The organism is Chroococcidiopsis sp. [FACHB-1243] (assembly GCF_014696895.1).
In the GTDB taxonomy this organism is placed as follows: domain Bacteria; phylum Cyanobacteriota; class Cyanobacteriia; order Cyanobacteriales; family Chroococcidiopsidaceae; genus Chroococcidiopsis.
In genome coordinates, this window is sequence record NZ_JACJQX010000007.1 from 57,672 (window position 1) to 173,014 (window position 115,343).

Annotated in this window: 89 protein-coding genes and 1 pseudogene (2 of these 90 cut by a window edge); 31 read left to right on the top strand and 59 right to left on the bottom strand. The window is 43.7% G+C overall.

Annotated features, from left to right (window positions below; all coding sequences use genetic code 11):
- From H6G17_RS07215 to ffh, 6 genes are all read right to left on the bottom strand, one after another.
- Window positions 1-106, bottom strand: the beginning of a protein-coding gene (locus H6G17_RS07215) for a sugar ABC transporter ATP-binding protein (protein WP_192155603.1). Its footprint begins 1,427 nt before the window's first position; 106 of the gene's 1,533 nt are visible here — the first part of the coding sequence; it begins with the start codon at window positions 104-106; the stop codon falls past the left edge of the window.
- A gap of 139 nt (window positions 107-245) precedes the next feature.
- Entirely contained in the window at window positions 246-1,226 is a 981-nt protein-coding gene (locus H6G17_RS07220; RefSeq protein WP_192155604.1) for an ABC transporter substrate-binding protein, read from the bottom strand.
- 417 nt (window positions 1,227-1,643) lie between these two features.
- Window positions 1,644-2,597, bottom strand: a complete 954-nt coding sequence (locus tag H6G17_RS07225; protein ID WP_015153914.1) for a PhoH family protein — start codon at window positions 2,595-2,597, stop codon at window positions 1,644-1,646.
- A 117-nt stretch (window positions 2,598-2,714) separates the two neighbouring features.
- Window positions 2,715-3,164: a KH domain-containing protein gene (locus H6G17_RS07230; protein WP_192155605.1), complete on the bottom strand. Its 450-nt coding sequence runs from the start codon at window positions 3,162-3,164 to the stop codon at window positions 2,715-2,717.
- Window positions 3,115-3,387 (bottom strand): 30S ribosomal protein S16, encoded by a 273-nt coding sequence (gene rpsP / locus H6G17_RS07235; RefSeq protein WP_015153916.1) that lies wholly within the window; start codon window positions 3,385-3,387, stop codon window positions 3,115-3,117. The genes H6G17_RS07230 and rpsP overlap by 50 nt, the downstream gene beginning before the upstream one ends.
- 164 nt (window positions 3,388-3,551) lie before the next feature.
- Window positions 3,552-5,015: a signal recognition particle protein gene (ffh, locus tag H6G17_RS07240; RefSeq protein WP_192155606.1), complete on the bottom strand. Its 1,464-nt coding sequence runs from the start codon at window positions 5,013-5,015 to the stop codon at window positions 3,552-3,554.
- Between the two features lie 309 nt (window positions 5,016-5,324).
- On the opposite strand from ffh, the gene H6G17_RS07245 reads away from it, so the two are divergent.
- The 3 genes from H6G17_RS07245 to H6G17_RS07255 all read left to right on the top strand — a co-directional run bounded on the left by H6G17_RS07245 (window position 5,325) and on the right by H6G17_RS07255 (window position 9,691).
- The gene (locus H6G17_RS07245) at window positions 5,325-5,522 is read left to right on the top strand and encodes a hypothetical protein (RefSeq protein ID WP_015153918.1); all 198 of its coding nucleotides are present in this window, start codon (window positions 5,325-5,327) and stop codon (window positions 5,520-5,522) included.
- Window positions 5,523-5,935: 413 nt separating this feature from the next.
- Window positions 5,936-7,864 (top strand): alpha-amylase family glycosyl hydrolase, encoded by a 1,929-nt coding sequence (locus H6G17_RS07250; protein ID WP_192155608.1) that lies wholly within the window; start codon window positions 5,936-5,938, stop codon window positions 7,862-7,864.
- A gap of 243 nt (window positions 7,865-8,107) precedes the next feature.
- Entirely contained in the window at window positions 8,108-9,691 is a 1,584-nt protein-coding gene (locus tag H6G17_RS07255) for a HAMP domain-containing sensor histidine kinase (protein WP_192155795.1), read from the top strand.
- Between the two features lie 133 nt (window positions 9,692-9,824).
- Here the strand turns inward: H6G17_RS07255 and H6G17_RS07260 are convergent, their stop codons facing one another.
- The 6 genes from H6G17_RS07260 to H6G17_RS34550 all read right to left on the bottom strand — a co-directional run bounded on the left by H6G17_RS07260 (window position 9,825) and on the right by H6G17_RS34550 (window position 18,599).
- Window positions 9,825-10,955: a PepSY-associated TM helix domain-containing protein gene (locus H6G17_RS07260; RefSeq protein ID WP_206757147.1), complete on the bottom strand. Its 1,131-nt coding sequence runs from the start codon at window positions 10,953-10,955 to the stop codon at window positions 9,825-9,827.
- 124 nt (window positions 10,956-11,079) lie between these two features.
- Complete coding sequence (locus H6G17_RS07265) at window positions 11,080-13,746, bottom strand: TonB-dependent siderophore receptor (RefSeq protein WP_192155612.1); 2,667 nt, start codon at window positions 13,744-13,746, stop codon at window positions 11,080-11,082.
- Between the two features lie 137 nt (window positions 13,747-13,883).
- Window positions 13,884-14,912: an AraC family transcriptional regulator gene (locus H6G17_RS07270; protein ID WP_192155614.1), complete on the bottom strand. Its 1,029-nt coding sequence runs from the start codon at window positions 14,910-14,912 to the stop codon at window positions 13,884-13,886.
- A gap of 14 nt (window positions 14,913-14,926) precedes the next feature.
- Window positions 14,927-16,342, bottom strand: coding sequence for a DICT sensory domain-containing protein (locus H6G17_RS07275; RefSeq protein WP_192155616.1), 1,416 nt, complete (start codon window positions 16,340-16,342; stop codon window positions 14,927-14,929).
- Between the two features lie 132 nt (window positions 16,343-16,474).
- Window positions 16,475-18,019 carry a UDP-N-acetylmuramoyl-L-alanyl-D-glutamate--2,6-diaminopimelate ligase gene (locus H6G17_RS07280; RefSeq protein WP_192155618.1) on the bottom strand — a complete coding sequence of 515 codons (1,545 nt, stop codon included), beginning with the start codon at window positions 18,017-18,019 and terminating at the stop codon, window positions 16,475-16,477.
- Window positions 18,020-18,149: 130 nt separating this feature from the next.
- A complete protein-coding gene (locus tag H6G17_RS34550) occupies window positions 18,150-18,599 on the bottom strand; it encodes a glutaredoxin family protein (protein WP_199316574.1) in 450 nt (149 codons plus the stop codon).
- A gap of 12 nt (window positions 18,600-18,611) precedes the next feature.
- On the opposite strand from H6G17_RS34550, the gene cysH reads away from it, so the two are divergent.
- Genes cysH through sbcD form a run of 3 tightly spaced genes read left to right on the top strand, consistent with a single transcriptional unit; the run spans window position 18,612 to window position 21,052 of the window.
- A complete protein-coding gene (gene cysH / locus H6G17_RS07290; protein WP_192155620.1) occupies window positions 18,612-19,337 on the top strand; it encodes a phosphoadenosine phosphosulfate reductase in 726 nt (241 codons plus the stop codon).
- A gap of 31 nt (window positions 19,338-19,368) precedes the next feature.
- Entirely contained in the window at window positions 19,369-19,737 is a 369-nt protein-coding gene (locus H6G17_RS07295) for a four helix bundle protein (RefSeq protein ID WP_192155622.1), read from the top strand.
- 19 nt (window positions 19,738-19,756) lie between these two features.
- Window positions 19,757-21,052, top strand: coding sequence for an exonuclease subunit SbcD (gene sbcD, locus H6G17_RS07300; protein ID WP_192155624.1), 1,296 nt, complete (start codon window positions 19,757-19,759; stop codon window positions 21,050-21,052).
- Between the two features lie 125 nt (window positions 21,053-21,177).
- Here sbcD and csaB read toward each other — a convergent pair whose 3' ends face one another.
- Entirely contained in the window at window positions 21,178-22,215 is a 1,038-nt protein-coding gene (gene csaB / locus H6G17_RS07305) for a polysaccharide pyruvyl transferase CsaB (protein ID WP_192155799.1), read from the bottom strand.
- A gap of 267 nt (window positions 22,216-22,482) precedes the next feature.
- Between csaB and H6G17_RS07310 the strand changes: the two genes are divergently transcribed.
- The 3 genes from H6G17_RS07310 (at window position 22,483) to hisA (ending at window position 24,043) form a co-directional block, all read left to right on the top strand.
- On the top strand, window positions 22,483-22,815 hold the full coding sequence (locus H6G17_RS07310) for a DUF2499 domain-containing protein (protein WP_192155626.1): 333 nt from the start codon (window positions 22,483-22,485) through the stop codon (window positions 22,813-22,815).
- A gap of 55 nt (window positions 22,816-22,870) precedes the next feature.
- A complete protein-coding gene (locus H6G17_RS07315; RefSeq protein ID WP_192155628.1) occupies window positions 22,871-23,188 on the top strand; it encodes a DUF3593 domain-containing protein in 318 nt (105 codons plus the stop codon).
- Between the two features lie 81 nt (window positions 23,189-23,269).
- The gene (hisA, locus tag H6G17_RS07320) at window positions 23,270-24,043 is read left to right on the top strand and encodes a 1-(5-phosphoribosyl)-5-[(5-phosphoribosylamino)methylideneamino]imidazole-4-carboxamide isomerase (RefSeq protein ID WP_192155630.1); all 774 of its coding nucleotides are present in this window, start codon (window positions 23,270-23,272) and stop codon (window positions 24,041-24,043) included.
- Window positions 24,044-24,058: 15 nt separating this feature from the next.
- On the opposite strand, the gene H6G17_RS07325 is transcribed toward hisA, so the two are convergent.
- Window positions 24,059-24,991, bottom strand: coding sequence for a bifunctional helix-turn-helix transcriptional regulator/GNAT family N-acetyltransferase (locus H6G17_RS07325; protein ID WP_192155632.1), 933 nt, complete (start codon window positions 24,989-24,991; stop codon window positions 24,059-24,061).
- Between the two features lie 165 nt (window positions 24,992-25,156).
- Between H6G17_RS07325 and H6G17_RS07330 the strand changes: the two genes are divergently transcribed.
- From H6G17_RS07330 to larB, 5 genes are all read left to right on the top strand, one after another.
- Window positions 25,157-25,507: a hypothetical protein gene (locus tag H6G17_RS07330; protein WP_192155634.1), complete on the top strand. Its 351-nt coding sequence runs from the start codon at window positions 25,157-25,159 to the stop codon at window positions 25,505-25,507.
- 242 nt (window positions 25,508-25,749) lie between these two features.
- The gene (locus tag H6G17_RS07335) at window positions 25,750-27,558 is read left to right on the top strand and encodes an ABC transporter substrate-binding protein (RefSeq protein ID WP_192155637.1); all 1,809 of its coding nucleotides are present in this window, start codon (window positions 25,750-25,752) and stop codon (window positions 27,556-27,558) included.
- 62 nt (window positions 27,559-27,620) lie between these two features.
- Window positions 27,621-29,381, top strand: coding sequence for an ABC transporter substrate-binding protein (locus H6G17_RS07340; protein ID WP_192155639.1), 1,761 nt, complete (start codon window positions 27,621-27,623; stop codon window positions 29,379-29,381).
- Window positions 29,382-29,402: 21 nt separating this feature from the next.
- Window positions 29,403-31,193, top strand: a complete 1,791-nt coding sequence (locus tag H6G17_RS07345; RefSeq protein ID WP_192155641.1) for an ABC transporter substrate-binding protein — start codon at window positions 29,403-29,405, stop codon at window positions 31,191-31,193.
- Window positions 31,194-31,285: 92 nt separating this feature from the next.
- Window positions 31,286-32,056 carry a nickel pincer cofactor biosynthesis protein LarB gene (gene larB / locus H6G17_RS07350; RefSeq protein ID WP_192155645.1) on the top strand — a complete coding sequence of 257 codons (771 nt, stop codon included), beginning with the start codon at window positions 31,286-31,288 and terminating at the stop codon, window positions 32,054-32,056.
- 39 nt (window positions 32,057-32,095) lie between these two features.
- Here larB and H6G17_RS07355 read toward each other — a convergent pair whose 3' ends face one another.
- From H6G17_RS07355 to H6G17_RS07380, 6 genes are all read right to left on the bottom strand, one after another.
- A complete protein-coding gene (locus H6G17_RS07355; RefSeq protein ID WP_192155647.1) occupies window positions 32,096-33,088 on the bottom strand; it encodes a glycosyltransferase family 2 protein in 993 nt (330 codons plus the stop codon).
- 162 nt (window positions 33,089-33,250) lie between these two features.
- Window positions 33,251-34,336 (bottom strand): anthranilate phosphoribosyltransferase, encoded by a 1,086-nt coding sequence (gene trpD, locus H6G17_RS07360; RefSeq protein WP_192155649.1) that lies wholly within the window; start codon window positions 34,334-34,336, stop codon window positions 33,251-33,253.
- Between the two features lie 177 nt (window positions 34,337-34,513).
- Window positions 34,514-34,891 (bottom strand): response regulator, encoded by a 378-nt coding sequence (locus tag H6G17_RS07365; RefSeq protein WP_192155651.1) that lies wholly within the window; start codon window positions 34,889-34,891, stop codon window positions 34,514-34,516.
- Between the two features lie 120 nt (window positions 34,892-35,011).
- Window positions 35,012-38,134: an ATP-binding protein gene (locus tag H6G17_RS07370; protein ID WP_192155653.1), complete on the bottom strand. Its 3,123-nt coding sequence runs from the start codon at window positions 38,132-38,134 to the stop codon at window positions 35,012-35,014.
- 274 nt (window positions 38,135-38,408) lie between these two features.
- Window positions 38,409-41,501 carry an amino acid adenylation domain-containing protein gene (locus H6G17_RS07375; protein WP_192155655.1) on the bottom strand — a complete coding sequence of 1,031 codons (3,093 nt, stop codon included), beginning with the start codon at window positions 41,499-41,501 and terminating at the stop codon, window positions 38,409-38,411.
- Window positions 41,502-41,585: 84 nt separating this feature from the next.
- Window positions 41,586-43,412, bottom strand: coding sequence for an ATP-binding protein (locus H6G17_RS07380; protein WP_192155657.1), 1,827 nt, complete (start codon window positions 43,410-43,412; stop codon window positions 41,586-41,588).
- A 913-nt stretch (window positions 43,413-44,325) separates the two neighbouring features.
- Here H6G17_RS07380 and H6G17_RS07385 point away from each other — a divergent pair.
- Together H6G17_RS07385 and H6G17_RS07390 are read left to right on the top strand one after the other, a co-directional pair.
- Window positions 44,326-46,740, top strand: a complete 2,415-nt coding sequence (locus H6G17_RS07385) for a GGDEF and EAL domain-containing protein (RefSeq protein WP_192155659.1) — start codon at window positions 44,326-44,328, stop codon at window positions 46,738-46,740.
- Entirely contained in the window at window positions 46,737-47,546 is an 810-nt protein-coding gene (locus H6G17_RS07390) for a 4'-phosphopantetheinyl transferase superfamily protein (protein WP_192155661.1), read from the top strand. The genes H6G17_RS07385 and H6G17_RS07390 overlap by 4 nt, the downstream gene beginning before the upstream one ends.
- A 60-nt stretch (window positions 47,547-47,606) precedes the next feature.
- On the opposite strand, the gene H6G17_RS07395 is transcribed toward H6G17_RS07390, so the two are convergent.
- From H6G17_RS07395 to xth, 9 genes are all read right to left on the bottom strand, one after another.
- Window positions 47,607-48,749 (bottom strand): PepSY-associated TM helix domain-containing protein, encoded by a 1,143-nt coding sequence (locus tag H6G17_RS07395; protein WP_192155663.1) that lies wholly within the window; start codon window positions 48,747-48,749, stop codon window positions 47,607-47,609.
- 173 nt (window positions 48,750-48,922) lie between these two features.
- Window positions 48,923-50,176 carry a TonB-dependent receptor gene (locus H6G17_RS07400; RefSeq protein WP_192155665.1) on the bottom strand — a complete coding sequence of 418 codons (1,254 nt, stop codon included), beginning with the start codon at window positions 50,174-50,176 and terminating at the stop codon, window positions 48,923-48,925.
- A gap of 54 nt (window positions 50,177-50,230) precedes the next feature.
- Window positions 50,231-52,945: a TonB-dependent siderophore receptor gene (locus H6G17_RS07405; RefSeq protein WP_192155667.1), complete on the bottom strand. Its 2,715-nt coding sequence runs from the start codon at window positions 52,943-52,945 to the stop codon at window positions 50,231-50,233.
- 151 nt (window positions 52,946-53,096) lie between these two features.
- Complete coding sequence (locus H6G17_RS07410) at window positions 53,097-53,678, bottom strand: hypothetical protein (RefSeq protein WP_192155669.1); 582 nt, start codon at window positions 53,676-53,678, stop codon at window positions 53,097-53,099.
- 38 nt (window positions 53,679-53,716) lie between these two features.
- Window positions 53,717-56,428 carry a TonB-dependent siderophore receptor gene (locus tag H6G17_RS07415; RefSeq protein ID WP_192155672.1) on the bottom strand — a complete coding sequence of 904 codons (2,712 nt, stop codon included), beginning with the start codon at window positions 56,426-56,428 and terminating at the stop codon, window positions 53,717-53,719.
- A gap of 65 nt (window positions 56,429-56,493) precedes the next feature.
- Window positions 56,494-59,052, bottom strand: a complete 2,559-nt coding sequence (locus tag H6G17_RS07420; RefSeq protein WP_192155801.1) for a TonB-dependent siderophore receptor — start codon at window positions 59,050-59,052, stop codon at window positions 56,494-56,496.
- Between the two features lie 267 nt (window positions 59,053-59,319).
- Window positions 59,320-60,192: an energy transducer TonB gene (locus H6G17_RS07425; protein WP_192155674.1), complete on the bottom strand. Its 873-nt coding sequence runs from the start codon at window positions 60,190-60,192 to the stop codon at window positions 59,320-59,322.
- Between the two features lie 148 nt (window positions 60,193-60,340).
- Complete coding sequence (locus H6G17_RS07430; protein ID WP_192155676.1) at window positions 60,341-60,928, bottom strand: hypothetical protein; 588 nt, start codon at window positions 60,926-60,928, stop codon at window positions 60,341-60,343.
- A gap of 4 nt (window positions 60,929-60,932) precedes the next feature.
- The gene (gene xth, locus H6G17_RS07435; protein WP_192155678.1) at window positions 60,933-61,736 is read right to left on the bottom strand and encodes an exodeoxyribonuclease III; all 804 of its coding nucleotides are present in this window, start codon (window positions 61,734-61,736) and stop codon (window positions 60,933-60,935) included.
- A gap of 863 nt (window positions 61,737-62,599) precedes the next feature.
- Between xth and H6G17_RS07440 the strand changes: the two genes are divergently transcribed.
- Complete coding sequence (locus H6G17_RS07440; RefSeq protein WP_192155681.1) at window positions 62,600-62,857, top strand: DUF1816 domain-containing protein; 258 nt, start codon at window positions 62,600-62,602, stop codon at window positions 62,855-62,857.
- A gap of 33 nt (window positions 62,858-62,890) precedes the next feature.
- On the opposite strand, the gene H6G17_RS07445 is transcribed toward H6G17_RS07440, so the two are convergent.
- The 4 genes from H6G17_RS07445 to H6G17_RS07460 all read right to left on the bottom strand — a co-directional run bounded on the left by H6G17_RS07445 (window position 62,891) and on the right by H6G17_RS07460 (window position 68,366).
- Window positions 62,891-63,586: a cation diffusion facilitator family transporter gene (locus H6G17_RS07445; protein ID WP_192155683.1), complete on the bottom strand. Its 696-nt coding sequence runs from the start codon at window positions 63,584-63,586 to the stop codon at window positions 62,891-62,893.
- A 154-nt stretch (window positions 63,587-63,740) separates the two neighbouring features.
- Window positions 63,741-64,922 (bottom strand): acetamidase/formamidase family protein, encoded by a 1,182-nt coding sequence (locus H6G17_RS07450; RefSeq protein WP_192155685.1) that lies wholly within the window; start codon window positions 64,920-64,922, stop codon window positions 63,741-63,743.
- A gap of 319 nt (window positions 64,923-65,241) precedes the next feature.
- Entirely contained in the window at window positions 65,242-66,885 is a 1,644-nt protein-coding gene (locus H6G17_RS07455; protein ID WP_192155687.1) for an acetolactate synthase large subunit, read from the bottom strand.
- 113 nt (window positions 66,886-66,998) lie between these two features.
- Entirely contained in the window at window positions 66,999-68,366 is a 1,368-nt protein-coding gene (locus H6G17_RS07460; protein ID WP_192155689.1) for an NAD-dependent succinate-semialdehyde dehydrogenase, read from the bottom strand.
- A gap of 646 nt (window positions 68,367-69,012) precedes the next feature.
- Here H6G17_RS07460 and H6G17_RS07465 point away from each other — a divergent pair.
- Window positions 69,013-69,405, top strand: coding sequence for a response regulator (locus H6G17_RS07465; RefSeq protein ID WP_242038288.1), 393 nt, complete (start codon window positions 69,013-69,015; stop codon window positions 69,403-69,405).
- Here the strand turns inward: H6G17_RS07465 and H6G17_RS07470 are convergent.
- Together H6G17_RS07470 and H6G17_RS07475 are read right to left on the bottom strand one after the other, a co-directional pair.
- A complete protein-coding gene (locus tag H6G17_RS07470) occupies window positions 69,359-69,793 on the bottom strand; it encodes a DUF2294 domain-containing protein (protein WP_192155693.1) in 435 nt (144 codons plus the stop codon). The two genes, H6G17_RS07465 and H6G17_RS07470, sit on opposite strands and share 47 nt — an antisense overlap.
- Before the next feature lie 441 nt (window positions 69,794-70,234).
- Window positions 70,235-70,453, bottom strand: coding sequence for a hypothetical protein (locus H6G17_RS07475; protein ID WP_192155695.1), 219 nt, complete (start codon window positions 70,451-70,453; stop codon window positions 70,235-70,237).
- A 12-nt stretch (window positions 70,454-70,465) separates the two neighbouring features.
- Between H6G17_RS07475 and H6G17_RS07480 the strand changes: the two genes are divergently transcribed.
- Window positions 70,466-70,897: a response regulator gene (locus tag H6G17_RS07480; RefSeq protein ID WP_192155697.1), complete on the top strand. Its 432-nt coding sequence runs from the start codon at window positions 70,466-70,468 to the stop codon at window positions 70,895-70,897.
- Between the two features lie 71 nt (window positions 70,898-70,968).
- On the opposite strand, the gene H6G17_RS07485 is transcribed toward H6G17_RS07480, so the two are convergent.
- The 3 genes from H6G17_RS07485 to H6G17_RS07495 all read right to left on the bottom strand — a co-directional run bounded on the left by H6G17_RS07485 (window position 70,969) and on the right by H6G17_RS07495 (window position 72,863).
- Window positions 70,969-71,340, bottom strand: coding sequence for a DUF2294 domain-containing protein (locus H6G17_RS07485; RefSeq protein WP_192155699.1), 372 nt, complete (start codon window positions 71,338-71,340; stop codon window positions 70,969-70,971).
- Between the two features lie 194 nt (window positions 71,341-71,534).
- Window positions 71,535-72,584 (bottom strand): zinc-dependent dehydrogenase, encoded by a 1,050-nt coding sequence (locus H6G17_RS07490; RefSeq protein ID WP_192155704.1) that lies wholly within the window; start codon window positions 72,582-72,584, stop codon window positions 71,535-71,537.
- Between the two features lie 42 nt (window positions 72,585-72,626).
- Complete coding sequence (locus tag H6G17_RS07495) at window positions 72,627-72,863, bottom strand: hypothetical protein (protein ID WP_192155706.1); 237 nt, start codon at window positions 72,861-72,863, stop codon at window positions 72,627-72,629.
- A gap of 80 nt (window positions 72,864-72,943) precedes the next feature.
- Between H6G17_RS07495 and H6G17_RS07500 the strand changes: the two genes are divergently transcribed.
- Together H6G17_RS07500 and H6G17_RS07505 are read left to right on the top strand one after the other, a co-directional pair.
- A complete protein-coding gene (locus H6G17_RS07500) occupies window positions 72,944-74,977 on the top strand; it encodes a serine/threonine-protein kinase (protein WP_192155708.1) in 2,034 nt (677 codons plus the stop codon).
- Window positions 74,978-75,055: 78 nt separating this feature from the next.
- Complete coding sequence (locus H6G17_RS07505; protein ID WP_192155710.1) at window positions 75,056-76,909, top strand: FAD-dependent oxidoreductase; 1,854 nt, start codon at window positions 75,056-75,058, stop codon at window positions 76,907-76,909.
- On the opposite strand, the gene H6G17_RS07510 is transcribed toward H6G17_RS07505, so the two are convergent.
- On the bottom strand, window positions 76,906-77,730 hold the full coding sequence (locus H6G17_RS07510; protein ID WP_199316577.1) for a TIGR00297 family protein: 825 nt from the start codon (window positions 77,728-77,730) through the stop codon (window positions 76,906-76,908). The genes H6G17_RS07505 and H6G17_RS07510 overlap by 4 nt on opposite strands.
- 29 nt (window positions 77,731-77,759) lie before the next feature.
- Here H6G17_RS07510 and H6G17_RS07515 point away from each other — a divergent pair, with 29 nt between their 5' ends.
- Window positions 77,760-78,191 (top strand): VOC family protein, encoded by a 432-nt coding sequence (locus H6G17_RS07515; RefSeq protein ID WP_192155712.1) that lies wholly within the window; start codon window positions 77,760-77,762, stop codon window positions 78,189-78,191.
- A 115-nt stretch (window positions 78,192-78,306) separates the two neighbouring features.
- Here H6G17_RS07515 and H6G17_RS07520 read toward each other — a convergent pair whose 3' ends face one another.
- From H6G17_RS07520 to H6G17_RS07530, 3 genes are all read right to left on the bottom strand, one after another.
- Window positions 78,307-78,687 carry a hypothetical protein gene (locus H6G17_RS07520; RefSeq protein WP_192155713.1) on the bottom strand — a complete coding sequence of 127 codons (381 nt, stop codon included), beginning with the start codon at window positions 78,685-78,687 and terminating at the stop codon, window positions 78,307-78,309.
- A gap of 142 nt (window positions 78,688-78,829) precedes the next feature.
- Window positions 78,830-79,216 (bottom strand): VOC family protein, encoded by a 387-nt coding sequence (locus H6G17_RS07525; protein WP_192155714.1) that lies wholly within the window; start codon window positions 79,214-79,216, stop codon window positions 78,830-78,832.
- Between the two features lie 287 nt (window positions 79,217-79,503).
- Window positions 79,504-80,448 (bottom strand): tetratricopeptide repeat protein, encoded by a 945-nt coding sequence (locus tag H6G17_RS07530; protein WP_192155716.1) that lies wholly within the window; start codon window positions 80,446-80,448, stop codon window positions 79,504-79,506.
- A gap of 94 nt (window positions 80,449-80,542) precedes the next feature.
- Here H6G17_RS07530 and H6G17_RS07535 point away from each other — a divergent pair, with 94 nt between their 5' ends.
- Both H6G17_RS07535 and H6G17_RS07540 read left to right on the top strand, forming a co-directional pair.
- Window positions 80,543-81,799 carry a glycoside hydrolase family 10 protein gene (locus tag H6G17_RS07535; RefSeq protein WP_192155718.1) on the top strand — a complete coding sequence of 419 codons (1,257 nt, stop codon included), beginning with the start codon at window positions 80,543-80,545 and terminating at the stop codon, window positions 81,797-81,799.
- Between the two features lie 209 nt (window positions 81,800-82,008).
- Window positions 82,009-83,241, top strand: coding sequence for a glycosyltransferase (locus H6G17_RS07540; RefSeq protein ID WP_242038289.1), 1,233 nt, complete (start codon window positions 82,009-82,011; stop codon window positions 83,239-83,241).
- A 43-nt stretch (window positions 83,242-83,284) separates the two neighbouring features.
- Here the strand turns inward: H6G17_RS07540 and H6G17_RS07545 are convergent, their stop codons facing one another.
- The 8 genes from H6G17_RS07545 to cbiM form a co-directional block, all read right to left on the bottom strand.
- Window positions 83,285-84,259 carry an FTR1 family protein gene (locus H6G17_RS07545; RefSeq protein ID WP_192155720.1) on the bottom strand — a complete coding sequence of 325 codons (975 nt, stop codon included), beginning with the start codon at window positions 84,257-84,259 and terminating at the stop codon, window positions 83,285-83,287.
- 108 nt (window positions 84,260-84,367) lie between these two features.
- On the bottom strand, window positions 84,368-84,814 hold the full coding sequence (locus H6G17_RS07550; RefSeq protein ID WP_192155722.1) for a ferritin-like domain-containing protein: 447 nt from the start codon (window positions 84,812-84,814) through the stop codon (window positions 84,368-84,370).
- Between the two features lie 106 nt (window positions 84,815-84,920).
- Window positions 84,921-86,027 carry a helix-hairpin-helix domain-containing protein gene (locus H6G17_RS07555; protein WP_192155724.1) on the bottom strand — a complete coding sequence of 369 codons (1,107 nt, stop codon included), beginning with the start codon at window positions 86,025-86,027 and terminating at the stop codon, window positions 84,921-84,923.
- A 72-nt stretch (window positions 86,028-86,099) separates the two neighbouring features.
- Complete coding sequence (locus H6G17_RS07560; protein ID WP_192155729.1) at window positions 86,100-87,104, bottom strand: multicopper oxidase domain-containing protein; 1,005 nt, start codon at window positions 87,102-87,104, stop codon at window positions 86,100-86,102.
- Window positions 87,105-87,324: 220 nt separating this feature from the next.
- Window positions 87,325-88,116: an ATP-binding cassette domain-containing protein gene (locus H6G17_RS07565; protein WP_192155808.1), complete on the bottom strand. Its 792-nt coding sequence runs from the start codon at window positions 88,114-88,116 to the stop codon at window positions 87,325-87,327.
- 123 nt (window positions 88,117-88,239) lie between these two features.
- Window positions 88,240-89,022 (bottom strand): cobalt ECF transporter T component CbiQ, encoded by a 783-nt coding sequence (gene cbiQ / locus H6G17_RS07570; RefSeq protein ID WP_192155731.1) that lies wholly within the window; start codon window positions 89,020-89,022, stop codon window positions 88,240-88,242.
- A gap of 105 nt (window positions 89,023-89,127) precedes the next feature.
- Entirely contained in the window at window positions 89,128-89,478 is a 351-nt protein-coding gene (locus H6G17_RS07575) for a PDGLE domain-containing protein (RefSeq protein WP_015153979.1), read from the bottom strand.
- Between the two features lie 86 nt (window positions 89,479-89,564).
- A complete protein-coding gene (cbiM, locus tag H6G17_RS07580) occupies window positions 89,565-90,317 on the bottom strand; it encodes a cobalt transporter CbiM (RefSeq protein ID WP_106166413.1) in 753 nt (250 codons plus the stop codon).
- Between the two features lie 129 nt (window positions 90,318-90,446).
- Here cbiM and H6G17_RS33950 point away from each other — a divergent pair, with 129 nt between their 5' ends.
- On the top strand, window positions 90,447-90,578 hold the full coding sequence (locus H6G17_RS33950) for a hypothetical protein (protein ID WP_277875949.1): 132 nt from the start codon (window positions 90,447-90,449) through the stop codon (window positions 90,576-90,578).
- An 11-nt stretch (window positions 90,579-90,589) separates the two neighbouring features.
- On the opposite strand, the gene H6G17_RS07585 is transcribed toward H6G17_RS33950, so the two are convergent.
- Complete coding sequence (locus H6G17_RS07585) at window positions 90,590-93,355, bottom strand: condensation domain-containing protein (RefSeq protein WP_192155733.1); 2,766 nt, start codon at window positions 93,353-93,355, stop codon at window positions 90,590-90,592.
- A gap of 69 nt (window positions 93,356-93,424) precedes the next feature.
- Entirely contained in the window at window positions 93,425-94,501 is a 1,077-nt protein-coding gene (locus tag H6G17_RS07590) for a DUF362 domain-containing protein (protein ID WP_192155735.1), read from the bottom strand.
- 718 nt (window positions 94,502-95,219) lie between these two features.
- Between H6G17_RS07590 and H6G17_RS07595 the strand changes: the two genes are divergently transcribed.
- The 3 genes from H6G17_RS07595 to aroA all read left to right on the top strand — a co-directional run bounded on the left by H6G17_RS07595 (window position 95,220) and on the right by aroA (window position 105,788).
- On the top strand, window positions 95,220-99,875 hold the full coding sequence (locus H6G17_RS07595) for a MupA/Atu3671 family FMN-dependent luciferase-like monooxygenase (protein WP_192155737.1): 4,656 nt from the start codon (window positions 95,220-95,222) through the stop codon (window positions 99,873-99,875).
- A gap of 101 nt (window positions 99,876-99,976) precedes the next feature.
- Window positions 99,977-104,212, top strand: coding sequence for a non-ribosomal peptide synthetase (locus tag H6G17_RS07600; protein WP_192155739.1), 4,236 nt, complete (start codon window positions 99,977-99,979; stop codon window positions 104,210-104,212).
- 229 nt (window positions 104,213-104,441) lie between these two features.
- A complete protein-coding gene (gene aroA, locus H6G17_RS07605) occupies window positions 104,442-105,788 on the top strand; it encodes a 3-phosphoshikimate 1-carboxyvinyltransferase (protein WP_192155741.1) in 1,347 nt (448 codons plus the stop codon).
- A 50-nt stretch (window positions 105,789-105,838) separates the two neighbouring features.
- Here the strand turns inward: aroA and H6G17_RS07610 are convergent, their stop codons facing one another.
- The 5 genes from H6G17_RS07610 to H6G17_RS07630 all read right to left on the bottom strand — a co-directional run bounded on the left by H6G17_RS07610 (window position 105,839) and on the right by H6G17_RS07630 (window position 111,200).
- The gene (locus H6G17_RS07610) at window positions 105,839-106,699 is read right to left on the bottom strand and encodes a class I SAM-dependent methyltransferase (RefSeq protein ID WP_192155744.1); all 861 of its coding nucleotides are present in this window, start codon (window positions 106,697-106,699) and stop codon (window positions 105,839-105,841) included.
- 368 nt (window positions 106,700-107,067) lie between these two features.
- On the bottom strand, window positions 107,068-108,174 hold the full coding sequence (locus tag H6G17_RS07615) for a HEAT repeat domain-containing protein (RefSeq protein WP_192155746.1): 1,107 nt from the start codon (window positions 108,172-108,174) through the stop codon (window positions 107,068-107,070).
- A 193-nt stretch (window positions 108,175-108,367) separates the two neighbouring features.
- Window positions 108,368-110,197 carry a hypothetical protein gene (locus H6G17_RS07620; RefSeq protein ID WP_192155748.1) on the bottom strand — a complete coding sequence of 610 codons (1,830 nt, stop codon included), beginning with the start codon at window positions 110,195-110,197 and terminating at the stop codon, window positions 108,368-108,370.
- Window positions 110,198-110,251: 54 nt separating this feature from the next.
- The gene (locus H6G17_RS07625; RefSeq protein WP_199316579.1) at window positions 110,252-110,572 is read right to left on the bottom strand and encodes a DUF6464 family protein; all 321 of its coding nucleotides are present in this window, start codon (window positions 110,570-110,572) and stop codon (window positions 110,252-110,254) included.
- Window positions 110,573-110,693: 121 nt separating this feature from the next.
- Window positions 110,694-111,200 carry a hypothetical protein gene (locus H6G17_RS07630; protein ID WP_192155750.1) on the bottom strand — a complete coding sequence of 169 codons (507 nt, stop codon included), beginning with the start codon at window positions 111,198-111,200 and terminating at the stop codon, window positions 110,694-110,696.
- A gap of 121 nt (window positions 111,201-111,321) precedes the next feature.
- On the opposite strand from H6G17_RS07630, the gene ppk2 reads away from it, so the two are divergent.
- A complete protein-coding gene (ppk2, locus tag H6G17_RS07635) occupies window positions 111,322-112,173 on the top strand; it encodes a polyphosphate kinase 2 (protein WP_192155752.1) in 852 nt (283 codons plus the stop codon).
- A 34-nt stretch (window positions 112,174-112,207) separates the two neighbouring features.
- On the opposite strand, the gene cofH is transcribed toward ppk2, so the two are convergent.
- Together cofH and H6G17_RS07645 are read right to left on the bottom strand one after the other, a co-directional pair.
- The gene (gene cofH, locus H6G17_RS07640) at window positions 112,208-113,344 is read right to left on the bottom strand and encodes a 7,8-didemethyl-8-hydroxy-5-deazariboflavin synthase subunit CofH (RefSeq protein WP_192155754.1); all 1,137 of its coding nucleotides are present in this window, start codon (window positions 113,342-113,344) and stop codon (window positions 112,208-112,210) included.
- Between the two features lie 357 nt (window positions 113,345-113,701).
- The gene (locus H6G17_RS07645; RefSeq protein ID WP_192155756.1) at window positions 113,702-114,310 is read right to left on the bottom strand and encodes a DUF3318 domain-containing protein; all 609 of its coding nucleotides are present in this window, start codon (window positions 114,308-114,310) and stop codon (window positions 113,702-113,704) included.
- A 195-nt stretch (window positions 114,311-114,505) separates the two neighbouring features.
- Between H6G17_RS07645 and H6G17_RS07650 the strand changes: the two genes are divergently transcribed.
- Both H6G17_RS07650 and H6G17_RS07655 read left to right on the top strand, forming a co-directional pair.
- Entirely contained in the window at window positions 114,506-114,763 is a 258-nt protein-coding gene (locus H6G17_RS07650) for a hypothetical protein (protein WP_106545410.1), read from the top strand.
- 416 nt (window positions 114,764-115,179) lie between these two features.
- Window positions 115,180-115,343: pseudogene (locus tag H6G17_RS07655) on the top strand (hypothetical protein); its annotated part runs 46 nt beyond the window's last position; the annotation flags it as partial.

Consider the following 115,343-nt stretch of genomic DNA (forward strand, 5'->3'; position numbering starts at 1 on the left):
GATAAATAGTCAAATTGACATTTTCCAAGGCAGTTACACCATGAAATTTCTTGGTAATGCCTCGCATTTCTAACCGAGGGATGGGAGGGGATGTTGTTGTTGTCATAAAAATTGCGAGAGTCGGGAGTTGTAGGGGCAGGTTTTTTGAAGATAGCTGTCAAACAACAGAGAGTTCTGCCGTCAAACCCGTCCTTACAGAAGTCAAGAGAAGTTAAAAATAATTCCGAATTCCGAATTCCGAATTCTTACTGCCAGCCTTTATAGTCTTTGACGTTGTCTCTGGTAATTAGCCTGACAGGAATCAAAATGTCGGGATTCTTCGGCTTCTTGCCATTGAGAATGTCGTTACCAACTCGAACGGCTGTTTGCGTCATGCCCAGTGGATCTTGAGCAGCAGTCGCAACAAAAATACTATTGGGGTCTTCAATTGCTTGTTTTGCTTCCGGTGCGCCATCTACGCCGACAATGAAAAACTCGTTGCGTCTGGCTTGCTTGGCTGCTAGTTCTGCACCAACTCCGCTCGGATCGTTGATCGCAAATACGGCATCAATTTTGTTAAATGATGTCAGCAAGTCACTCATGACCCTTAAACCACCATCTCTGCTACCTTCTGCGTTTTGGTCTTTAGAAAGTATTTTGATGTTGGGGTACTGAGCAAAGACTTGTTCGCAACCTTTGACGCGATCGAATACAGATTGTACTGGCGGACCATTCACAATTACAACATTGCCTTTCCCTTTGAGGCGATCGGCAATATACTGACAGCTAATCTGCCCTGCTTGCAGATTATTAGAGGTGACAGTAGCATCTACGCCACCACCCGCACCTGTATCAACTGCGATTACGGTAATGCCTGCTTGTTTGGCTTTTTCCACAGCAGCTGCAATGCCCTCACTATCGCCAGCATTTAGCAGGATTAAGTCCGTGTTAGCGGCAATAAAGTTTTCGATTTGATTGAATTGCAAGTTGAGGTCGTAACCGCTAGAAACAACAGCAGTTCGTACCCCTTCTCCAGCAATTTTCTTAGCCTCAGATTCCGCACCTCTTCCCATCAAGACAAAGAAGGGATTGCTGAGATCGCCTACAGTAATTGCCAGCGATCGCAGTTTTGTGTTTGGATTGATTTGCGCTGTAGAGTTATTTTGGCTATCTGGCGAGCAAGCAACAATGGCACTACCGATCGCGCCTAATAGACCAATGGCGATCGCGGCTTTTTTCCCTTTCATTTTTTCAACCAGCTTTTAAAAATAGTCAGACCGAATCTATATTGCGAGATGCGATCGAGATTTCAGGCAATTTTTTTAGTATGCAGAATTATTATTTTGATTTTTTTATTAAATGTTATACATCTATCTTAAAGCTTATATCTTGAAAGTAGGTTGAATGCGCGATCTCCCTAAAATTTGTTGAGACTCGTATAGATAAGTGCTGTTTGATATCAAAAGTTGCTTCAAATTATTTAAACCAGAAACAAAAATTAAATTAAAAATTGTAAATATTGAATTGACCGAATGTCTATTTATCAGAATATCTGAATGCAAGAATGCTAAAGAGAAAAATATATTTTATCGCGGCTTGATTTGCTATATCTCTGAGTAGAGAAAATATTTTGAGCCGGAGTATCCGTGGTAAATCAACAGCAATTATTTCTCGTACTGCTCGTAAGCCGCAACAATTCTTTGCACTAAAGGATTGCGAACGACATCTTTTTGAGAAAACTCGCAAAAAGCAATTCCTTCGAGATGTTGCAAAATCTTCAACGCTACTGTTAACCCTGATTGTTGTTGCAAAGGTAAGTCAGTCTGAGTCATGTCCCCAGTCACAACCATGCGCGAACGGAATCCCAACCGCGTTAACACCATTTTCATCTGGGCTGGTGTCGTGTTCTGCGCCTCATCTACAATCACAAAAGCATTATTCAGCGTGCGACCCCGCATATATGCTAGAGGAGCTACTTCAATGACTCCCCGTTCCATTAAGTTAGCCATTTTTTCTTGGTCGATAAACTCATACAATGCGTCGTAGAGGGGACGGAGAAACGGATCGACTTTTTGTTGCAAATCCCCTGGTAAAAAGCCCAGTTTTTCCCCAGCTTCCACGGCTGGACGAGTTAAAATTAACCGTTCGTACTGATTTGCTAACAAAGCTTGGGCAGCAATTACCACTGCTAAATAAGTCTTACCAGTACCAGCAGGACCAGAGCAAAATGTCAAGTCATGAGTGCGAATGTATTGAATATACTGACGCTGGCGAAAAGTTTTTGCCCTGACTTCATCGCCGCGACGGGTACGAGCGAGAACGTCTCGCTGTAATTCTTGCAGTTCGCCTTGGCGATGGGTATCTAATGCTTGACGCGCCGTCAGGATATCTGCATTTGAAATACTTTTACCTTGACTCCAAAGGTCTTCGAGCGATCGCACTAACTGCTGGCTTAGCTCAATTTGTTTTTCCGTGCCGTAAATATATAACTCTTGCCCGCGCAACACAACTGTAGCACCTGTGAGTCGCGCCAGGGTTTTCAAATTTTCTTCATTTTCTCCGGCTAAAGCGATCGCGCCAGCTTGAGTTGGTAGCGCGATCGTTAAAGGCTCTGCCATACCAGTTTTCTATTTGTCATTGGTCGTACCCTATGGGAAGGGCTTTGCCCTACGCCATCAGTCATTTGTCCTTTCTAGCTTACTAGCTACAAACGAGCGGTAACCATCAACCAACGACTAATGAGAACGAGGTTTTTGCACGGGTTTGGGACTCTCACCTCGCTGTTCCCTCAATTTTGGCGCAGATGAACGATCTGATGAACGTCCGGTTTCTTCCCCACTCGTCGCACCATTAAAAGCTTGGCTACCGTAAATATCCAGATATACTGAATGCCCTGACATAGCAGCAGCAGCAGCAATAACCGTGCGAATATTTTGAATATTGCGTCCGCCGCGACCAAAAACTCGCCCCTTGTCTTCACCTTCAAAGGCGACTCTAAGCCAAACCTTTGCCGTACTAGGGAAGAACTCACAATCCACGCTTAGCGAGTTGGGAGACTCCAAAAACGGCTGAATCAGAAATTGCGCTAGTTTAGCGTAATCTGGTTGTCGATCTGAACTTATAGTGCGATCGCCCTTATGAGTTGGTTGATTGGCTGGCTGCGGTATTGAGCTGTTCAAAAACATTAGCTTTTTGTAAAATGTGACGCACGGTATCAGTAGGTTGAGCACCTTGTTGGAGCCGCCTTACGATTCCTGGCACATCTAGCTTAGTTTCGTCAGTTCTGGGGTTGTAGAATCCCAGCTCTTCCAAAGCACGACCTTCGCGCCGAGCGCTGCTTTTTATCGCCACAATGCGGTAACTTGCTTCCCGCTTTTTACCGTATCGCTTCAATCGCAGTTTGATCATACTGGGGTTAACTTCTCCTGTAGGCGGCTAATAGATTGTATTCACTGAATAGATCATCATATCACAGTTAGGAGGGAGCGCACGAGCAGGGAGCGCACGAGCAGGGAGCGCACGAGCAGGGAGCAGGGAAGACTTATTGCCTCTTTACACTCACCATTCACCACTCACAGAGTCCCAAATCCCTTTTTCTTCTTCTCTTTTTTCTTTTTCTTAGCGGGTGCGCCGCTAGCGTAGCCCCGCCAACCAGGAGGAGTAGGACGACTACCAGCAGCATAGGGATCGCCCATACCACCGCCACCACCGAATAGATTAGGCATACCTGGGAAGCCGCCGCCTTGACCCATCTGCTGCATCATGGCTCGCATTCTCTGGAAGTCGCTCACCAGTTTGCTCACGTCGCTTTCTTTGTAACCAGAACCTCTGGCAATCCGGCGGCGACGGCTGGGGGAACTAGATAATAGATCGGGGTCTTTACGTTCCTGCTTTGTCATGGAATTGATCATCGCTTCGCAGCGCTTGAGCTGGGTTTCACCCTGCTTCAGCTGGTCGTCCGACATCTTATTCATGCCAGGAATTAGCTTCATGATGCCTCCCAAAGAACCCATGTTCTTCAGCAGCCGCATCTGCTTCAGAAAGTCGGTGAAGTCAAATTTTGCCGAGAGAATTTTCTCTTGCATTTTCTCAGCATCGGCAAGGTCAAATTCTTCTTGGGCTTTTTCTACGAGCGTCAGCACGTCGCCCATACCTAAAATCCGCGATGCCATGCGATCGGGGTAAAAGGGTTGTAGTGCTTCTACTTTTTCCCCGACACCGACGAACTTAATCGGCTGTCCCGAGATTCGTCGAACTGAAAGCGCTGCTCCACCTCGGCTGTCACCGTCCAGCTTGGTGAGAATTGCCCCAGTAATACCGACTTGTTCGTGGAAAGTGCGGGTGAGATTGGCTGCTTCTTGACCCGTCATCGCATCCACTACCAACAGCGTTTCGTGGGGTTGCACGGCTTCTCTAACACGAATCAACTCCGCCATCATGTCTTGGTCAATTTGCAGGCGACCAGCGGTATCGATAATAACTGTATCTACCCCTTGTGCTTTGGCTTGTTCGACACCTTGTCGCGCAATCTCTACGGGGTCGGCATTGCTACCCATTTCAAACACGGGTACGTCAATTTGCTTACCCAGAGTCACCAACTGATCGATCGCAGCAGGACGATACACGTCTGTCGCTACCATCAAGCAACTGAGGTCTTGCTTACGTAGATGCAACGCTAATTTTGCTGTAGCGGTGGTTTTTCCTGTCCCCTGCAAACCTGCCATCAAAACAATGGTAGGGGCTGCGTCTGCCTGTGCTAGGGGAACGTTGGTTTCCCCCATCACTTCTACTAGTTCGTCATAAACAACTTTGATGAATTGCTGGTCGGGTCTAACACCGGAAAGTACCTCGGCTCCTTGTGCCTTAGTTTCTACTTCAGCAATAAAATCTTTGACTACCTGCAAATTGACATCCGCCTCCAATAAGGCGCGGCGTACCTCCCGCAATGCCTCTTGAATATTGGCAGGGGAAATCTTATCTTGTCCCCGCAGCTTTTTCCAGGCAGATTCTAGGCGATCGGCAAGTGCATCAAACATATTTCATCAAGTAAAACGGCGATCGGATTTTGGGAAAGCAAATTTTATCCACTATTTCCATTATGAGTGGTGAGTGGTGCGTGGTGCGTGGTGCGTGAATCAATTTTAGATTTTAGATTTTGGATTGTAATTCTGGGCAACTCTCCCTCAGCTTTCTCAACTCTCTTATCCCTTCGCTCCTCACTCCTCGCTTTTCTGAGAATAATGTTAAGAAATATTAAAAATAGCTATTTTGTATTTTTAGATACAGAATTACCTGCTATATTAAAAAAGTGAAAGTAAACAGAAAAATATAAAGAGGAATAAATTATGTCTACTCAAGAACAAGCTCGGGCGTTGATGATGCGTCACCACCACGTAGTCAAAAACCGTCAGCAATCGATGTTGAACCGTGCAGCAGCTGAAATTGGTTTTGAAGGTACGACAGAATATTGGAATCATATTCAAGGCAAACCCCACCCCACCTTCTCGGCTAACTACGATCGCAGTGGTTCTTCTATGAGCTAGATGGCGATTTTTATGTGAAGAAAGTTTGCTAAATTTGTTAAATAACATAAAGCTCCCCTCAAAATTGCCTGGCGATCGCAGTTTTGAGGGGAGCTAACATTTTGCAGTTGAGTACAGATACCGGGAATAACTCTACAGAGAATTGCTAAGTCAAGATTGAGTAGTGAACCCGCTGCCGACACTAAATCTTCTAGTGACAAACAACGTTTTGCTTCTCCAAAGTGCTAAAGTCACTATAAAATTACTTCGCACGATAGATGATAGAGTTTTAGTGATTAACATATTTTAACAATTGCCTGTAAAAAGATGGTTGGCATGTTATCTCGCTGAAAAACGACAGGAGCCAACAGCAAAACCAACTCGTGCATAGAAATGCGCTCGCAATTTGAAAAATATAGAACTCAGTAAACCTTATGGAAGCACTTCCCACGGTTAAAGCTACTCCTGCTCAACACGAATTGACCGATCCAAAAGTAGAAATAGATACTTTAATTACAGCACCTCAACAAGAAACAGAGATCGATCTAGAATTTCTTTACACCAGAGATATCGAATTTCGTCAAGAAACCATTTACTTTGTGGTAGTCGATCGCTTTTATGATGGCGATCCAAACAATAGCGAAGGTCCCAACCCAGAAATTTACGATCCAACTAAGCAAGAGTGGGGCAAATATTGGGGTGGTGACTTACAAGGTATTATTGACAAACTCGACTATCTTAAAGGCATGGGAGTGACAGCAATTTGGCTAACTCCTTTATTCGAGCAAATTGAAGATTTATTTATCGAAAGTGCGGCAATTCACGGCTACTGGACGAAAGACTTCAAACGCTTGAATCCGCGATTTATCGGTCAAGATGAAGAGCCATCCCTGAACAAAACTCAAGAGACTAGAAATACCACCTTCGATCGCTTGATTGACGAACTGCACAAGCGAAAGATGAAATTAATTCTCGATATTGTCTGCAACCACAGTAGCCCTGACATTAGCGGAGTCAAGGGAGAATTATATGACGATGGCGTAAAAATTGCTGACTTTAACGATGATAAAGATCATTGGTATCATCATTACGGTGAAGTATCCAATTGGGAAGATGAATGGCAAGTACAAAACTGCGAACTTTCCGGTTTAGCCACATTTAACGAAAATAACAACGAATATCGCAACTACATCAAATCGGCGATTAAGCAGTGGCTAGATCGAGGCGTGGATGCTTTGCGGGTAGATACGGTGAAACATATGCCAATTTGGTTTTGGCAAGAGTTTATCGCCGATATTCAAGCCCATAGACCGGATGTTTTTGTCTTTGGTGAATGGATTTTTAGCCATCCACTTGACGATCTTTCGGTAGAATTTGCCAACTGTTCGGGAATGTCGATGCTCGATTTTGGGCTATGTATAGCCCTGCGAGATGCTTTGGCAAAAGGAGCAGAGAGTGGATTTCAACTGATTCAGGACATTTTCGATCTAGATTATCGCTACAACGGGGCAACAGAGTTAGTCACTTTTATTGACAATCACGATCTGCCACGTTTCCAGTCGCTCAATCCCGACCCTGAAATGCTACGAGTGGCGATCGCTCTAATCATGACATCTCGTGGTATCCCTTGCATCTACTACGGTACGGAACAGTATCTTCACGACGATACAAATGGCGGAAACGATCCCTACAACCGACCGATGATGACGAGTTGGGACAACGATACTGAAATCTATCGTTATATTCGCTTGCTTTCTGGCTTGCGGCGACTCAACCCAGCTGTATCGGTTGGTAGCCATCAGCAGCGATATATTACCCCAGATGTCTACTGCTATGTCAGAAGATATGGTGAGTGTACCTGCTTTGTTGCCATGACTCGGGGTGAAGCCGTCACGATTGATACAGTCATGACAGACTTACCAGATGGCGAGCATACTTGCGTGTTAACGCGGCGCAAATTTACAGTGGAGAACGGCGAGATCCGCAATTTAGAACTGGGATCGAGAGATGTCATCGTTCTCAGCCATATCGGTGAAAGGGCAAAAGCTAAAACTTTAGTTAGAGTGCAATTAAATGGGGTCAACACTCAACTAGGTGAGAGAATTGTGGTGATGGGCGATTGTCCAGAACTAGGAAACTGGGATATTGGCAAGGCTTACCCCCTAGAGTACATCAATGCCAATACTTGGTTTGCGGAAATTCCCTTCGAGGAGAGCGCTGGTAAGTTAATTACTTACAAATATGCCATATTGCGGGAAGGGCAATCGCCATTACGAGAAAATATCGTGGCTCGACGTTGGGTTGTTGCTAGCGAAGGGACGGTTAAGTGGCGAGATCTCTGGGCATCTGGGAGAGAATCGTAATTGGTTGAGGATTGATGGTTGATGGTTGTTGGTCGCTCCTCTGTCCCTCTGCTCCTCTGCTCTCTTTCCCCTGCTCTCTGCTCCCTAATTCAGGAAATTGCGAAGACTAAAGTTCGGTTTTACGCCTGTCGCTAGTGCCAAAATCTCGATACTCTCTTAGTGAGTAGCAAAAGTGGAACTGTCTAGAAAAGCGGAACGGAACGGAGAGTTGCTAGCTGTGAGAGGGGGCGATCGCTGGTGCAAATGTGGACTTTACCAACTATAAGGGAAATTATTACCAAGAGCAGAGCGGATGAGGTTGGCTGTTACACTCCAGAGTTGGAAACAGAAGTCATTCGCCATACCAGTGCTGCATCTAAACGGCTCAAAGTCGTGAAAGAGTGGAGTGCGGCGATCGCGGCACTCGAACAGCTATTGTTAGATAGTCTTGGTTCCCCATTATCAAACTCTTTAGGATTTAAAGGCGATCGAGGCATCGTTTTAGCTGGTCCAGCACCAATTTTGAGTCAAAAGGAGTTGCTAGCTAACTTTCAAACTGGAGTGTTTACCGCAGAGTGGCTGAAGTTGTCTGGAGGAAGACCGTTTCAACTCCCGCCAGCTGCAACCAAGTCTGATGTAGCCAAGTCTCAAGCAACATCCGATCCTTTACCTGTAGCAGTAGAAATCGATCCCCCTGGTAGTACGACTATACCCTTGCTACCGGGAGATCCGCTAGCAAAGGAACAGTTTTGCTTAGTTTTGACAGATAGTTTTAGCTTGGTGATGGTTGCTGGGGTAGATGGCAATAACGACCCAGTATTTATGTTTGCATTTGAACCGGAGATAGTTGCGCAGGCATGGCAGACGCTTCGGGCGCGAGTTGCTCTCACTAGCTCCCGATATCTACTATTGCAACTCGATGCGATCGCCCATAAATATGCTCCCGTTGCCCCAGATTACCGGATCGTGGCTCAATTTAGCCGTCTGTTACTAAAGCATTTGCCAGAACCAGAGGAAGGACAAGGGGACAATGCAAAAGTCAAAAGTCAAAAATCAAAAGTCAAGAGCAACGATAATGTTCTTGACTTTCAACTCCCGACTCCCGACTCCCGACTCCCAACTCCCCATTCCCGTCCCGATTTAGAACTCCTGCAAGCATTTGCCCACGAAGTTCGCACGCCTTTGACGACAATTCGCACGCTGATTCGCCTGTTATTGAAGCGACGAGACTTGTCTAGCGATGTGCAAAAACGCTTAGAGGCGATCGAACACGAATGTCGAGAACAAATCGATCGCATGGAGTTGATGTTTCAAGCGGCGGAACTAGAAACATCTGCTTCAGATAGCAACAATAATAATTATTTGATTGCCACATCTTTAGAACAGTTGTTGCAGCAAAGTATTCCCCGCTGGCAACACAGTGCGAAACGCCGCAGCATGACTTTAGATGTGATTTTGCCGCAGCAAATGCCAACGGTGATCAGCCATCCTAGTATGCTCGATCGGGTACTGACAGGATTAATCGAGAATTTTACTCGCAGCCTACCCGCTGGCAGTCAAATTCAGGTGCAGGTCATTCCTGCTGGCGATCAACTCAAGCTACAGTTATTTTCGCAACTTCCAGGAGAAGATGACGAAGCCGCACAAAGTTTCTCTGTCACGTCAATTGGCAAATCTCTCGGTCAGTTGCTAACCTTTCAACCCGAAACAGGCTGTATCAGCCTCAATCTCAATGCTACTAAGCACCTATTTCAATCGATTGGAGGCAAATTGATCGTGCGTCAGAAACCACAACAAGGAGAAGTATTGACAGTGTTTCTCCCCCTATTTGGGAGTGGGGAGTCGTAGGGGCGGGTTTTTTTGAGGATACCTGTCATCACATAAATGATGCTGCGGTTAAACCCGCCCGTATATTTGAATAGAAGGTAATGAGTTGAAGGTAGGGATCGATCGCCAATTACACCGATTGCTTATCGATTGCTTATCGATCGCTGGTTACTGGTATTTTTACCGACTTACTTTTATTCTTATTCTCGCGGCGATGCTGCCACATGACAACGCCAGTAACGAATAGAACTAAGGGTGCAAGTCCTACTAAAACGTAGAGAAAGCGCGATGGTAAACCCCAAAATGTACCGACGTGCAGATCGAAAAATGAGTTAATAATGCGATCGCCTAGCGATTTGGGCTGTCGTGAATCTTCAACTTGAAGAACTTTTCCGCTGTAGCGATCGATGTGTGCTACACCATAAGTTGACCAGCTTTCGCCATACAAGCCGTAGATTGAAATCGCTCCTGTTTCGGACAGAGGCAAATCTACAGAAATTCGCTGCATTCCTGGTAGTACAGTTTTGGCTTGCTCGACTGCTTTAGCAAGCGTTATGGGTGCTTGTCCCGATCTTGGCTTGGAAGTAACGGGATCGTCGTTGGGAGTTGGGCTAAATGTCAATGCCCGAATCGCCGGATAGGTAAAATCTGCAAAGTTCCAACCGAAGCCTGTAATCGCAGTGAGTGAGAGAAAAACTGCTGTTGTAATTCCAATAACCTTGTGCAAATCGAAGTTTCGTCGCTTGATATGCGCCTTCCACTTGATTTTAAATCCGGTTGAAAGTTTGCGCCAACCAGACCACAATAAAGTGCCTGTGATTGCGGCAACCAGGAGAAACAAAGCTACAATTCCTGTTAAAATGACTCCGGGCTGTTCGATAAACAAACGATAGTGTATGTTGAGCAAAAAGCGATAGTAGCTGAATCTTTCCAAGCGATCGCCCATCACTTTTTCTGTATAGGGATTGACGAATACTTGATGAGCGCCGTCGAGATAAATATCTGGATTTACATTCGGTTCTTCCATCACAACATTGAAGGGGTAGCGATCGCTTTTTGGGATGGAAACGCTTACAGCTTTCCATTGCGGACGAGCCGCTTGAGCAATTTCCACGGTGCGATCGATTGATATTGGTTGTCCTTGGGGAATAACTACCCCAAATTGTTGAGACACAATCCAATCGTCAATATCTGAGTGAAACACAAGCAGACTGCCTGTGATGCCAATCAGAATTAAGATTAACCCGACAGCTAAGCCGATATAACGGTGAATTGAAAATACCAAATCACGAAGTCTTTTTGTACGCATACAGCATATATAGTTTCAAAAATGGTAGATTTCGCTGGCACACAAAGCCTCACTCCACCTGCGGTTTTCCTCTCCTTGGCAAAGCGAGGGGTTAGGGGAGTCAAAATTCCACCGCCACAGTTCCCAAAACTGTAAAAGGCGCACCTGGGTAAATTAAGGCGGTATTCTGAGATGATTCGTAGTATTTGGTATCAAATAAATTCTTGAAATTTAGCCCCACTCTCCAGTTATCGCGCTTGTAGAAAATACTGGCATCGGCACGCACGTAAGAGGGGAGTACGAGATCGTTAGGTAATTCAGCCTCGCGATCGCCTACATAAAATACTCCCACACCAAAACCTAATCCTTGTAAATTGCCACGTTGAATTTCATAAGTCGTCCATAAACTAGCTCCTTCTGCTGGAGCATTTGTGAGTACGTCATCAACAGGAAGATTGTTATCTTCAGTCACAAAGGCATCATTAATAAAACCAGAGGCAACTATGTTCCATCCAGGTAAAATTTCTCCTCCTAGATCGAATTCAATCCCGCGACTTTTTACTTCTCCTACTCCAATTGAGAAATCTGGGTTGTCGGGATCGGGTGTCAAAATATTGGTTTTAGTTATTTCATAAGCCGCTAAAGTTGCTGAGAGATTTCCTATTTCGGCTTTAACTCCGGCTTCGTATTGCGTGCCACGAGTTGGCTCAATTAGTTCTCCACTAGCTGTTGTCGTATTATTGGGAACAAAAGAACGGCTATAACTGGCATAGAGAGAAATCGGTTCAATCGGTTGATAAACTAATCCCACACGCGGGGAAAATGCATCGTCCTCAAACTCGTTAGACCTGTCAATTCGTTCTTCTCCTACAGTTTGTTCGTAACCCCTAGATTCAAAACTTGTAAAATCAAATCTGCCTCCTATTAGTAGTTTTAGATTGGGCAATAACGCGATCTGATCTTGTAGATACAACCCAACCGCGTTAGAAGTTAAATCGTCTTTAAAAGAGTATTCTAGAGGTGGAATCGGTTCGCCATACACGGGGTCGAAGACATTAATGTTAGTTCCACCAGCCTCAATATTTTCATAGCCGTTATTGCGCTGAGATAGCTCTAGCCCCAGTAGTAGTTGATGCTGCACTGACCCTGTGTTAAATTTAGCCATCAAATCGGTTTGCCAAGAATAAACATCGTCATATTCAGAGCCATCTATGACACAAAATCGAGATACTTCCTGAGTTTCTGGATCGTACTCAGACACTCGACAAGCTACATCTTCCCCTTCCGAAAAAGAAGCTCCAAAAGCAGTACGAAGACTAATATTGTCGTCAAAGCGATGGTCAAAGCTGAGGATGAGATTATTGGTAGTCTCATCAATGCGATCGCCTGGTTCTCCCAAATATCGACTAATGGGAAGCTCAAATGTAACTGGATCTATTGGAAGCCCATCATTGTACGTGCGATCGGAATATAAATATTCATACTCTAAAGTTAGAGTAGTTGCATCGCCAATTTTGTAGCTAATTACAGGTGCGATCGAGAGAATTTCTCCATCGACAAAATCTATGAAACTACTAAAGTTTTGGTAAGAGGCATTCAAGCGATATAATAGTTTTCCATCAGTAGTCAATGGTCCAGAAAAGTCAATAGATGGCTCGTAAAAGTCATAGCTTCCAGCCGTAAACTCAGCTGCATAGTAAGGATTGCTGAGGGGTTTTTTGGTAACAAAATTTATAATTCCCCCTGGCTCTACTTGACCGTACAATACTGAAGCTGGACCCTTCAAAACTTCCACTCGATCGATGCCACTAGGAGCAATTGTTGGCGCTTCAATACGGAATCCATTTCTCAAGGTTCTAGAATCGCTAAATCCTCGAATATTGTAGGTATACGAAAAGCCATAATCTACTCGTGGAGTCACACCTGAAACGTTTCGCAGGGCATCTGAAATTTCAGTGACTTGCTGGTCTTCAATCACCTGACGGGGAATGACTTGAATCGATTGGGGAATGTTCCGTAAAGGTGTATCCGTTTTGGTAGCAGTTGATGCATCCGGTGCATTATATCCTTCTACTTCTCGTTCCCCTGTCACCACAATTTCTTCTTCCTCTGGTGCTGGCTGGGATGGCTGTTGTATATTCTCTGGTTCTGGTGGTGTTGCCTCTGGTTTTGGCTGAATATCCGGTTTTGGCGCTGGCGGTGTTGCTGGCGCTGGCGGTGTTTGGGCTGTAGGGGTTGTGGGTGCAGTTAAACTCAGTACCAAGGTGCGATTCCTTGTTACTATCTGTCCTGTGGGTATCGATGTCCCTGTCACCGTGACTCGAATACTGCTAGTAGCAAGTTGGCTAACAGTGACAGAAGTAATGCCTGCAACTGGATTATTTTGACGAAAGATATTACCTTCGGGTAGACGCAGTTGGGCGTTGATAATATTTGCTACCCAAGTCTGTTGGTAGCCATAAGTCAAGATCTGGGGTATGGTTCCATCTGTAGTTTCTAAAATCATTTCCAAGCCGTTTGGCGTTGGATTCAGCCTCACACCCGTTACTTGCACCACATTTGACTTACCCGCCGCATCCGACTGTGGCTGAGCCGCGACTTGAGCATTAGTACGAAAACTTTTATCATCTTTCTTGAGATTAGTTTGCATCTGGCTAGACATCGTTGCTGCTAAATCTACCTCAGTTCCTGCGTTAGTTTTAGCGATCGCTGGCTGAGTGACTAGCAAAACAGCAAGCAGCCAAGAAGCTTTCAAGCTCAAAATTCCACATTGTCCAGGTTGCAACACTTACTATACTCCTCACAGCAATCTTGACACAAATCACTATCAAAAAAGATTTGCAAATAAGCCAGTGAGTAGTCTACGTAATTACCGAAACCCAAGTCTATGCCATAGAAGATAAATTTCGATCCATAGCAGAAAAGTTACAACTCAGTAACAATCTTTTTGCCAGCACGACAAGCACCAGGAGTTATGCCAAACTTGCGCCGGAAGGCGTTAGCAAAATGACCTAAATGGGAATACCCAACTTTATGTGCTACTGTCTCTACATTCAGCTTGCCATCCCGCAACAATACGTATGCTTGCTGCAAGCGGTAGTCGCGCAAATAGCCAAATACCGTTGTACCGAAGATCGCGCGAAAGCCTTGTTCCAACTTCATGTGATTCAGTCCAACTTGTTGCGCCAAGTCGATCAGCGCAGGTGGGTTAACCTGATGTTGAATGAGAATTTCTCTTGCTTGGTAAATTCGCTCTACGTCAGTTGGTTTGAGACTATTGGCTTGTCGCTTTCCATAGCTTTCGACAAGTTGAGTTAACTGCAAAGATAGCAGTTCGAGTACCTTGCTTTCTAAATACATCCGTTGCATCACACCTTGATGAGGACAATGAAGAATTTGCTGCAAGGCAAGGTGCATTGGCGGGGTAATTTTTCCTACTGGAAGGTGAAACCGAGGGGGAGTGTCAGTTTCTAGCAGCGATTGTAACGGTTCGGGTAGAGATTCCGAGTCTGTATTAAACGACCTAAAGAAATTTAAGTCAAAAGTAATTCTAATTAATATCTCAGCAGTTTCGGCTTTAGCTTGCTCGATTTCCGCGATTTCTGGTAGGTAGAATAAGTAATTTTCACCTGTTTTTTCAAGATAATCGTCTTTGACATATTTATCTTTAATTCCAGGCGTGATGGTTCTAAGATTTCCGGCAAGATAAAATTTTGCCGTTAGAGTTTCAGCGCAATCGTGTTCGACTTCTGTGCTTAAATCATGAAGCCAAGTCAAATCGAGAATCTGAAGATTGTTTCCAGAAGGTAGCAGAATTTCGCGACACTTTTTTTTAACATAGCGATCGCAATATTTCTCAATGCAATCGTACCCTTTAGTATTAAGAATCAACTCATAATCTTGACAGCTTTCTAAATGCCGTTGTTCGTATTGTGCCTCATTTAGCGTTTCCATTTTCACCCCACACTTTACTTAGATGGGGCAATAGGTAACAAAACATTGAAAATAGAACCCTCGCCAACTTTACTTTTAACGGAAATAGAACCGCCACAGCGTAGTAAAAGCTGTTGAACGATTGTTAAACCAAGTCCCGCACCACCTATATCTTCGCTGGAAACAGAACGCACCCGATAAAAGCGATCGAAGATTTTGGGGATCTCGTTGGGCGAAATTCCAATTCCGGTATCGCGAAATTCTAATTGCACGTATTCGCCTTGAATACAGGCTTTAACCCAAACTTGCCCGCCTGTAGGAGTAAATTTAATACTGTTATGTAACAAATTAATAGCGATTTGTCGCAACCAATTGTTAGAGCAGAAAATAGAAGGCAAATCGGAGGAGACAGTGTAGGCAAGCATAATGCCTTTTTCTTGAGCTAGAGGTTGGTAGGTACTAACTACCCCTGGAATAATGTCACTCAACTTTAGCGGTTGCAAAACTGTTTGTTCCGCCGTTCTGTCTAATTGAACTAATTCTAATAAACCGTTAATTAAAGAATTTTGGCGATCGCACTCGCTACTCAAAATCTGCAAATAGCGCTGTTTTTGCGGTGGTTTGAGGTGAGGAGAATTTAAAAGACTCAAAGCCGTTTTCATATGTGTCAGCGGAATGCGGAGTTCTTCACACATCCGACCGAACGATTCATCTTTACGAGTTAAGGCGTTTGCTAAAGCTTGATTTTGCCGTTTTAAAGTGCCAGTGAGTTCGTCAAACGTACTCCGGCGAGTCGCATCTTGTTGCTGAACTTGTTTGGCAAATAATCGCTCTAATAGTCCTGGATCGGGTGTAGACGGACAAGCAAACAGCGTCTCCCAATTTTTCATCACCTCTGGGGCGATCGCTGGCTGCTTGTGCTGCGCTAGCTTCCAACGCACGCTTTGAGCCACGACATGACCGATTCCCTTGAGTACTTCCTGTAAGACTCGTCCCTCAAACGAGCAAAGACTCAGCAAGGGTAAAAATTTCTTTTGGCGATCGTTTTCCTTAGTTTTTCCCTTTTTGCGTTTCAGTCGCGATCGATGTGCCAGCACCATACAGCAGAATTGAGGCGAATGGACGACGAGAAAATAATCCCGCCGTAGATGGCTATTTGGTAATAATTGGACTGGAACCATTGGGAAACCAGACAATTGAGCGATCGCAGTTTCCTGTCCGTAGCAAACATAGGTTTTGTCAGAGACTCTCACCTGCTCGTGATAGCGCTGAATCGAAGCATACCAGACTTTCCCTGATGGTAACTTTAGCCATAGTGTTGCTGAGATTTGCTTTTCTACCAGTAATTCCATCACCGATTCTACTAAGGAAAGCAAGGTTGCCGGACTCACCAACATCGGCGATGGTGGTTGTTCTATACTCAGAGCCAGTCGATAAAGGGAGATGTCCATTACTAGGAATTATGGGTTAGAGGGAGGACAAGGAAGACAAGGGAGACAAGGGGGACAAGGGGGACAAGGAAGCAATTCTACTAGTCACCAGCCACTAGTCACTAGCCACTTACCCCACGCACCACGTACCACTCACCACTCATCACTCTTTCCCAACTCCCGACTCCCGACTCCCGACTCCCGAATTCTTAGTGCATTTCTCGCCTGTTCGCGATCGTCAAAGTGGATTTTTTCCGTACCTAAAATTTGGTAATCTTCGTGACCTTTGCCAGCAATTAGCACGCCATCGCCGGATTGGGCTTGTTGAATTGCCGTTTGAATTGCTGTAGCGCGATCGCAAATGACAAATGGGTCTATTGTGTTAGGAATTCCAGCGAGAATATCTTGGAGAATCCTTTCTGGGTCTTCGGTGCGGGGATTATCAGAAGTGACGTAAACGACATCTGCTAAATCGGCGGCGATTTTACCCATTTTCGGACGCTTGGTGCGATCGCGATCGCCTCCACAGCCAAACACGCAAATCATCTTACCTGGAATAAATGGTCGGGCTGCTTTCAACAAGTTTTCTAAACTATCAGGTGTATGAGCATAATCGACGATCGCGCTGATATCCTGATGGGGACTCACTTGCACCCGCTCCATTCTCCCAGGGACTCCGGCAAATTGCGGCAATACGTTAGCGATGAGTTGTAAATCTACGCCCAAGTGTAAAGCGGCTGCTACTGCTGCGAGTAAATTGGCTAAATTATATTGACCCACGAGTGGCGATCGAAATTCTACTTCTCCTGCGGGTGTGTGTAATTTACCGCTCACTCCCGTTGGTTCGTAACCCAGATCGCTTAAATAGAAGTCGGCTGTTGTTTCAGCTTGGACGCTATAGCTCCACACCCGTTCCGGTGGTAGTTGTTGAATTAATCTTTGTCCGTAGGGATCGTCTGTATTAATAATTGCTCGTCCTTGGAGATATTCGGGACTGAATAGCAAGGCTTTTGCGGCAAAATAGTCTTCCATATCGCGGTGGAAGTCTAGGTGATCTTGAGTCAGATTGGTAAACACCCCTACTTCAAACGGACACCCTAAAACTCGTCCTTGCGCTAAAGCATGAGAACTGACTTCCATCACCGCTACTTGAGTCCCCGCTTGCACGGCGTTAGCTAATTGCTGTTGCAGTTCTACAGCAAATGGCGTAGTATGAGCTGCTGTTTGCTCGAAACCTGCCCAACGAGAATAAAGAGTTCCAAATAAAGCTGTAGATAACTTTGCTTGTTGGAGGAAAAATTCGATTAAATGGGTGGTGGTCGTTTTACCATTCGTTCCCGTCACCCCCACCAGCCGCATTTGCGTGGCTGGATAGCCGTAAAAAGCAGCCGCCACTCCAGCGCAAGCCCGAACCATATCCCTAGCGGCAATAATACAAGCCTCCTCAGCTCCCTGGGTTCCCTCAGCTCCCTTCAGGGCTACCTGAGAAGAGACTAAAGCCGCGATCGCCCCACTCGCGATCGCGCTTTGCCAAAACTCTCCTCCATCCACCCGCGTTCCAGGCATTCCAATAAAGAGATCGCCAACTTGGCAAGCATGAGAATTTGTTGTTAAACCCTTCACCTCCAGATCTAAAGCTGGATGCTGGGGTAGTTGTTCGATACTGTCAACTTTTGCTAACAATTCGCCTAACTTCATGATTTGGTAATTGGTAATTGGTAATTGGTAATTGGTAATTGGTAGTTGATGGTTGACGATTGACGGTTAACTGTCCTCTGATAACTGATAACTGTTAACTAGCTAGCTTAATCCCAGCTTTCAATTGCACCTATTCTGCTTCATGATGATTTACATATTTCTGAAGCATCTGTTGAATTTGCCCCACTGTAGCCCGAGGAGAGGGACGAGGTAGAAGGAGCGATCGCCCATCGTCACTATGCAGAAATAAAACAGGTACTTCGTATTGATATGCCTGCCACCAATCTTCCTGTAGTGTGATATTGCGGACTTCCAGCGACAGATCTTGGTGTGTAGATAAAATTTGTGCTAGCTTTTCCTGCAAGCCTTCACACAAATGACATTCAGGTTTGCTATAGAGAATCAAGTGCATAAACTTAAGTCGTAAGTCGTAAGTCGTAAGTCGTAAGTCGTAAGTCGTAAGTCGGAAATTGTTTAATCTCCTCTGCTTCCTCTGCTCCCTGCTCCCTGCTCCCTGCTCCCTAATAACTGATAACTGATAACTGATTTCCGTTATTGTTGAATATGCAGAACTATTCACATCATTGCGCAGATGACTGTTTCTTCAACATCTTCTATCCAAACACCAAATTTCGATCTAGATGAGCTAAATCGCAAATATGAGACAGCTCATCCTAGCAAAATTCTTGCCTGGTGTGTCGAGAACATTCCCACAGCCTTAGTACAAACCAGCGCTTTCAACGTAGACGATATCGTCATCACTGATATTCTCTACCGCGAACTCAAGCACCGCACCCCGGTTATGTTTCTCGACACTTTACACCACTTTCCCCAGACTTTAGAGCTAGTCTCCAAAGTTAAAGACTTGTACGACTTGGATCTGCAAGTTTATAAAACTCCAGATGTGGATACTCGGGCTGCTTTTGCTGCCAAATATGGCGAAGCCTTATGGGATAGCGACATTCAGCAATTTCACCACTTGACCAAAATCGAACCTCTGCAACGAGGACTAGCCGAACTCAACGCTGTAGCTTGGATTACCGGACGGCGGCGCGATCAGGCGCGTACCCGTTCTGATATGCCTGTTTTTGAACTCGACAGTCAACAGCGCCTCAAAGTCAATCCCATCGCTTCTTGGACGCGCAAAGAAACTTGGGCTTATGTTTTCGAGCATAACGTCATTTACAATCCGCTCCACGACCAAGGCTATCCCAGTATTGGCGACGAACCGATTACCACACCCGTAGCCGAAGGCGAAGACGAACGCGCCGGACGCTGGCGGGGTTCTGACAAGACTGAATGTGGAATTCATATTTGAAGGAGCCAGAAGTCAGGAGTCAGGAGTCAGAATGAAGAGAATACCAGCAAGGGTCTTCCAAGACTTAATTGTTTGGCAAAAAGCTCATCAGTTTGTTTCAGCAGTATATCGTTTCAGCGAAAACTTTCCTAAAACAGAATTGTATGGCTTGACTTCTCAATTCAGGAGAGCGGCAATTTCTATTCCTGCCAATATTGCAGAAGGATTTAAGAAGAAAAACAAAACTGACAAAGCACGGTTTATGAATATTGTCCAAGGCTCTGTCGAGGAGTGCCGCTATTACCTGATTTTGGCAAAAGACCTCGGCTACGGCGATAGCTTAGAGTTATGCCTTCTACTTGAAGAAGTTAGCAAGCTATTAGATGCTTACTATTCTTCTCTCCTGACTCCTGACTCCTGACTCCTGACTCCTGACTCCTATGATTAAAATCCTCCATCTTTCAGACATCCACATGGGAAGTAGCTTTTCCCACGGTCGGCTCAATCCTGAAACTGGATTGAACACACGTTTAGAAGATTTTGTCAAGACTTTATCGCGCTGTATCGATCGCGCGTTAGAAGAACCAGTGGATTTGGTGCTGTTTGGTGGGGATGCTTTTCCCGATGCTACGCCACCTCCATATATTCAAGAAAAATTTGCCAGTCAATTTCGTCGCTTGGTTGATGCTCGGGTTCCCACCGTATTATTGGTAGGCAACCACGACCAGCATTCTCAAGGGCAAGGGGGGGCGAGTTTGTGCATTTATCGGACTTTGGGCGTACCGGGGTTTATGGTGGGCGATCGCTTGATGACCCATCACATTCAAACAAACAATGGTACAGTTCAAGTCATCACTCTCCCCTGGCTGACTCGTTCCACTCTCCTGACTCGTCCAGAAACAGAAGGTTTATCCCTCGCCGATGTCAACCAGTTATTGATCGATCGCTTGCGTGCTGCCTTAGAAGGAGAAATTCGTCGGCTCGACCCCAAGATTCCGACAGTACTTCTAGGTCATTTGATGATCGATAATGCTTCCTATGGTGCTGAGCGCTTCTTAGCTGTAGGGAAAGGTTTTACTATTCCCCTGTCTCTTCTAACTCGTCCCGAGTTAGACTACGTTGCCCTCGGACACGTCCACCGCCATCAAAACCTCAACCCATCTAACGAACCGCCAATTATTTACCCTGGTAGTATCGAGCGAGTCGATTTTAGCGAAGAAAAAGAAGACAAAGGCTACGTGATGATAGAACTACAGCGGGGTAGTACCAAATGGGAGTTCTGCCCGCTACCAGTTCGTCCTTTTTGTACCATTAACGTCGATGTAGCCAATGCAGCCGATCCGCAAGCAGCATTAATTAAAGCGATCGCGAAAAAGAATATTACCGATGCAGTCGTCAGACTAATTTACAAACTCCGCTCCGAGCAAATCGATTTAATTGATAATGCAGCACTTCATCAAGTTCTAAGTTCTGCTCACAGTTATACAATTCAACCAGAGCTGATCAGTCAGCTAGCACGACCGCGTTTACCGCAATTAGACGCGAGTAGCAGTATCGATCCCCTCGATGCCTTAAAAACTTATCTAGATAATCGCGAGGACTTGAAAGATCTTACCGCTCAAATGATGGTAGCTGCCCAACAATTACTAGCAGCCGATACAGAAACTTGGTTAGAATCTGCCCCAAAAACTGAAATCGATGCAAGTAATACTGACGGACAGTTACGGTTGCTGTGAAATCATGAGCAGGGAGCAGAGAGCAGGGAGCAGGGGGAAAGAGCTGAGGGAGCTGAGGGAGCTGAGGAAGCATTTAAATACGTTTTTCTGACTCCTGACAAATGACCAATGACTAATGACCACTACTATTGCAAAACTTCCCGCAGCAATTCACGGTGCATGTAGGCTCTGTCTACTAAAGACTGAATTTGGTCTGGACTTAAAGGGTCGCCGTTGGCATAGTGTTCGATCCAAGTCCGGCTGATAATGTTAGGGTCGTCGGGAATTTGAGCGACATCCCATCCAGGTATAGATAGTTCTGCCATCAGGCGATCGACTTTTGGATCGTAGCTGATGGCAAAACAGCGACAACCTTCCGCAGCTGCCATAATTAGGCTATGAAAGCGCATTCCAATTGCCATTTCTACACCGCGAAATACGCCTTTTAAACTTTTCGGATCTTCGAGGTAGAGGATTTGATTTGCCCCTGGTAATTGCGGCTGAATCGCTTGAGCGATCGCTAAGTCTTGCGATAGTTGAAATGGCACTAATAAAATGCAGGTGTTTGTTGCCCGTTGAAAATCAACTAAAGCGCGAGTCAAATTAGCAAGGCGATTGGGAGTTAATTGTGGGTGCGATCGCAAAGTCACGGCAACTCTCGGCGCTGGTAAATCCCACAACCCAGGTGTATTTCCGGCTTCCAACGCCCATACCGGATCGGGTGCTTGCAGATGGGGAATCTGCCAATCGGTCAGCAAACTTGCCGAACCGCGATCGCGGATGCTCACCCCCGTACACCCAGCAAATGTCTGTTTTGTCAACCACCGGGTTAGAGGACTTTTTAAAGGACCAATTCCCTGCGCCCAAGCCATCGTTTTCAATCCTAATTTTTGCGCCAGAGTCATTAATCCACCATAGTAAAACGGGCTGATGGCACTGGTAGAGTCTTGCATAATGCTGCCCCCACCCCAAATAAAAGCATCAGACTGCTGCAAGGTTTTCCACACAGGAGAAAAAGCCATGCGATCGCAAGCTTCTACTTGATAGCGCTCCTGCGTCTGCGCCGGATTACCAGACAGAATAATAGGCGTGGCATTTTTGGGTAGCATTTGCAACAGTGTTGCTAGCAACGCCTCATCACCGCCATTACCTTTGCCGTAATACCCGCACAACACCACCCGTATTTGCCTCACATCGTCACCCCGTAATCTTGACTTAATCCAAACTTGATAAAAACTTTATAATATATTGGCTGTATGTTTGCAGTTAACAGTTATCAGTTATCAGCGAACAGGGTGTGGGGTGTAGGGAATTGGTAGTTGGTAGTTGGTAGTTGCGCCCCCACTCTCCCGCTCTCCCCCTCCCCTTGTCTCCCTTGTCTCCCTTCTCCCTCAGCTCCCTCAGCTTCCCCAGCTCTCTTTCCCCTGCTCCCTACTCCCTACTCCCTCAAAATGCACGCACTATCAATTCCTACCTGGATTATTCACGTCTCTAGTGTCATTGAATGGGCGATCGCCATTTGGTTAATTTGGAGTTATGGCGAGGTTGTGGGCAACCGCGCTTGGTATGCGTTTTCTCTGGCAATGCTACCAGCTTTAATTAGTGCCATGTGTGCCTGTACTTGGCACTTCTTCGACAATGCCAAATCCTTAGAGTGGTTGGTAACGCTTCAAGCTAGCATGACTTTAATCGGAAACTTCACGTTATTAGCTGCTGGTTGGTTGCTATGGCGTTCGACGCGATCGCCAGTGACGCGATCGCACAGCAAGATTTCTTCTAAGTAGAAGGATAATAATTAAACGTACAATACATTTGCCTTCTGCCTTCTGCTTATCTCTAATGATTTCAAAAGAAACCCTTTTCGCACTCTCTCTGTTTCCCTATCTAGGCTTTCTCTGGTTTGTAACTCGCTCTCAACAACTGCCTCGCCTAGCATTATTCGGCTTCTACGGTACTTTGGTATTTGTCGCCGTCACTATCCCCGCCGGAATTTACGCCCAAGTCCATTACGGCGAATCTCTTGCTAATGTTGACTGGTTGCATGGTAGCGCTGAAGTATTTTTAACTCTCTCTAATATTCTGATTGTTTTGGGTTTTCGACAGGCTCTGAAGCAGGGGGCAGGGAGCAGGGAGCAGGGAGCAGGGGAAGAGAGCTGAGGAAGCAATTCAAAATTCACGCATTCAAAATTCGATCGTGTACCACTCTCTACCGATAACTGATAACTGATAACTGAACTTATGGATCTTTTTCCCGCCATAGATTTACTTGAAAGTCGCTGCGTGCGACTGTATCAGGGAGACTACGATCGCTCCCAGGTTTTTCACGATAATCCGGCTGATGTTGCACAACAATGGACTAGCCAAGGTGCTACGTGGCTGCATGTCGTCGATTTAGATGGTGCAAAAGTAGGTAAACCTGCTAACTTGGAGGCGATCGCCGCTATTGTAGAGGCAGTGTCAGTACCAATTCAAGTTGGTGGCGGATTGCGCGATCGCGCTAGTGTTGCCCAACTCTTAGAATTAGGCGTACAGCGAGTTATTTTGGGTACTGTAGCTGTAGAACAACCCCAGTTAGTAGCTAGTCTGTGTCAAGAATTTCCAGGGCGAATTGTTGTTGGTATTGATGCGCGTAATGGTAAGGTAGCTACACGCGGCTGGTTGGAAACTTCGGAAGTCTTAGCCGCAGATTTAGCCCAGCAAATGCAACAACTGGGTGCGGCAGCAATTATTTACACTGATATTCATCGCGATGGAACTCTTGCTGGACCCAACTTGGATGCACTACGAGAGTTAGCCACAAGTTTATCTATTCCCGTCATCGCTTCTGGAGGTGTAAGTTCTGTCACCGACTTACTCAGCCTCCTAGCTTTAGAACCCCTTGGCGTTACGGGTGCGATCGTCGGTCGTGCCTTGTATACTGGCGATATTTCCCTCACACAAGCTATACAAGCAGTTGGACAAGGACGCTGGCAAGATATCCCTCCAGATTTAGGATCGTCGGCTTTTGCCTAAATGACCAATGACACTCTACAACATCAATTCCCACGTCTGCCCAACTAAATCTTGACCAAAGCTATGATGGGGTTCTTGGTGTACTAAGCGATATCCTGCTGCTTCATAGATGCGACGGGCAGCAGATAATATGCTATTCGTCCATAACTCAATTTTTTCATATCCCGCTTGTCTGGCAAAGCGATCGCATTCTTTCACTAGCCGCGTTCCAATTCCTAAACCCCTAGCTTTGGGTTCGACTAGCAGCAAGCGCAATTTGGCAACTGTGTCTGATTTTTTGACTAAAAATACAGAACCGACTATTTCATCGTCCTTTTCCGCAATCCAGCACCGTTCTTTTTTCGGGTCATAATTTTGAATAAACTCTGCCACAATCCTCGCCACTAGCGCCTCAAACTGTTCGTTCCAACCATATTCCCGAGCGTATAATACACCGTGGCGATGAACGATCCAGCCTATGTCTCCTGGTTGGTGAGAACGCAGTAAGTAAGGATTTTTGCTGTTGGATGCCGTACCTAATAATTCCTCAATCGTTTGCATTGCCTCAACCAAGCGGCTTTGATTGGCAACAGACATTTGACTCAACATCTCGCCAATTTTATGCTGCGATCGCTCGTTCAACTGGGCAAAAGCTTGCTGTCCCTGTTCTGTGAGCGAGATCGAGTTTTGTCTACCATCAGTTTCAGATGGTTGGCGATCGATTAATCCTTGCTGTGTAAAGCCACGTAAAATCCGACTTAAATAACCCGCGTCTAACCCTAACTCTTTAGTTAGTTCGCTGGCTGTAGTGCGATCGCGGTGCGCTAGTTCGTAGAGAATCCGTGCTTCTGCTAGGGAAAACGGGCTACTTAACAATCCTTCTTGTAAAACACCAATCTGTCGCGTGTAGAAGCGATTGAAGCGTCGTACAGTTTCTATGTGCCGAACTCGATCTGTCTGGGCTACCATGACAACTTTTGGCTCTATGCTACTTGATTGACTTTAGCAAACATTTAATTGCTTTTGTCAATTAAATAGGACTCGTAGCTGATAACTGTATCCTGCGGTAGAAGTCTTCACCGTGCCTTTCTTCGTAGGATTGCGTTCAGCTTCAAATCTTAGGAGGGTGTTTGTATGCAGTGCATTTTTACCAATTTTAAGCAAAATTTACAACGCAAAGTTTTATTACTAGCCGCGATCGCGCTATTGCTCGTTTCTGGTTTGTTTGTCTGTGAGCCTAGTTATGCCGCAACTCCCAACCAAAAACTGATCCAACAAGAACAAATGGATAAAAATAGCCAAGTTGGAACTGTGGATGTCGAGCAGCGCGAACAAGCTTATGAAGATCAAGTTAGAGCTGCTAGTAACAAAGATAAAGTGTACGAAGACAATCTCAAAGAGTTTAAAAAATCTCACCCTGAAGAGAATATCGTTAATAAAGCAGTAGAGGGAGCAAAAGAGGCAGTCGATAAGGTAACTAAATAGTAGTTACTGGTAAACCTTTCAATTATCTGTAACAGGAGCAATGCCAGCTTAAGTAAGATTGGCGATCGCTCCTGTTATTTTATTGTTATGGGGTTTGGGATGGGCATCTTGCCCGTCCGCGCTCGTACTTCTAGCGAAAATAGGTATTATAGTGAGGCTTAAAGCAACATATGTAGACATCGATATTTTAATATTTCGCAAACTTTTGTGACTGGTAGCGCGATCGCGATTCAAGTTATCTCATGAAATACCCAATTACTCTTTCCCAATCCTGGCGTAAATGGTTAGCAGGTATACTAGCTGGAGTCATGGCGATCGCGCTGTCTGGCTGCAATCCGGCTGAGATGAGAACCCAAGCAGCTGACGTACCGCAAATAGTGGTAAGCGTGACTACCGATCCCGATACGTTTAATTATGCTTTAGGTCATCAAGTCCCAAATATTTTTAATATGACCTTTAGAGGATTAACTACAGTTAATGGTATTACCAAAGAACTCGAACCAGAATTAGCAGAATCTTGGCAAATTTCCGAAGATAAATTAAATATTATTTTCACTTTAAGAGAAGGGTTAAAATGGTCTGACGGTCATCCACTTACAGCAGATGATGTCGTATTTACTTATAACGATATTGTTTTAAACAAAGCCATTCCTACAGATTTAAGAGACTACATTCAAATTGGTAAGCAAAAGGCTTATCCAAAAGTTATCAAGTTGGACGATCGCCGCGTCGAATTTATCATGCCCGAACCTTTTTCACCATTTTTAGCTACGACGACGGGAGATCCTACGAGTGCGATCGCCATTTTACCAAAACACGCTTTACAAGAATCAGTCAAAACAAAAGACGCTAAGGGAAACCCTCGCTTTTTAAGCACTTGGGGAACGGATACAGATCCAACAAAAGTTGTCACTAATGGTCCTTTTACACTTGAAAGCTACGTACCTGCTCAACGCTTAGTTTATCGCCGTAACCCTAATTATTGGCGTAAAGATGCTCAAGGCAATTCTCAGCCTTACATTGAAAAATACATTTGGCGAATTGTCGAAAATCCAGAAACAACTTTAGTCCAGTTTCGTTCTGGTGGACTAGATGTAGCTTCAGCTTCAGCAGATAATTTTTCTCTGCTCAAACGTGAAGAAGAACGAGGCAATTTTAAAATCTACAATGGTGGACCTGCTTTCGGTATGTCTTTCATTACCTTTAATTTGAATAAAGGTAGTAGAAACGGTAAACCTTTAGTCAATCCGATTAAATCGCGCTGGTTTAACAAAGTTGAGTTTAGACAAGCAGTTGCTTACGGACTCGATCGCCAAACGATGATAAATAATTTCTTACGGGGTTTGGGAGAACTACAAAATTCACCAATTGACACTCAGAGTTCGTATTTTCTTCCTCCTGAAAAAGGGCTAAAAGTTTACAACTACGATCCAGATAAAGCTAAAGAATTACTGCAAAAAGTTGGATTCAAATACAACAATAAAAATCAATTATTTGATGCTCAAGATAATCGGGTACGATTTACTCTCATGGTTCCTGCTGGGGGTAGAGGTAATAGTGGGAGAACGGTAGCTCAAATTCAACGAGACTTAGGCAAAATTGGTATGCAAGTCGATCTCCAATTTCTCGATTTTGGAACTTTAATAGATAAGACTTCTAATTCTTTAGATTGGGAGTGTTATATCGGTGGTTTTATTGGTGGTGGAATTGAACCGAACGACGGCGCAAATGTATGGTTGACAGCAGGTGGCTTGCACAATTTCAACCAATTACCTCAAGTAGGACAAGCACCAATTCAAGGACGAGAAATTGCGGATTGGGAACAAAAGATTGAAGATCTATTTATTAAAGGAGCGCAGGAATTCGACGAAGCCAAGCGGAAGGAAATCTATAATGAATTCCAACGCACTGCTCAAGAATATTTACCCTATATTACCTTATATAATCCTTTATCGCTAGCTGCAATTCGCGATCGCATTGAGGGAACAAAATTCTCTGCTTTAGGTGGCGCTTTTTGGAACATATACGAATTGAAAGTAAAAGAAGAATAAATTCAGAGATGTAGGGGCGCACAGCTGTGCGCCCCTACAATTACATATACAAATTACAATCTATGATCCGTCGAAATTTTTTGATAACACTAATATTATTAGTTGCGATCGCGCTTTCTGGCTGTAATCCAACTGAAATGAGAACGAACGCCACTCAAGTTCCGCAAATCGTGGCGAGAGTTCCAGGCGACCCGCAAACCTTTAATTACGCCTTAAATCAATCGTCACCCAACGTTTTTGGATTTCTTTATGAAGGGTTAATTACTGAAAATGGCGAAACCGGAAAGTTAGAGCCAGCATTAGCAGAATCTTGGGAAATTTCTGAAGACAATCTCCAAATCGTTTTTACTCTAAAACCAAATTTAAAATGGTCGGATGGAGAACCGTTAACAGTTGACGATATCGTTTTTACTTATAATAATATTTATTTTAACGAGCAAATTCCTACAGATCTTCGAGATATTCTGCGCATTGGCAAGAGTAAAGCTTTACCTAAAGTTCGTAAATTAGATGACCGTCGAGTAGAATTTACAGTTCCAGAGCCATTTGCACCTTTTTTACGATTTGCAGGTGGAATAGTCATCTTACCAGAACACGCTCTACGTCAATCAGTAGAAACTAAAAATAAAGATGGTAAACCCCAGTTTTTGTCTACATGGGGAACGGATACAGACCTGAAAAAAATTATAGTTAATGGTCCTTTTACGCTGGAAAGCTACACGGTAAATCAGCGTATAGTCTTTCGCCGCAATCCCTACTACTGGCGGAAAGACGCGCAAGGAAATGCTTTACCTTATATTGAGCGGCTAATTTGGCAAATTGTTGAATCACCAGATACAGCTCTAATTCAGTTTCGTTCGCTAGGATTAGACATGCTAGAGATTGGTTCTACGAGTTTTCAATTACTAAAACGAGAGGAAGAACGAGGAGATTTTAAAATCTATAGTGGTGGTTCAGACTTCGGCACAAACTTTATTTGTTTCAATTTAAATAAAGGTCGTCGTCAGGGAAAACCTTTAGTCAATCCAATCAAATCACGGTGGTTTAATACAGTAGCATTTAGACAAGCAGTTGCTTATGGTATAAATCGCGAAGCAATGCTAAATAATGTGTATCGTGGTTTAGGACAGCTACAAAATTCGCCAATTTCCGTTCAAAGTCCTTACTATCTCTCTCCTGAAGAAGGTTTAAGAGTTTATAACTATAATCCTGAAAAAGCCAAAGAATTGCTCGAAAGAGCTGGGTTTAAATATAACAATAGAGGTCAATTACTCGATGCTGAAGGTAATCGAGTCCGGTTCACTACGATCAGCCAAGCGGGTAATAGAACTGTTGATGCAATTGGTTCACAAATCAAGCGAGATCTCAGCAAAATTGGAATTCAAGTTGATTTTACCCCAATTGACTTTGCTGTCATGGTAGATAAAATTACCAATACTCTAGAATGGGAATCTTATTTTGGTTTAATTACTGGTAGCATTGAACCGCATGGTGGAGCAAATGTGTGGTCGCCTGACGGTGGTTTCCATCCTTTTAACCAGAAACCACAACCAGGACAACCGCCAATTGAAGGACGAGAAGTTGCAGACTGGGAAGCAGAAATCGGTCGTCTTTACATCGAGGGAGCAAGAGAACTTGATGAAACAAAGCGTAAAGAAATTTATGGAGAAACTCAGCGTTTAGCTCAAGAGTATCTTCCTTTTATTCATTTAATTAATCCTTTAGCTTTAGCAGCAATTCGCGATCGCATTGAAGGAACAAAATTCTCTGCTTTAGGTGGGACGCTTTGGAATGTTTATGAGTTGAAAGAAGCAAAAGACTAGGAATAACTATTTAATTAAACAATGCGATCGCGAGTTATTGTCTTCATCTTGATTTTATTTCTCACTTGCCAACTCATGCTTACAGGTTGCAATCCAACAAAATTTAGAACTTCAGCAGCGCAATCACAATGGGTAACAAGCACTTTAAGAGATCCTAAAACTTTTAACTACGCCCTCAATCAAGAATACCCTCACGTATTTTTATTTATTGCTGAAGGACTGACTACACTCAATGGTGAGACTGGAGAAATTGAGCCAGCTTTAGCTGAATCTTGGCAAATTTCTGAAGATAAAAAGCATATTACTTTTACCTTACGCGAGAACTTACGCTGGTCTGATGGTGAACCTTTAACAGTAGATGATGTCATCTTTACTTATCAAGACATCATTTTCAATTCGCAAATTTCTACCGATTGGAAAGATGGTTTGAAAATTGGCGATAAAGCCGAATTTCCTCAAATTAAAAAAATGAGCGATCGCCAAGTTGAATTTAGCTTTTCTACTCCATTTGCCCCATTTCTCAGTACAACTACAGGAGCGTCAACTAATTCTGTAGGAATTTTACCCAAACACGCTTTATCTAAATCGATTACATCTAAAGATACTAAGGGTAATCCTCTATTTACTTCAACTTGGGGTACTGATACTGACCCAGCAAAAATTATTGTCAATGGTGCTTATAAAATAGAAAGTTTCACACCAGGTCAACGAGTTGTATTTCGTCGTAATCCTTATTATTGGCGTAAAGATAGTCAAGGAAAACAGTTGCCCTATGTAGAAAGAATTATCTGGCAAATTATTGAATCTACCGATACAACTACTCTCCAATTTCGTTCTAGAGGATTAGATAGTATCGAAATTACTCCTGAAGACTTTTCTCTGCTCAAACAAGAAGAAGAACGGGGAGAATTTACGGTTTATAACGGAGGTTCCAGATTTAGCAAAACATTTATTTCCTTCAATCTCAACAAAGGAATCAGAAAAAACGGTACTCCTGTTGTCAACCCGATAAAATCACGTTGGTTTAATAACCTAGCCTTTCGTCAAGCCGTTGCTCATGCCATAGACCGCGAGAGAATGTTAAACAATGTTTTTCGTGGCGTAGGGACAGTTCAAAATTCATCTATAGAACCGCAAAACCCTTTTTATCTCTCCCCAGAACAAGGATTGAAAGTCTATGAATACAATCCCGATAAAGCTAAAAAGTTACTATTGAATGCAGGATTTAAATATAACTCTAGAAATCAGTTACTCGATGCAGATGGAAATCGCGTGCGTTTTTCTTTAATTACCAATACCGAGAATAAAACTCGCGTAGCAATGGGAGCGCAAGTAAGGCAAGATTTGAGTAAAATCGGGATTCAAGTTGATTACAATCCCATCAATTTTAATATTCTGGTAGATAAACTCAACAGCTCTCTCGATTGGGAATGTTATTTACTAGGCTTGATTTCTGGTAGCTTAGAACCCCACGATAGTGCTAATGTATGGTTGCCCGATGGTGGCTTACACGCATTTAATTTCAAACCTCAGCCAGGACAAGAACCGCTGATCGGTAGAGAAGTTGCAGATTGGGAAGCCGAAATTGGTAGGCTATACATCCGTGGGGCGCAAGAGTTAGACGAAAATAAACGCAAAAAAATTTACCAGGAAACCCAACGCCTGACTCAGGAATACTTACCTTTCATCTACTTAGTCAATCCCTTATCTCTAGGAGCAATTCGCGATCGCATCCAAGGAGTAAAATACACCGCCCTCGGCTCCCAAGCTGGTACTCTGTGGAACAAATACGAACTGAAAGTGACAGAATAGGGTCTAGGAAAAGTAAAAAGTCAAAAGCTAAAAGTTAAAATAAACTCCTTCCTTGTCCCCTCACTCCTCACTCCTCACTCCTCACCCCTCAAATGTCCCAACCCGAAGCCTTGCGATCGCTCTTAGAATCTGTGGCAGCTGGTAACGTCAGTCCAACTGTCGCCTTAGACAAATTGAAACATTTTACCTACGAACCAGTTGGTGAATTTGCCCGTATCGACCATCATCGCCAGCTCAGAACTGGGTTTCCTGAAACGATCTGGGGTCAAGGCAAAACTCCCGACCAAATCGTGCAAATTATGGCAGCGATGCGCCAGCGCAATTCAGTAGTGATGGCGACGCGCATCGAACCCGATGTAGCAGAACAGTTAGAAGAGAAGGTAGAGGGACTGCGTTACTATCCGATGGCAAAGATTGCGGCGATCGCACCAGCACGGATCGAACCGCAGTACCCTGGTATAATTGGTATCCTCTCGGCAGGTACTGCCGATTTACCCGTAGCCGAGGAAGCAGCTATAACTGCCGAACTGTCTAGTTTTCGCGTTCTCCGGCTGTGGGATGTGGGCGTTGCTGGTATTCATCGCCTGCTAGACAACCGCCACGTCATCGCTGAAGCATCGGTATTAATTGTCGTCGCGGGAATGGAAGGGGCTTTACCCAGTGTCGTTGCAGGATTAGCCGATTGTCCCGTCATTGCCGTTCCTACCAGCGTTGGCTATGGTGCGAGTTTCAGCGGCTTAGCTCCCCTCTTGACAATGCTCAACTCTTGTGCAGCAGGGATAGGAGTTGTCAATATAGATAACGGTTTCGGTGCAGCGATTTTAGCAGGACAAATTCTACGCACCGCAGGAAAATTACAGTGACCAGTGACCAGTTACCAGTTACCAGTTACCAGTTAATTCTCACTTACGACTCCCGACTCCCGACTCCCTAATTTTTGTGTGAGATTCGGAATGACTGGAAAATCCTCCTAATTCGGCTAAGGTGTAAATTGGTCTACCTTTGACTTCTTCATAAATTCGCCCGATATACTCACCTAAGATGCCAATACTGACAAGTTGAACTGCACCAAGGAAGAAAATTGCTACCAAAATCATCGTAAAGCCAGTCAAAGGAGACTGAGGTACAAACAATCGCCAGTACAATACGAGTAGAGCCATGAGAACAGCGATCGCCGCAGCAAATAGACCGACATAAGTAGAGAGGCGCAAGGGGACTTTGGAGAACGACACCAACCCATTTAAAGCCAGAGCCAAAGACTTACCAAAAGTGTAATTAACCTTACCAGCAAAACGAGGCGGGCGATCGAATTGTACGGCTGTTTGACGAAAACCAATCCAAGCCCGTAAGCCGCGCATGTAGCGATTGCGTTCTGGCATGGCATTGAGGATATCTAAAACTTGCCGATCGATCAAACAGAAATCTCCAGTGTCGGTGGGAATATCGACATCAGCAAGGTGTTGGAGCAGGCGATAAAATATGTATGCCGTACCGCGTTTGAACCAACTTTCTTTTTGGCGCTGCGTGCGTTGAGCATAAACCACTTGAAAGCCATTTTGCCATTTGGCTACCATCTCTAAAATCAATTCTGGCGGGTCTTGTAAGTCTGCATCCATGACAATCGCCACTTCACCCCTAGCAAAATTAAGTCCAGCCGTCACCGCAATTTGATGTCCGAAATTGCGGGCAAGACTGAGGTAGGATACGCGAAGGTCATTTTGATGTAAGTCGCGCACGATTTGCAAAGTGCGATCGCGGCTGCCATCATTAACAAATATGAGTTCTATGGCTCCATCCAATTGTTCGCCAACCGCACTGACGCGGCGATAGAGTTCTAGGATATTTTTTTCTTCGTTATAGACTGGAACAACCAAGGAATACTTAGGCGATACCATCGCTTCCTACCAACACGATATATTTGACTCATTACTGTAACGCGATCGCTCCCAATTAGGAGCAGTATTACACGCACCATGCACAACGAACGCACCACTCAACTACCAACTACCAACTACCACTCTTCCCTACTCCCTACTCCCTACTCCCTGCTCCCTGATTTATAGAAATTGTACGAGTTGCTGTAGCTTTGCCCAAGCAGCACCACTATACAGAATTTCCCTAGCTAGGCTAATGCCAGCAGCATATTCACCTAAAGGGATCTTTTCTCCTACTTGCAGTGCTAGCGCTGCATTTAAAGCAACAACATCTTGCTGTGCTTGAGTTCCTTTACCTTGCAATACAGCAGTGAGAATTGCTGCATTTTCCTGTACGTCTCCACCCCTTAATGCTGCTGTTGGTGCGGGTGCTAAGCCTAGTTCCTGTGGATGTATAGTTGTTAACTCCACCTGTCCGTTAGATAACACTGCTAAATCTGTAGCGTCACCTAAACCTGCTTCATCCAACCTTTCCCGTCCGTGCAGCACAATTGCCTGTTTTGTCCCTAACTGCTGCAAGGCATGAGCGATAGTCAGTGGTAAGTTTGATTCACAAACTCCAATAACTTGTCCTGTTGGGCGCAAAGGGTTGACTAACGGTCCTAATAGATTAAACACCGTCCGTACTTTCAGCGTTTTGCGTAACGGAGCAACCGCCTTCATAGCTGGATGCCACCCAGGGGCAAATAAAAATGTAATGCCTACTTCTGTAACCGCTGCTTGTATTCTTTCTGCGGCAGCATTGAGATTAACTCCTAGTGCTTCTAACACATCCGCAGAACCGACTCGACTAGAAGCAGAGCGATTGCCGTGTTTAGCTACTGGTACTCCCGCCGCTGCTGCGACAAAGGCAACCGCAGTAGATATATTAAAGGTTGCAGCTCCATCTCCACCAGTTCCGCAGGTATCGATTAAAGGTGTAGGGGCGCACAGCTGTGCGCCCGTGCTGTGCGCCCGCACAGATTGTAAAACTTGAGCCATCCCAGCCAGTTCTTCGGCTGATACACCTTTAGCCTGAATTGCTGCTAATATTGCTCCAGATAAGACAGGTGGAATGCTTTGGTTGAGCCATTCCTGCATGAGTTGCGCTGCTTGCGCACCGGACAAAGATTGACGATCCAGTAATTGCTGAAGTAATTGCGTTGCCCAAGTATTTGAAGCTTCTGGGAGAGAACTATTGCTGAGATCGATGGCTGATGTAGAGGTCATTGTCAGGACAATTTTTGCAGTTAGAAGCATACTACCGCAAAAGGCTCTACTCGATCGGACTTGTCTTTCAAAAATCGTACTAGACTGTCATTTACAATGAGTTGCAATGTATGGCAGCGATCGCGCTTAATTATTCACCAGCCTGATTCTTGGTAACAGAATGCAATACTCTGGTTTTTACAAAGCCAAAACTTCTCTGGCTTTCTCCGTAATCTCATCAGGATCGAACGGTTTGGTAGTATACATGTCAGCTCCAACCTCTATACTTTTTTGTCGGTCGAATTCCTGACCTTTAGCTGTCAACATAATAATGTAAACATCGGAAATATTTAATTTATTTTTTACAGTATTACATACATCGAAACCATTCATTTTTGGCATCATCACGTCTAAAAATACGAGCTGAGGTCGCTCGTTCGTAATAATATTGAGTGCGACTTCACCATTGTCGGCAAATAGTAGTTCTACCCCTTCATCTTCCAATTCTTCTAATGTTTGTTCCATCAACAGTCTGACGTGAGGTTCGTCATCAACAATTAAGATTTTTAAATCCATATTTTTACCCATATACCTAAATCTCGGTTAGTAAAATTTAAACTGAAACTTTTGGTGCGATCGCATACTGCTCTAAGGCATAGTTATACTAATCTACAATTTCTATCATTGAGCAAAACTTTATACAAGTTTTTCATTTTTGATGAAAGCTCTTGGAAGTAAAATCTCATTTTGTGTAGTTAATGCTTCAGAACGATCGCCATCCTGACGGTCTGCTAGTAAGATAAAGAAAACATTTTCTAAACCTTTTTCAAAACGCAAAGTTTTAATAACTTCGGAGCGCTCCCAAAAGTTAGCGTTAGCAATAATCATGTATGGTTGAACCGACATTGCTTTTTCTCGCAATTCTTGAGCATCAATAGCTTCAACTACACTGTAACCTTTAGCTTGTAAAACTTCAGCTAAAGTTTTCACAGTAGATACATCTTCATCAACCACTAAAACTTTTTTACTAGAATTAGCTTGAGTCGTCAGTGTGCCAATTTCATGCAATAAAGTATCTGTCTCAATTGGCTTCATTAAGTAGCGTTCAATTCCCAAGCGGTAGCCCCGCTCTCTATCTTCTACAATCGATAGAATAATAATGGGAATATTCATAGTTTTGGGATCGTTTTTGAGAACGGCTGCTACATCGAAACCGCTCATCTCTGGCATCATAACATCTAGAATAATGAGGTCGGGAGCAGATTTTTTCACAAAGGCGATCGCTTCTATGCCATCTTTAGCTTCAAGAATGTTGTATCCTTCAGACTCTAACTGCTGCCGTAACAACTGACGAATATTAGCATCGTCATCGACTACTAAAATTGTTTTTTTAGTCGTTCTAGAATTAGCAGATTTCATGACTACATGTTCTCGCAACTGCTTGACGAGAGTATCGACATCAAAAGTTTTTGGTTTCAAGTCACAAGCAATCATGATGGGTAAGGTAAAGGAAAATTTACTACCTGTACCTAAAATACTTTCAACCCATATTTTACCTCCATGATGTTCGACAATTTGTTTGCAAATTGGCAACCCTAAACCCGTGCCTTTGGGTTTGTCAGTGAGGGTATCACCCACTTGCTTGAATTTCTCAAATACTTTATCTAAATCGACTTCAGCGATACCTATACCCGTATCGATAATACTAATATGGATTTGAGTTTCATTAGCTTTGATTCTGCAAGTAATCGAGCCAGTATCGGTAAATTTGATAGAATTAGAAATCAGGTTAATAACTACTTGAATTAAGCGGTCGCGATCGCCTATAATCTCCGGTAGTTCGGATTCAATATCTCGAATTAATTCCAGATTTTTTTGGTGAAAGAGCGCAGAAGTAGCTGCGATCGCTCTATCTATGACTTCATTAATTTGTAGGGGAGCCATTTTCCACTCAATCTTGCCCGCCTCCATCTTGGCAATATCCAAGACATCATTAATCAAATCCGTCAGTCTGCTACCTTCTGATACGATAATATCCAGATTGTCTGCTATTTGTCTCACATTGCGTTGGACTTTTTTATCATCTGTTGGAATGACGGGAAAGACAACTTCCTCTAGTTTTTTCTTAATAATTTTGGCAAAACCAAGAACTGATGTCAGAGGTGTTCTAAGTTCGTGAGATACTGTAGAAATGAAATCAGTCTTCATCTGATCCACCTCTTTTTCTGACGTGATATCTCGAATCAATAAAACTGAACCAATACACCGATCTTTTCCATTTTGCTTACCTGTAGAATCGGCATCTTTCAGAATTGCAGTTGCGACTGCTTTTCCAGTACAACCACTCGATAATTCTATTTCTGCAACAAAAACTTTTTTTAGATTTCTACGAGTTTCTTCTACTAGCTCGACAATCTTACGATTAAATACAACTTGACAATCACGACCAGATAAATCTGTCTCTTCAATTCCAAATAGAGCAAATAAAGCTGGATTGACCCGAGCAATTTTACCATTTAAATCGACGACCAATAACCCATCTGCCAAGTTATCAATCACGGCAGTTAAATAAGCCGTGCGCTCTTGAACTCGCAGTTCTAGCTCTTCAAATGATGCTTCTAGCTGGGCTGCCATCTTATTAAAAGCTTGCTCTAAAACTTCCAGTTCATCTGTATTCCTCGCTTCAGACTGCTGCTGAAACGTATTGCTAGCAATTACTTCAGATGCTTGGTTAAGTCGGCGCGTCCTTTGCAAATCTATCTCTGCTAGGCGATCGCACTCAGCCATAATGTGTTGTAAGCGCTGATTCAGTCTGCGGATAAAGAAAGCAACAACTACAGCCAGGATGATAGCCGCTCCCAGCGCTCCTCCCACAGTAATAGTTAACGCGGGACCCAGCACAACCCATTGAGGCACTGATGCGATCATCAACCAGTTTGTACCTTTAACTCGCTCGTATGCCCAGTAGTGTCCTTCAGCTTGGATTAATCCAGCTTTACCATTCGATATCTTTTGCCATACAGCCTTTAATTCGGGTATATCCTTGTATGTTGACAGTGCCTTAGCCTTTTGGGGATCTGGAGGATAAGTCAGCAGGTTTCCTTTTTCACTTATAATTGCTAGATAACCCGATTTCCAGCTTTTGGGAGTTTGTATTTGAGCGCTAAGAGCTGTCACATTTATATCTAATCCAGTGACTCCAATTAGCTTGTTGTTATCATCATATATTGGCGCTCCAGTAGTAGTCATGGTAATTCCAGACCATTGGTACGGCTCTAACCAAATAGCTTTTTTTATTACCACAGGTAATTTGTAAAATTCTTGTTCGCGGCATTTACTATCAACCTCACATACATCTGCAAACCGAATATGATTATGTGGTGGTGCTAGAGGTTGTCCCACTTGATCGGGAGTATTCTGATCTAGGAAAAAGTATGGCCAAAACGATTGACGATCTAGCAGAAGTTGGAAAGGCTCCTGACCAAAACCAAGAGCCAACATTAGAGATGAACGTTGCTGAAACAGCTCGAAAACTATCTGTTTATATACATTTGCGTCTTTGATACTCAGACGATGCATGGTCTTGACTGTAGCAACTAAACTCAAATTCAGTTGCTCAGCTTTAGCAAACTCTCCTTCAATTGACTTGACTTGTGTGCTGAGATTACTTTGAATTTCTTCTTTAGCTCGATTTTCTAATGCTTGATAGAAAAAACAGGACATTCCAGCTAACCCTACTAAAGCACTTGCTAGTACATGAGTAAATAGTCTGGAAGCAATTGATTTCTTAATGGGGTTTTTTGCAGTATTTAGCAGCATATCCCTACATCAATCTCTTTACAGAGATCCAAAATATGATTTAACTTACTCAACCAAACCTATAGTTCCCAGATTAATTTCAAAATTAACAGCTTAGCATCTCAAGCATAGATTTGGATTGTAAGCTCACATCACACTTAGCAAAGCATACAAAGTAAATGTCCTCATTCTGACTTCAGCCAGAAAGACATTGCCTTGGAGCGCTTTCTATCTGGTATAAGAAGTAGCAAACGAATGAGGACTGTTCAAGATAGCTTTTGAGAAGAGTCAAAGCTTACATAGCTAGAGATATGACAGGTTGTTTGCCATTGCATATTTCTGGCATTTTAAGAAAACCACTTCGGATGTAGTAAAACAAGTATGTACTCAGCAACTGAGCATTAATTGGGGAACAAACGATTGTAGTTCCTTTAAGTCCGTTTATCACATTTTCACAGCTAGTCAAGTTCGCTCCTACTGAACATTTTTCTAAATAGCTCAAGCCTTTCTCTGAGGTTTTTGAAGTTAGCACAGATACTATGCTGTCTAATGACTCTATATTATTCATCAGTAGATCTTCCCATTGTTTATGACAAACTTGTTGCACTGAATAACCGCAGGCATTGATAGTTTCAACAAATTGAGTCATTGATACTGGCTGAGGATTAATAAAGTTAAATGTTTTTCCCAGAGATTCTTCTTGTCTAGATATGTATATTGCCCCTTTGCTAAAATAATCTACTGGAGCTATATTAAACATCATATCGAAACTAGGAGCATATCCAAGTTGAACAAATCCTTTGATTAATCGGTTCATCAGATCGTTTACATTCGCCACGCCTGTTTTGCTATGTCCTGTAATCATTGCTGGTCTGTATATAGAAACGGGTAGTCCTCGCAATTGAGCAGTTATGACCATTTTCTCAGATACCCACTTACTCTTGGTATAACCATCAAAACGAATTGCTTCGCTTGGATTCAGTTCGTCCTGTTCTGTAATCAAGTTAGTTCCAAATGCTCGTGAAGTTTGGAATACGTCAAGAGTAGAGATAAAGTGGAAAGGTTTAACTTTGATCTGGGTTGCTAGTTTTAAAAGCTCTTGAGTACCGAAAACGTTAGTTGCGCGAAGAGCGGTATAAGGATAGATCAGATTAATGTATGCAGCATTGTGGTAAATAACATCGATTTTGCGAGCTAAAGTCAGAAACTGTGCTTCAGAAACTCCCAATAACGGCTCTGATAAATCTCCAGTAATTGGAATGATTCTAGAATTATATTTTTTGTTCCAAAGCAGATATTTCTCAAGATTACTTTGGATCTTTTGTTTACCTATTTCAGAATCGGCGGCTTGAACGAGACAATAAATGTTAGCTTGAGTCTGCTCTAGAAGTTCATAGAGTAAAAAGGCTCCTAAAAAGCCCGTAACTCCAGTAATGAAGATATTATCTGGTTCAGTCTTAATTGCTGTTGAGAGATGGTCGAGGTTGATAGTAGGAACCAAGGCAGCATCCGCTTCCAAATCAGCAATAGTGCCATCATCGCTGGTTGCTAGCATCTTTGAGCTAATAGCGGCATTGATAAACTCAGCAAGAGTGGCTATTGTCTGGGTATCAAATAAAGCAACTATGGGTATCTCTATTTGAAAAACTTCTCTCGCTTTAAATATTACTTGAATGGCTAGTAGAGAATTTCCACCTAAGTCAAAGAAATTGTCATAAACTCCTACTGGCTGAATACTAAGAACCTGTAACCAGATTTCTGATAAACTCTTCTCTATCTGAGTTCGAGGTAGCACCAAATCTTCTTTTAAAGCAGGTCTACTTTGACTGGGCGTAGGAAGCGCTCTGCGATCGACTTTACCGGAGGGAGTCAGTGGTAGTGTATCAAGAAACATAAAAGCAGATGGAACCATGCAATTAGGCAACTGCTCCTGAACAAAAGTGCGAAGATGTACAGCTATCTCATCTTTGTCTCTAGTAAGCCGATCGTCTTCAATAACAATGTAAGCCACTAAGCGCTTGTTATCTGATGAATCCTCACGAGCAACGACTACAACATCTTTTACTAAAGGATGTTGACTGAGAATAACTTCGATCTCACCTAACTCAATGCGAATACCGCGAATTTTAACTTGAGCGTCAATCCGTTCCATATACTCAAGAGTGCCATCTGGTCGGTAACGTGCTAAATCCCCAGTTCTATAGAGTCGCGCTTCTGTTTCGTTGCTAAAGGGGTTAGGAATGAACTTATTATCTGTCAATTCCGGTTGGTTAAGATAGCCTCGCGCTAAAGCTACCCCACCAATTGCCAGTTCTCCTATTTCTCCGGTAGCAACTAGTTGGCACGGATCTTCTTTGCGGCGTAAGTTTGGATCTAGCAGATAGATATGGGTATTCGCAATAGGCTGTCCAATTGGTGGTAAATGAAGCCAGTTTTTAGATGAGCCTGAGAGTCTATATGCAGTTACTACGTGGCTTTCAGAAGGTCCATACTGGTTTTCCAATGTACACTCTTTAAGATGACTAAACCAATGTGCAATTGAGTTAGTAATTTTTAGCTGTTCTCCAGCTGTAATGACTTCTCGTAAATAAATCGGTAAATTGAGTTGAGTTTTAGCGACTTCAGCTAAATGCTGAAGTGCAATATATGGGAGAAATAAACGCTCAATAGCCTGTGCGCTCAGGTAATGCAGCAGTGCTTCAGCATTTCGTCGGATTGACTCTGACACCAAAACTAAAGTGCCACCAGAAGATAAAGTTGAAAAAATTTCTTGAAAGGAGACATCAAAGCTAACAGGTGTGAACTGTAAAGTTCTAGCTACTGGATACCTGAAATTTTGTATTTGCCAGGTTAATAAGTTTACTAGAGGATGCTGTGGCATAGCCACTCCCTTTGGTCTTCCAGTTGAGCCAGAGGTATATAGCACATATGCCAAATTGTCTAAAGTAAGTTTGCTTTGAGGATTTGCTATTGTATATTGAGCGATCGCCTGCCAATCGCTATCTAGATAAACAACATGACTGTTACACTTGGGAAGACGATCGCTGAGATGGCTTTGAGTTAGCAAAATAGGAGCCTGAGCATCTTCTAACATGTATCGCAGCCTATCTATAGGATATGACATGTCAAGGGGTAGCGCTCCACCAGCTTTGAGAATGCCTAGAAGCCCAACAATCATCTCTAAAGAGCGATCGACACAAATTCCTACTAAAACTTCTGGCTTAACTCCCCATGTCTGTAGGTAATGTGCTAGTTGATTTGCTCTTTCATTCAATTCTCGATAAGTCAGTTGTTGGTTTTCAAAAACAACTGCTACGGCATCAGGAGTTTTTAAAACTTGAAGCTCAACTAACTGATGAATGGAATTGATTTGAGTCTGATTCTGCATTGATTTACCTACTACTTTAGATGAAAGACTGAAAATAGATAACAATAAGTTTGAGAATGTTGAAAAAATCTAGGAGAACTGCCTTTAAATGATGCCAGCTAGCGATAATTCTGAATTAAATACTTTATTTCCATTTGCCGAGCTGAATATAGGTTGCAACATCATTGTTTGCTTAATCGGAATTTGAATACAGAATGTGGCTCCGTGTCCTGGTTCGGAAAAACACTTTAAAACTCCTCCGTGCTTCTCAATAATTTGGTGACTGATAGAAAGACCCAAACCAGCGCCATTACCAGCAGTTTTCGTTGTAAAGAAAGGCTCGAATATGCGATCGCGAACTTCCTCGCTAATTCCAGCGCCATTATCTTGAATACGAATAACAACGTGGGGACTAGAGAAGGAAAAACTAGAATGAGCGGTAAATTTGTCTTCAAACTGCCACATTCCTAAAGCTAAAGAACTTTCATTTTCGACTTCTATGACTTCTGTACGAATAGTAATAGTTCCAGCTTCGCTCTGATTTTCCAGAGCATCGATTGCGTTAGCAAGAATACTCATAAATACTTGATTAATTTGACTAGAATAACAGTCAATTAAAGGCAATCTACCATATTCTCTAACAATCCGAATTCCAGAATGCTTGCTGATTGCTTTCAGACGACTATCTAAAATCAGCAGAGTACTATCAATCCCTTCATTAATATCTATCGGCTTCATTTCTAACTCATCAGAGCGAGAGAAGTTACGCAGTGACAGAGCAATTTTACGAATGCGTCCTACATCTACTTTCATTGAATTTAGTGTTTTTGGTAAATCCTCTAAGAGAAATTCTAAGTCAATGTTCGCCATCAATTCTTGAATTTGAACGCGATCGCTAGGATGATATTTTTGATAAAGTTCGATCAAATTTAATAAATTCTGAGCATAATTACTGATGTAAGCGAGATTACCATGAATGAAGTTCACGGGACTGTCGATCTCATGAGCAATTCCTGCTACTAGCTGTCCCAAACTAGACATTTTCTCACTCTGAATTAAATGAGCTTGGGTATGTTGCAATTCATATAAAGCTTGCTGTAACTGTTGAGCTTGTGCTTGAGCAACAGTTGCAGAAATGCAACTTTGTTCGTAAAGGAGAGCCTTCTCAATTGCTACTGCTGCGTGGAAAGCAAACATCGTCAGAATTTTTAAGTCTTCAGAATTGTATGAGAGCGCGGTTCTCTCTCTCAGCTCATCTACTTCTTGGCTCCAAAAAAATATCACCCCATTCATTTGTTCTTTTGTCTTCAGTGGGACGCAAATTAAAGATTTGATCGGTCCTTGATACTCGCTAAATCTAGGATCGGCAGTAATATCATTGACAATCTCGCCTTTACCTGTGTCAGCAATCCGACCAATAAGTCCTCCACCCAACTTCAAAGATTCTTGAGGTGGAAAAGCTTGACCAACAGATGATAGAGATTCTAACTCTCCTGTTTTTTGATTCAGAAGTAAAATCGATCCGCCTGTAGCTTCAATTAGTTTCCCAACACCCTCAATAACTAGTTGGGCAACTTCTTTTAATTCTAAGCTAGCAGTAATCTGAGTCGTAATATCGTGGAGCAAAGTCAGCTCTCGATATTTCTCTAATAACTCGTTTGCCAGCGCCTTTTTCTCAAATTCCTGTTTGATTAAGTAAGAAATTAGATTAACAATAGCAATAGCTTTTTCACTGCCAGCAATCCAGCCAATAACGCGGTTAGCAAACTCAATTGGATACCTATGTGCTGAGTTTTCACTACCTACTCCTACTATTCTTTTGCCATCAGCATCGTGAATTTGAATGGCTGTACCTGTTTCCTGGTTTAAGTACTCAAGCAGAGCAACTACTTCTTTTTTTGTTGCTATTTTTTTAAAGTTGACTGGAACCATTGGGTTTTATCTCTAGCGTTTTGTTTATTGATTTATCTTATGTTTTTAAGCTCGAATCACTGATGGTTTAGCAACTATTCGCTATCGGAGTTAGTAGATCGCCAGAATTAAATCACTCAGTGTAGATGCGAATAATTCTGTTGGTTATTTTCACTATTTCACTAGCGGTCGCTGAATGCCAACTACTTTATTAAAATTTTATTAAACGGAACTATTTGCTTGAAGATTGGCTTTTAAGCTATTGAATTAAGCAATTTTACAGTTGTTATTAATCAAAAGGTAGATAACATCTGTAGATTCCCTAAATTTACTGAAGCTCAGCAGTCACGCTTGAGGAATACCACAGATTTTAAGTGTAAATCTATACAGAAATTATTGAATAGATAACTAGTTCGATCGACCTAGTATCCGAAATTGCCTAGTATGGGAGTAAGATTGGGCGCATATTTGCTCCAATACGGTTCAGATAAGAAGATCCCCCCTCGCCCCCCTTGGAAAGGGGGGCGAGGGGGGATCTTCGAGGATCGAGCGCTTTTAACTGAACCGTATTGATATTTGCTCTAAATAGCGATCGCCATATTAGTTTGTGTAGCAGGTTGAGAAAAAAACCTAGAGAAAACACCGATCCTATAATAAAAAATCTTACCAACTCTGCAATTAGTATAATAAACTGCGATTAAATACCGAATTTCTACTTAGCTTAGCTGAAAACATCAAAAGAAAAACTCCATTTAGGTAGAGTGTCTCTCTAACTTTGAATTAAATTTTCAGGATGTTTACTATTACACTCTGAATCTAGTTTATGTCAAATTATATTGACTATGGATATTCTAGAGCCACTTTACCCGTCTAACAGAATAGCTTAGTACGATTTATCGAGTTGAGATCGAATAGCTACATTTTATAGAAGATTATGGAGAAGTTAGAGTTAAATCAGTCTTTACCTGAAAATATAGATCCTAGCTGTCATTGCTCTTACACTAACTTTGACACTCAACTGAAACTGCCGTCTCATCCAACTAGTACTGCGAATATATCGCGGAAATTCACAGCCCTGCAAGTTACAATCGCACTATTCCTGACGTGCAATTTTGTAACTTTTAGCTGCATATTTTACCTACTGCCAAATAGCCGCTATGGTGCTACCAGTCAAGCGATCGCAGTCAGCTTGTTATCTATTTTAGCTAGTATTGAAGTTTTACTTGCTTATTGGGCTTTCCAACCTCTACATATTGGGTTGCCAGCCATTCAACAGCATGAGCGACAAGAAAAATTACAGGAACGAAGCGTTTTCGATCTTATACCTCTACCAGCTTACTGGATTAATTCGGAATTAAAGATTCTTGCGGTCAATCAACAACTGGCTCAAGCTCAAAACTTGCATACAGAAGAATTAATTGGGCAGCCTATTAGTTTTTATAATTCAAATTGTCATTTTCTTGAGTTTATTCAAGCTTTTTTTTCTCAACCAGAGCAAACCATTTATAAGGAACTAGAGATTCAAACTGATAGCAGTACTCGTAACTTGCTAATAGTGGTGCAAAAAACTGCGCTAGAAAATACTGCAATTTTGATTGAAATTGATTTAACTACTCGTCAGCAAAGAGAAACAGTACTGCGAGAGAGCGAAGAACGCTACGTTCTGGCTTTGCAAGCTACTAACGATGGCATTTGGGATTGGAATTTAAAAACTAATGCGATTTACTTTTCTTCTCGATGGAAATCAATGCTGGACTATCCAGACAATGAGATGAACTCTTTAGATGAATGGTTTTGTCGCATTCATCCTGGAGATGTGGAACGCATCAAAATGGAAATGCTCAATCATCTCTCCGAGCTAAATTCTAAGTTTGAAAGCGAATACCGGATTTTATGTAAAGGGAAAACTTATCGTTGGATGCTTAGCCGAGGAATTATTATCCGGGATGCATCAGGAGAAGCATATCGCATAGTAGGAACGCAATCTGATATTACTAACCGCAAAGTTACCGAAGAACAGTTACTTCATGATGCCCTACATGATGCATTAACTGGATTGCCTAACCGAGTTTTATTTATGGATCGGTTAAGTCATGCAATTTCTCTAGCAAAAAGGCGGAGAAATTATTTATTTGCCGTGCTTTTCTTTGACCTGGATCGCTTTAAGTTAATTAATGATAGTTTAGGTCATTCAGTCGGCGATCAACTACTCATTGCGATCGCCCGTCGTCTAGAAAAATATTTGCGAGTTGGCGATACTGTTGCTCGTTTAGGTGGCGATGAGTTTACGATTTTATTAGAAGATATTAAAGATGAAAATGTGGCTACTAATATTGCCAATCGGCTACAAGAAGAATTAACGCGCTCTTTCAATCTCAGTGGTAACGAGGTTTTTACGAGTGCTAGTATCGGAATTACTCTCAGTAGTTTTAATTACGAACGCCCAGAAGATTTACTTCGCGACGCAGATATAGCCATGTATCGCGCTAAAGCTACAGGTAAAGCTCGCTACGAAGTATTTAATACCACTATGCACACGCGAGCCGCTGCACTTTTACAATTAGAAACTGACTTGCGACGCGGACTAGAACGACGAGAATTTCAATTATATTATCAGCCAATTGTTTCGCTTAAAACAAGTGCGATTACAGGTTTTGAAGCACTTATTCGCTGGCAACACCCACAGAGAGGTTTAGTTTCACCAGCCGAATTTATTCCAGTAGCAGAGGAAACAGGTTTGATCGTTCCGATTGGCTGGTGGGTATTACGAGAAGCGTGCCGTCAGTTGAGTGCTTGGAAAATACAATTTCCTGAATATCAATCGTTAGTCATGAGTATCAATCTTTCTGCCAAGCAGTTTACTCAAACTAATTTAGTAGAAGAAATTACTGAAATTCTGCGGGAAACAAACGTACCTGCCCAAAGTTTAAAGCTAGAAATTACCGAAAGCGTAATTATGGATAATGCTGAAATAGCAACCACAATGCTGTTTCAGTTACAATCTCTGGGAATTCAGCTCTCAATTGATGACTTTGGTACGGGTTATTCCTCGTTAGCATATTTATATCGCTTTCCGACTCATACTTTGAAAATCGATCGCTCTTTTATTAATAAGATTGATATCGACAGCGAACAATTTGAGATTGTCCGTACTATTGTCACTCTTGCAGCTAATTTAGGTATGGATGTGGTAGCTGAGGGAGTAGAAACATTAAAACATTTAGCTCAACTCAAAGCACTCAATTGCGGGAGCGGACAAGGATATCTCTTCTCAAAACCAGTCGATAGCCAAATGGCAGCAAAATTGTTACAAGAGCAAAATATAGTTGTAGATACAATACCAATATGATTGCGAATTCTGAAAGCTTAGTATTGCCACAACACGAGATTCACATTTGGCGTGCTAGCCTCAGCCAAAATTCAGCATATTTGCAACAATTAGTTAAAACCTTATCTGTTGATGAATTAGATCGAGCAAATCGCTTTCATTTTGAAGCAGATAGAAGCCGTTTTATTATCGGTCGCGGCATACTCAGAAGCATTCTCAGTTACTATTTAGATATCGAACCTCACCAATTACAGTTTTGTTACGGCAGTCATGGTAAACCAGCACTGAAGACATGTGACTTGCTACATTTTAATTTATCTCATTCCCAAGACTTAGCTTTGTATGCTTTTACTTGCGATCGCCAAATTGGGATTGACTTAGAATACGTTCGTCATATACCTGAATTAGAGCAAATCGTTGCTCAATTCTTTTCAACCAGAGAACGCACGACTTTTCTCGCACTTCCTTCCAGCCAGCAGCCAGCAGCCTTTTTTCACGGTTGGACTTGTAAAGAAGCTATTCTCAAAGCACTTGGAGATGGATTAGCACTTCCTTTAAGCCAATTTGATGTATCGCTGCTACCAGATCGACCTGCCCAACTACTCAGTATAAACGGCGATCGCGCTGCGGCAGAGCGATGGTTGCTTCAGTCGTTTATCCCAGCTGTCAACTATGTTGCAGCTATGGCAATCGAGGGACATGACTGGAAGGTGAAATGCTGCCAGTGGCAAGGATTGCAGGTTAAAGACAGTGATGTCGTGCTGTCTCTTTGTGAGGATGTAAGCTTTGACTGGCATCGTCCAGTTTATGGAGACAGCCAATCGTAGAATTCTCAGACTCTTGCTGCTAAGTCTCAACTAGATTGAGGCGATCGCCCCAAATATGCACTAATGTCGTTGTACTGGTTCTCTCGCGACATCTATTCGATCTGCAATTTTTTTGCCTCGATAACGGTAGCGCCACATAACAAAGCCAGTAACGAATAAAATTAGAGGTGCAAGTCCAACTAATACGTAGAGAACACGGCTGGGTAATCCCCAAAATGTGCCGTAGTGCAGAGGTGTAAAAGATCCGAGTACTTTTTCTGCTAAAGGTAAGTTTTGTCCATCTATGAGTTTTAATATTTTGCCGCTATATTGGTCGAGATAAACGCTACTGTCGCCATATTCGTTCGACTCTTGAGGATGTTTTTTATAGATAGTGAATGCGTCTTCTGGTTTCCTGGGTAGGTTGATAAAAGTAGTCTCTGCATTAGGTAAAGCCGCATCCGCTGTTTTCAAAATCTCTGTTATTCCCAAAGGTGACTTACCTGTAACAATTTTAGAAACTGGTTCAGGTGATTTTGGCGTGAAAGTCAGGGCGTAGATTGCAGGTTCGGCGTAATCGTAAAAATTCCAGCAGAAACCTGTAAAAGCAGTCAAACCCAAAAATATAGCAGTAACGATACCCGCAACTTTATGAACGTCGTAATTAACTCGTTTGGGGTGCGCTTGCCATTTAATCTTGAAGCCACTGATTAGCTTACGCCAACCAGACCATAAAAAGATACCTGTAAGACTGAGAACCAGAAGTAGCAAGGCAAAAATTCCAACAATTTTGATCCCAATGTCACCTGCTAGAAGCGCATAATGGAGTCTAAATACAATACCGATGAAAGTATTGTCCCAGTTACGATCGCCTAAAACTTTACCTGTATAAGGATTGACATAAACATCAGTGGTTTTGTCGTCCTCCGTTCTCAACCGCACTCTGTAAGTAGGGTTGTGGGGCAGAGTATCAATAGAAGCTAGTTTAAGTTCGGGGCGATCGCGGTAAGCTGCTTTTACAGTATTCACAACAGACTCAATTGCTATGCGCTGCGGTTGTGGCGCGATCTGCCCAAATTGGCGCTGTATTAAATTTTGGTCGATTTCGTGTTGGAAAACTAATAAACTACCTGTCACGCCAACGATAATTAAAATCAGCCCCACAGCTAGCCCAATGTATCGATGCAAGCTAAATGCGATACCGCGAAGTGTTTTAGTTTTCATGGTAGATTTTGCATGGAAAAAATGTTTGTTGCAACGGTTGGCAGTGGCAATCGCTAAGCGATCGATTAGAGATTAAAAATAAGCCTAGTCAAAGTATCTCATAAGTGAGTATTATTCTCATTTATTCACTATAGAGTGTAATCTTATCTAACAGTAATCTCAAGTAGTTCAGCTTAAAATTCTACAAAGATCGTTCCTAATACAGTCAGAGGCGTACCCTCGAAATAATCTACGTCAAGTAGGTTTTCAATATTGAGTGCGGCTTTCCAGTTTTTGCGCTGGTAGAAAACTGCTAAATCTGTCTGCCAGTAACTCGGTAATTTAAAACTATTCTCAATATTACCTGGACGATCGCCAACGTACCGCACGCCACCCCCAAAACCCAAACCTTGTAATGCACCAGCTTGAATCTCATAAGTCGTCCAAAAACCGCCATTGTGACTGGCAATGTTTGGAACTTGAGAATTTACAGGCAATTGTGAGGATCTAGCGATGCGTGCTTTCGTGTAAGCATAATATGCGATCGCATTCCATCCTGGGGCAATTTCACCGACTACCTCTAAGCCGATATCTTGACTTGTTTGTTTTTCTACCAAAAGTTCTAATTCAGGATCGTTCGCATCTGTTAGTGTTACGTTTCGTTGAATGCCATCGTACAAATACAGAGTAGCAGAAATGCGATCGTTGAAAAATTCTGTCTCAATACCTATTTCTAATCCATTTTCTATCTCTGGTTTTAATAAACTCCTGGAAATTCTTGGAATTGGGAGAGCAGAGTAACTTAAATTAGTATAAACTGAAATCGAGCTGCTAAGTTGATATGAAATTTCCAGCTCTGGATTAAATGCTTCATATTCTTGCTGACTAATATTATGCAGTTCGGGTAGGTCTGTTGTGTCGTTAATGACTAAATCTAAACTACCCTCAAAAGATATACTGAGTCGTCCTATAGCAGTTTCATTACTAATAGATAAGGACAACGAGTTTTGTCTACTCGTAAAATCATATGGAGAAAACGGCAAAGGAATTGTTGATAAGTCGATTAAATTAAACTGTTCGCTTGCTTGACTATCTATATTTTTAGTAGGCAACAAAAACGGAAACTTATTTAGTTCTATTTCAAATCCTATTTCATGCTGAAGAGTTCCAGTTTTAAACTCGTTATTCCACGCAAAATTAAGTACATAAAATCCATTTAGAGAGTAATCGTCAAAATCAAATTCTCTACTGGTTTGATGCGATCGCTTCTTGCCATGACAATTTTCAACAGTATCCCAATTTACATATGCAGCCTGAAAAGAGTTTGCGATCGCGCAGTTGCTAAGATTGGAATTGCGATGGTCGCGAAGCAAACCGCCTTCGGCATCGCGCAGATCTTTTTCACTATCAGCCCACGCAGGTTGTGGAAGTAAAGTTAATTCTACCATAGCTAGATATAAAAAAGTGAAGAATTTGGCAAAATAGCACAATTTATACTCCTATCAAAACTCTATAGAAAATGTTCCTAAAATTGTGAATGGCGCTTGAGGAGTAATATAAAAGCCTTGAGTTGCGTAATATTCAGTATCAAAAATGTTCTTGAAGTTGAGAGCAGCTCGCCAGTTATTGCGACGATAGAAAATACTGGCATCAGCACGTAGGTAAGATGGTAGTTCAATGCTGTTGGGTAATTGAACTTCGCGATCGCCTGCGTAATATATCCCCGCACCAAATCCTAACCCTTGTAATTTGCCACTTTGAATTTCATAAGTCGTCCATAAACTAGCACCATGTTTTGGTATACCTTGTAGTCTGTCTCCGATTGGAGTATCGTTGTCTTCACTGACAAAAGCATCAGTGTAAGCGTAAGTAGCAATAACTTTCCATCCTGGTAATATTTCGCCAGCAATATCTAGTTCAACACCACGACTTTTCTGTTCTCCTATTTGGATACTAAAATCTGGATCTTCAGGATCGGTGGTCAAAACATTTTGTTTAGTTAATTGGTAAAGCGCCAATGTAGCTGAGAGTTTATCATCAAGAAAATTCTGCTTAATCCCAATCTCAAATTGCTCTCCCTTTGATGGTTGAAAAGGTTGTCCCGTCCGGTTACGACTGAAGATTTCTGGATTAAATGAATTAGTCCAGCTAGCATAAATCGAAGTAGACTTGCTGGGTTGGTAAATAATACCAAGTCGTGGCGAAAATTCAGACTCCGATTGCTCTAATCTAAAAGAATCAGTTAAGGTATCTTCGTAGAAAGAGTCAATTGAGTCAAAGCGACCTCCAGCTAAAAATTTGAGGTTAGGTGAAATCTCAATCAGGTCTTGTACGTAAATACCAACAGTGTCTGCACCATATTCCTCACCGGAAGTTGGAATATATGGTTCGGGTTCAGCACCATAAACCGGATCGAAGATGTCAAGCGGAGCAATAGCCGCGTCTTCAAAATCATAAGCAAATCTATAACGAGCTAGTTCTACTCCCAATAACACATTATGACGGAGAGAGCCTGTATTGAACTTGCCAAAAAATTCATTTTGTAGCGTATAATTTTCTGAACTTTCATCCGAGCGTTGCGCGTTACGTGGTAGTGTCCGACCATCTTCTTCTAAAAAGGGTTGCTCGAAATTGCTAGTAGTAACATATTCAGTATTACCCTTAATATCTACTACGTTAAATCCCTGTCTAAATTTCCAGTTATCGCTAAATTCATGTTCAAAATTGTAAGTGCCGTAAAACGATCTAAAGCCAGCATCATTAACGTCTGGCTCTCCCAAAAATCTACTGATAGGTAGATCTAAAAATTCTTCAGAAGGAAGTAAGCCGCGATCGAAGACATAATTGTAATTTTGATACTCGAATTCAGTAGTGAGAGTAGTGCGCGAACCAATTTGCCAAGTTAGCGAGGGTGCAATAAAGATACTCTCATTTTCATTAAAATCGCGGAAGCTGTCAGCATTTTCATAAGCAACATTCAAGCGATAAAGTAATGACTTATCCTCGGTCAAAGAACCCGTGAAATCTAGCGTGGTGCGGTAAAAGTCATAATTGCCAACTGTGCCATTTAATCTATAGAAAGGCTCAGCTTGTGGTTTTTTAGTCACAGTATTGACAAGTCCGCTAAAACCAAAGGCACTACCATAAAGTACCGATGCTGGACCTTTAAGAAACTCTACTCGCTCAACATTAGCAACATCACGCGGACTAATGAAGCCAAAATCTCGAAAACCATTGCGGTAGGCTTCAAAATCTAAAGGAAAGCCGCGAAGATAATAACCTTGGGAGGATATACCGCCATAACCTGATTGGGGTTGTACTCCGCTGACGTTATCAGCTAACTCAGAAAAACGAACTACTTGGCGATCTTCTAGAACTTGTCTGGGAATGACTTGAATTGACTGGGGAATATCCCGCAAAGGCGTATCGGTTTTAGTTGCAGTCGATGCGTTGGGAACGCTATATCCAGTTTCTTGTTCCCCCGTGACGACTATTTCTTGTTCTTCCCCGTCAGTGGGTGTTGTTGACTGTACTGGCTTTTTCTGTTGAGGTGTCGTCTCGCCTGCTGGCGATTGTGTTTCTGGTGCTGTTTCAGTTTTAGGTGGTGCAGTCGATGCTGGAGGTACGGGTTGTTGGGCTGTAGGCGCGATAAATTCGTTAAGCTTCGCTAACGCATTTGGTAGAGTTAGAGTTAGGGCGCGATCGCTCCTTCCTACTTCCACCTTGGGTAAATCTTCAGTTCCCGTCACCGTGACACGAATATTATTTGTTCCCTGCTGCGTTATAGCAATCGAAGCAATTCCCGATGCAGGGTTTTCTTGACGAAAAGCTTTATTTTGTGCTAAATGAGCGTTGGGGATATTAGCGACAAAGGTTTTACCAAAACTAGCAGGAAAGACTTGCAATGATTTGCCTGCTGCTGTTTCTAGAATGACTGCCAATCCTTTATCTGTTTGTTGCAGTCGTACGTCGGTAACTTGAGTAATGCTACTCTGTTGTGCCATAAATCCTGAGATCCCCCCGCCTGCGGCTCCCCTCTTCAAAAGGGGGGTAGAAGAGAGTAAAATGCCCTCCTTTTTCAAGAGGGGTAGAGAGAGTAAATTGCCCCCCTTATTAAGGGGGGTTGGGGGGATCGAGATCTCTGCCGCGCCTACTGGTGGAGCGATCGCGACTGTGGCACTAACAACAAGCAATAAAGAATGGATCTGCAACTTCATGAAAAATGTCTCACACTGAATTTGTATCAATTAGGAAAAGCGATCGCGATTTTAGCTACACTTAAATTTTCTGGAACTAAAAATTCACCAAAATCAATTTAATTCTCGTTGCCTCACGCTGAAATTAGGTATTTTTGAATGTACTGAGATATTACTCGCTAGTACCGCAATTAGTTTTTCCGCCACCACAATAAGTTGCGAACCAGGGACTAAAATTAGCAGCATTTTTAGGTACATTACTCATCTTTAATAGTGCTGCTAAACTGGATTGTTCGCCGCTATATCGAAAGTGCATATGTATCGGTTCGCCACTCGATTCGCCATGCGGTGCAGTAAGAATCATATATTTGAATCGATCGCAAGCTTTATCTTGTTTTTCATTTGGAACCAGTTCAAATAATTCCCAAACTGCGGTTTTAGATTCCGAGTAATACTTGGGATCGGGTGCAGCTCCCATATAGACATAACGACAATTTCGGGCGATCGCCGTTCCTGCTGTATCTTTGTAGAACGTAAACTTCTCCATTTTTTCAATCGCGATTTGTTTGGGGTTGCGCGGATCTTTTACAGATTGTTCTTGTTGTGTATTGAGATTAAAAACACCATCAAATCCCAAGTAAGGAACTTTATAAGCATTGGGAGAAACGATCTGAAGCTCAAGTGCTAGGGCAAGTTGATTTGTGATGGCAAGAGTAGCGATCGCAGTCAAACAAAAGCTAGAGATTTTTTTCATGTTTGCTCCTGAAAATTATTCAAAAATCTGTATTAGTATCAAAACTCTACTGAAATCGAACCGACTACTGTAAATGGTTCGCCAGGATAAATACCTCGAATCCTGCTATCTCTCACAGCATCTATGTAATCGACATCAAACAAGTTTTTAAAATTGAGTGCAAGCCGCCAATTATCGCGGCGATAAAAAATAGTAGCATTGGTGAGGAAGAAACTATCTACTTCAAAACTATTTGGCAATCCTCCTTCTCTCTCGCCAACATAGTTAAATCCAATCCCGAAGCCTAAACCCTGCAAATTACCTGTTTGAATTTCATAAGTCGTCCACAAACTACCGCTGTGTTTAGGAATTCCAGTCAGTTTACTGCCAACCAGCTCTGGGTCTGTGTCCTCTGTCACCTCAGCGTCAATGTAAGCATAAGAGGCAATAACCTTCCAACCTGGTAAAATTTCCCCAACTGCGTCTAGCTCAACTCCTCGACTGCGTTGTTCTCCCGTAGCAATTGAAAAGTCGAAGCCAGGGAAAGCCGGATCGCTGACGGCAACGTTTTGCTTAGTAATATCAAAATAAGCTAGAGTCGTGGAGAGTTTACCTTCTAGCCATTCTGTTTTGATACCAACTTCGTAGCCTTTCCCTTCTTCAGGCTGGAGAAAATCGCCGCTAGCACTCGTTGAGTCTGTAGGTCTAAAAGAGCGAGAATAGCTACCATAAAGCGAGACTTCATCACTGGGTTGATAGACAACACCAATCCGAGGTGTAAAAGCATCTTCAGTTTGATTTTGCTCGCTACCCTCATCCTCTGCGGTAGGAGCATTAGTAACTGTTTGGTCTACAGTGTCGTATCGCAGTCCTGCTAGTAAGAATAAATTATCGAGCAGTGCTACCTGGTCTTGCACGTAGATTCCTAACCTGTTTGACTCAGTGGCGATATCTGAAAAGACAGGTAATGTATCCTCATCAGGTTCGGGTTGGTCGTAAACAGGGTTGAAAATATCGAGCGGACTAGGATCGCCAAGTGCAGTAAAAACATCGCTTTCACTCCGGTTCAAGTCAACCCCCAGCAAGAAGGTATGCTTAATCGAACCCGTATTTAACTTACCGACAAGATTTGTCTGAAGCGTATAATCCCTTGCCTCACTTTCTTGGTTGGCAAAGAAGCGAGTTAAGGTCGCCGCTTCATCAAACTCAAACGGTAGCGATAAAACGCTGTAATCGTAACTGGAATACTGATAGCGAAAGGCATTTCGTATAGTCCAATTATCGTTAAAACGATGCTCAAAATTATAGCCAACGCCGAAATACTTATTTATAACCGTGTCGTCGGGGTTGTTGGTAACGCGACTCGCGGGAATGTCAGCAACTCCATTGCCAGCAGCGATCGTACCAAAATCAGCAAAGCTCTCGTCCTTAACATATTCCAGAGCAACAGTTAAGTCAGTGCGATCGCTAATTTTCCAAGTCAGAGTTGGTGCTGCAAAAAAGCGATCGGCATCTGTATCGTAGTTCCGAAAACTTTCTCTATGTTGATACAGCGTGTTGAGTCGATAGAGAAGGCTGCCATCTGAGTTTAATGGACCAGAAAAATCGATGCGGGGTCGAACAAGTTCTCGACTACCAATCTGCAATTCAGCTTGATAAAAAGGATTAGTTAGTGGTTGCTTAGACACCAGGTTAATTAAACCCCCTGGCTCAATTTCACCGTAGAGAACGGAAGCTGGTCCTTTGAGAACTTCAACGCGCTCCAAATTAGCGGTTTCTGGAGAACCCTGATTGGAATAATCGCTATACAACCTAAAACCATCTCTCAGGATGGGTGCATCGCTGAAACCTCGAAGACTAAATCCAGCGCCACGGCTATCGTCGTTGCCTTGAAAAGTCGCACCTGAGACGTTACGCAGCACTTCCTCGATGCGGGTAACTTGTTGGTCTTGAATCACTTCCTGGGGAATCACCTGAATTGACTGCGGAATATCACGCAGTGGGGTATCTGTTTTAGTCGCGGTCGTAGCGTTGGGAACGCTGTATCCCGTTTCTTGTTCTCCAGTGACGACAATTTCTTGTTCTTCTTTGTCGTCAGTTGTAATATTTGGTTGGACTGGCTTTTCCGGTTGGGGTGGTGTCTCGCCTGTTAGTGGTATTTCAGTTTCAGGTGGTGTTGCTGGTGCTGGGGGTGCGGGTTGTTGGGCTGTAGGGGCAATCGACTCTGGTAAAGTTAAGGTAAGAGTGCGATCGCCTCTATTTACTACAACTTTTGGTAAATCTCTACTTCCCGTCACCGTGACTCGAATATTATTTATTCCTTGTTGAATTACTGCGATCGATGCAATTCCCGCTACTGGATTTTCTTGCCGAAAAGTTTTACCTTGTGCTAGCTGCGCGTTGGGAATGTTGGCGACGAAAGTATTACCAAAGCCAGCAGGAAAGACTTGCAATGATTTGCCTGCTGCTGTTTCTAAAATAACTGCCAGTCCTTTATCTGTTTGTTGCAGTTGTACGTTAGTAACTTGGGTAATTTTAGTCTGTCGTGCCATAGCTCCTGCGATCCCCCCGCCTGCGGCTCCTCCCTTGTTAAGGGGGGTAGAGGAAAGTATGCTTTCTCCCTGATTTAAGGAGGTTGGAGAGAGTAAATTGCCCCCCTTTTTAAGGGGGGTTGGGGGGATCGACTCCGCCTCAACCGCGCACACTGATGGAGCGATCGCGACTGCGGCACTAACAACAAGCAATAAAGAATAGATCGACTGCAACTTCATGGAAAATTTCTCACACTGAATTTGAAATAGTTAGAAAAAGCGATCGCGACAAAAAATCACTCAGCTTAAAACTGCCACGAAACTGTTCCCTGAACTGTAAACGGCGCACCAGGAATTGCTTGCGTTCTACTCTGTACTCCTTCAAAATATTCGACATCAAATAAGTTCTTGAAATTTAATGCTGCTTTAAAGTTGTCTCTTTCGTAATAAATAGCAGCATCTACCCGTGTAAAATCTGGGACTGTAAAAGAGTTGTCCAAATCCCCTGCTCGACTATCGACATAAAAGATGCCAGCGCCAAATCCTAAACCTGCTAGCGAACCGCTTTGAATCGTATATTTCGTCCATAAACTAGCAGTATTAAAAGGAACATTGTTGAGGCGATTACCGACTGTATAAGTATTGTCAGCAGTAATTTCCGCGTCGGTGTAAGCATAGGAGGCAATAACGTTCCACCCTGGTAGAATTTCTCCTGATACATCGAATTCAAACCCTTTACTTTGTTGTTCGCCTACCTGAATCGAAAAGTCAGGATCGGGATTATTGGCATCGTCAGTCAGAACGTTACTCTTGGTAATATCGTAAAAAGCTAAAGTTGAGGCAAGCCGACCGTCCAAAAACTCACCTTTAACACCGACTTCGTATTGTTCTCCAATCTCTGGTTCAACCGCACCACCACCAGTAAGCCTACCAGTCTGCGGTATGAAAGCACGGCTGTAGTTGGCATAGAGAGAAATTGGTTGAATTGGTTGATAAACAATTCCAACTCGCGGTGAAAATTCGCTGGTTTCTGTATCAACATTTAATGTTGGGTCATTAGGGTATCTTTCTTCTGAGTCAAAACTATCGAATCTGCCACCCAAAACCAGTTTGAGATTGTCAGTAAAAGCAATTTGATCTTGCAGATAAACTGCAATCGTATCTGATGAAACCTTACCACCGTTATAGGCAGTATCCGGTTCGAGCGAGTAAGGAAAATTGAAAACCGATTCGTAGTCGGGATCGAAAATGTCTATCGATGGAGATTCTGCTGCTATTGCATCCTCGAAGTATCGTCCTGTCTGTCTAGCGAGTTCGACACCGAACAACAATGTATGCGCGATCGCTCCCGTGTTAAACTTCCAAGTCAAGTCATTTTGTAGCGTATAAGTCTCGTAATACTGACCGCCAAAATAACGAGCTAAAAGTAAAGTCCGGTCATCTGCTTCCAGTTCGTTTGCTTCTACAGAGTTATAGATTTCCTTACTACTGGTGTACCGCAAGGCAGTTCTGAGTGATAAATTTTCGCTGAAGCGGTGGTCTAGATAAAGATAGCTGCGAAATTCGTCCATTTCTTGCTCGTAAGAGGGATCGCCCAAAAAGCGACTCAAGGGAATGTCAGCTACTTCGTCACCAACTGCTACTAAACCTCGGTCAATCGGTCGGCGATCGCGCAGATACTCTCCTTCAAAAGTTAAGCTGGTATTGGGGCTAATTCTCCACGTAACTACGGGAGCGATGAAATACCGCTCTGTTGAGACAAAATCTCGGAAACTTTCGGCGTGTTCGTAAGCAGCGTTCAACCGATAAGCAAGCGTACCATCAGAGTTGAGCGGACCCGAAAAATCTAAAGTCGGACGATAGAAATCGTAACTTCCTGCCGTGAAATCGATTTGGTAAAAGGGTTCGGGTAGCGGTCTTTTAGTCGTAAAGTTAATGATTCCTCCAGGTTGTGCTTGTCCAAACAGGACGGAAGCTGGTCCTTTTAGCACTTCAATTTGCTCGATATTTGCCGTTTCTGGGTAAGTACGAGTGTTAAATTGTCTGTCCTCTCTTAACCCGTTTTTGAATTGGTTAGCTTCAAATCCCCGCACGTTATAGGTGGGGCTGCGACCGCCAGCATCTGTGGAGAAATTAACACCACTAACGTTACGTAGCACGTCGTTGATGCGAACTGCTCCCTGGTCTTCTATTACCTGTCGCGGAATGACTTGAATGTTTCCTGGGACATCGCGGATGGGTGTATCGGTTTTAGTTGCTGTTGTGGAGTCGGGAACCCGATATCCTGTTTCTTGTTCACCTGTGACGACAATTTCTTGTTCTTCCCCTTCAGTAGTTGGTGTTAGCTGTTGAGCTTCACCTTCTATAGGGGGAACTTCTGACTGCGGTGTAGTTACCCCTGGCTGTATCTCGCTTGCAGGTGGCTTTGTTACTGGCTCTACTGAGGATGGCGGTTGAGTTGCAGTTGTTGTAGATGTAGTTGCACTCAAAACCAAGCCATTTTCGCTTTGTCGTACCCGTACCTTCGGTAACTCTGTCTCACCCGTCACCACAATACGGAGACTATTAGCTCCAGCCTCGCTAACTGTCACCGCCGCAAAACCCTTCACGGGGTTTATTTGTCGCAGATTATTTCTATCTGAAATTTGTAGTTGAGTATTGACAACATTAGCAACAAAAGTTTTACCAAAACTGGATGTAAAAACCTGTGGTGACTCGTTAGCCGTTGTTTTTAATACAATCTCTGCTCCTGATGCTGTCGGCTGAATTTCTACAGCAGTTATCTTAACTACATCAGCTCTTACTGGCTGTGCCACAATAGCCACAGCAATTCCAGCCAGTCCCACATAACTGACCAAATGCATTTTATTCACAGTGTTTCCTCACACAAAGCCACAGCAATTTAGTACAGCGCCAGCGCAAGCTATATGCTGAATTACTGAGTTATAAATCTACCTTCAACTAGGAAATTTTATCATTATTAATGCAAGCTACTAGCATTAAGTTTTAAGTATTTCACAACTGCTATGAAAACAAGTATTTTTTTATACGAAACTTCAAAATTAGGAAATTTGAAAGTCTAAACTCGATCGCATATGCGATCGAGTTTAAATACAAGAGCGGCTCCAATCTTAGTTGAGGACGAAACGCACTCTCAGCACGACACGTCTTCCCCTTTTGAGATCGTTATATTTCCAACGAGTTACCTGCCTAAGTGCCGCTGCATCTAGGTCTGCATCACCGCTAGACTGCACTAACTGCGCGTTGCTCACATTCCCATCCGAATCTACATAGAAAGCAACTTTGGGAACCCCCTCTACTCCCCGCCTTCTAGCACTGGCTGGATACCTGGGTTCAGGGCAGCGACGACAAGTTAGAGTGTTGGAACCTTCGGAATCACCCGTTTCGCTTCGCGGTTGTCTGACAGTTCGCGGTCCTGCTGCTACAGGAGTTCTACCAGTACCCGTGTTAGGTCTGGGAGCTACAGGGGGTGCTTGAGGATCGCCCGTACCAGTTAATACTTTTTCTTGTGTTGCCCTCGAATTCCTCAGATCCGATAACTTATTTCTCAATTGCGGATCGGGAGTTGCTACTGGTGCTGGAGCAGGTGCGGGCTTTGGCGTAACAGCCTTTGGCGGCGGAGTCACAGCTCGCGGTACGGGCTTGGGTGTCGCTCTAACAACTTTTGGAGGAGGTGTCTGACGTACGACTCGCTGAGGTTGTCTGACTTGTGGCTGTTGTACCCGCCGTGGCTGGGGTTTTGGTTTTGGTGGTTCTGGTTTAGGTTCTGGCTTCTTGACCTCCGGTTTTTTGGGAGGATCGACGATGACAACTTCTATGGGTTTCGGCGGCTGGGTGAAATTCCTTTGCCATAATTTATCAATACCTGCGTATAGCAGACCAACATGCAAAGCTACAGAACCAACTAAGCTACAAGCTAAAAGAGTCTTCAGCGATCGCGCTTCTTTCTCTCGCTGCTGGATAGCAACATTATCAGAACCCATAGAAAATAGTTGCCAACAATTTTCATTAACTCTCGTTAGATTATGATGTTACGTTCCCCGTGTCAAGAGGGAATCAGTTATCAGTTATCAGTTATTAGTGACTAACCACCAACTACCGATTACCCATTACCAATTAGCCATTACCAATTCATTTCAATAAGTCTGCATCGCCTGGTTTTGGTTGAGAAAAGGTTGGTGGTTGTTGGTTGGTGGTTGGTGGTTGTTGGTTGGTGGTGGGAGATTCGGAGGTTTCGGGAGTAAAGACATTAACTAGAGTTTGTACTAAAGCATCTCGCTGTTGGCGGTTGAGGCGGTTAATTGCAGCGCGATCGCCTTCTAGGGGATTTTGATGTAAGGTTTTTGCTCCTGGATACGTGGTGTCTTGAATGAGTTCGTTTGCCCCTAAATAATCTGCTAGGGTTAATTTCCAATCTAGACGGTAGTTGGGCGCTCGACCTTTGACATAAACGTGATACTCAATTAAGCGGTTGACAAGAGTGCTATCTGGATTGACTTTTCCTGACTCTCTACTAACATATTTATTCTCTAGTGGAAGATTGGGTAGTTGTTTGTAAACTGGCTTCCATGCGTCGCGGATGTCGGCTGCGGGTGGTTGTTGGGCAATTGCTGGTAAACTCAGAGCGATCGCGATTAAGATCCCCCCAACCCCCCTTAAAAAGGGGGGCTTCGTTACACTCTTGGTTAGGGGAAATCTAAAAGATAACAAAAATCTCATATTGCTAAAATTCCACAACAACTGGTGTATGGTCGCTAGGCTTAGGTAGTTTACGCGGTGCAGGATCGATCCAACAAGCGATCGCCTGCTGGTACAATTCTGGCGATAAGTATAGATGATCGATCCGCCAACCTAAATTGCGGCGAAATGCTGCGGTGCGATAGTCCCACCAGCTATAGTGTCCGCCTTCTGTGATAAATTTGCGAAAGGCATCGGCAAACCCTAGTGCTAAAATCTCCTGCAAGGCTTGACGTTCTAGTTCTGATGCCATAATTTGACCTGTCAGCTTGTCTGGATCGTGTAGATCTCGCTCGTCAGGAGCAATATTAAAATCACCACAAACACACATTGCAGGGAAAACGAGCAACTGCGATCGCAAATATTCCCGTAGGACTTTCAACCACCCTAACTTATAATCATATTTTTCACTGCCCACTGCCGCACCATTAGGGACGTAAAGATTGACGATGCGGACGCGATCGAGCGTACCTGCAATTACTCGCTTCTGTTCGTCTAAAGCTGCGAGTAACTCAGCTTCTACAATACCGCTCTCTACTAACAGTGATGCAAACCCAGTACTCACGTCTTGTATCGGCTGTTGGCTGAGGATAGCAACGCCGTTATAGGACTTTTGCCCAGAAGTGTATACATAATAACCTAGATGCTCGAAGGGCGATCGCGGAAAATCTGCATCTACGACTTTGGTTTCTTGTAAACACAGTACATCTACTGGAGTTTGTCTTAACCAATCTATCACCTGCTCTAGGCGGGTACGAATCGAGTTCACATTCCAAGTGGCAATCTTCATGTATTAGGAGTCATAAGGGCAGATTATCCGTACTGCCTGTAGCCAGTACAAGTATCTCATTGTTAAAATACGCCCGTACAGGAGTCAGGAGAAAAGAAGAATTTAGAATTTACAATCATATTCCCCTGAAAGAGCTTCTCTGGCTTTTGTTAATGACATATCTACTTACCAAAATGCAAATCGTGCCTTATATGAATCGTTAATAAGCTAACCATCAACACCAAAATCCGAACATCAATAATTGCTATTTTATAATAATGAGATGAAGAAAATCTGAGGTCATCTAGCACAGCAATCGCGTTTTTTGTATTGCCGATCGCAGTAGGTTTAGTAGTTAAAAAAAATTTAGGTTTTTCCTTCTTACGATAGAAACCACATTTAAATAAACTAACTACAATATTTATCCAATATGAGATTGAGAGCCGAAGCAAATAAGTATTTACTAGGTTTATGGTAAAGCAGAAGACTAATTACTGGATAGAAATCATCATCGTAAAGTCTCGCTGCATTTATTGTGAAACTTCCCAAGCCCATGATGGAGTAAAGCAGCTTATCCAGGCTACGTTGAACCTCTTCAGAAGAGCTTCTCTGGCTTTTCTTAATTACAACCCTATTTACTAAAACGGAGAAGATGAATTATATTAATCGTTGTTACCTTAAATAGCGATATCAAAACTTAAATGTCAAAAGTTGGTATTATTTAGCAATTGTCTGAAAAAGTCTGTTGTTTCATAGTACAAAAGCCGCATTTTTTTGTATTCTCGATCGCAATAGACTTAGTAGTTAGAATATCTTTATGCTTTCCTCCTTCTTACGAAAGAAGCCACACATAAGAACTGAAGTCACTAAAACATTCATTCAATATGAAATTAATAGACCAGATTAAACAAGTATTTGCTGGGTTTTGGGTAGCGCCAGAAACTGAGTGGTGGGTAGAAATTATCACCACAAAGCCCCGCTGCACTTACTATTTTGGACCTTTCTCAACCCACGATGAAGCAAAAGCAGCTTATCCAGGTTACGTTGAAGACCTTGATGGTGAGGGCGCGCAAGGAATTGCAATTGTGATTAAACGCTGTCAACCAACGGAGTTAACTATTTGTGACGAAGAGGAAATATAGGCTAACTAGACAGTGGGGAGTCAATCGCTATTGCTACTCAAGGCTCACTCTGTTACGAATTGAATTGAGACTTTGAATAATCAAAGGAATGGCACTAACAAATATTAAACTGGATACAAATAAACCAACTGCGCCATCTACCCATAACCAATGCATGAGCCAGATTGCGATCGCTGCTACAATTACGCCGATCGAACTAATTAAATCTGCCAAAATATGTAGAAAAGCACCTCGGACGTTGAGATCGTGATGGCTGCTGTCGTGCAGTAAAAAGACATTAAACCCATTGACTCCCAAACCTACCCCAGCAGTCACCAACATGGGGAAACTAAGGATCTCTGTCGGTGGAGACTGGAGGCGAGAGACAGATTCAATGGCAATCCAAACTGCGATCGCTACCAGTCCCAAACCATTGAGTACAGCGGCGATAGCTTCGATCCGCATATGGACAAAATTTTCTCCTCTAGCTGCTTGTCGCTGTACGAACCAAGCTGCTAGCAGTGACAAAGCCAAAGCAAAGCTATCTGACAGCAAATGACCGGATTCAGCTTGTAAAGCTAAACTATGACTCCAATAGCCCACCCCAAATTCAAGTGCGGCAAAACTGGCGATCGCGATCAGCGCCGTCCATAATAATTTAATTTTGCGATCGTAGTTGCTCAGTGTATGACAAGTGCAGCCGTGAATACCATTATGAGAACGATCGTTATGAGAATGAGAATTAAGCATAGAGTGTTTGCGAACTATAACTTATGAACTGTAATTTGTGAATTGTAATTTGTAATTAGTAATTTGTAATTAGTAATTCTATGTAGATGAGCTGTAGGGGCATACAGAGATGTACGTCCCTACTAATTTGCTTTGTCTAAATTGCTGACTCGAATTACTTAGTAGGAAACAACTGCTTGGGAATCGTTCCGTGAATCCCTTTAACAATATCTACTACCTGAGAAACATCAAAATCAATTGTCGCACTACCTAGTATCAAGGCATCTTGTTTTGTCATGCCATACTTCTCATGGGCAATTTGCAGGTATTCTCTAACAGATTTTTTCATGGCTTCATCCAGATCTTTATCCAATCCGACAGCAATCCAAGCATCCTTTGTTTCTCCCATTGGGGTTGCTAATTTCATATCTTTATGCAAGATAAATTCAAACGTAGGAGTTAAGGAACACTCGATCGCCGTCAAAGCAACTTCACCATTTGCTTGAGCGCAATGGGGATCGCCAGCGTAAAATAGCGCACCAGGGACTTGTACGGGCAAATACAAGCTCGAACCACGTCCTAGAAGTTTGATGTCCAAATTACCACCATAGTTCCCTGGTGGTACGGAATTCGCAGCATCGGCTGGGTTAGCAGGCACGACACCCATCAATCCGATAAAAGGCTTCAACGGGATCTCAATTGGTGGTAGGTTGTTGGCGGGTTGAAAAATGCCTACTTCCCGCTTGGCATCTATGGCGATAACTTTGGAGTAGATTGGAGCCTTATTTTCAGGATACTCGCCAGGTAATGCTCCTTTGCCGTGACGATTGGAAATTGCACCATAGGGCGATCTGTAATTGATGTCTAGGGTCTTAATCTCCAAAACATCGCCTGGTACTGCGCCCTCTATGTAAACTGGTCCAGTAATAACGTGAGGACCGGGACCAGTCTTTTTCACTTTGGCTTTAGTTTGTAGCTGGTCTGAGAGGATCTGCTGTCGAGAAATCGTACTTTTAGGATTTTTGGGAATGCCACCCTGGGCGAAAAACTGAACGGTGTCTCCTTGGTCTGGGAGAATACCTTCGTGAGATATTGTCTCCATAACCACGCGATCGCCCGATCTGACGCGGGCAATGGGCTTGCTATCTGGTTTAAATAATTCTCCCCAAATCACGTTGGCGGGAGTTGAAAGAATTTTTTGCGTCCGTCCGGCGGCGATGACGGGAACTGAGATTGAAATTGTACCAACCAATAGTATTAACCCTAAACCTATTGCGATCGCCAGCCGCCCAGAGCGACTCCAACCGCCGATCGCTAGCTGGGAATTGGCGATCGCAAATATTTTTTGCTTGTTCACTTGCTCCTCACAATCACACTGATTTTGGCAAACTCATTCAGAAACAGCGACGACCAGACTACACAAAGTTAGGCAGATCGATTCATCGACTCACTGACGCTAAGCCCGTGACTTTTAGCTCGGTTCATATTTTGATTGAAAATGCGTTCAATTATTTGTGATAAAAGCTACATATAGTCAATCTCGACATTTCAAAAATAAAAGGGACGGACAAGATACCCATCCCACAAAAAAGCTAATTCATTTACTAGTTATCAGTTGTCACTGAAGAAAGGGAGCGCACGAGTAGGAAAAATGACTTACGACTTACGACTTAAAATTACTCCCACAGCTTACAGCTCAGATCTCCAGATTTTTGTGTCAAGCGTAGGTTTTCACGGTAGTCTACAGGACAATCGATCACGGCTGGAACATCATCAGCTAAAGCAGCCTTGAGCATGGGAACCAAATCGGTTGCCGATTCTACCCGGTAGCCTTTTAGTCCCATACTTTCAGCTAATTTGACAAAATCTGGATTACCAAAACGGACGTAGGTTGACTCGCCGAACTGATTGTGCTGCTTCCATTCAATTAAGCCATAGCCGCCATCATTAAAAATTAGGGTGACAAATGGGTGTCCGACGCGCAAGGCTGTTTCCAACTCCTGACAATTCATCATGAAACCACCGTCACCAGTAGCGGCAATCACTTTGCGATCGGGATAAACTAGCTTAGCCGCGATCGCCCCTGGAATTGCAATTCCCATCGCCGCAAAACCATTAGAGATTAAACAAGTATTGGGGCGATCGCAATGATAATTGCGGGCAATCCACATCTTATGCGCCCCGACATCAGAAATTAAAATATCTTCTGGTCCCAAAACCTGCCGCAGGTCGTAAATTAATTTTTGCGGCTTGATCGGATAGCCAGGATCGTTAGCATAGTGTTCGTAATCAGCGCGAATATCTGCTTGCAATTCCAAAGCGTAAGGATTCGGCTTGCCACTGCGATCGGCACGTTGCAAAATTTCATTTAAGGAATCAGAAATATCTCCTATGACTTCTGCTAAAGGAATGTAGCTACTATCAATTTCAGCTGGATTCGCTCCGACATGAACGATGGGAATTTCACCTGCTGGATTCCAACGTTTAGGCGAATATTCGATCAAGTCATAACCAATAGAAATAACTAAATCTGTATTGTCAAAAGCGCAATTAATAAAATCTCGCAGTTGCAATCCTACTGCCCACAAAGCTAAAGGATGGGTGTAAGGAATTACGCCTTTACCCATAAAAGTGTTGATAACAGGAATATTCAAGCGCGTAGCAAATTCCGTTACTGCTTCGCTGGCATTTGCCCGAATTGCGCCATTGCCGACTAAGATTAAGGGATTGTGAGCTTTAGAAATTGCCTCAGCTGCCTCGTTAATACTGTGAAATGAAGCATAAGTTTTTTCTAAGCCTGTTTTACTTAAAGGCATACCTGCCGCTGGCATCGCCGCAATGTTTTCCGGTACGTCAATATGCACCGCACCAGGTTTTTCACTTTGCGATCGCTTGAATGCCCTGCGAACCAGCTCTGGTGTAATGCTAGGACGAACGATCTGGGCGCTCCACTTCGTCACGGGGGCGAACATAGCCACCAAATCTAAGTATTGGTGAGATTCGATATGCATCCGATCCGTCCCTACCTGTCCGGTAATCGCCACCAGTGGCGCACCATCTAAATTTGCATCCGCTACCCCTGTCATCAAATTAGTTGCCCCTGGACCCAAGGTAGAGAGGCATACGCCAGCTTTTCCTGTCAAGCGTCCGTAAACATCCGCCATGAACGCTGCACCCTGTTCGTGACGGGTGGTAATGAACTGAATGGAAGATTTCTTCAACGCCTCCAAAACGTGCAGGTTCTCTTCCCCTGGTAAACCAAACACGTATTCCACGCCTTCATTTTCCAAACATTGCACTAACAGTTCTGCCGTATTCATCTACCTTTCTCCTAAATTGGGTAATGGGTAATGGGTAATGGGTAATGGGTAAGTCAAAAGTCAAAATCAACTGCTCTCTTCTTCCCTGCTCCCTACTCCCTGCTCCCTGCTCCCTACTTTATCCACACAGTTTTAACATTCACGAACTCATGTATACCCTGAATGCTCAGTTCCCTGCCGTATCCAGAGTGCTTAATGCCACCAAAAGGTAGCCTGGGGTCTGATTTGACCATACCGTTAACAAACACCGATCCTGCTTCAATTTCCGCGATCGCCCGATTGCTTTCTATTTCATCTTGCGTCCAAATACTCGCTCCCAAGCCGAACGGAGTAGCATTGGCGAGTTGAATCGCTGCGTCTAGATCTGCGACTCGAAATAGGAGAGCTACCGGACCAAAAAATTCTTCTTGGGCGATCGCTGCATCCACTGGAATTTGACTCACAATAGTCGGCAGGTAGAAGTTTCCCGCTCGTTCGGCTGGCGGTTGACCTCCAATTAAAACTTTTGCCCCCACCTTGACGCACTCCTGTACTTGGTGGTCTATATCTTCTAGCATACTTGGCGTAGCTAGGGGACCAACATCTGTATCGGGTAACATTGGATCGCCGACTTTGAGCGCCGCAAATTTTGCTACCAAAAGTTTTTCAAATCGCTCGGCGATCGCCTCGGTAACGATAAATCTTTTTGCTGCAATACACGATTGACCGTTACATAACATTCTGGCAGTGACAGCAGTGCTAGCAGCTGCTTCGATGTCGGCACTCGGCATGACAATAAATGGATCGCTTCCCCCCAATTCCAACACTGTTTTCTTAATTTGTTTGCCCGCCGCTGCTGCTAAACTCGCTCCCGCTGGTTCGCTACCTGTTAAAGTGGTAGCTTTGACTCGTGGGTCGGCGATAATTGCCGCTACCTGTTGCGACCCTACTAGTAAAGTTTGGAAGACTCCTGGAGGAAATCCTGCCTCTTTAAAGATCTCTTCAATTGCTAGAGCGCATTGCGGTACGTTAGAAGCGTGTTTGAGCAGACCGACATTACCTGCCATCAAAGCTGGTGCGGCGAAGCGAAAGACTTGCCAAAAGGGAAAATTCCACGGCATCACCGCGAGGATAATTCCTAGTGGTTGATAGCGGACGAAACTTTGGCTGGCATCTGTTCCTACCGATACGTCTGCTAAAAATTCAGCTGCGCGTTCGGCATAGTAACGACAGACCAAAGCGCACTTTTCGACTTCGGCGATCGCGCTTTTTACAGTCTTACCCATTTCCAGGGTCATCAATTTGCCAAATTTTTCTTTGTCGCGTTCCAAAATCTCGGCTGCGGCATTCATCCACTGAGATTTTTGCTGCATCGGCACTCGTCGATATTGCCCGAAAGCCTGTTGTGCCAACTCTAATTTCGTGGCTATTTCTGCCTCGCTTAGCGCTGTAAAAGTTTCAATTGTTTCCCCAGTTACCGGATTAATCGTTGCGATCGCCATAACTCAAACCTCCAATATTCGGTTATCAGTGAATTCCGACTTCCGACTTCTGACTTCTCCCTTGTCCCCTCTACATTCCTATTTTTGCTAGAAAATTACCTCTTTACCGCCGCAAGCGCTCAAATAAATGTATAAATAACTACAACTCTTTGAAAGTGAAATAATATGGATAGGTTATTGGTAGCTGCAAACCTTGCCATATCTTAAATAATTGTCTACTCTAAAAAAAAGCTTAAATTTGAGTCATATTGTGTGGAGGTTTGTACTAATTTAGCTTAGCTACTGTACTCTACAAATGTTCGCCAATGTTCGTGGATGTAACAATTGCTACAAAATTATTCAACTAAGTTCATGAGAAATTTATCTTTCAGGTTGAATTAAGCTAGAATTGCATCAGTCATCATAACTTCAGTTGATTTAATTCTGTCCTTTTTGCTTAAAACCTTTTTGCTTAAAAGAGTTAAGCCTTAAATTCAAAATAACATCTAGCAAAAATGTAGTTGAGAGCCAGTCCATTGCAAGCGCCGGATCGCCGCTTGGGGAGTGCCTTTTATCCTCTAGAGATAAATTTTGTTTGTAACTTGGCAACTTTCCACACTGGAGGATGGTTTTGGAACTCCTAGCTCAGAATAATTACCTGTCAAAAATGCATCAACCCCTGATTTTGGCTGTAGATGATGATGAAGATAATTTAGAGCTGCTGACTGAAGTTCTTCACCCTCTAAATTGTCATATCATCACCGCAAAAGATGGGCGCTCCACTATTAGCATTGCCCAACAGCAACGCCCCGACCTCATCTTGCTGGACATATTATTACCGGACATCTGCGGTACGGAAATTGCCCGGATGCTCAAGCAAAACCCGCAGACGCAAAACATCACCGTCATTGCAGTAACAGCATTAGCACGAGCCGAAGATCGAGAAAGTTTACTCGCAGCAGGCTGTAGTGCTTATATTAGTAAGCCTTATATGCTAGACGATTTAGAAGCTGTTATCTGTCGCTATCTGGGTTTGAATCCGACTTTAGCCGTTGTTTGACTCGCCTTGTAGTGTCTAAACCTAAAATGTTAGGAGCGCTATCCAAAAGAGCAACAATGCTAGTACGACCAGTTTCAAATGTACTGTTGCAAATTACGTCCACTACAGGTACGCCAATTGTCTGTTCAATTAAAGATTGCAGGTGCGGTTCTAAGAATTTGAGCAAGTTAGTTCTAACTTGTAAAGCAAGATCTGTCTGTTGATTTTCTCCTAAAAACTGTTCTAATCGGGTGATAGAGTCTTCTGCCAAGATTGTGACTGTTCGATCGACAATATGACAAGAAACTTGGGGCAGCTTGTGTCCGAGATGAGTACGGTAAAGTTCTATAACTTGCTGTACTAACTCTTGTTGTAGCTGCTCTAACGTGGGAGATAATGATTCTTCCATATCGTGCCAGCAGCAAAAACGAATAAGTAAATTTTCCTAAAATTTATCAGTATAAGCGATCGCATTAATCAGCCTTGAGATGTAGATCTTTTACAAGGGAGCAGGGAGCAGGGGAGAAGAGAGCTGAGGGGGCTGAGTGGTCTGAGGAAGCGGAGGGAGCAAAAATACCACTTACTACACCCCACACCCTATTTACTAATAGCCACTAGCCACTTAACTGTCAACTGTTAACTGTTAAAAGATAGCCAGAACGCGAAATTTAAGGCTGTATATGGCTACACTTTAACCTTAGTTAGCTATGATACGCGATCGCCGTCCAAATCTTGCTATTTCTTGCCAAAATCGAGAAATTTAATGATATATTTTCATTTATGACAATTTGTAGCTTTCATCAAGCAGAAGATTGTCAATTCTCGTAATTTTTGGTACACGTAGCAAAAATTACAAATTGCAGTAAAATTCAATGTTGTTGCCTGCTGTTGCTAGCTTGCTACTTACATTCGTACTGAGTACGAAGACAAGCAACCTACAGCCGCTAGTACGAGCCAATTCATCACCAGCGCCGATTATAGTCGCCGCTTGGGGAAATGCCTCGTCGTAGAAGCAACCATCTTTGTTGTCATATCGTGCAACAAAAATTTTCTTACTTCTACGACTCACCCCAAACGTATTATGGACATGCAAACTCGTTTTAGTTTCTCTCTAGAGGCAGATTCTTCTCAGCCGCTTGTTTTAGCTGTGGATGATAACGATGATAACTTGCAGTTACTTGCCCAAATTTTAGCGATCGCCGATTGCGATTATATGACTGCGGTTGATGGAACAAGTGCAATTCTCAAGGCAAAAAGCTATCGTCCTAGCTTAATTTTGTTAGACATGATGCTGCCGGATATTAGCGGTATAGATGTGACGCGAACTCTCAAACAAGACCCGCAAACTCAGGCAATTCCAATTATTGCAGTAACGGCAATGGCAAGAACTGAAGATAAAGAAAGTTTCATTGCAGCAGGCTGTGTAGAATGCGCGATCAAACCTTATGATATCGTCCAATTAGAAGCAGTAATTCGGAAGTATGCCTTTGGCGAAATTGGGAAGAGTCGATAGTTGATAGTTGATAGTTAATGGTTGACGATCGCAACCAAGAACGCTCGACGATCGATCTATCAACTACTAAACTAAGAATTGCGTACAGACGGCGGGCTAGCTAAGATAGCAACTGTTGCAGTCCGACCCGTCTCTATTTTAGTATTACTCAGAATATCTAATACTTCTACACCTACAACTTCCTCAATTAAGTCTTTTAGTTGGGGTTGAAGTGCTTGATCTAATTCTTCTCTAACTTTTTCGCCTAATTCCTCTTTACCGCTTTCTACTAGCAGTTGTTCCGGCTGAGTTACTACATCTTCCAGAATAATCGCAATTTTTTCATCAAACATTTGACAAAAAACTTGGCTTGGTCGATGCTCTAACTGAGCGCGATACAGCGCTTGAATGCGTTGCGATAGAGTGCGTTCTAATTGTCCCCGGGTCGGAAAAGATGAGTCCATGTTAAGAATCTAGCTGAATCAAACTTAGCGCCAAACATCTGCTAATAGATAGATGATAAAGATAAAAGGCACAGAATAGAAGTCGTAAGTCGTAAGTCGTAAGTAGAGTGTGGGTAATTGGTAGTTGATAGTTGACAGTTCTTGCCCCTCAGCCCCTCAGCCTCCTCAGCTCCCTCAGCTCCCTCAGCTCTATACTACTGGGGATAGATCAGAATCTTATAGGTATCAGGTGTAGGGTTGACAGCTCGTTCTACGGCTGCTGATAGTTGTTGTAGGGGATAGCGATCGCTGATTAAGGCATCAACGTCAATGCAGCGATTGAAAACAAGATCGACAGCAAGGCTTTGCAGGCGATAAGAAGAACTATAACTGCCAATTAAATCGATTTCGCGGCGATAGATAATATTAGGATTGAGGGAAATTTCAACCTCATCGGGAAATTCGGCAAAAAACAGCATCTTTCCACCCTTGCGAGTGCAATCGAGGGCTTGAGCAAACGCCTTTTCACTAGGGACGGCAAGTAGAGTTGTATCGACTCCCAAGCCGTCTGTTAAAGCTTGAATTTTAGTGCTTAAGTCGCGATCGCGCGCATCAAAAGCAGCATCGGCTCCTAATTGTAAAGCTTTTTCGATCCGCGATGGTAACAAATCGGTAGCGATCGCCCTGGCACCGAAGTATTTAACTAACATCACGAACATCAGTCCAATGGGACCCGCACCAGTCACTAATACCGTTTGTCCCGGGGCAATTTGTGCCTTTTTGACTGCTTTGAGACAGCAATTCGTTGGCTCGACAAAACTCGCTTGCTCAAAGCTAACGCGATCGGGAATCGGAATCAAGCCACCATTGCGGACAATGTGACCGGGTACTCTCACATATTCAGCAAATCCACCCCCACTAGGCACAAAACCAGCCGTTGTAGAAATATTTTTATAAATCTCACACATGGAGAAATTGTCATTCAGGCAATAGCGACAGCGCATACAGGGAATGTGGTGCATTACCACGACTCGCTGTCCTACTTGCCAATCGCTAACTTGGTTTCCGATTGCGGCGACAACTCCAGCCGTTTCATGCCCAAAAATGCGCGGTGGTTCGTAGAGGGGATAGCGAATTTTTTTGATATCTGACTGACATAAGCCAACAACCCGCACTTGCACCAAGACTTCATCCGCTTCAATAGCTGGTACGGGTAATTCCTCATAACTCAATCGATCCACACCGCGAAATACCTGGGCTTTCATAGCTTTTAGTCAATAATCCAGCACTTTAGAATGTAGCAGTTATCAGTTATCAGTGAAGAAGGGGTGTAGGGTGTGGGGTGTGGGGTGTGTGGGAAGTGTGGGAGGACACTCAAAGAATTTTTTTCTCCCCGCTCTCCTTTGTCTCCCTTGTCCCCCTTGTCTCCCTTGTCTCCCTTGTCTCCCAGCGACTCCCGACTCCCGGTTTCTTTTGCAAGCTAGAATCATTTTGGAACCGTGATGAGATTTGGTTATGTTACGGCGATCGACAGAGAGATTCATCGCCAGAACCGCCAGCTATCGCTATGATTAACTAACACTAAAAACGCCCAATCATTGCCACTGCTTTTGCAACTGCCACAATGCTAGGTGAAATTATCAAAGGGCAATACCAGATCGTCCAAATCCTTAGTAGTAGCGATTATTGTCAGACCTATCTGGCACAAGATCTCGTTACCCCCTCACCGCAAGCATGTATTGTTAAACATCTCTTGCCTGGACCATCCGGTCGCACTAGCTCGCTGTCTTCTCTACGGCGTGTATTTACTCGTGAAGTCGCAGCACTAGAAAAATTGAGTACTTATTCCCAAGTACCGCAACTGTTAAACTATTTCGAGTTAGATCAACAATTTTATCTGGTATTAGAATACATTCACGGACAACCACTGAATCGAGTTTTGGCTCCAGGAGTACGCTGGAGTGAAACCCAAGTCATCGATTTTTTACAGGAAGTCCTTACTATTCTAGAAGTGATTCACGCCCACGGGCTAATTCACCGCGATATTAAACCCAGTAACTTAATTCAGCGTGACAGCGACAGCAAGTTGGTACTGATCGATTTTGGGTCGGTCAAGCAGGCATGGACGCAAGTTGTCACTGCCGCAGGACAAACCAATGCCAACTTTGCTATGGGAATTCCAGCAACAATGGCGATCGGCACACCGGGCTATATGCCCAGCGAACAAAGCCGAGGTCGTCCTCGCCCGAATAGCGACATTTATGCCTTGGGGATGATTGCCATCCAAGCGTTGACTGGAATGCAACCAACAATGCTCCTAGAAGATGCCGACAGTGGGGAAGTCATTTGGCAACATCTCACAAATGTCACTCTAGCTTTGGGATCGATTTTGAATCAAATGGTACGCTACCATTTCACCGAGCGCTACCAATCAGCAACTGAAGTCCTAGCGGATCTCCAACCACTCCTACCAACAGCAGCACTGTCACAACCAACACCTATCTCAAGAAGTTCTGCCCCAAATTCTGCCTCAACTGCTCCAAATTCTGGTAGTCACCATGCATCGGCGGTGAATGGATCGGGAACGAAGTCGAGAAGAACATCAACTGGAGGGCAGCAACAGATAGCGCTATGGTTGGGGATGGCAATTGGCATTACTTCGGCGCTAGGATTAATTCTAGGCTTGTATTACGCTCTTCGACCAGGATCGAAGGCTGTGCCACCGATCGCGCCACCTAAAGCACAATTTGCCGCGATCGCCTCGAATCGGCTTTCCGATCGCTATACGTTGACTCAAACTTTAACCGGACACACAGATTCAGTATGGGCGATCGCTGTCAGCGAAGATGGACGTACGTTAGTTAGTGGTAGTGCAGATAAAACGATTAAGGTATGGGATCTACAAACTAGAGAATTACAGCGCACGCTTACCGGGCATACAGATACAGTACGGGCGATCGCTCTGAGTCAAGATGGACAAATTTTGGTGAGCGGTGGCGGCGAAAAAACGGTACGGCTGTGGAATATCACAACAGGCAGACCCTTGGGAAGGCTACTCGGACATGGGGGACCTGTATGGACTGTTGCCATCAGTCAAGACGGACAGACGCTTTTTAGTGCGGGAGAAGATGGAACTGTCAAGCTGTGGAACGCCCAGAACGGACAACTGCATCGCACGCTTCCAGCACACGATCGCCGGGTGTTTTCCTTGGCTGTAAGTCCTAACGGGCAAACTTTTGCTACTGGCAGCATCGATCGCACGATTAAGTTATGGGATTTAGCTACAGGAAGACTACTACGCACGCTGACCGGGCATACTGATGCAGTCAGGGCAATTACCTTTAGCCCCGACGGACAACATCTGGCTAGCACGAGTTGGGATAAAACCGTGAAGATTTGGAACTGGCGAACTGGAGAGCAACTACAAACGCTGGCAGAACACGAGCATAGAACTGTTGCGATTGCTTACGGTAATGATGGTAACACCCTAATGAGTGCAAGCCTCGATCGCACGATCAAAATTTGGCAGCCGCAATCGGGGCAACTCCTACACGATCTACTAGCTCACACCGACTGGGTATTGGCGATCGTGCCTAGCCCCAGAGGTCAAACTTTGGTCAGCAGCAGCAAAGATCGGACAATCAAAATTTGGGAATAGCAAGTTGTCATTGGTCATTGGCAAATTATAAGTTCTTCCCTACTCCCTACTCCCTGCTCCCTACTCCTTAATGACTGAATGAATTCTCAATTTCATACCGATGTCCTAGTCGTTGGCGGTGGTACTGGTGGTACGGCTGCGGCAATTCAAGCAGCGCGATCTGGTGCAAAAACAATGCTGGTCAGTGAATTTCCTTGGTTAGGAGGTATGCTGACATCAGCTGGAGTATCGGTTCCTGATGGTAACGAATTGGTAGCATGGCAAACAGGCTTGTGGGGAGCATTTTTGCGGGAATTGCAGCAATGCCAGCCGGAAGGATTAGACCATAGCTGGGTGAGCTTTTTTAGCTTCGACCCGCGTATAGGAGCGCAGATTTTTGCTCGATGGGTACAAGAATTGCCTAACTTGAATTGGCTGGTGGGACAAGTACCGCAAGCCGTTTTACGCCAAGGCGATCGCATTTTTGGGGTAGAATTTGCAGAGTTTACGGTTACTGCCGAAATTACCATTGATGCTACGGAGTTAGGGGATTTAGTGGCTTTAGCCGAGATTCCGTACCGTTGGGGATGGGAATGGCGATCGCAATGGGGAGAACCCAGCGCCCCAATTGCTCCAAACGAGCTAACGACAAAATACCCAGTTCAAGCGCCCACTTGGGTAGGACTCATGCAAGATTTTGGGGATGCGATCGCTCCAGTTATTCTCCCACCACCGTCATACAGTCCAGAAATATTTGCTGAAGCTTGGGAAAGCTACGGAGCCGAACAATTTCTTGACTACGGGCGTTTACCAGGCGATTTATTCATGCTCAATTGGCCCATCTGCGGCAACGACTACGGCGAAGGTTTAGACCGACTAGTTACCTCCACCACGGCTAGATCTGAGTTTCTGCAAGAAAGTTTGTGGCATACGCAGGGCTTCTTACACTATATTCAAACCCAACTTGGAAGGCGATATGGTTTGGCTGAAGGTGTATTTCCTTTCTATGCCAATCGTGTAGGGGCGCACAGCCGTGCGCCCCTACACCACAGTGGTGCATACGCTCTCCACCCTTACTACCGTGAGAGTCGGCGCGTTGTTGGCATGGCTACGGTGCGAGAACAGGATATTTTGCCCTTAGCTGAAGGTCGAGTCGCTGCTTTACCAGTCGATAGTACAGGTATCAACGCGATCGCAATTGGTAACTATGCCAACGACCACCACTACCCAGGTTTCGATTTTCCCCTACGATCGAAATCCATTCGCTGGGGAGGGCGCTGGACGGGAACGCCTTTTACCATACCCTATCATTGTCTAATTCCGGCAGCGATCGACGGCTTCTTAGCGTGTGAAAAGAATATTTCTGTCTCTCACATTGCCAATGGTGCGACGCGCTTGCAGCCAGTGGTGATGAATCTCGGACAGGCTGCTGGAATGGCAGCAGCCATGTGTATTTCTAGGGGTTGTCAGCCGCGCGAATTACCCGTAAGAGACTTACAAGAAGCTCTATTACAAGAGCCGCGCTGTCCGGCGGCGATCGTGCCTTTATTCAATTCATCACCCGCATCTCCTGACTGGTTAGAATGGCAACGCTACTACCTCGATCGCCCAGAGGAGTATCCGGCTAGCGGGAATCATTGGGGTAAGAAAGGACAGGGAGACAAGGGAGACAAGGGAGACAAGGGGGACAAGGGAGCAACTACCAATGACCTATTACCCATTACCCATTACTCAGGTATTTTCCATCGTCGGGACGTGCAAGACTATACATTGACTATATCCATGCCTGAAGAATTGCAGGGACAAGATTGGACGCTGGTAACTTTGCGATCGCCCATTGACGAAAAACTAGAAATCTACCCAGATAACCAACCGATCTCGGTTTACGGGCGGTTAAACCATGCAGGTAGATGGTTGTTGGTAGAAAAAATTGAGCCGACAGTCAACCATTAAACATTAACTAACAATTGCCAAATTAAAGCGAGCAATATAGCTGCGATCGCCCCAATTAGCGTATTCAAAAAATTGACAACATCATGAGTTAGCCAACTAACTTTACCTTCTACCGTTGCGCCAATTAAGCTTTCAATATTAGTGGCAATAAAGGCAGCGATGACACACCAGAGTATGCCTAGTAAATCGATTAAACCGAGTCCCCAAGCTAGCATGGCGATCGCTACCGAACCCGCTACACCAGCCAACGTCCCCTCTAAGCTGACAGCCCCTTCCGTTCCTCTTGCCACGGGTTGTAGAGTCGTAATTAAAAATGTCCTCTGACCGTAAGCTTTTCCAACTTCGCTAGCACAGGTATCGGAAAGTTTGGTGCTGAAACTCGCGACAAAACCTAATAATAGTAGAGATACAATCGGACTTGAATGAGCCACAAAGGTAGTCGCATTAGCAAAACTTAACGAAGTTATCGCGATTCCTACTGCACACAGCGCCCCTGTCAGAGCTGAACTCCAGACATTTTCTGGTCCCCTCGCACCAGAACGTTTTTCTGCAATTCCTTCTGCTTCCTTTTGTGCCATACCGATGTATGTCACAGCAGAACCAACGAGAAAATAGAACACGACAACTAATTCACCCTGCCAACCTACACTCAAGTACAAGAGAACACCCAAGAACAAAGCGTGCAATAGCCCAGCCGGAGTTAGCAATTTTTTGGGAGCAATCCAGGCTACACCCAGCAAAACTGTATGCACCCCGACAGCAACTAGTACGGAATTGAGGAACGATGAATTTGAAAACATCAAGGATAAATTAGTAGTCATCTGAATTTTGCCAGAATATTGAAAAACTTATGAATCAAACTATTTTTCACCTTGCCTTTCCCATTACCGACATTGCCCAGACAAAAGCCTTCTACATCGATGGTTTGGGCTGCATTCCCGGTCGTGAAACTCACCATGCTTTGATTTTAAATCTTTACGGGCATCAGCTAGTAGCTCATATGACTAAAGAGCCTCTGGCTCCACAGCGTGGTGTCTATCCCAGACACTTTGGTTTAATTTTTTCCTCTAAATTGGAATGGGAAAATTTATTAGAGCGATCGCAACACCAGCACCTCAAATTTAGAGAAACACCCAAACAGCGCTTTGTTGATTCTCCTCTAGAACACTATACGTTCTTCCTAGAAGATCCGTTTTATAACCTAATGGAATTTAAATACTACCGGAATTTGGAAGCGGTTTTTGGTAGTTACAACAGCGCTCGTATCGGAGATTTAGTTTAGAAATTTAACTCGTTCAAGAAATAAGTTATTTCAATTTAGACTTAACTAAATCTTGCAGCACCAATTGCTATTTCACACAACTTCAAAATTTTGACTAAAGTTTGACTTTTGACTTTTAAATTTTGACTTTAGAAATCTTTGGTGATTCTAATCGCACGTTTCTCCCACTATTATCAGTACGATAAATCCATTTTTGGCTACCGTCCGACACCACAACCCGCCAACCTTCAACGATCGCCTGCGAGCAAATTTCTTCCGGTTGAGGTAGTCCCAAGCAACCATCAGACCAACTTTCACGACTGTATTTAGTCACTTTTAGTTTATCTAGAGAAATATTTTGCTGCTGAGACAAATCGGCAATGACAGCTTTAACGACTTTAGGAGGCACGCGATCGCTTTGACTGTTCGCGTCTACATTTTCAGCAATCTGACTCGGTGCAGCTACAGCACTAGAAATAAAATTAACGCTAAAACACAAAAATAAACTACAAGTCAAAATCAGAGTTAAAAAACTCCTTGTTGGTAGACAAGTTGCTAGATGAAATTTCAAAAAATCAATGGTTCTATAGTCCGCGCAGGTGGACGAAAGTTTGTGTGGTTCCGCGAATTTTATTCGCCTTTTGCAAAGGACAAAGATGTTAATTTTCATAAAGTTCCAGCGGTAAATTATCTGGGTCTTGAAAAAAAGTAAAACGTTTACCTGTAATTTCGTCTATTCTAATATCTTCTACTTGCACTCCTTGAGAATTTAGCTCGGTGACAGCGCGATCGAGATCGTCAACAGCAAAAGCTAAATGCCTCAATCCACAAGCTTCCGGTTTACTCGGTCTTGACGGCGGTGTAGGAAAAGAAAACAATTCAATTTGAACCGTATCGCTAACTCTTAAATCTAATTTATAAGAATTTCTCGCTGCCCTAAATGTTTCTTCAATAATCGAAAATCCTAAAATTTCTGTATAGAATTTCTTCGATCGCTCGTAGTCAGAACAAATAATCGCAACGTGATGGACACCTGTAACTTGCATAGATTGGCAAGGAGATAACTGTAAAGGCGCACAACCATGCGCCCATATACTAAGTTACCAAATAACAACTATTAACCTTATTCTTAACCCGCGCAGGCGGGTTTTGTACGCGGCTAATGTTGGGCAACCCGTTGCCCAACCGCCCGCTTCTGTGTAGTCGCGACTTACAGTCGCCCCTGTACAAGATTTGATCGCGGTTTTCAATTGGATGCAATACACGTCTGGTAGGGGCGCACAGCTGTGCGTCCCTACAAATGTCATCCACACAATCGAGAATTGCTATGAGATCAACCAATAATCAACCTCTGAAACTGTCGATCGCGCCGCAACTCATTCCATCCCGCATCAGCTTTGGCTTTTTCCCTATACTCGCTGGGATTGAGATAGATCGCTTGTTGCAAATTTGCCAAAGCCAAATCCGTATCCCCTGCGGCTGCAAAACAGCAAGCACGATTGTAGAAAGCATCGCCGAAGTCTGGCTTGTATTTAGAACCTGGATTATGGCTGGCGATCGCCTTTTCGTAGCGCAAGCGGACGGACTGTAGCCGATCCAAGCAGTCACACCATAAATTATCCAGAGAATACCAGAAGTCTTGCGGCTCGGCAATCTCTACCTCATTTTCTCCTTTTTGTTGCCAACCCCGATTGTATCGGTGCATATACTGCATTGCTCGGTCGTAGCTAAAAATTGCTTCTCTATACAATCCCAATTCTTGCAACGCCAGACCTCGATGATACCAGACCTGATAGCGTAAATTGCGATGATATGTTTTTGTATATTTGAGCGATTCGTCGTAATTGGCGATCGCTTGTTTATAACGCCCTAAGTGATATAGTGCCAAACCTCGATGATACCAGACTCGATAGGGAAATCCTTTGTAGTAATCTCTAGCACAATCTAAAGCTTTATCGTAACTCGCGATCGCCTCTCGATAGCGTTTTAACTCAAATAATAATAAACCTCGGTTAAACCAAGTAAAACCGTATCCCGGCAAACGTCCGAGAAATCGATCGCAAGCCGCGATCGCTTCTTGATAACGTTTTAATTTACATAGATAAAAGCTGCGTTCTCGTAAAGGAAGATATCGCCATTCTTTTAGTACAGCCGCTATATAGAAATAGATCGATGGAAATGCAACGAGGGATAGCAGAAAATTTTTCGTCACAATGCCAAATACGAATGTTGCTACAAGTATCCCCAGGAGTAAGGCTAGCAGAACTATAACTTGCATAAACCGATAGAATCAGCAAAATTCCTTTAAGAGTTCTGATAGATAGCTTTCCCCATACTGTAGAATTTGCCGTCAGTAGGTTCACTTAATCAAGATGCGCCGGAAATTTTTTGCTCCCCTAGCGATCGCCCTGTTCAGCCTAGCGGCTATCCTATGCTTATCTCCCATAACTCTCATAGCCTCGCCAACTCTTCCTAAACCCAATTCAAACTCTGCCGAAATTAGGGGAGTATGGCTGACGAATATTGATAGTGATGTGTTATTTAAACGCGATCGCCTCAGTCAAGCAATCCAAACCTTACATCGATTAAATTTTAATACTATCTATCCGACGATTTGGAACTGGGGATACACGTTGTATCCTAGCTCAGTTGCTGCAAACACCATCGGGCGATCGCTCGATCCCACGCCTGGATTACAAGGACGAGATATTTTACAAGAAATTATCCAGCAAGGACATCAACAAAATGCTTTACAGGGCGATCGACAACGCATGGGAGTCATTCCCTGGTTTGAATTTGGGTTTATGGCTCCTGCTGATTCCCAGTTGGCAAAACGCCACCCTCAGTGGTTAACTCGTAGGCAAAATAATCAGGAAATTTGGCTAGAAGGTAAACACAAACGAGTCTGGCTTAATCCTTTTCATCCTGAAGTACAGCAGTTTATTCAAAGTTTAATTTTAGAAGTTGTGACGAAATACGATATAGACGGAATTCAATTTGACGATCATTTCGGTTTACCTTCAGAATTTGGCTACGATCCATTTACCGTGAATTTATATCAGCAAGAACATCAGGGAAAAAAGCCACCTATCGATCCTCAGGATTCCGAATGGCTGCGCTGGCGTGCTGATAAAATTACGGCTTTTTTGAAACAGGTATTTCAAGTAGTCAAGCAACAGAAACCGAATTGCATAATTTCAATTGCTCCCAATCCTCAAAGAGTTTCCTACGACCTTTTTCTTGCAGATTGGGCAGATTGGGACAGACAAGGATTAGTTGAAGAATTGGTTTTGCAAGTCTATCGCAACGATCTCAAAGTATTTCTGAGCGAATTACAATATCCAGAAGTTGAAGCAGCACGAAAACATATTCCTGTCGGGATTGGAATTTTATCAGGTTTAAAAGGTAAATACGTTCCGTGGGGGCAAATTCAAAATCAAGTTCAAGTGACTCGCAGACATAACTTTGCAGGCATTTCTTTCTTTTTCTATGAAACTTTATGGAATTTAGCCAAAGAATCTCCGGAAAAACGTCAATTAGGTTTTCAAAAACTATTTTCTCTTCCTACAAATAGACCAAATACTTTAGTAGGATGGCAAACAGAAAATTCCTCTAGAAACGCTTCGTAAAGTATTTTCTATTGTTGTTTATATCGCTCAGTAGTTTCACCAATGCCAAATTAGCGAAATATTTGCTATCAGGTAGGGTGCGTTAATAACGCACCCTACCCATATTGAGATTTTTTCAATAATCAAACCAGATTCCTGTAGAAGGTTTGCAGAGCAACTGAAAATGGGCAAACTGAAATAGTCATGAAACATGCAAAATATAAAAAGCTATGATAAAAAAACGCAATTTGATGCTATTTGACCTCTCTATTTTAGGTCATCATGCAGCATACATTAAACACCTCATACAATATTGGGGCGATCGCCAGTTAGCGGATAGACTCGACGTAGTTGTATCGCCAATGTTTTTTGAAAAACACGCTGATGTTGTCGGTCTCGTTAACGAATATAATCAAAATACTATTCAAATAGTAGCGATCTCCGCCGCAGAAGACGCTGCGCTCAAATCTCGAAATTCCAAGTTAAAGCGTGCTTGGCGCAACTTTCAAGAATGGCAAATACTTTGTCGATATGCTAAATCTTTAAACGCTAGCGAATGTCTGATTATGTATTTAGATACTTGTCAAATTCCACTAGCTCTAGGATTCAAGTCACCTTGCAAATTATCTGGAATATATTTCAAGCCAACTTTTCACTATAGTGACTTTAGTAGCTACGTACCTTCTAGAAAAAGTTTTCTGCAACAATATCGGGAGAAAACTGTCATAGCACGGATGCTAAAACATCCCCAATTGAAGACTCTCTTCTGTCTCGATCCCTTCGTCATCAAACATTTGGAGCCATTGAATTCTCATGTAGCAGCCGTACATTTACCAGATCCAGTTCAAGTCGATCGCCATGTTTCTGAAATCATACAGCCAGATCTTCTCAAAACAAAATTAGGTATTGATGCTAATCGGCAAATATTTCTTCTGTTTGGTTCGTTTGAAGCCGAACGTAAAGGAGTATATCAAACGCTGGAAGCGATATCGCAGTTGCCATCAAATCTTAGCGCACAGATCTGTCTTTTAATTGTCGGCAATGCATATCCGCCAGAGCAAGCAGCCATCCAGTCACAAATTGAGCGAGTTCAGCAGTCACACCCCGTACAAATTCTGACACGGTTTGAATATATTTCTGAAGATACCGTACAAGCATATTTTCAACTTGCTGATGTCGTATTAGCCCCATATCAATGTCATATTGGTATGAGTGGCATTTTACTATTAGCTGCCGCAGTCCAAAAACCAGTTCTCAGTTCCAACTACGGTTTAATGGGAGAGATGGTTAAACGCTATCAGCTAGGGTTAGGTGTAGATTCGACGATACCAAGTGAAATTGCTCAAGGATTAACTCGATTTTTGACTGACGCTACAAGTTTAGGCGATCGCACTAGCATGAAACAGTTTGCCGAGCAAAATACTGCCGAGGAATATGCCAAGGTAATTTTTCAGCACGTGTAAGATTTCATAATTGTAGGGTGCGTTATTTAACGCACTCTATTAGTTAAGTTTCCTTGCTACCAGAACTAATAGACTGATGAGTTGTAGCAGGCTCTGATTTTGGCTTACTTACACCCATGCCTAAACTGCGAAAATAAATCCCACCTACAGTCACTAAAAACGCTACATAAGATATTGCCTGGACTAAAAATAGGTCATCTCGATAGCCAAATAAAGCTTTTAAAATTACGCCAGGGAATTGCTCGTCTGGTAAAATTTTCGAGGTATTCCATACTCTTGGTCCCAAAATACACGAGGGATTGCGGGTGAAGCGTTCGTAATAAAAACACAGACTTTCTGACTGTCGATTCAATTTGGCAAGAGTAGCAATAGCAGTATCAAAATGTGCCAGTGCAGAAACAACTAACCCCGCCACGATTAGCAATAATAGAACGCCCATAATTTGAAAAAATAGGCGAATGTTGATTTTTACGCCCCACTTAAATAACAAAACTCCGATCGCGATCGCACTCACTAAACCACCAATTGCCCCAATCGCCGGAAAAAAACCTTGTTGAAAATTGGCAGCAATAAATAAGACGGTTTCAAACCCTTCTCGCAGTACGGCAATGAAAATTAAGCTAAAAACGCCCCAACCCGCACCATTGTCTTGTTTGAGCGCCGCCGTCACCGTCCCTTCTACTTCCGCTTTCAAAAACCGCGCCTGACGAGTCATCCAAATCAGCATCCAGCTGAGCATAGCGATCGCGATAGCACTGAAGACTCCTTCCATCAGTGGCTCTACCACTGAAGTATATTCAGGATTTATTGTACCTAGAGCTTGAATGATGGCACTGAATAACAAACCCACCAACGCACTTGCGGCGATTCCAACTCCAACACCAGCATAAACCCAGGAGTTGAGTTTGCTCTGCTTGGCTTTCTTGAGCAAAGCCAAAACTATCCCCACGACGAGGGCTGCTTCTACTCCCTCCCGCAGGGTAATGACAAAAGTAGGTAGAGCGGCACTAAAATTCATTGGATTTTCTAAGTAATTTTATCCAGATAATTTCACAAAATCACTGATTGTTAATAGTCAATAGTTAATTGTTCGCAGCTACAAACTATCAACGATTGACCATCAACACTACACAGTACTACCGCTGTAGTCGCGTAGCATCTTTTTAATTTCGATGTTGTGCAGTTCTTCCGTTCCAATCATGGTACGGGCAAATTCCTCTAGATAAACGCTGGCATCTTCTACAGTATCGAGCAGTTTTTTATATAAATCTAGCGCTTTCCGTTCGTGAGAAAGACTTTCTTCCAAAATATTCCGTACCGTATGCTGGTAGGTTTCCTCCATCGGAGCAATTCTCAAGCTGGGATGTCCCTCTAAACCAGTTAAAATTTCTCCTACTTGCTGGGCGTGAGTTAGGGATTCGGTAGCTTGCAGTTTGAAAAACTCGACAATTGGAATCCGGTTGGGACCAGTCACCATCAAAGAGTAATGGGTATAGCGTACCACCCCCGCCAGTTCAAACTCCATGATGGAGTTTAGCAGTTCGATTGTTTGTTTTTGGTCGAGTTCGCGCATTGTTATTTGTCATTTGTTATTGGTCATTGGTCATTGGTCAGTAGGTTGTAGCATTTCGTTATTACCTACTGACGACAGACGATCTATAACTGTAACAAATCTGGGTTTAGGCGGAGGGATTAGATTTACTAATAACTTGCTGCGAGTTTTGCTCGATCGCTTTGACTAACTGAGATACTTCCTCGGGAGTATTGACAGGTTTGGCTGGTGGAACGGGAGAGGGCCAGGCTTTGGCAAGGTCTTTTAGACTAGTCTCTATTGTCTTGTGTGCTTCGGGGTTTTCCTTTGCCATTTGGTCGGCTATCTTTTGATAAAGGTTGTTGGCATAGATCACAAAACCACGAGAGTCTTGGTACTCAATCGCAGCTGAAATTTTACCATTGGCGATCGCCGCTCCATATTCGGAGTTAGCAGCATCGAGTAATTCGTTGATGACTTGAAGGTTAAATGCGGCAGAGGAACGCTCGTTTTCTGGTAATGCCGCGATCGCTCCGTCTACTGCTTGCATAGAAGCTGAAAAGTCGGCTTGCACTTTATCGGACTTGGGCTGAGCTTTAATCAAATCTTGCAAGCCAATCAAAGTTGTCTTAAATTCTTTAACATTGCGTTCGTTGAGCTGCTCTTCTACATCCACGTAGATTTCTTCTACTGGGTGTCCGATGTGGGGTTCTGCTTGCTTCGGTAGCTGTTTGTCGAGTAATTCTTTTGCTACGATTAAGTGTCCTTTCATCAAGCCGAGTTTGGACATGTAGTCTACATCTTTAGCTTCCCCAGTCAGCACCACATCTTCTACTGTCACCATGTCCTTAATTTTGTCGAATTGCTCTTGGGTAACGACGTTTTTGGAGACGAGTTCTTCGGGATTAGCGTAGGGGCGACTGGCTTGAATTTTATTAGACAAGGCAGGTACGCCCAACATGGCTTCAAATTTATCTAATTCTGAAAGGATGGCAGTATTGATGTTAATTTGCTCTTTCCCGCCGTGTTGTTGATGGTTGGGTGCAGAGGCGCTTGTATTCGTTGCAGGGGCTGGAGAGGGGTTATTACTGGTATCTGGTGTTTGTTGAGTGCAGCTAACAACGATCGCCAACATTGCGGCGCTGATACTGAGTAACAAGAACCGCGCGATCGCTCTAAGTCTGCGATCGAAGCTTAGGAACCAGGAATTTTTGTTTTGTGCCACTCTCTGCCCGTTTGGTAATTTCCGCAGCATTTTCAGCCTTCCTTAATTGAAAAGTGAGTTTTGGTGAAAATTATTGTCAACTGATTTGACAAAATCTAGTATTTATGCCTGACTAATCACGTCAAAATAGCCCATGCATCCTGCTTCGGCGATCGCGTCTTGATGGGGGTGAAACATATACTTGCCCGTATAGGGGTAAGCAAATTCTAAAATGTGACGTTCGGCTGTCCCCATCGTGATGACATCTGATTCGTGGCTGGGGTTGAGAGTCATGCCCGTGGGATAAACCTTGAAGAAGTTAGCGTGAATGTGAAATGTCACCGCCGGATCTAATTCGATCATGTTCAGCAAATAAAGCCGAATGAGCTGATTTTGGTAAACAGGTATTGGGTGCATGTGGTAGTAATCCGGCAAACCATTAAAGGCATACAGCTCGTTGTGCTTATCTTCATCTACATCAAAGCCACCCATGACTAAAACCATTTCATCTGCTGGCGGTCGTCCTTGAGGCGGATCGATGATAAACATACCGTACAATCCCTTGCCAATGTGACGGGTTACAGGCTCAGCGTGACAGTGGTAGAGGTGAATGCCATATGGCTTTGCCTCAAATTCGTAAACTGTTGCCGCACCATGCCGAATCGGACGCACGCCATCTTCTTCTGTAGGATGAATCCCATGAAAGTGCATTGAATGAGAATGCCCGCCTTGATTGAGAAAGACAACACGGATGAAATCACCTTGTTTGGCGCGTAAAGTTGGTCCTGGGATGCGATTGTTAAAATTCCAGGTGTTAAAAACAACAGCGCGATTGAGTTGAATCGTCGTGTTTTGAGCTGTAATCCGAAATTCGCGAATATTTCTGCCGTTTTCTCTTTTCAGCGTGCCGTAGTCGAAATCTCTGAGAACGGTCATGGGTTGCAAACCGCGATCGTCTGATGGATCGCTAGGTGGTATGGGTGGCACGCGCACGGCGGAATGACTTCGAGATGCCAAGTGTAGCCCTACAGCAGCAGCACCGGCAGTTCCTGCACCTGCTAACCCCCATTTCAACAATTGGCGGCGGTTCCAAGTTTTTGATTTGCTCAGAAAAAATTTGTTCGGCATGATATCGCCAGCGTATTGGCGGAATCTTTTGACAAATATTCGCAAATAATTTTCAGATCCTCTAGTATAGTTTTAGAGAAAATTACTGTCAATAAATTAATCAAAATTTTTGATACTTAAGATAGAGGTATGGTGACTTTTTGTGGAGTAAGGAAAGTCAGTTATCGGTGAACAAAGGGAGCAGGGTGTAGGGTTTAAATGTGACTTGTGACTTTTCTCCTCAAGATTTCCCTAGCCCCCAACTCTTCAAAGGAGCATCTTCCAAATTACAGTAGGGACGACTGTAGCTAAGTGGTGGTTCGAGGGCGTGTTCTAGTAAGAATTTGGCATCACCCATGACTCGTTCGGTTGTACCGTCGTAAACCACTTGACCCTGACTCAAAACCACAGTGCGATCGCACAAATCTAAAGCTAAGTCTAAGTCGTGGGTGGCAACGAGTTGAGTAATCGGCAGAGATTTGAGCAATTCGATCGATCGGCGACGGGAACGAGGATCGAGTTGAGCTGAGGGTTCGTCTAGCACTAAAATCTGGGGTTGCATAGCCAAAACACCCGCGATCGCAATTCTTTTTTTCTCTCCTCCTGAGAGATTCTCCGTACTGCGATGTCCGTACCATTCTGGATCGATGTTTACATGTGCCATTGCTTGCAAAACTCGTTTATGCAATTCTTCTCCCCGCAAACCCAAATTCATCGGACCAAAAGCTATATCTTCCCAAACTGTGGGCATAAATATTTGATCGTCAGGATTTTGAAATACTAGCCCGACAAAATTCCGAATTAATTGTAAATTTTCAGGCTGTACAACCCACTCTCCTACCATTACCCTCCCTTCTTGAGGCAGAATAATTCCGTTTAAGTGTAACTGTAATGTCGATTTTCCCGAACCATTCGCTCCAATTAAGGCAACTCGCTCGCCAGATGCGATCGCCAAATTCACTTTCCTAAGTGCCTGCGTACCATCAGGGTAGGCATAACTGAGATTTTCCACAAGGATCGGGTTGTGATGCATTTTAACTAGAGGCGAGAAGAGAGAGTTGCGAAGTTGAGGGAGCACTTCAAAATTCAAAATTTATAGCTCCACTTTGTACCAGATGTTACATGTAACGTCTCTACACTGATAACTGATAACTGGTCACTTTCTAAATAAATAAACACTTTGTCCTGCTAGCATCACAATTAAAGTTAGCGCTAAAGCTACAATGTCGCGTCTTCCTGCTGAGGGGATTTTTTCAACTGGAAATGCTCCCCGATAACCGCGCGATAACATAGCATGATGAATTCGTTCGCCGCGATCGTAAGTACGAATGAATAGAGAACCAATCGTATTTCCAATAACTAATCGCTGCCAGTATCTATTAGTCATTAAGTTACGACAGGCTGCTGCTCGTCGCATCGCGTTGAATTCACCTATCAATACACCCAAATAGCGATACATAGAAGCAATAGTTGCGACGAGTAAAGGTGGAATACGTAATTCTAATAAACCATTTAACAAAGCTGGCACTGATGTCGTTAAAGTCAGTAAATTTAACATCATTAGCGATAGCAACGCCTTCAGCGTGACGCTACCCAATACGGTTAATCCTGTGGTGGTGATTCGTAAAAATCCCCATGCCCAAATAACTTCGCCTCCATCCCGAAACAAAGTCCCGAGTAAAACTACACCTACAAAGGACAATTCCACAGCTATGCGTTTGAGCAGTACGGGTAAAGTAATGCGAGTGAGGAATAATAAGCTAATAACGGCTATGCCGTAAATTCCCCACGTCCACCAGCGTCCGTTGGGAGTCAAGACAATGGCAAAAACCATCAGTAAAACACACAAAATGCGAGTGCGTGGTGCAAGGGCGTGCCAAACAGTATTTTTGTGGCTATCAATATCTAGCTGAAATGCCCCAATATGTAATAGCGTCATTGGTCATTGGTTATTGGTCATTGGTCATAGGTTGCGTGTGAGTAGCTAGTCACCAGATCGTTATCTAGCCACTAGTCACTAGTCACTGGCTCCACTGATAACTGTTCATCGATCGCCTTCCTCGGAGGAGCTAGACTCACCACGGACAACTATTTTCCCGATTCCCCAGGCTAAGCCGAAAGTAGCTAGCGTACCGACTAAACCAGCTATGGGGGTTGCTATTCCTTCAGGAACTCCTCGCAGGGCATATTCATCGAAAATGGAGTAAAAAGGTAACTTGCTAGCTGGGGCATCCTCTGCGGCTTTGTCTTCAAATTTAAGGTCTTGGGAAACTCTGTCTAAGCCGTCGGGATCTTGGCTGGCAAAGGGAGAGAGGAAAACGGCAACGATGAGGGCAATTCCCAATCCAGCGATCGCAAAAGCACGGTTACGCGATCGCGTCAAATTATTACTCATACGGTAGTCTCGCTAAAATTATGTGGTGAAGCTTTTTGACGGCAACCAAACGAATTCGGAATTCGGAATTCGGAATTCCAAATTCTCTAACCCCCAACTCCTATTCTGTTTCTTGGCGATACAGCCCGACGGGGTGGATCGTAAAACATATCGGGGCGAGTTCGCCAGATGAAGACAAGTGCTACAACTGTAATTGCGGCTTCACCAATCCCAATGAGGACGTGCCATGTTGCCATAGCTCCGATTGCGACTGCTAAGGGAACGGTTCCAGAGATAGCAAGTTGAATCGCGCAAATAATCGCGGCAATCATGACACTTGCCCAAGCCGCGATTGCTGCTCCTACAGCCATCCCTGATAATTTATTTCTACCAATGGCAAAGCGAATTGCTTTGTAAAGGTAGTAACCGGCAAACGTACCGATCAGACCCATATTGAAGATGTTGGCTCCCAATACTGTCAAGCCTCCATCTTGAAACACCACCGCTTGGACGATGAATACGACTGTCATCACTAGCGTTCCCGCCCAAGGACCTAAAAGCGCTCCTGCTAGAGTACCTCCCAGCAAATGACCGGATGTACCACCTGGAATGGGAAAGTTGATCATCTGTGCGGCGAAGATAAATGCAGCGCAAACGCCCATTAGAGGCACTGCCTTTTCCTGGTAGTCTGCCTGCACGCGATTTAGGGATATAGCGATCAGGGCGATCGCCAGTATCCAGGTAACAGCAATTACGGGTAGGTTTAAAAAGCCATCTGGGATATGCAGCGCTAAATATGGCTGTATTGAATGATACAGCCAACCAGAAGAAAGAGCTTGCATCAATGGAACGATTGGCATAGCTTTATGCTTTATTCAGCAAACATAATCTTAATCAGCCTTTTAATCAAAACGATTTTGTATAAAAATTTCAATCCTATAGGGGGGCATACAAATCAAGCTTTAGATTATTTTTATGAAATGGAAAAAATGTCTAAATTTAAGCAGCTAAATGCTAATTGTGTGCATTCTCTATTTCTACACCTAAAGATAGAGAAGCGATCGCATTACCTACGAACGCGATCGCCTCAATTAAATCTTTATGACGTTGACAAAGAATAAAAAATTAAATCTCAGTTGCCAACAGCCTTCTCAATACACAATCTCAATTTTTCTGCCAAAAGTGGAGATGCCATAATAGAGGTATGATTGCCTGGGATCTCGTACACCTCAACTCCAGTTTGAGCAATACGACTCCACCCTAATTTAGCATCTACTTGATGTCCTGGGGGAGTTTCTCCAGCTTTAAACACAGTGATTTTTCCTGCATATGGCTGGGCATTGTAAGTCTTTTGTACTTTGCTATAAATCTCCTCTAAACTTCTCAGATTTGTTGATATAACATCATTCATTTCCTCAAGCTGAGTTGATGGCGTAAGGAATGCCCAGGAAGAACGCTGTAGAATATACTTACTGATTTGAGCTAACTTCTGTTCCAAAAAGCTAGGAGCTGCAAAATGTCCTGGATCTGAAAAGATAGGATCTGATTTCTGCATATGGACTTCTGAGAAAAAGGCAAGCTTCTTTTCTCGATCTAATGTCTCTGCTCTAGCTTTAGATTGAAGCAGAACTTTTCCAGCTGCCCCTAAAACTGTCTGAAGCTCGCTCAATAAAATCTTAGGTTGCGATCGCGTTTTAAGCAAGTAAGCAGGCAGCATATGCTGCCGGAGATAATCAACAGAAGATAGAAATCGCGGTAAAGGAGGAAGTAATGTAATTGCATCTGGACCATAAGTGTCAAACAAAGCTAGCAAAATTACTTCTTGTCCCTGTTGGCGCAGCTGTTGCGCCATTTCAAGCGCAATATTACCACCATTGGACAATCCTCCTAGCATATAGGGTCCTTCAGGTTGAACGGTTTGAATTTCACGAATGTAGTCAGCAGCAATACTCTCAAAACTCAAGTGTACGGGTCGATTTCCATCTAAACCCCTCGCTTGCAGTCCATATACAGGTTGGTCGGCTCCTAAATTTCGTGCGACATCACGATAAATCAACACATTGAAACCAGCACCATGTACGCAAAAAAGCGGTAGTTTCTTAAAGTCGCCAGTTTGAATAGTAACTAGAGGAGACCAAGAAACAGTTTCTTCAGCACGTTGAACAACATCAGCTAGTTGGCAAATAGTTGGTGCTTGAAACAGAACGGATAGCGGTAAGTTTTTTCCTAACCGCTTCTCCATCTCAGCAAATAGTTTTACAGCTAAGAGAGAATGACCGCCTAACTCAAAAAAGTTGTCGTAAATGCCAATTTGCGGATGATTAAGAATTTCTGACCATACTGCGATCAGTTTCTTTTCTATCTCTGTGGTGGGAGCTACAAATTGTCTGTTGAAATTCTGTTTTGTAGTTAATTCGTTTTTAAAATTCTCATTAAATTGAGAACAATCGATTTTTTCAGGAAGTACGATATCGGCAATTTTCAGCTCTTGGTTTTCAGTTACGCTTTCTAACAGCGCTTGCAGATTTTGAATAATTTGTTTGATGGTAGACGTTTCAAATAATGCTGATTTGTACTCTAGCTTTCCAAAAATAGAATCCTTGCCACTATCTGTGATATCTAAGCTCAGCTCCATTCGAGTCAAACCTAGTTCTACTGGAAAATCTCGCACCTGAAGATCGGGTAGATCGAGATTTTGAGCCGTAGTACTATCTCTTAGCAGCAGTAAGATTTGAAATTGAGGAATAGTTGCTAGAGATGCAGATAAGCACTGAAAGGGTAAATCTTGATAGCTATAGGCATCAAGCGTTGTTTCTCGAACTTTTGCTAAAACTTCACTAAAGCTCAAATCGCTGGAAAAATTCGTTCGTAGAAGTAGATTGTTAGAAAAATTTCCTACTAGTTTCTCGACTTCTCTACGGCTGCGATTTGACATAAGCGTACCGATGCTAATGTCGTTTTCTAACGTACAGTGATGTAAAATGAGCTGAAATAAAGCCACAAACGCCATGAAAGATGTAACGCCTTGCCGACGACATAACGCTCTTAACTTATCGGATAAAGGTGTAGAAAACTCAAATTTTTCGCATCCTGCATCAAGTGTTGCAAATTGGCGACTTTGATAAATGGGCAATTTTAATTGTGCAGGTGCGCCGCTGAGTTGCTGTTTCCAGTAAGTAGTTTGCGGTTCAAATATTGCATCAGAAAACCATTGTCGTTGCCAAACTACAAAGTCAGGATATTGGATATTTGGTTCTAGAAGAGAAGAGCGATCGCCAACTAAAATTGCTTTGTATAAAGTCGCTAACTCTTGTAGTAAGAATCTGAAGGACAATCCATCGGTAGCAAACTGGTGCGTCACCAACAATACCAAAAACTCTTGTTCTCCAAGACAAAATACTATAGCTCGAAAAAGTACATCTTGTGATAAGTCAAATGGTTGTCGTGCGATTGCTTCCGCCTGATTTGTAGCACGTTTTAACCTTTCTTCTTGAGAAAAATGACTGAGATCGATTGTCTCCACCCAAGGTTTGAAGCTAGGCATGACAGTTTGAGTTGGCTGGCGATCGCGTACCGTACACGTAGTTCGTAAAATCTCATTGCGTTCGATCAGAAGATGTACACTTTTTTCAAAAACTTGTAAGTTAAGATTTCCAGAAATATGAAAAGCTACAGGTACGTTATCAACAAATGTATCTGGAGACAACTGGGCAATAGTCCAAATTCTTTCTTGAGAATAGGATAGTGGAATTAGCTCTGATACCATTCGTTTTGGGATGGTAAACTGAGCCAAATCTTCACCTTGTTTTTTTAGTAGTAGTTCCAATAACTGACGTTGTTCTGTTGATAATTCAACTAAACTTTGAAAAATACTACGCTCTGTAATGAATGTTGCCATTGTTTTACCTAATTTAAACTGTTGTCGTGGGGTGAGCATTGCCTACTCTACGCTGAGATTTGAATATTTTTAAGTCATAATATATGGACGAATTCTATCAGCGATTTTTTGACTAACTGCGTCGGCTGTAATTAATTCAATCTGCTCTGAATTAGCAGCTCCTAAGCCTAATTCTATGGCTCTACGAATTTGTTCTAAATTCCAAATCGAGCCTTGAGCTACTTCTGGTGTTGTACCGAGCGATCGCAATATTCCTAAAGCAACGACATCAACTGCAACCCGATCTGTGCCAGCTAAAATCACATTTGCAGCGACTTTATCGCCAGCTTCAGGTCCACCTTTGACAAAGGCTTCGACTCCATCCATTAAGACAAGACTTGGTTGGTAAACAGAGTTAATTTCTGCAATCATCAACTGCATATACTTTGATGTATGCAAATCGTTCATATAGTTGAAGCGATCGCCAGGAACGTACTTTGCTACCATACCCACAGTATTTTTAAGTGAAAGAGTATAGCGAGCGCCACCGTGAGTTTTCAGACAACACATATTAATAACCGCTTCGGCATCCAAAATCGGGCGGGCAAAGGCAAAACCTTGTTGCCAGTGAGTTCCCTCAGCCGAGAAATACTGCCAATCTTTAACACTCAACTCGTCTAAGACAATTGCATTAAGTCCGTAGCGATCTGCTAATTTAAACACTCCCTTAGCTTCCATCGCTTGCCGCGTCTGCGCCATACCAGAGCGATCGCCGATACTAATTTGTCCTGCTCCAGCATTTTGTAATTCTTGTATTAGAGCTTCTAGCATTTTGGTATCTGTTGCGGCTGGAGCGGGATCGGCGGTGTTGTAGTTGGGTTTGAGGAAAATGCGCTTTCCTTTTATACCATCTGGTTGCAACAGATCGAGAGCGCGGCGTGTTCCGCTGACTCGATCTTCGCTATATACGAGTACGACTTTACCAATTTCATCTGATGGTGATAACGGTGCAACTTTCTTCGCATCTGCATACTTAGCTTTAGTAGCTATTAATGATGTTTTGATAGCATGAAAAGTTGGAGGAAATATTGCTGCTCCAACTGCTAGTCCAGTGAGTTGCAGAATACTGCGCCTCTTGTGCTTGAGGTTAGAAAATTTATAGGACATAATTTTCTTGACTAAAAACCAAATTTGTAACGTAAGGTAGCGATCGCTTAAAGCTCGATCGACAGTGGCAGGCTAACTTTACTAATACTTCCAATAATAGTAGATATATTTCACGGAGAAATGCTGAATTGATTGTAATTGAAACTGCAAATACTTATGGGATATCCAGTATATCGTAAGCAAATAATACTCAGCAAATTGTCAAAAATGGTGTAAAGAGAAAGCTGCTTTATTAAAATTTAACGCAAATTATTCAATCCTTTGTTTTATCTTCATAAGATATTAGTGTTTATAAGTTATTTATTGATTGTGGATTATACTTTAAAGATTCTGGCTTATTAATTGATAGAGAGTCAAGTCATATTAAACCATTCCTGAAATTGGTAGTAATTGATAAAGCTCTCTGTAGAAATACTGATGTTATTAACCCTGGTTATTGCCGTTCGTTTTTGATTATTCCTACTAAGTGAATGTTCGATTGGAATTTTCACTGAGTTGTTTTGCGCTTCCAAAGTGTAAAGTGTGGATGAATACTAAAACTATATTCAATCGTATTCTAAACAAAATAGCAGTTTTTAAAAACTGTGAAATTGCTTACCAAGTGCTGTTTGCAATCTTCATGCAACAGGGTATACGGCTTGGCGGCTCGTATGAGTAATAACTCAGTGAGTACAGTAACTTAGATGATTCAGTCGATCGCGTATATTAGGAAATAATTATGTCTAGTTTCTCTTGTTTTGTTGTAGGTAATGGTGTCCTTGCAGTAAAGTGCTTAGAAATTTTATTAAAAACAGAACATAAAGTCCTTGGAGTTTATTCAGCAGATAATTCACTAGTTAAGTTTGCAGAGGAACTTGGCATTCCTCATGCTCCTTCTCTACCTACCTTTCAAGATCGGTTACTCAGTACGGAGTACGACTACCTTTTTAGTATTAACAACATCTGGTGGATCGTACCACCAAAAGTCATTGCCCAGGCACGAAAGGCAACAATCAACTTTCACGATTCACTTTTACCAAAGTATGCGGGGTTATATGCAACATCTTGGGCGTTGCTTCATGGCGAACAGCAACACGGTATCACCTGGCATGAAGTTATCTCTGACATTGACGCTGGACGCATTCTCAAACAGCAAATAGTACCTATTGAACCCACTGATACAGCATTCGATCTCAATGCTCGCTGCTTGGATGCCGCGATCGCAACCTTTGACGAATTAATCGAGGAACTGGCAACTGATCGGTTAAAGCCATTGCCACAGGATCGCTCGCAACAGAGTTATTTTGGTTCCAGCGATCGCCCAGCAGCAGCTTGCGTTTTGTCGTTTGACACGAGCAGTAAAGAGCTTTGTAATTTAGTGCGGGCATTAGATTTTGGTCCAATCCGCAATTCACTAGGCTTACCCAAACTCTGTTTACCAGATGGAGTCGTTGCTGTGGGAGCTGCTGATGCAGTAGTAACCTCCCACGCAAGTGTGGGGCAGGTGTTAGAACTCGATACAGATGGAATTTGCATTGCCACTAGGGATGGTGCAGTACGGCTGAGCCGTCTGACATCACTTGAGGGAAAACCCCTCACGTTAGAAAACTTGCAGCAATCTTACGGCGTGCGTGTTGGCGTTATTTTGCCCGGACTCAATGCCGAACTGAGAGATGCGATCGGTCAGCGTAATGCGGCGATCGCTCGTCACGAACGGTCGTGGGTTAAGCAACTGGCACAACTGACTCCGTTTCAACATCCCTATTTACAGGTTGGAGCGCTGAATACGTCGTCCGATCGTTTGCGCCGATACCCTATTTTGCTGCCACCCAAACGGATAGAACCGCGATCGCTACTAACCATGTTCGCAGCTTATTGCACGCGATTAGCAACAGAGTCAGAGTTTGACTTGGGGCTGCAAACCGTAGCACAGCGCAGTATTGCTCCAGAAATTTTTGCTCAACAAGTGCCGATTTGCGTTCAGTCTTTTGCTGAGGAGACATTTACCGATTTTCAGAAACGCTTTGAAGCAGGATTAGATCGTGTGTCTCGTCTAGGTAGTTATACTGTAGATATCTTTGCCCGTCATCCAGAATTACAGCAGCTTTCCCAAGATGCTCTCCAAGTAACAGTTGTTCTAGTGGAGAAACCTAATCGACTGGAATGGGCTGATTTAGGAGCAACAATTGCTCTGGTTGCCTATGAAGATGGCAGCTTGCCGGAATTGATTCACGCTGGAGCGATCGATGAAGTAAATAGTGCGGCGATCGCCCAGCAACTTCGGAGTCTGATCGATGCCTGTGTCGAACATCCCGAACAATTACTGCACCAACTCCCGTTACTCTCCGCTACAGAACTACACCAAATTGTGGTGGAGTGGAACCAAACAGTAAAACCATACTCTAGAGATTGCTGCATCCATCAGTTGTTCGAGCAGCAAGTCACCCTCAATCCCGATGCGATCGCCGTTGCTTTTGAGGAGCAACAGTTAACCTACGGAGAGTTGAATGCCAAAGCCAATCAACTAGCGCGTTATTTACAACAACAAGGCGTAGGTCCCGACATTTTAGTAGGGTTGCACGTAGAGCGGTCGCTCTTAATGATGGTAGCGTTGCTGGGAATTCACAAGGCAGGCGGTGCTTACGTTCCTCTCGATCCAGATTTTCCACAGGATCGACTCGGCTTCATGCTGCAAGACTCTCAAGCTGCGGTTATCGTCACCCAGCAAAAGTTAATTAGCAATTTAGTTGTCGAGCCTGGTGTCAGTGTTATTCCCATCGATACGATGTGGGACGAGATCGAGCTAGAGGCGATCGCCAATCCTGATAGTGGAGTCAAGCCGAAAAACCTGAGCTACGTTATCTATACATCTGGTTCTACTGGTAAGCCGAAGGGCGTGATGGTAGAACACCGTAACGCAGTCAATTTCTTTACGGGAATGGATGGAGTTATCGAGCATAACCCTCCTGGAGTTTGGTTAGCGGTCACGAGTTTGTCCTTTGATATTTCAGTGTTAGAGCTGTTTTGGACGCTGGCACGAGGGTTTAAGGTCGTCATCTACAATGCCAAGAAAGAGCGTACCGCTGCTAAGCCGTTATCGCTCCAAAATACAAACAAGGCGATCGATTTCAGTCTGTTTTATTTCTCTAGCTACGAAAATGGTGGAGATACTGCCGCTAAATACCGTCTATTGACTGAAGGCGCTAAGTTTGGCGATACGAACGGATTTAAAGCAGTCTGGACACCAGAGCGCCATTTCCATGCCTTCGGGGGGCTATTTCCCAACCCTGCCGTTACCAGTGCGGCGATCGCGGCAACGACGAAACAGATTCAGATTCGGGCGGGTAGCTGTGTTTCTCCACTGCATAGCTCGGTACGAATTGCCGAAGATTGGTCTATTGTGGATAATTTGTCAGGCGGTCGGGTGGGGATTTCCTTCGCTGCTGGCTGGCAACCGAATGATTTTGTCCTGCGCCCGGAAACCTTTGAGAATCGTAAGGACATTATGTTCCAGCAGATTGAGGAGGTGCGATCGCTCTGGCGCGGGGAGTCTGTAACTTATCCGAATGGAAAAGGTGAAGCCGTATCTGTTCAAACGCTGCCACGCCCGATTCAACCCGAACTTCCAGTCTGGATTACTGCCGCAGGCAATCCAGAAACATTTCGCATGGCAGGTGCTAAAGGTTTTCACATCCTGACTCACTTATTGGGGCAGAGCCTAGAAGAATTAGCAGAAAAAATTGCCCTTTACCGACAAGCATGGACAGAAAACGGACATTCCGGTCAGGGGACTGTAACCTTGATGCTCCATACCTTTGTAGGTCAGAGCGATGATGCCGTCCGCGAAATTGTGCGTCAACCGATGCGGCAATATCTCGCCACTTCTCTCGATTTAATCAAGCAAGCTGCATGGGCTTTTCCCACTTTCAAGCAGAAAACCACGAACGACAAAGGACAATTTGCTATATCCCACTTATCCGAGCGAGATATGGATGAGGTGCTGGATTTCTCCTTTGAACGCTACTTTGAAACCAGTGGTTTGTTCGGGACTGTAGAAACTTGTTTACAGATAGTCGATCGCATCAAAGGCATTGACGTGGATGAAATTGCCTGTTTAATTGACTACGGTATCGACACCGATCTGGTCTTGTCCCAATTACCGCTACTCGATCGCGTGAAGGAACAGTCCAATCTACCCGTGACTGAAGCCGCAACACAGAACAATTCTGTGGCTGGACTGATCGAGCGCCATCAAGTGACACACCTACAATGCACTCCATCGATGGCAGGTTTATTAATTGCCGATACCGCTACCCGCGCCGCTATGAAACAGTTGCGTCAGATGATGGTTGGCGGCGAAGCTTTTACCGAAACCTTGGCGCTCCAACTCCAGCAGATCGTGGCGGGACAAGTTCACAATATGTACGGTCCTACAGAAACCGCCATTTGGTCAGCAACTCATACGCTGACGCAAGTAAATGGAATCGTTCCTGTTGGTCGTCCAATTGCCAATACTGAGCTGTATATTGTGGATAAGAACGGACAACCCGTTCCAATAGGAGTCGCAGGCGAACTGCTGATTGGGGGCGAAGGTGTGACTCGCGGTTATCTGAATCGACCGGAGTTAACTCAAGAGCGGTTTATTTCCAATCCTTTGAGCCAAAATCCGGCAGACCGTCTCTACCGCACAGGAGATTTGGTACGCTACCGCAGAGATGGCAATGTAGAATTCCTCGGTCGTATGGACTTTCAAGTGAAAGTGCGGGGCTATCGCATCGAATTAGGCGAAATTGAGACAATTTTAAGTCGCCACGAGGCAGTTCGAGAAGCAGTCATTGTGGTTCGCGAAGATATCCCCGGTGACAAGCGCCTGGTTGCCTACTTACTACTACAGTCAGGACAACAGCCTGCCAATGCAGAGCTACGAGAATATTTACTCGCTCAATTGCCCGAATACATGGTTCCCTCCAACTTTGTCATGTTGGAGGCTTTTCCACTCACGCCAAACAATAAGGTCGATCGCAAGGCACTGCCTGTGCCGACGACGGTGCAGTTGGATAGGGCGATCGAGCAGACAGCACCTCAAAACCAGGTCGAGCAAACTCTAATGGCGGTTTGGCAAAACTTACTTCAGGTGTCTGAAATTGGTACGGGAGATAACTTCTTCAGCTTGGGAGGAAACTCCTTGATCGCCGTGTCATTGATGGGGACGATCCGCTCGACGTTTAGCGTTGACTTACCGCTAATTAATTTATTTCAATTTCCGACTGTCGGTGGTATGGCTCGACAGATCGAACAAGCTCAAGCTATGCAAGTCAATCTAGATGACATGGAAGACACGATCGCGTATTTGGCGCAATTGTCTGATGAAGAAGTGATGGCGCTGCTGAAATAACAATGCTGGCGATCGCTCTTTGAGAGGGCGATCGCCAACTAGCCACTCAAAACCCCTGCATAAATTTTTCTAAATCTATTCTGTTGGTGCAAATTAAGCCAATGACTGAAATTATAAGCCAAAAGTTAACTTCCCAAGCGCACGTTGGCAAACTCCAATCTCTTTCACCCGAACGAAAAGCCTTGTTAGCTCAGTTAATTCGCGAGAAAAAGGCAGGTGTCAAACAAGAGCGGCAACCGCAGCAGGTAGTATCTAACCTGCCAACAATTACTCCTGCCCCTGACGAACGATTTCAACCCTTTCCATTGACTGGATTGCAACAAGCTTATTGGGTTGGACGCAGTGGCGAAGTGGAAATGGGACAGGTTGCCAGTCACAGCTATGTGGAATTGGAAGGCAACTTCGATCTGGAACGCTTGACTCAAGCTTGGCAACGATTAATAGATCGTCATGACATGATGCGAGCGATCGTTCTGCCGGATGGAACTCAACAGGTCTTGGAGAATGTGCCTCCCTATCAGTTTCGGATGCTCGATTTGCGGGGACAGGCTGCAGAAACAGTCAACGCTCAGTTACAAGACGTGCGCGAGCGGATGTCGCATCAAATTCTTCCCAGCGACACGTATCCTCTATTTGATATTCAAGCAACCTTACTGAACGATGGGCGATCGCGGATTCATGTCAGTTTGGATGCTTTGATCTTTGATGGCTGGAGTATTGCAATTACTTATAAAGAATGGGCGGCGCTCTACCACAACCCTGAAACTCAACTAGAGTCTTTAGAAATTAGCTTCCGCGATTATGTCTTGACAGAGCGATCGCTGTCGAATTCCGACGAGTATGGGCGATCGCAAGATTACTGGCGCAAACGAATTAACTCTTTACCTTTGGGACCAGATTTGCCCCTCGCCAAACAGCCGTCTGCCCTCACGAGTGGTAGGTTTGTGCGTCGAGAAGGAGTAGTAGAAGCTCCTATTTGGCAGCGCGTTAAGGCACGGGCGACTCAATTAGGCATCACTGCACCAGGCATTTTGGCAGCAGCATACGCTGAAGTTCTGACGTTGTGGAATAAAGAGCGACATTTCTGTATTAACGTACCGAGTTTTAATCGCCTGCCTCTCCACTCGCAGGTAAACCGTTTGATTGGAGAATCTGCCTCATTTACCGTGCTGGAAGTTGACAATACGGGAGATGCTTCTTTTGCCGAGCGATCGCAACGCCTACAGGCGCAACTTTGGAGCGACATAGACCATCGTTTCTTTAACGGGGTCGAAGTCCTGCGGGAACTTGCCGTTGCTCAAAATCGACTCTCTGGTTCGCTGATGCCCGTTGTATTTACTGCAATTCCAGCAGATGAAACCGGACGAAGTACCTATGCTACAGTGCAAGCAGAGGCTCTGGGTGAGGTGGTATTTGCAATTAACCAAACTTCTCAAGTGTGGTTAGACAACCACGTTTTTGAGCATAATGGTGCGCTTTATTGCCACTGGGATACCGTGGAAGAACTTTTTTCTGAAGGACTATCCCAAAATCTCTTAGATGCTTTTATCCATTTGCTCCATCTGCTAGGTACTGATGAAAATCTCTGGCAGCAGAGTTGGTCGGAAGTCATGCGGCGGGTGATGCTGGCAACAGGTCAGCAGTTGGTAGCTGCCGGGGACGAGCAGCCAATGCCGGAAATCCTGCTTCACGATCTGATTGCGGCTCAAGTGCCTCAGCATCCAGACCAAGCGGCGGTCGTTACCACTCAGAAAACTTTAACCTATCAAGAATTGTATTCCTTGGCAAACCGATGGGGACGGCATTTGCGGAATTTAGGAGCGCAACCAAACCAACCGATCGCAATTGTGATGGAAAAGGGTTGGGAGCAAGTGGTAGCTGCTCTGGGCATATTACACGCTGGTGCTGCTTACCTTCCGATTGATGCCACAGTCGGGAAAGAACGGCTTGACTACCTGCTGGAGAACGGCAAAGCTGAAATCGTCCTGACTCAATCTTGGTTAGAAGATCGCCTGGAATGGAGCGATCGCGTGCAGCGCCTCTGCGTCGATCGCGAAAACTGGGAAAATATGGACGATCGCCCCTTAGAACCGATTCAAACACCTGACGATTTAGCGTTTGTACTCTATACATCGGGTTCTACTGGCTTGCCAAAAGGAGTGATGATTCGCCATCGTGGGTTAGTGAATGCGGTTGTCAGCACTCAAAAGCAATTTGAGATTAATTCTGGCGATCGCATTTTAGGATTGACGGCTTTACATCACGATATGTCAATTTTTGACATATTTGGCGTGTTGGGTGCTGGAGGAACCTTAATTATCCCCGATGCCAGCGGACGACGCGACCCGTCCCATTGGTCGGATCTGTGCATGAAGCATCGGATTACCCTCTGGAATTCGGTTCCGGCAATGATGGATATGTTCTTGGAATACGCAGGCGAGCGCACGGACGTAATTCCATCGACATTGCGGCTGGCATTTCTAGGTGGAGATTGGATTCCGTTAACGATTCCCAAACGTCTTGAGGCGCTGGTAGAAGGAGCGAAAGTAGTCAGCGTCGGCGGTCCTACAGAAACAACGCTGTGGAATATTTGGTATCCGATTGAGGAGTTTGACCCGAACTGGAAAAGCATTCCCTACGGACGACCAATTTCCAATACTCGCTACTACATTCTCAACGATGCTTTGGTGGAATGTCCCGCTTGGGTATCGGGGGAGATGTGCGTTGCTGGCGTGGGAGTTGCCAAAGGTTACTGGCACGATCCAGAGAAAACCAACGCCAAATTTATTTTGCATCCCCGTACTAGCGAACGAATTTATCGAACTGGGGATATGGGACGCTTCCGCCCCGATGGGACGATCGAGTTCATGGGACGGGTCGATTTTCAAGTTAAAATCAACGGTCAGCGGATCGAGCTAGGGGAAATCGAGTCAACTTTACAACAACACGCAGGTGTTAATTCGGCGATCGCGACGACTTACGACCAGAAAGGCAAAAAGCTTTTAGTAGCATACGTCATTCCGGCGAAAGAGTCAGAGCTAAATACTGACGAACTGCGCTTGTTTTTACGCGGTAAGTTACCAGAACACATGGTTCCTGCTACTTTCGTAATGCTAGAACAGTTTCCTTTGACTCGTAATTGCAAAGTCGATCGCAAAGCGCTACCTGCACCTTTTGCAACAGATGCTACCCCTACTAAAAGTAAAACTCAAAAGCAGTCTTCAGGGATTCAGGCAAAAGTCAGTCGAATTGTGTGTGAAGTATTGCAGATGGAAAATGCCGATTTGGACGCGAACTTACTAAGTGTAGGCGCGAATTCCCTCGATATGGTGAGAATTGGCAACCAACTAGAAAAGGAATTTAAGCATCGTCCCCGGATTGATGAATTGTTCCGCTTGCAGTCAATTCAAGCATTAGTTGATTATTACGAGCGGCAAGAAAGTAAATCGGTTTCTAGCAATACAGATGACAGTCTGTTAGGAAATAAGCTGCTGTCTTCCTACAGGATTATTCTCGATCCTGTGGAGCGGGAGAAATTTAAGAAATCGCGCCCAGGAGTCCGGCGAGATCTGAAAGAGACACCTGCAATTCAATTAGAAAGACCTGTTGTTGATGAGGAGTTACAGAAAAAGTATAGCGATCGCAGCAGTTATCGGAAGTTCTTGTTAAAATCAATTTCTTTTGAAAATTTCAGCCTATTTTTAAGCTGTTTGTCTCAAATTATCCTAGACGGTCAATCTAAGTTTCTCTATGCTTCCCCTGGCGGTTTGAATCCAACTCAAGTTTACTTGCATGTCAAACCCGGACGCATTGAAAATGTGCCAGCTGGTGTTTACTACTATCATCCAGAAGAACATCAACTCGTTGTTTTGACACCTAATGTCGATATTGACAGAGGAGTCCATATTCCATTCATTAATACACCAATGTTTGATGAATGTGCCTTCTCCATCTTCTTCATTGCCGATTTAGATGCGATTGGACCTGGTTATGGCGAGCGAGGAATTCACTTCGTTACCTTGGAATCGGGAATTATGGCACATCAGCTAGAGGTTTCGGCTCCAAGTTACGGAATTGGGATGTGTCAAGTCGGTAGTATTGCTTTTGAACGGATTCGTCCCTGGTTTAAGCTCAAGGACACCCATATCCTAATTCACTCCACGCTAGGAGGCTATGTTGATTCCAGCCGCTCTAGCCGACCCGATCTGAGCAAGACTTCGGGACAAACACCGGAGAAAATGGCAGTTGAATTGTTGGAACGAATCGAGTCTCTTTCTCCCAGTGAAGTTAAGGGATTGTTGGAGGCTTATCAACAGTTAGAAGGGAGCAGGGAGTAGGGGATTGAGACTTTTCGGTTAAGACTAGATCCCCCCTAACCCCCCCTGAAAAAGGGGGGAACAAAGCCCCTTTTTCAAGGGGGTTGGGGGATCTCCAAGATCTTTTCGTCGTTAAACGAGATGTATCGAGTAGGGAATGACTTTTCTTTCTATAAATTGCGACTAGGCGATCGCAGAGTCGGCAAACAAGATAAACTAACAAGCGCACTCAATCTGTTAGTTTATCCCCATGTTGGCTTCTCCGTTCGCAGTTGAAACTATCGATCGCCAGCAAAATCTGATTGTCACTAGACCCCAGACAGGGTTTTGCTTGCGCGGTTGCATTCGGGTTCCTGGCGATAAATCAATTTCCCATCGGGCTTTGATGTTGGGGGCGCTGGCAAATGGGGAAACCCAAATTCAAGGGCTACTGTTGGGGGAAGACCCCAGGAGTACGGCTAGCTGTTTTCGGGCAATGGGGGCGGAAATTTCAGAACTCAATACAGATTTGGTGCGGGTGAAAGGAATTGGTTTGGGTCAGTTGGAGGAACCAGCAGACGTATTGGATGCGGGAAATTCTGGGACGACGATCCGGTTGATGTTGGGAATTTTAGCTTCTCATCCAGAAAGATTTTTTGCAGTGACGGGAGATAGTTCGTTGCGATCGCGTCCCATGTCTCGCGTCGTCAAACCTTTGCAACAAATGGGGGCGCAAATCTGGGGACGTAAGGGTAATTCTCTCGCACCTTTGGCAATTCAAGGGCAAAACCTCAAGCCGATCCACTATCAATCTCCAATTGCTTCGGCACAGGTGAAATCGTGTATTCTGCTAGCTGGGTTGATGACTGAGGGCAAAACAACGGTAACAGAACCAGCTTTATCCCGCGACCACAGCGAACGGATGTTGCAAGCTTTTGGGGCGCAATTGAGCGTCGATCCCCAAACCCATAGTGTCACGGTAACGGGACCAGCGCAACTGCAAGGACAGCAGGTAGTCGTTCCGGGCGATATTAGTTCGGCTGCTTTTTGGTTGGTGGCTGGGGCGATCGTCCCAGATTCAGAATTGGTCATTGAAAATGTTGGCGTTAACCCCACGCGCACTGGGATTTTAGCAGCTTTGGAAATGATGGGGGCAGATATTCAACTAGAAAATCAGCGAGTTGTCGCCGGGGAACCAGTCGCCGATCTGCGGGTGCGTTCTAGCGATTTAAAAGCGTGTACGATCGCAGGTGACTTAATTCCGCGTCTAATTGACGAAATTCCGATTTTAGCAGTAGCAGCTGTGTTTGCAAGCGGTACGACGATAATTCGGGATGCAGCAGAATTAAGGGTTAAAGAAAGCGATCGCCTTGCAGCTATGGCAACCGAGTTAAATCGTATGGGTGCGAAAGTCACGGAATTACCCGACGGTTTAGAAATTACTGGCGGGACGGCTTTAAGGGGTACGGAGGTAGATAGTTACACCGATCATCGCATTGCTATGAGTTTGGCGATCGCGGCTTTGAATGCCAGCGGTGCGACAACTATAAGTCGAGCCGAAGCCGCAGCAATTTCTTATCCAGATTTCATCCCAACTCTGCAACAAGTTTGCCAGTAGCACGAACTACTTTTGCTGTAGGTGGGCAACGCCCACCTGACTATTTTGGTTTATTTCCTACCAACTAAGACTGCTGTTTGATAGTTGTAAGCTTCTGTCGTTACCGAATGTATTTTGTAGAGCTTGCTCAGTTTTTTACAGAAATAATCGATATCGTAAAAAACTTGCGAACCCGTATCACGACCGATTGTCAGAACAGCCATATCATTTTTAGTTTGATTGTACAAATCTGAAGCTCGGAGTTTTTTAGACAAGAAAATGTCCTGGAAATCAGTATGCAGTAATTTGATAGTTTGATTGTCGTGAATTGTCAGGTAAAGCCTTCCTTTTGGAGAAAGAATTCGCCGAAGTTCTAACAACCAAGCTTCAGTCAAATCGTCAACGTGGGTAAATAGCGAACCAGCATAGATCAAATCGAAATATCGATCTTCAAATGGTAAGTGAGGAATTGTCGTTGTGACTGCAAAATTGAAGAGTGGCTCTAAGTGTTCTTTGCACCAATAAATCATGTCAGCATCAATGTCTACTCCCCAGATCTCGCATGACTGCGCGTATTTTTGCAAATGACGAGTCATTCTACATGCACCGCAGCCAAAATCTAAAACGCGATCGCCTGCGGTTAGTGTAAGTCCTGAAGATTTGGCTAATTCCAACATCTTCTGCGTGTCTTCTGCTCCAGACGACAAGTATTCTTCCCTTGTCTTGCCATATCCTAACCAAAATTCTTGTGGAGGTACTGCTAATTCTACGTTATCGGCTTGCCGATCTGTAAGAGATGATTTGGGGATGACGTAAGAAGATACTCCCTTTTTATATGGCTTATATTTGTACAGCGTTGTGAAAAAACCAGCAAATTTGTGTTCTAGAGATCGAAGCCAAAATCTAAGTGAGGTTGGGAGTTTTTTGAGCATTTTGTCTATTTTTGGGCGTGACTAATACTACTGGAAAGCTTTTATTTCTACACACATTTTTTAACATTCGCTATCCATAGCCGTGCATACTAACATTAATTTATGTCAAAAACAATTGCTAAAAGCAAAATTTTCTTGATTCAATTTTGATATGTAGCTGAGACTGTTGATTTTCAAGTCATAGATCCTTTTTCTATTATTTGATAAATAACTATTTAGTAATTTTTAACTTTAGTAATCAATATGACTTTCAGTAGATTTATGTATAAAAAATAACATTTAAAATCATAGATTGTCTATCAATAGATAGATTGAAAGTGATAAATTTGCATATAATCTACGGTTGAATAATATTTGATTTACTTATTTTATAGAAATGCTTGCAACTGATTTCGCTCCTGTGGTAAACCAAACGATCTGAGAAGATACGCCATATTACTATTGAACTGCCAAACGTTATCGTACGAGGCGATCGCTTCTATAACAGATATTTGTACAGATGTATTCTTGTATTCGATCGTTTCTGCTAACTTGTGTCCGTTAAAAGCTAAATATAGTAGCGTTCGTACTACACTTAAAGTACTATAATCATCTACAGTTTTCAGAGCATTTATTAAGGCTGGAATGACAACATTTCCTATTGCACCTAGATAGCATAAGCAAGCGCAAGCATCGCTAATAACATCGCTATTAGCCCAAGGTAATCGAGCATACGACTCTCTCACAGATATCGGACGTTCGATAATTTCGATCGGTATTGCTATGGCTTCCAGTGGAATTTTATCTTTTGCTAGCCTTACAAGTGTCATTGCAGCCGCTAAGCGCACGAGATCGCTTTCCTCAGAACTCAGAAATTGCATAAATAGTTCTATATTTGCCGATTGCGGTGGCTCCAAAAGACCCAGGCTTAATATTAAGCTAGCTTTAACTTGAAGACTTCGTTCTTGAACTAAACAGTGCTTTAAGTGAGGAATAATTTCTGACGCTCGCTGTTGGCAGCAAGCTAGGATGTAAGGTGCAGCAGTTCTCAGTTTTGAATCGTTATGTTCTAGCAAGTTTAGATAAATATTTGTACCACTACAGACAGCATAATTTACATGTCTTGCCCAAGTTGTTTCTTGTTGAATTTGGACTTGAAACTCTGAGTTATCTAATTCGTCGCTATAAAACAATAAGTTTTGATGTTCTTCTAAATAAGAATGACCGCGTGCTATATGTGCTAAGTAAATTAAAATTTTATCTCTATCTTGTACTGCTTCAGCTTGACTCAATTCTATTAAAAATGGGATTGCACATACTGTAGCTTCAAAAACAGTACCTTGATGATAAATATTACCGTACAATTTAGACAAGGCATCTTGACGAGACCTGGCATCAGCGGAGGCTAAACTTCTGAGCAGATCGGGTACATCATCAGCCATACCGTAAGCGTGTTCGAGTTCGTGCCAATTAATTACTTCTAAGCCTTTCAGCACAATTTATTCTCCAGCAGAGCGATGGCGCAATATTTACCTCACTGCCATCAAAATTTTACCTAGCCATTTTTGACTACTTCCATCTTTACCACAACCTCAGTAATAACCGTTTGTCGTTTTTTCAGAAATTAATTTGTTACCCATAGTTCGTACAATTTTGCGAATATCGTTGATAAAATTTGGGAACTATTCCTTATTGACAGTGAAAAAGCTTGGCTCGGTAGCCATTGACTTTAGCTCGGCGTTGTGAATCTGGGACACAAATTTGATTATTTCCTTCCTCTAAGTCGTGTCTGGCGCTAGTAAAGTTAACGACCCATAAATCTAGGGGTTTTGGTAGTTCAGCAATTGTTTTGTAAAGAGTTTCTACTGAGCGATTCGAGCTACGGTCGTGCTGAGCTAAAAGAAACAAAGGAGAATTAGTTTGAGAACCATACCGATGTTTAAACTGCCAACCCAGTGTCATGAGTTCTCTCACCTGTGCGCGAGTATAGTGAGCTGTAGCGATTAAAATTGGATTTTGCGATCCTTGTTGCATAATTGGTACAAGGCGATCGGGTCTTTCAATCTTTTGATAACCAAAGTTAAAAACGACAGTTAAAGCACCGAGCAAACCGAGTAGCCAAATTAGCACGACTGCAACTTTACCTCTTGTTTGCAGAAATTTGAGTCGTAACTGCTGACGAGGAGTCCAGTTTAACTCTGTATGTCGAACTAATCGATCGCTATCCCAACAAATTGCTAATGCTGCACTGACGATCGCAATCGTAGCTGGAAAGTAAACAAAGTGATAGCGCGAGGCAATACTCAAATCTGCACCCAAGGCGTAGGTAACAATCGAAAATAGCGCGATCGCTACCAAAACAAATCCACCTACAACTTGAGTCCCACTCTGAGATGGCGATCGCCATAACTGAATTTTCCAACCGCTAACGAGTATAGGCAACGTCCAAAATAGAAAAGCGATGACAATTGCACCGCAAACCAGGGCAATTGGTTGACTCACGCCCTCAACGGGTAGCAGCCACAGCATTGAAATCATCCAAGCTAAAAACCTCGCCGTGCTTTCTAAAATACTGCCGAAAGGATTACCGCGATAAATCCAATCTGTCATTTGGTTATCTGGAATACTATGCAAGAAAGGCAACCAGATCAAACCCCCGGCGATGGTTCCAGCTGCAACGGTGATGAGTCGGGAGGTGGTAGGGGCGGGTTTAGCAAAAGATTCACGGCTTATGTCAATAAATCTTCGATCGAAACCCGCCCGTACAGTGGATTCGGGGAATTGTGAATTTTGAATTTTGATTTGAATTTTGAATTGTTTCCACACTACAGCAAGCAAAACTATTGCCTCAGCACAGAGGGTGAGAGTGAAAAAGTAGTGAACGGCGATTCCTAATGTGTTAATTCCCACCCAAGTGAAGACTAACCAAATTGGGATTGGTTTTCGGTTCTCTAAACAGCGTGTAGCGACAACTAAGCAAGCCAGAGAAGCAATAATAACTAAAATTGCTAGGGTATAGTGGCGCGGTTCTTGGGCTTGGTAGATGCCATAGGGTGAGACTGCCATCATTGCGGCGGCGATTTGTCCTACCAGGCGGGAACGAAAAGCTAGCCAGCACAGACCAAAACTAGCAGGAATTGCAGCCACTCCTAGAATGGTACTGAAGGCTCTTGCTGCCCATAATGAGACTAGTCCCTCATCTGGAGGAAATAGCTGTAACCATAGATGATTGAGGAGGAAATAGACAGGAGGATGAGTACTCTCTGTCATTAAATTGTGAAAAACATCACCAAAACTGGCAGATGGACGAGGCTGTAAGGGTTGTAGTAGGGTGTCTAGGGCGATCGCTCGATCTAAAGGGACAGTGCGAAAACTATTACCTAAACTAAATACTAAGGTGGCAAATTCATCCGACCAAGGTGGCTTCGCATCCAAATTAATAAACCTAAGAATAGTACCGATCGCAATCCATCCGAAAAGTGTCAGCCACTGAAGCCAACTTCTCTGGGTAAAATTCACCAACCCTCACACCCCTTACACCAAATAAATTACACTAATAAATTAATCAAGCAGCTACCGCGGTTCGTAGTAGCGACAACCCTCACAGGGTCCTTCAGGATTGACCGCACACCTAATATAGCCGGAACGAGCATTGTAGCGACAGCTGATGTCACCAACCAAATATCCTACTCCTTCTAGATAGTAGCGATCGCTATGAAGTGGTGTAGGTTCGCTTCTCTGTGTCCTGATGGGGCTAAAGTCGATTGCTTGCCTAAATCTCGCTTGTATTTGCGCCTCTCTTCGGCGCAGTAGCCACAGCGATAGCAATGATGGCATTAGTCCTAAAGCAAGAATCCAGAGTGCTGCTCCCACCTGTGCTTTACCTCTTGTCATTTGTCAGTTGTCAGTTATCAGTCATCGGTGACTAGTGACTGGTGGCTAGTGACTAGAAAGGAGTCCAGCTACTAGCCGATACATCATTAACCAACAACCAACAACCCTCTTACTCCCTAATCTATAACAGCCAATTCAGTAGAGGGAATTTTTGCCTGGTTTTTGTCTTTTGTCTCAATGTTTGCGCTAGCTGTTGTGCTTCTCTTTCAGCTTGAAATAAATCGATGACTTTGGTTGTCAAAATGAATTCATTTGTGTTGCGGCGCTTGACTTGGGGTACAACGACTGAGCGATACTCACAAGTATTGCCAGATAGCTGTTGAGTGTAGTCTATTTGGTTGGCGATCGCTTTTAATTCAAAGATTGCTGCTTCTAGTTGTGCGGCTAATTGATTAATTTTGTCTGCTTGTGCTACCAAGTGCTGCCATTCGAGGCGATTGCTGTGAGACAATTCTAATGGGATCTGAGGCTGCAAGGGTGGTATTGCCTGATGTTCTCGCTTTGGGATTGCGATCGCCGTTACACATGGTTGGTGGCGTTCGGGAGATACTGGTAATGTTACGACTCTAGAACGCCCTAGATGCTGCTGGATGGGAAATTGGATTAAGTTTGATTTGAGTTTTGTCATACTACTTCTCGATTGGAGATCGCCGCTCAAATTTTAACTGCATGTTAGTACAAACGAACTATATTGACAAGGAAAGAATAGATTAACTTTTTTGAAAAAAATTCGTTTAGGAGAAAAACCCATGTCAGCTATAGATCGAAATGGGACTCATGCAGCAATCAAGTCTGGTGACAGTGCCAAAGAGAACAAATCGAAGAAAAAGCTAAACGGTAAGTTTTACGAAAAAGAATTGGCACAACTGCAAACGGAGTTGGTGAAATTGCAGTACTGGGTTAAACATCAAGGTTTAAAGGTAGCGCTGATTTTTGAAGGACGTGATGCAGCCGGAAAGGGAGGCGCAATTGGTTGCGTGACGGAATACCTCAATCCGCGTGGCTGTCGTGTGGTGGCTTTGGGTACGCCTTCAGATGTGGAAAAGACGCAGTGGTACTTTCAGCGTTATGTTGCCCATCTACCTGCGGCAGGGGAAATCGTGCTGTTCGATCGCAGTTGGTACAATCGTGCGGGGGTAGAACGGGTGATGGGTTTTTGTACCGAAGCCCAATATCAAGAGTTTATGCAATCTTGCCCTGAATTCGAGCGGATGTTGGTGCGATCGGGGATTATTTTATTGAAGTATTGGTTTTCTGTCAGCGATGAGGAACAGGAACGCCGCTTTCAAGCGCGGGTAAAAGATCCGGCTAAGCGCTGGAAACTCAGTCCGATGGATATTGAAGCCCGCGATCGCTGGGAGGAGTATTCTAAGGCTAAGGATCTCATGCTAGCTCATACTAATATTCCAGAGGCTCCTTGGTTTACGGTGGAAGCCGATGATAAAAAACGGGCGCGACTTAACTTAATTCAACACATTTTAAGCAAGATTCCCTACCAAGATATGACTCCAGATGCATTCGATCTACCACCTAGAAAGCCTGGAACTGGCTATCATCGTCCACCTCTAAACGAACAGTTTTTCGTTCCACAGGTTTATTAAATAATTTTTAGTAGCGTCAAGAATATTTCATAACTTAAACGAGATTGCCATACAACGTATCTCTTTGACGGTAGGGACGATTGAGGGAAGCGATCGCTGTTTGTAATGTCTCTACTGCCATACAAGTACCACCGACTGCGCCTGCCATTGTGGTAATGTGTTCTTCCATCAGCGTGCCGCCAATATCGTTGCAACCCCATTCTAAAGCTGTTGTTGCGCCTGCAAGTCCGAGTTTGACCCAACTCGGTTGATGGTTGGGAATCCATTTTCCTAGATAAATTCGCGCCACTGCTGTGAGTAGCAAAGCATCTGCTAAAACTGGCTGATCTCTTCCTACCCGCTTTCTGAGAGGTTTAGGTGCTTCTTGTCCGACGAAAGGTAGTAAGATAAATTCTGTAATTCTTGCAGGATATTGCCGTTGAATCGCAGTTTGTTGCAGCGATCGCAAATGTTCTAGGTGACAAATTTGCTGTTGGGGTGTTTCAATATGTCCAGATAACATGGTACTTGTTGTCGGCAAGCCAAGTTGATGTGCCGTACTCACAATTTCTAACCATGTCTCTGTATTAATCTTTTCTGGACACAGAATTCGCCTAACATCATCATCTAATACTTCTGCTGCTGTTCCTGGCATCGAACCAACACCAGCATCCCGTAATGCAGCGATAACGGTGGCGTAGCTCAAACTATCTTCCCTAGCAATAAATTGCACTTCTTGGGGAGAAAAGGCGTGTAAATGCAATTGGGGAAAATCTGCTTTAATCGTTTTGACTAATTGCAAGTAGTATGACAGCGATCTACCATCGATTTTTGCTGTAGGATGAAGTCCCCCTTGCATACAAATTTCTGTTGCCCCTCTTTGTACGGCATCGGTAGCTTTTTCTAAAATTTGCTCCCATTCTAACCAGTAGGAACCTGCTTCATCTGCATCGCGACGAAAGGCGCAAAAACTACAATGTTGTTCGCAAATATTGGTAAAGTTGATATTGCGATTGATAACATAAGTAACGGTTTCTCCCGCTTGCCGATCGCGAAGTTTATCGGCAGTATCGCGGATGAAAGCAATTGCTTCCGGTGCAGTTTGTTGTAATAACTCTACTCCTTCGGCTGGATATATATCGTTTCCAGATAAGGCGCGGTCGAGAATATGTTCAATTGTTTGAGTTATCATTATTATTTGCGTTCTGCTATTCAGGTTTTTAAAAACATAATTTCGATACCTTTTGACACCGAGTTTAATATATGCGTTTTGGTGCTTAGTTAAGGCTTAATTTCTAACTTATGCACAAAAAGGTGCTAATAAAATTTGTGAGGAACGAATTGTAATGAATAAAAAGACAAAGGGATATTGACTTTGCGATTTAGTTTTGATACACTTTATATAAGAATGGGATCATTGTCACAATTTTAGATTTTTTAAATATTTCCATTATAAAGCGTATACGCTAAATTGTAGCAGTAAAAATAGCACGGGACAACCCCTTTTTAGAGCTAATTATTGTGCTTATTAAATTAAGTAATCTATTGATTATTTTTCTCTGAGAGTTTCTGGAATACCAACAGAAGAAAGTCCAGCGATCGCTTGCAAATTTTGACGGCGGAGTAGTTCCATAAAATCTAAAGTCGGTCGTCCTTCCATCTGTGCCACCGCTTCAATTGCCGACAACAGATATTGAGCCGCCTCTGCCTCAGCATAACCCCGCCTCCCAGCAACGCGCACTGCTGCCTCATCTGCTTCTACCTCAATCTGAGAACTGCGGTTATTGCGCCAAATCCGAGTCCCGGCGATCGCGGTTAATGCTCCAGCTGCCACAGTACCCACCACATCCCCCTGCACGATCTCTACTACCGTCCCCAAAAGCCCAGCTAAGACAACTCCCTGATAGACATCGGGTTTAAACCACTTCACCGCCGTCAACCAGCTAACAGTCCGCAACAGCAACAAATCTCGCTGTGGTTGGGGTAGCCGCCGCCAGAGATCGAAATTAATGGAAATGCGACGTTCCTGCTGCCACGGCATAGGAAAAGTATAATCGATAACTTTAGTTTGCTCCCGCTTACCGACAATCTTAGTCAACATCCGACCGGAAGCAGGCATCAAGTCCAGAAGGCGGCGAATTTCAGTAGTTGGTTCCATGAGTAGGGGATGGGAAAAGTTATGTATTGGTAGGGGCGGGTTTTGAGCCAAATTTTCGAGTTATGGCTGTCCATCGATTTGCGCGCACCCGCCCGTACACAAGTTAAAAGCTCACTACACCTCACACCCTATACCCTACACCTTGTTTGCCGATCGCTGATAATAAACTAATAGACTTAAAAAATTATCTCTTCAATGGATGCATTTGCACCGATTCCGCCTCAATGGACTAAACAGGCAACTCATGCCAATGAATTTTGTTGTCCCCGTTGTCGTTCTGGTAGCCGCGAAGCAGAAAGAGTCTGGCTAAATCGACGATCGCCCGTATTTACCGAAAACAACCGTCGCAAGTGGCAAGAGTTTTATCAGTGTCAATGCAGTTGTGTCTGGTGGGCGTGGAGTAACGATCGCCCCCCCTCAGATTTAACACCGAAAGAAGACTGCGATCGTTAAGTTGATGGTTGGTAATTGGTAATTGGTAATTGGTGGTTGACGGTAAACGCCCTCCGCTACACTACTCCGTGAAGACGGTGATTGAGAAGTGGCTGGTGGAACCGATGACGCTTTGGCTGGAATCTTTTCTAGTCACCAGCCACTAGCCACTAGTCACTGATAGCTGGTCAAGAAATCATCACCAAACTATAAATTCAAGCAAATATTCCTGTTGGCAACGGGCAAATCTATTTTGATGAGATAGAATACGATACAAACAACAGTACACTTGTCAAGCTGATGAAATACTTCTTTAGATAAGGGTAGTTAAAAGAGATATTTCTTAATCTGGAGGCAAAGCCAGACAGAGATTTTAACCGAAAAGTCCGTACATTGCTGCCCAATCAATGACTTGTTGAATTTATAGGAATAAAGTTATGAGCGATCGCTCGCCATCGGAAGCATCTATCTTCTTGAGTTATCTCAGAAACGGGATTTGGTTCTTGGGAATATCTTTTTGGTTGTTTGGCATCATTGACCGAAGCATTGCTTCTTTCTCTGATGGCTCCCTATCGAGCGTAGATACGCTCCAGCTGTTTAC

Coding starts and splice junctions, on each gene's coding strand:
- H6G17_RS07405 (WP_192155667.1), bottom strand. CDS start 52,945: ATGAAGTTGCAGATCCATTCTTTATTGCTTGTTGTTAGTGCCACAGTC.
- H6G17_RS07365 (WP_192155651.1), bottom strand. CDS start 34,891: ATGGATTTAAAAATCTTAATTGTTGATGACGAACCTCACGTCAGACTG.
- H6G17_RS07245 (WP_015153918.1), top strand. CDS start 5,325: ATGTCTACTCAAGAACAAGCTCGGGCGTTGATGATGCGTCACCACCAC.
- H6G17_RS07495 (WP_192155706.1), bottom strand. CDS start 72,863: ATGAATCTCTCTGTCGATCGCCGTAACATAACCAAATCTCATCACGGT.
- H6G17_RS07425 (WP_192155674.1), bottom strand. CDS start 60,192: ATGGGTTCTGATAATGTTGCTATCCAGCAGCGAGAGAAAGAAGCGCGA.
- H6G17_RS07505 (WP_192155710.1), top strand. CDS start 75,056: ATGAATTCTCAATTTCATACCGATGTCCTAGTCGTTGGCGGTGGTACT.
- H6G17_RS07295 (WP_192155622.1), top strand. CDS start 19,369: ATGAAGAGAATACCAGCAAGGGTCTTCCAAGACTTAATTGTTTGGCAA.
- H6G17_RS07630 (WP_192155750.1), bottom strand. CDS start 111,200: ATGACAAAACTCAAATCAAACTTAATCCAATTTCCCATCCAGCAGCAT.
- H6G17_RS07400 (WP_192155665.1), bottom strand. CDS start 50,176: ATGGTAGAATTAACTTTACTTCCACAACCTGCGTGGGCTGATAGTGAA.
- H6G17_RS07600 (WP_192155739.1), top strand. CDS start 99,977: ATGACTGAAATTATAAGCCAAAAGTTAACTTCCCAAGCGCACGTTGGC.
- H6G17_RS07465 (WP_242038288.1), top strand. CDS start 69,013: ATGCATCAACCCCTGATTTTGGCTGTAGATGATGATGAAGATAATTTA.
- H6G17_RS07330 (WP_192155634.1), top strand. CDS start 25,157: ATGCAGTGCATTTTTACCAATTTTAAGCAAAATTTACAACGCAAAGTT.
- H6G17_RS07470 (WP_192155693.1), bottom strand. CDS start 69,793: ATGGAAGAATCATTATCTCCCACGTTAGAGCAGCTACAACAAGAGTTA.
- H6G17_RS07485 (WP_192155699.1), bottom strand. CDS start 71,340: ATGGACTCATCTTTTCCGACCCGGGGACAATTAGAACGCACTCTATCG.
- H6G17_RS07280 (WP_192155618.1), bottom strand. CDS start 18,019: ATGAAGTTAGGCGAATTGTTAGCAAAAGTTGACAGTATCGAACAACTA.
- H6G17_RS07275 (WP_192155616.1), bottom strand. CDS start 16,342: ATGGACATCTCCCTTTATCGACTGGCTCTGAGTATAGAACAACCACCA.
- H6G17_RS07455 (WP_192155687.1), bottom strand. CDS start 66,885: ATGAATACGGCAGAACTGTTAGTGCAATGTTTGGAAAATGAAGGCGTG.
- H6G17_RS07540 (WP_242038289.1), top strand. CDS start 82,009: ATGATAAAAAAACGCAATTTGATGCTATTTGACCTCTCTATTTTAGGT.
- H6G17_RS07370 (WP_192155653.1), bottom strand. CDS start 38,134: ATGCTGCTAAATACTGCAAAAAACCCCATTAAGAAATCAATTGCTTCC.
- H6G17_RS07530 (WP_192155716.1), bottom strand. CDS start 80,448: ATGCAAGTTATAGTTCTGCTAGCCTTACTCCTGGGGATACTTGTAGCA.
- H6G17_RS07220 (WP_192155604.1), bottom strand. CDS start 1,226: ATGAAAGGGAAAAAAGCCGCGATCGCCATTGGTCTATTAGGCGCGATC.
- H6G17_RS07375 (WP_192155655.1), bottom strand. CDS start 41,501: ATGCAGAATCAGACTCAAATCAATTCCATTCATCAGTTAGTTGAGCTT.
- H6G17_RS07430 (WP_192155676.1), bottom strand. CDS start 60,928: ATGAGATTTTTGTTATCTTTTAGATTTCCCCTAACCAAGAGTGTAACG.
- sbcD (WP_192155624.1), top strand. CDS start 19,757: ATGATTAAAATCCTCCATCTTTCAGACATCCACATGGGAAGTAGCTTT.
- rpsP (WP_015153916.1), bottom strand. CDS start 3,387: ATGATCAAACTGCGATTGAAGCGATACGGTAAAAAGCGGGAAGCAAGT.
- H6G17_RS07325 (WP_192155632.1), bottom strand. CDS start 24,991: ATGGTAGCCCAGACAGATCGAGTTCGGCACATAGAAACTGTACGACGC.
- H6G17_RS07445 (WP_192155683.1), bottom strand. CDS start 63,586: ATGCTTAATTCTCATTCTCATAACGATCGTTCTCATAATGGTATTCAC.
- H6G17_RS07345 (WP_192155641.1), top strand. CDS start 29,403: ATGCGATCGCGAGTTATTGTCTTCATCTTGATTTTATTTCTCACTTGC.
- H6G17_RS07560 (WP_192155729.1), bottom strand. CDS start 87,104: ATGCCGAACAAATTTTTTCTGAGCAAATCAAAAACTTGGAACCGCCGC.
- H6G17_RS07625 (WP_199316579.1), bottom strand. CDS start 110,572: ATGACAAGAGGTAAAGCACAGGTGGGAGCAGCACTCTGGATTCTTGCT.
- H6G17_RS07515 (WP_192155712.1), top strand. CDS start 77,760: ATGAATCAAACTATTTTTCACCTTGCCTTTCCCATTACCGACATTGCC.
- H6G17_RS33950 (WP_277875949.1), top strand. CDS start 90,447: ATGTCTAAATTTAAGCAGCTAAATGCTAATTGTGTGCATTCTCTATTT.
- H6G17_RS07355 (WP_192155647.1), bottom strand. CDS start 33,088: ATGGTATCGCCTAAGTATTCCTTGGTTGTTCCAGTCTATAACGAAGAA.
- H6G17_RS07390 (WP_192155661.1), top strand. CDS start 46,737: ATGATTGCGAATTCTGAAAGCTTAGTATTGCCACAACACGAGATTCAC.
- H6G17_RS07410 (WP_192155669.1), bottom strand. CDS start 53,678: ATGAAAAAAATCTCTAGCTTTTGTTTGACTGCGATCGCTACTCTTGCC.
- cbiQ (WP_192155731.1), bottom strand. CDS start 89,022: ATGACGCTATTACATATTGGGGCATTTCAGCTAGATATTGATAGCCAC.
- H6G17_RS07595 (WP_192155737.1), top strand. CDS start 95,220: ATGTCTAGTTTCTCTTGTTTTGTTGTAGGTAATGGTGTCCTTGCAGTA.
- cbiM (WP_106166413.1), bottom strand. CDS start 90,317: ATGCCAATCGTTCCATTGATGCAAGCTCTTTCTTCTGGTTGGCTGTAT.
- H6G17_RS07525 (WP_192155714.1), bottom strand. CDS start 79,216: ATGCAAGTTACAGGTGTCCATCACGTTGCGATTATTTGTTCTGACTAC.
- H6G17_RS07575 (WP_015153979.1), bottom strand. CDS start 89,478: ATGAGTAATAATTTGACGCGATCGCGTAACCGTGCTTTTGCGATCGCT.
- ppk2 (WP_192155752.1), top strand. CDS start 111,322: ATGTCAGCTATAGATCGAAATGGGACTCATGCAGCAATCAAGTCTGGT.
- H6G17_RS07225 (WP_015153914.1), bottom strand. CDS start 2,597: ATGGCAGAGCCTTTAACGATCGCGCTACCAACTCAAGCTGGCGCGATC.
- hisA (WP_192155630.1), top strand. CDS start 23,270: ATGGATCTTTTTCCCGCCATAGATTTACTTGAAAGTCGCTGCGTGCGA.
- cofH (WP_192155754.1), bottom strand. CDS start 113,344: ATGATAACTCAAACAATTGAACATATTCTCGACCGCGCCTTATCTGGA.
- H6G17_RS07335 (WP_192155637.1), top strand. CDS start 25,750: ATGAAATACCCAATTACTCTTTCCCAATCCTGGCGTAAATGGTTAGCA.
- H6G17_RS07645 (WP_192155756.1), bottom strand. CDS start 114,310: ATGGAACCAACTACTGAAATTCGCCGCCTTCTGGACTTGATGCCTGCT.
- H6G17_RS07415 (WP_192155672.1), bottom strand. CDS start 56,428: ATGAAGTTGCAGTCGATCTATTCTTTATTGCTTGTTGTTAGTGCCGCA.
- H6G17_RS07550 (WP_192155722.1), bottom strand. CDS start 84,814: ATGCGCGAACTCGACCAAAAACAAACAATCGAACTGCTAAACTCCATC.
- H6G17_RS07565 (WP_192155808.1), bottom strand. CDS start 88,116: ATGCATCACAACCCGATCCTTGTGGAAAATCTCAGTTATGCCTACCCT.
- H6G17_RS07440 (WP_192155681.1), top strand. CDS start 62,600: ATGAAATTAATAGACCAGATTAAACAAGTATTTGCTGGGTTTTGGGTA.
- H6G17_RS07610 (WP_192155744.1), bottom strand. CDS start 106,699: ATGCTCAAAAAACTCCCAACCTCACTTAGATTTTGGCTTCGATCTCTA.
- aroA (WP_192155741.1), top strand. CDS start 104,442: ATGTTGGCTTCTCCGTTCGCAGTTGAAACTATCGATCGCCAGCAAAAT.
- H6G17_RS07315 (WP_192155628.1), top strand. CDS start 22,871: ATGATTTCAAAAGAAACCCTTTTCGCACTCTCTCTGTTTCCCTATCTA.
- larB (WP_192155645.1), top strand. CDS start 31,286: ATGTCCCAACCCGAAGCCTTGCGATCGCTCTTAGAATCTGTGGCAGCT.
- ffh (WP_192155606.1), bottom strand. CDS start 5,015: ATGTTTGATGCACTTGCCGATCGCCTAGAATCTGCCTGGAAAAAGCTG.
- H6G17_RS07460 (WP_192155689.1), bottom strand. CDS start 68,366: ATGGCGATCGCAACGATTAATCCGGTAACTGGGGAAACAATTGAAACT.
- cysH (WP_192155620.1), top strand. CDS start 18,612: ATGACTGTTTCTTCAACATCTTCTATCCAAACACCAAATTTCGATCTA.
- H6G17_RS07385 (WP_192155659.1), top strand. CDS start 44,326: ATGGAGAAGTTAGAGTTAAATCAGTCTTTACCTGAAAATATAGATCCT.
- H6G17_RS07545 (WP_192155720.1), bottom strand. CDS start 84,259: ATGAATTTTAGTGCCGCTCTACCTACTTTTGTCATTACCCTGCGGGAG.
- H6G17_RS07590 (WP_192155735.1), bottom strand. CDS start 94,501: ATGTCCTATAAATTTTCTAACCTCAAGCACAAGAGGCGCAGTATTCTG.
- H6G17_RS07255 (WP_192155795.1), top strand. CDS start 8,108: ATGTGGACTTTACCAACTATAAGGGAAATTATTACCAAGAGCAGAGCG.
- H6G17_RS07270 (WP_192155614.1), bottom strand. CDS start 14,912: ATGGAAACGCTAAATGAGGCACAATACGAACAACGGCATTTAGAAAGC.
- H6G17_RS07420 (WP_192155801.1), bottom strand. CDS start 59,052: ATGCATTTGGTCAGTTATGTGGGACTGGCTGGAATTGCTGTGGCTATT.
- H6G17_RS07395 (WP_192155663.1), bottom strand. CDS start 48,749: ATGAAAACTAAAACACTTCGCGGTATCGCATTTAGCTTGCATCGATAC.
- trpD (WP_192155649.1), bottom strand. CDS start 34,336: ATGACCTCTACATCAGCCATCGATCTCAGCAATAGTTCTCTCCCAGAA.
- H6G17_RS07510 (WP_199316577.1), bottom strand. CDS start 77,730: ATGACTACTAATTTATCCTTGATGTTTTCAAATTCATCGTTCCTCAAT.
- xth (WP_192155678.1), bottom strand. CDS start 61,736: ATGAAGATTGCCACTTGGAATGTGAACTCGATTCGTACCCGCCTAGAG.
- H6G17_RS07340 (WP_192155639.1), top strand. CDS start 27,621: ATGATCCGTCGAAATTTTTTGATAACACTAATATTATTAGTTGCGATC.
- H6G17_RS07250 (WP_192155608.1), top strand. CDS start 5,936: ATGGAAGCACTTCCCACGGTTAAAGCTACTCCTGCTCAACACGAATTG.
- H6G17_RS07535 (WP_192155718.1), top strand. CDS start 80,543: ATGCGCCGGAAATTTTTTGCTCCCCTAGCGATCGCCCTGTTCAGCCTA.
- H6G17_RS07490 (WP_192155704.1), bottom strand. CDS start 72,584: ATGAAAGCCCAGGTATTTCGCGGTGTGGATCGATTGAGTTATGAGGAA.
- H6G17_RS07380 (WP_192155657.1), bottom strand. CDS start 43,412: ATGGTTCCAGTCAACTTTAAAAAAATAGCAACAAAAAAAGAAGTAGTT.
- H6G17_RS07555 (WP_192155724.1), bottom strand. CDS start 86,027: ATGCTGCGGAAATTACCAAACGGGCAGAGAGTGGCACAAAACAAAAAT.
- H6G17_RS07230 (WP_192155605.1), bottom strand. CDS start 3,164: ATGTTTTTGAACAGCTCAATACCGCAGCCAGCCAATCAACCAACTCAT.
- H6G17_RS07500 (WP_192155708.1), top strand. CDS start 72,944: ATGCTAGGTGAAATTATCAAAGGGCAATACCAGATCGTCCAAATCCTT.
- H6G17_RS07310 (WP_192155626.1), top strand. CDS start 22,483: ATGCACGCACTATCAATTCCTACCTGGATTATTCACGTCTCTAGTGTC.
- H6G17_RS07585 (WP_192155733.1), bottom strand. CDS start 93,355: ATGGCAACATTCATTACAGAGCGTAGTATTTTTCAAAGTTTAGTTGAA.
- H6G17_RS07650 (WP_106545410.1), top strand. CDS start 114,506: ATGGATGCATTTGCACCGATTCCGCCTCAATGGACTAAACAGGCAACT.
- H6G17_RS07480 (WP_192155697.1), top strand. CDS start 70,466: ATGGACATGCAAACTCGTTTTAGTTTCTCTCTAGAGGCAGATTCTTCT.